Source organism: Brevibacillus sp. DP1.3A, assembly GCF_013284245.2.
GTDB lineage: Bacteria > Bacillota > Bacilli > Brevibacillales > Brevibacillaceae > Brevibacillus.
The window spans coordinates 560,858-676,200 of sequence record NZ_CP085876.1 but is presented as its reverse complement, the minus strand read 5'-3'; the positions used below and the strand labels follow the sequence as shown (position 1 = coordinate 676,200).

Here is a 115,343-nt window from a genome sequence, read left to right as displayed (position 1 = left end):
AGCGTTGATTTGAGCCTCAACATTGCCCAGTGCAGATTTTGCACCAGATTGAGTACCAAGAGCATACGCTTTTACTGCAGATGCAACAGCTGTAAGGTCGAATTTAGTAACATCCAAAGTCAGTGTTTGAGCTTTTTCTTGACCGATTTGCAGATCGATATTCTTGCTACCGTTACCGTTCAGCAGAGAAATACCGTTGAATTTGGTGTTGTCTTTGATGTTGTCAACCTCTTTGCTCAGTTCAGATACTTCTTCTTGGATACGAGCACGGTCTTCAGTATCAGTGTAAGTTCCGTTTGCAGATTGTGTTGCCAGTTCTTTAATACGAACGAGCATGTTGTTCACAGTTTGCAAAGCACCTTCAGCAGTTTGGATCAAGGAGATACCGTCTTGGGAGTTACGGGAAGCTTGTTCCATACCACGTACTTGTGCACGCATACGCTCGGAGATGGAGAGACCAGCAGCATCGTCAGCCGCACGGTTGATGCGGTAGCCGGAAGACAATTTTTCAACGTTTTTAGACAGGTTGCCAGTGTTTACACCCAGTTGACGATGAGTGTTTTGAGCAGACATATTGTGTTGGATAATCATGTGAAGTTCCTCCTTGAGTTGTCGACAGTCACGTCCATGTGACTGTTGCATATATTTGAGACGTATCACAATCGCGCGCTTGTGACTTTGTCTCTACATTATTATTATCGGTTAGCAGCTTCTGGGTGTTTAGTGCTTTTTCTGCTTTTTTGCAAAAAAAAAAGATGTTCTACTGATCATCTTTTTTTTCCGTGCTTGTTTGAAAAAGCTGTTTCATAGCCGCCCAATCACTTTGACTCTTCATCGCCAACCGATTTTCTTCCTGAATGGCATCAAATATCTCTTTCCGATACACATCCAAATTACGTGGTGCGTCGATTCCGAGTTTAATCTGGTCTCCATCAATAGAAATGATTTTAATCTCGATGGTGTCACCGATCATGATCGATTCATTTTTCTTTCGAGAAAGGACCAGCATGTAAACACCACCTACTTTTGATCGACAACACATTGCTCAAACAATGGCTGACGAATGGAGTATGTATCTTCCTGCAAAATGACCTGTCTGCCCATCCGATTGGTCATATTCACTACAATTGGTGCCTTTAGATTTACTGTAGCTTTATTGTTTTCGCGTATAGAAACAATAGAAAACACACCGATTTGAGAGTCTTCCATCACTCGCAATGCCTCTCTTGCTACTTCCGAGAGCTCAAAACTGTAATCCGGGAAGAAGGCAAAGGGATCAATGACCCAAAATCCTACATCTATCTCTTCTGTCGATTGAATCAGAAAAAAAGGATTTCCCTCTTCTTGCATCAACTGAAAAAATTGCAGATGGGAAAACCCCGGGATGCCATCTTCAAAAAATAGCTTACCCATTTCCACTTGTTGACTTGTGTCCATGTTTTCCCCTCACTTACATCTTTTGATCCAGTTGACCGCCGACCACATCTATTTTCAGACTATTATATTGTATCATATATGGCTCTACCTTGCCTGCTGTATACGAAAACTCTGGAGGTCTTGTAACAGGATCTATGCTCATCCCGTTACGTTGTACGTTAATCACGGTTGGTTTGAGGTCCACATTGATTTCGACTCCATCATCCATCGACGTTGCGGGAGGAGTGTAGCCCCCCTCCAACGCCCGTAAGCCTTTTTCTCGTCCAATTGACGCTATAGCGTTCTCTTTTGTGTATATCTTCATTAATCGGTCGCCCTCTTGACTCTTTTCTGCGATAGCCTGGAGAGCCTTTTGTTTTCCATAAGAAGCACTGCTATCACTAAACTCCACAGAGGTCATGATGCCTATATTGGCACGTGCCTGACTCGAATCTATAAATAGCGTAGGACTCCCTTGCTCAATAGAAAGCGTAGCTGGTTTTTGCCGTAAATTCATTTCAGCTTGCGGTTGTTTTATTTCATGAACAGGTTTACTAATGTTCAAACCTAGCCGAGCAAACGTACTCTGCATTTGAATGTTTGGAATTTGCATTGGTCATTCTCCTTCATTTTCTATCTAGCGAAGGAAGTCTAACAATGATGGTTGAATGATCCGAGCTCCAGATCCTAACGCTGCAGAATGAACACTTTCTTGTGTTTTTAAATTTGTCATTACCTTCGCCATGTCTGCATCTTCATTCTTTGACAATAATCCCGTGATGCTAACCTCTTGTGTCTTCAAGCGTTCTGCAATTAGTTCTACGCGGTTCACACTTGCACCTAATGAAGCTCTTTCTGCCAACAATTTATCATATTGTTGATTCATAGCGGGTTGAAACTGTGCTGCACTTCTCCCATTGTTAAGCTCAGTAATGATACCATCGAGCACTTTGAACATATTATTTGCGTTATCAGGGAAGTTAAATATGTTTTGAGCATTAATATTCGAGGTTACAAAGACATTTTGGCTCACTTCCAAATTAATGGGAGAACTGTTCGTACTAACGAAGTCACCTTTTCCACCATTGGCTGTTAAATCATAGGGTGCTTTATTCGTATCTGTACCTGCAAATATATACTTTCCATTAATTTGTTGATTGGCTAGAGTTCCTAAATGATTCTTTAATTCCTGAATCTCTGACCCCATCGTTTTCAAGTCATCAGGTGAAATAGCTCCGTCCGCAGAATAAATCAGGAGCTCTTTTACACGCTTCATGACATTTCCTACTTCATCCATGGTACCATCTGTCATATCCATCCACGATTGTGCTTCATCAACATTCCGTTTGTATTGGTCATTCTCCATTAAAGATGACCGATAAAACATCCCCCGCGCTGCAACTACAGGATCATCGGATGGCTTTGCAATTTTGCTACCGGACGCAAGCTGATGTTGCAACTTATCCATGTTTCGCATGGAATTATGCAAATTCCGCAGCATATTATTATTCAACATATTCTGCGTTACACGTACTGCCATAATCTATTCCCTCCTAATTAGAGGCCCACTCGGCCCATGCCGTTGATGACTTTGTCTAAGATCTCGTCCATGCTTGTCATGACGCGAGCAGAGGCACTGTATGCATGCTGGTATTTCACCATTTCTGCCATTTCGTCATCGATCGATACGCCAGATACAGATTGACGCTGGCTATCCACGGTACCGACGAGCATTTCGGAGTTTAATTGGTTACGCTCAGCTTCTTGGGCGTCAACACCCAATTGGCTAATCGTATAACGATAGTAATTATCTAATGTAGAGCTTTCTGCCAAATCGTTAGGTCCCGCACCCGCAGCCAACACCTTGAATTTGATCGAAGCGATGGCGAGAGCGCTCTTGTTATTCCCTACAGGAGTGCCGCCTGCTTCTGCTTGTGCTGCCGCGATCGCATCCAAGCTCTTCATAATTTCTGGATTAATTACAATCCCAGATGCACTTGTTGGATAGTTTTTGGATGCCGGATTAGCAGCCAGTGAGTTCGCATCTACAAAGAACGGCAGATCCTGTACAGTGCCATTGTTAATATCACTCAAGCTTCGTCCAGCCCGATGCAGATCATTGATTTCCTTCGTCAGATTCACAGCTAAAACATCCAAGCGTTTCAGCATGTTCGGTACGATCTGATCACGAGATTGGAACGTTCCTGCCATATAGCCGGTTGTCGGCACAAACGCCGCTCCGCCCAGCGTCATGTCACTCATGCCCGTAGCTGGATTCTGTACAGTAGCTACTGGCTGCGATGTAATTCCAGTAACAAATTCACGACCTTCAATGGTCACGTTAACCATACCAGCTGTTGACTGAGTTGCACGGACCTCCACCAGCTTGGAGAGCTTATCCAACAATACGTCACGTTGGTCATAGAGATCGTTTGGCTGATAACCATGCGGTACAACGTTAGCAATCTGATTATTCAAGCTAGCAATCTGTTGGCCCAAGGAATTGATCTCCATCGCTTTTACATTAACCACATTGTTGAGATCAGTTTGTACTTCCTTGATGTGATTGGTCAGCGTATTAAACGTATCCGCTACTGCCTTGCTTCGTTCCCGAACAACTGCCCGAGCAGATGTATCTGTCGGATCTTTGGCCAAGTCCTGCCATGCTTGCCACATCTGGTCCATTACTTTTTGCAAGCCAGTATCGGAAGGTTCATTCATGATCCCTTCTAATTTCTCCAACGTTTCCAAACGACCATCCCAGTAGCCTTGGCGTTTGTATTCGTTCCGATACTGAATATCCAAAAACTCTTCCCGCAGACGCTGAATACTAGTCGCTTGCACACCGGTACCGAGCAAGCCTGGCTCTATACTTGCCTGCATCCCCACATAAGGCAAACCATTCGTAGCCTGCATATTCACGCGCTGGCGGCTGTATCCTTCCGTATTCGCATTGGAGATATTGTGTCCCGTTGTATTTAGCGCGGACTGTTGAGCGAACAAGCCGCGTTTGCTGACTTCAATTCCATGAAAAGTAGAGCGCATTTCGACACCTCTTTACGCTTTTTTATTGAAAAAAGTTCGATTTGCCTGACGATACGTATCCGAGGTCGGCTTGCCGTAGATAAAGTCGTCCTCGGGTGTATCCGTGATCAGATCGAGCGTCATATTTACAAAAGAAAGGGATTGCTCCAATAACTGCTGATTCAGGTCGTTAGCATCGCGCAGTTCGGTCACAATCCGGCTTAGCTCATTACGACAGGAAGTGAGTCGCATTTTCTCTTCCGCACTGGTCGTCAACTTGATCAATTCAGCCAGTGTGCCTTCTTGCAGCGCAAAGCCCTTCTGTGCTGTCAATTCTTTTACGACTTGCTGGCGAGCTGCTTCAGCTTCTGCGACGCCCTTGATCAGTTTTTGCTCCTGGCGTGTAATGGCTATAAGTTCATCCACATTCCCTCTTACCAGCACTTCTTTCTTGTGCGAGGCTAAGGTGTACAAGGCTTTGTGCAACTGGATCAAGTTGTCGAGCAGATCGTAGAGTCTATTCATCCCTTGCTTCTCCTCATCTTCCATCGAAAACTATTTAAAGAGGCTGTTCAAAAAGCCCTCTCTAGATCTGTGTTACAGCTTTTTCCAAAAGGACAGGAGCTTATCAGCGATCCGCTCACTTGAGACGTGATATTTTCCTTCCTCCACTTGCTTCTTCAACTGCTCCACTTTTTCCCGACGTTGTGGAGAGTTGACATCTTCTACTTGCTTTTGCATTTCTAGCGCTTCTGTGGAAATGTTTACTTCATCCTTGCCCATCGGGATTTTGCCGCTTTTGCCTACCTGGTTGTTACCTGTCTTGTTGTAAGCATTGATCATCCCGACACGGTTAGGTTCATTAATCCGCATCTGATTACCATCCTCTCATACCAACGGTCTTTTCATAGAAAAAACCGATGACACCTCTTAGTAGTATCATCGGCAATTTCATGATGTACGATTAGTTTTTTTGCACAAAACTATTCGTCACTATTCTGCTTTCTTCGATAAGCTGCCTTAGCCAGATCGGCGCGTTGGAACTCCTCCAATCGCTGCTCTACCTCGATTTGTTGCGTGATTTCATGCTTCAAGCCGTTTAGACAAGATTCGCAAATGTTGCCTGCTCGAATCAAAAAACCGCAGCGCTCACATGGATAACCAAGATTTGGACTTCCGGCAACCGAAATGCGCCCTTCCTTGATAAACTTCGTGATTTGCTTCACGCTCACACCGGTGGCTTCGCTCACTTGATGAATATTCGATCCACGATTTTCACGCTTGCGTAAAAACTGGGCGCAGGCCTCATATTCGTGTTCCACTTCTTTACAGCACTTGGGGCAAATGTCACGGACTGCTTGTACAAATACAGCATCACACCGCGAGCAGTTTGCCAACTTGCCCATAGACATATCGGACTACCCCTTTTCCGTTCAGAAAGTTCATACGGTTCTACATCCGTTGTATGCCTACATCATAGCTTAATTTTTCCAAACTGGCTATCGGTATATTGTCAAGGAATATACTTCACAGCTTGGCCCCAAATGTGCTCTGATTGTCCTCGCGCACGAACGCAACGTCGAACCAGTCGTATAAATATCGTCAAGGAGCAGAATTTTAGCAGCAAAGGGCATATCCTCGCCATCCCACACAAAAGCTTCGCGCATACTTTCGTGGCGTGCTGCGCGCCCTTTTTGCTTGCTCAGCTTTGGAGTGTCCTTCGTTCGACGTAGCAGCGGTCTCACGGGAATCTTGATCGCTGCTCCTAAATAGCGGGCCAGCAAATCAACCTGATTGAAGCCACGTTCCCGCAATCGTTGTGGATGCAAAGGAACCGTCGTGATACAGGTAAACCCCATAGACCTGTAATAACGCTGAACCGTAATGGCGAGAAGCGTACCGTAGTATAAAGCTAGCCGCTCGTCACCGCGGTATTTAAACAATCCGAGCAAATCCTTCTCTCCCTTTTCATAGCGAAGCAAACTCCGATTTGCCACCAATATCTGCTCATCTTCTCCATGAACACAATCCCTGCATAGCCCTTCGTCGCCGATACTAACCTGCAGCTCCCTATCACGCCCGCACCGCTGGCAAATATCATGCCCGATCAACGGCAAGGAATCAAGGCAGACTCCACACAACACGATCCCTTTTAACATCCGGTAGATGACCGGATAGCTCGCCTGATCGGATAGCTGTCGCACCTTTTCACGAACGACCGTTTCCTTTTGGAGAGCTACGATATGTCCACCACAACGCACACACATCCTACTGGTCATGAAAGACCTCTTTGTTCCTCGAGACTTTGAGCCAAGCAGTTCATCTGTGATATCTGTCTGACGGCCCGCTTTGGAAAAGTAGCGCGTTCTGCTTGCAAAAATAAAACACTCCCCGTCGTATCATCAACGGATCGTCCTACTCGTCCTGCTATCTGCACCAATGACGCTTCGTCAAATACAGGTGCCTCCGCGCCTACCACTACTACGTCACTCTTTGGTATGGTCACACCCCGCTCCAAAATCGTAGTCGTCACCATGACGGTATAACGTTTTTGTCGAAATGCGAGTACCTTTTCCTCCCGCATAGGGTCTGCCGCATGAACACCAGCCATCTCCCCTGCATGATCAGGAAGCCATTTTTGAAGGTACGATAGCACCCTGTCAATTTCATCAACTCGCGGGACAAACACAAAAACTTGTCGGCCTTCACTCAGTGAACTACTCACTGCTTCTATAAACGGTGCCACGATTCGATTCGACCGAACGCGCTTATGTAAGTCTTGTACCGTGAGAATCTTGGGGACAGGAAGCGCAGCACCATGATAGCGTCCAGGTAACAGAACATGCGTATCAGAAAATAGCGGTATTGCGCCAGACGAGCCTAGGAATGAGCGTCCTTTTCTAACGAGCCGCTTTTGCAAATATCCCGGAGGTGTCGCGCTTAAATAGAGGAGCTTCCCATTCTTTTTCACTGCTCTGGATAGAGCGCGATACAAAATAGGATCATTATGATACGGGAACGCGTCGGCCTCGTCGAGAACGACCAGCAAAAAACGCCGATGATAGCGCATGACCTGATGCGTGGTCGCAATCGTGATGTCACTCTCTTCCCACTTCTCCGCGCTCGAACCGTGGACAGCAATCACTTTAGCCCCTGGAAAGACTCGCTGAATACGCGGAGCCAATTCCAACACGACGTCTTTTCGAGGTGTTGCAATCAAAACGCGACCGCCAGCAGCAAGTGCCTCTGTAACAGAAGGGAATAACAACTCCGTCTTACCCGCTCCACAAACTGCCCAGATCAAATATTCCGACAGCCCTGGTCTCGGATTGGCTACAAAGCAACGCGCCCGCTCAGCTGCCCGTGATTGATCTGCCGAATACCTCCCCGCCCACTCCAATCTCGCCACGTTCTGCAAGTGTTCTGTACTACGGATAAGCGATGCTCCTACATCCATTAAAAAATACGGTGTACAACACTTACTCCTGCCCATCCCTAAACAAGCTGTGCAATAGGCGCAGCCTTGCTCACACGTATGACAATAAGTAAATTCCACCTTCGCTCCTGCACTTCCGCAGCGTTCACAGACCAACTCCAGCCGATTGCGCCACCATCCTTTTGTGACCGTAAAACGAATGCCAGGTCGCCACTCCGCTTTGTTTGCCAGCACGAATGAATGCAAAATGGCTGACAAATCATGTACGTCCACCCCTCGCTTTTTCAACACAGACTCCACTTCATCCCAAAGGAGCGCACGCCCGTCCAAAATCTCGCTCAAAACAGCTTCTTGTGGTTTCTCGCGCGATGAGCTCCTTCGAAGAAGTTCACGACCACCCAAAAGGCCCAACTGAGCACCCGGCAATTTCCCCAATACTTTGCTACCTTGATAAGAAACTTCCACACTCTCCTCGACTGACTCCCAAGAAAACCACCCCTGCCCTCGACGATCCAGTACGCTCACTGTTTCCCGTCCATATAAGCTACTCGCTTCGCACACGCCACTTACCGCCAGCGCTCTCAACTCTTTTACATATCCATCACTCAGCATCCGTCCCTTACCGACTTGTTCCATCAAATACCCGTTCACTTTCGCACGCAAGGAAAAAGCCAGAGCAAGCGACGATGTCTTCCCAATGACATGCAGGACACACCCTTCTCTTTCCTGCCAAAAAGAACGATCTACAGAAAAGCTCGGCGTAACATAAGTCTGCACCTGTGGTATTGATCCGCCGTAAGCTTTGATATACAGCAAATACTCACGCATACGCTCACTCCCCCGCCCTCTTGCCCTTAGTGTGCAAAAAGACAGACAGGTCCGGCAAATAAATTTCGGAATCAAAATCAGGCTGTAGAAAAATAAAAAAGCCGCCGATCTATTGTCGACAGCTCGTAATATTTACGCTTAATAAATTTTTATGCTCCCTCTTTTTTCTCCCGCAGATCAATGACGATGGTTCCAGCCGCCTTCTCCTCTTGTCCGTCTCCCAAACAATGTCCGTACGGATAACGATTCAAGACGGCTGTCATCTGTTTCGTATCATCGTCTGATCCATCATCTATCAAGGTAATTCGGATAGGTCTGCCACTCCAATACGAGCGAAACAGCAGACTCCGCACTACACGTTCTAGCACCTGTTCCGAATTGCGCACCAGCAACCGATAATGCTCATACGGGAGCTCGCTCGCGCTATCCGTCCGATTCGTCCAGCGCTCCGCGATCATTACCAACAAAGAGGAGCAGCCAAATGCTGCCAAAAGCCATACAATCAGCTCTTCCATCACGGTCATACCTCCTCCTATACCAAGGTATGCCGCACAGCTTGAACAGAGTGCAAATAGGAAGCGCTTCCTACAGTTTCACCCAGCCGTTTTTAATGGAGATGACAACAGCTTGTGTCCGGTCTTGAACATTGAGCTTCTGCAAAATGCTACTAACGTGGTTTTTAACCGTCTTTTCACTAATAAACAAGAATTCCCCAATGGCACGATTGCTTTTCCCTTCTGCCATCAGCTGCAATACTTCCCGCTCGCGACGGGTAAGCGATTCGATCACTTTTGGATCGATGGCTTGCGATTCATCTACGGAGAAGCTACGCTCTGCCGTCCCTTCCTGCTCGCTCAGTCGACGGAATTCTTCAATCAGCTTGCCCGTCACCTTTGGATGTATGTATGCTCCACCACTCGCCACTACACGCACAGCGTCAACGAGGTCTGACGTTCCCATTTCCTTCAGCAAGTAGCCAGAAGCTCCAGCACGGAGTGTACGATATACATACCCCTCATCATCATGAATCGAGAGCATAATCACACGAGTAGAAGGGCTTACAGAAATCACATTTTCTGCAGCAGAAACGCCATTTATGTTCGGCATGTTAATATCCATCAACAAGACATCCGGCTTGTGCTCTTCCGCCAATACTGTGGCTTCTCCTCCGTCCGCACCTTCACCGACGACCTTGAAATCTTCTTCCATTTCCAATATTCGCTTTACGCCTTCGCGAAATAATTGATGGTCATCCACAATCACAATGCGGAGTTCTTGCTGTCTCTTATCCATGGTTCATCCCCCAGTACTTGTTTACGTATCATGTCACAATTTTATCGGTATTTGGAATATAACCTTGGTTCCCTCTCCCAGAGCGGATTGCAGCTCGACACTACCCTCTAAGAGCTGTACACGCTCACGCATTCCCAAGAGTCCAAAAGAGTTGCCATTCGCCATACGTTTTTCAAGATCGAATCCGACCCCATCGTCTTTGACGACGAGGCTTAACGAATCTTGTACAAATTCCAGCTTCACTTGAACTGTCGTAGCGCCTGCGTGCTTCTCCACATTGTTCAAACATTCCTGAACCAAACGGAAGATCGCAGCCTTTACCGAACTACGCAAAGGAGGCTCCACACCAAATACTACCAGATCGATAGAAGACTGAATACGCTCTTCGCACGTTTGAATATATTTTTGCAAGGTAGGTACTAGCCCTAAGTCATCTAATGCCATTGGACGCAAATCAAAAATAATACGTCGAACATCCGCCAAGCTCAAACGTACCATTTCCTTCAACTCGTGCAGTTCCATTTGCGCTTCCAAAATGCGCTCGTTTTTCAACATGCGTTCTACAATTTCCGAACGCAGCACGACATTTGCCATCGATTGAGCTGGACCGTCGTGAATCTCGCGCGCGACACGCTTACGCTCTTCTTCCTGAGCTTGGATTACCTTTAGGCCCATCAACTGATGCTGCTTAGCTGATTCCAGCGCCTCGCCAATCTTACTTAAGTCACCAGTCAAATATCCAAGCACAACGCCCATTTGAGAAACCAGCTTTTCTGCACGGACGATGGTTTCTTCCAAGGTACGCAGTTGACGCTCCAAATCATTTCTTCTGCGCTTCAAATTATTTTCCCGCTCGCGGTAAATGGACAGTTCTACCTGAATACGGCTCGCCTCTTCATACGCAACCCGGATATCTTCCTCCGTGTACATATGAAAATTACGACTGACCAACACGAGCTTGTTGCGCGATTTGCGATACGCGAGTTCAAGCGCATCGACTTTTTGAATCACTTTGGAAATCTCTTGTCGAAGTTCATGTAGATCAAACTTCAATGAGTTGCCATGCTGTCTGGCGTTTTCAGCTATATCAAATATTTGGGTTTTACTCGTTTCTACGGTTTCAATCGTTCGTTTGATCACCCCGTCCAGCACGCTGATGTCTATCGCTTTGTTCATGATTGCTCTCCTTCAAACTCATTTTTAGCCTTCGTGAACAACTGTTGGAGGTGCTCTTCTTCTACATCTCGCAGTCCCATGTCATTGCGTGGAATGGCAAACGGATCTGTTCCTTGTTTTACGAATCCACGATTGGATGTAAACACATAGCGGTAGCCAGCTTGACGAGCTGTCTCCAGTACGATTGGACTTGTGTAGCCAAATGGCAACGAGATAGCCTCAACCTTTTTCTTCATCCATTCGCTTAAACTGACGCGAGATATACTGAAATCTACATAGAGGCGGTCCCTGTACTCTTTCTCTTCCTCTAAACGCTGCAAGTCTTTCAGATAGACCGGAGCTGTTTCTGGGCCAAGATCGCCCCACTCATTTCGTTCTTCCTCTTCATGCAGACTGTACGTGTGGGACCCAATCGTAACCAGTCCCGAATGAGTCATTTCGTTAACCTGTTGACGCGTAAGTGGTGGCGTCATATTCTCCCGTTTTCGATCAGCTACATCTCTTAAGCGCCCCGCAATCGCGAAGTTCACTGAAGGGTAGCCGTATGTACGTAAGATCGGAAATGCTTCTTTGTAATAGCTCTCATACCCATCGTCGAACGTAATCAAAACAGCATTCTCAGTCGGTAAGGTACCCGTCTCCATAAATCGCAGGAACTCATCCAACGATATCGGATTCAGGTCATTATCATGCAAAAATTTCATGTGTCGGGCAAATTGATCAGGAGCTATGACATACCGCTGATTCGATTGATCCGTGACATGATGGTACGTCAAAACCACAACCTGATTGTTATACCACTTTTTCGTTTGAACCGCTGCTTCTTCAATTGGTGTGACGTTTGGCTCAGCATTTTTTGTCTCACTTATGCTTATAGACGTATCCACTTGGGGAAAAGGTTGCACTTCTTGTTTATTCTTTTTTTCCAGAAAAGATTCGCCTAACAACCCAATAGCCACTGCAAAAAACAAAAAAGTAAGAAACACGATCAGGAAGAGCCTTCTGTTCGGCAAAAAAACCCCTCCTCTACTTCCTCACTAGGAGATTCGACACAGTCCTACAAATTCCTGTGCAACAATTGACCCAATAATTGGATGACTCTGCTCCTAAAAAGAAAAAGAGCCCAGTAGCAATACCAGGCTCTTTTTATGTCATTCAGCAATATTACAGTTGAGCAGCCTCTTGCTTCAGAACTTCTGCTTTGTCTGTTTGCTCCCAAGGAACATTCAGGTCATTGCGTCCAAAGTGGCCATATGCAGCTGTTTGTTTGTAGATAGGACGACGCAGGTCGAGCTGCTTGATGATACCAGCAGGACGCAGGTCGAAGTGTTTGCGAACCAATTTCACCAGAGCTTCTTCGGAAATGGTACCTGTACCGAAAGTATCTACTGCGATGGAAACTGGTTGTGCTACACCAATTGCGTAAGCAACTTGTACTTCGCATTTGTCTGCGAGACCAGCAGCCACGATGTTTTTCGCTACATAACGAGCTGCGTAAGCACCGGAACGGTCAACTTTAGTCGGATCTTTACCGGAGAACGCACCGCCGCCATGACGAGCATAACCGCCGTAAGTATCTACGATGATTTTGCGACCAGTCAAGCCAGCATCCCCTTGTGGTCCGCCAATTACGAAACGGCCAGTTGGGTTGATGAAGTATTTGGTATCAGCGTCCAACAGTTCAGCTGGAACAACTGGTTTGATTACTTGCTCAACCAGATCTTGCTTGATTTGCTCCAGAGTTGTTTCAGGAGCATGTTGGGTAGAAATAACGATTGTATCGATACGAACTGGTTTGTCGCCATCGTACTCAACGGTTACTTGTGTTTTTCCGTCAGGACGGAGGTAAGCAAGTGTTCCGTTTTTACGTACTTCAGTCAGACGACGAGCCAATTGGTGGGACATGCTGATCGGAAGTGGCATCAGCTCAGGTGTTTCATTGCAAGCAAAACCAAACATCAAACCTTGGTCACCAGCACCAATTGCTTCGATCTCAGCGTCAGTCATTTTGCCTTCGCGTGCTTCCAATGCTTGGTCTACACCAAGTGCAATGTCAGCGGACTGCTCGCCAATTGCAGTAATAACACCGCAAGTGTCAGCGTCAAAACCGAATTTCGCACGGTCATAACCGATTTCACGAATGGTTTCACGAACGAGCTTTTGGATATCCACATAAGTGTTTGTAGTGATTTCACCTGCTACGAGAACCAAACCAGTAGTTACGGAAGTTTCGCAAGCTACGCGAGCGTTTGGATCTTTGGACAGGATCGCATCCAAGATGGAGTCGGAAATTTGGTCACAAATTTTATCCGGATGTCCTTCAGTTACAGATTCGGATGTAAACAGACGACGACCTTTTTGCAAAGCCATGAGAAAATACCTCCTTTGACCTCATACAAATAGTGTGGTAGCCGAGTCAGGATTTTATCTACGTAAACGCAAATAAAAAACCTTTTCCGTTTTTTAGGAGGAAAAGGTTTGAGCGTTTTTTGCTTCCTTCATCCTCTTATCGGCCAGAACAGATGTCCGTTCTGCTGGTTAGCACCGCTCTAGATCGGTTGCCGGGCTTCATAGGGCCAGTCCCTCCGCCTGCTCTGGATAAGAGTATCCATTACGGATAATAGAATAATTGTTTTTTTCAGAGATGTCAATAGGAAAATTTTTACTTATAGTTGATAGGCTTTGGAAAGTACCACCACTACCTCGGCGCGAGTTGCCCTTCCATTCGGTTTAAAGGAAGAACCGTACCCATTGACCCAATTTCTAGATGTTAAAGCCTCAATAGCAGGAGAAGCCCAGTGACTCGTTGGCACATCCTGATAATTCGATGTACCACGGTTATACATCAAAACATCACGTGCCCGCGCGATCATTACCGCCATCTCTGCACGTGATATCGGCTGATCCGGCTTCATTTCATTCTTCGGGTACCCTTTCAAAATCCCTAATTGATAGGCTACACCTAGGTTGTGATACGCCCAGTGCCGCTTTGGCATATCCCGGAAGGTCGTTTTTCCTGTGTAGGTAGTCGCTACCTTGGAACCGGTCGCACGCATTGATTTAAGCAGCATCGTCGCAAACTCTGCACGGGTCACTGCCTGATTCGGCTTGAACGACGCATCATTAAACCCATTTACAATATCGCGAGAGCTAAGTCTGACGATCTCTGAGCGCGCCCAGTGGTCCGAAATATCGCGATAGCCCGCTATCAATTTCTGCTGCGTCACCGTGAGTCGGTACGATTCATATTTGAACGCAGTACCGCTATTAAGGCGTACATAATATTTTCCTGGTTGCAAACGCAAACCGATAACATCGTTTCCTCGGTTAGACAGCTCCGCTACCTCATTCGTCGAAGCGATCGCATAGTTCATGTTTCGATCGCTATAGAGCGCGAAACGAAAGCCACTATCGACAGGAATGTACGGCGCTCGGAACGAAACATACGATTCACTATTCACAGTAAATTGGAACCAGTCGGAATCAGTAGCTGTCGGTATTGTGCCTGACATCACTGTCCCACCACTTAACGGAGACGCTTTTTGATAGGTGTCATTCGGCTCATTAAAATCTTTTTTTACTGGCGTGTATCCCAGATCCAGCTGATATTCGCCATTCACCACATTGCGATTGTACTCACTCACACGGATGTAATACTTGCCTGGTGACACTTCTTTTTGGAGCCGCTCAGTCGGATTGTCTATCGTTCCATTATCGTAGTTAGGATCCCAGACAACCGTCTTTTTCCCAGGCTCTTGTTTACCGATACCCAGCACTAGATCGACACGCTTATTATCAGGACTAACAGTGACATCCATATGCCCGTATTCACGAACGTAGTAGGAGAACCAATCCTGATCCCCTTCATCGTGAAAATTACCTGTTACACTGATTTGGTTGCCTACAAGCGGCCTTGCCGTCTCTTGCGTATCATTCGGTTCGTTACGGTCCGGATTGATGGTAAACTTACTCGTCAACACGTAGGTAAAAGCGTTGTTGACCCCTCCGTTACGCATTAACCGGATATTCATTCTTCCCGCCTTGACCGGGACAGTTATCGTATCCCCATTTCCGAAGTACTGCGTGATCGGCGGACGATTCTCTGGGTAAAAGGTAGCTGCCATCGCTGAAGAAACACCGGAAGTCACTGACGCTGAGAAGCTGACCTTCCCATCATAAGGGATGTCCATCTTCAGCCAGTCTATCGTGTCTTTTGGCCCCAAATTTCCACGTATTTGCGATTCAATCGGAAACGCTTTGGCTGAGTACGTCTGATTATTCGGCTCTAAAAAGTCATAGGATAAGGCCGTTCGAACTGCCTTGTCGACATTTAACAATCCGTAGCCCGTTTTCCGGTCCCATCCCTTTTCCCCTAAGTCCGTAGCTGTTTGATAAAGCAATTGTCTCACATCAAATGGACTTAGTTTGGGATGACGAGCTAGTATGAGCGCCGCTGCGCCCGCGACTTGTGGTGCCGCTGCTGAAGTACCGCTAAAAGAACCGTATTTTCCCCCAAGCTTGGTCGTATAAACATTGAAACCAGGCGCTACCAGGTTAAGCTCAGGTCCTGTATTGCTTTGATACAGCACTTCATTGTTACTCCTTACAGCCCCTACCGCTACTACCGTGGGATAAGCAGCCGGATAAGCCACACGGCTACTCTCATTGCCACTAGCTGCAATCAGAACAGCTCCGCTTCTTTCCGCTCGTTGCACAGCATCCGCCAATTCCTTGGAGTAGGCCATACTACTGAGAGACATGACGATGACTTTGGCTCCACGGTCCAAGGCGGTATGGATGCCCTTTGCAAGAATTTCCCTCTCGGTTTTTCCGTTTTTTGCCAAGACTTTAATCGGCAAAATCCTGGCATTCCACAAGACACCGGATACACCAATACTGTTATTCCCGCTAGCAGCCAGTACACCAGTTACTTCTGTTCCATGTCCGTTATCGTCCTGGGCAGACCTCCCGGGATTGACAAGATTCACACCCGGCAAAAGGTTGTCCTTCAAATCAGGATGCTTGTAATCCGCACCGGAGTCCAACACTGCGATGATAATCTGTTCATTACTATTTACGACTGACCAGGCTTGGTGAGCTCTAATTTGACTCAAATGAAGCTGGTTACTTAAATAGTAGTCATTTGATGCTGGTGGTGCTGCAGCATAGATCGTTTGGTTGTTTGCCATCACTAGCGCGACACTTAACGCAGTCGCTACTGACATGTTCACTGATTTTTTCATGCAAAACATTCCTTCCTTCTCTCCCCTGCACAATAAGCAGTCTAAAAGGAATTCAGGTATTTATCTTCTCGTCCTAGCATAGCGGATGAAAAGGGAGACATGCAACCCTGATCACCCAATATTTGGAACATTATTACAGTACAAAACCCTTTTCACCATGGGCAAAAAGGGTTTTCTTCTTACTGTAACAAACCTTTATTGTCTTCCACTTCAGGTGTTACCTGAGCTTTTTCTTTTTTTCTTTGTTGTGCTTTCGGAATAAAGGCAGTCAGTTCCGCCAAATTTACCTCTTCCTTTTTAATGGAGGAGAACGGAATATCAAATGCCCATACACGATGGCTATTTGCTTCAACCTTCATGTTTTCCAAGGTGAAGTGTACACGTGCTACGGTCTCGCCATCCTTATCATGAACGATAATCGGCACTTCGGTAAACTCCAGACGTTTTCCCAGACCGTTACGGAAAGCAACGATGACTTTCAGTCCGTTATCTTCACCTGGCTTGATGTCGAGGACTTGCAAATCTACTTCGCCCTCTACAATCGGAGCCTTCTCTGCTGCCTGCTGCAAGTATTGCTTGGACTCATCTGCACTCAGACCCAAATTGAAGTTTTGATTCTCTTCTACTTCATTCTTTTTCGGCTTGATATAGGTCAGCTTCAGAGGAACCTCTTTTTCAGGAATACGGTCGAACTCATCCCAGCGGAACATGAATTCCATCGGACGGCTGGACATTTCCATCACTGGACCAGATGTGATCAGATCAAAAGTCTTTCTCGCGACTTCCTCTCCATCCTCCGTCACCAAAGACAGCGGAAGCTTTTGCAGCAAAATGCTGCGGTCAGTCGCATTGCGAACGTAGGTAAGAACCAAGTAACCATCATTGGTAACCTGCGTAAAGAAAGGAATGATACCTACTTCGTTACGAACCACTGGAGGCATTTCATCATGAGCGTATTGCAAGAGCTCATGCTCCGCTTCGTCCAATTGATCATCCCACGGACCGTTCAGCACCAAAAACAATTCCTTGGAATCCACACGGTTCGCAGATTGCTGTGGATTCTCTATTCCGGATACACCCAAATAAAACTCTCTATGAAGATTCTCATGAATATCTTCGCGTACTTGCTCCAAGCTCTCCTTGGAACCAAACCAATTTTCCAATAACCAACTCATAAGTCAACCTCCTCTTTCCCACACCTCAAAAGTATTGCGCTCTATTCTACCTCAAGCGTCCATCTTTTCAGGTCGGCATCAGGCTTTTTCACTAAATTTGGCGGGAATACAATCATCCAAGGACGGCTGTAACCCGGCTTCACATTAATGCTACTTGCGTCCAGTACACCTGTTGCTACCAGATCACCATTTGCATCAGCAATCGTCAGCTTGATTTCATCAGGACGGTAATCGTGGGCCATCCCATTGCGGAAGAGCATCGCTGCTACCAAATGTCCTTCCTTTGTCATTCCGATGTCAAAACCAGTAACCTGAACGGTATCAATCGGAATCACTGGCAGAGACTGCGTCAACGCTTCCAGACGATCCTTTTGGCGATCAGTCATGCGCTTTTCCATTTCGGGATCGAGCTCCAGATTACGAGGCCATACATGCGAGTTTCTACCAGCCTTCATGACCACTTTCCAACGGTTAAAGGTGAAATTATCATGCAGATAGCTCTCTTCCGGGAACAATACCTCCCACGGACGGCTGGTATGCGGTGGAATTGCGTCCATATCTGACAAATCCACCTTGATCCGTGCAAACGCCTTATCATCGAGATAAATCGCTAATCCAACGTTTTTGATCCGCACTGGCTTATTCGTGGAGTTGCGGAAGAACATAGCGACAGTCATGCCGTTTGGCTGCGGAATCATACTGAATCCAGTTACGCTAACCATGCCTTTACGCATCTCAGGCAGTTCTTCTTGCAAAAAGCGAAGCGTGTACTTTTTCTCGGAATCCAGTTCACTTTCCCAAATCGGACTCAGAGACAATTCCGTACGAATCTTTTCAGCTCCACCTACAGAAGCTTCCTGTTGCTCATTGCCTTCCATTTCGACCTCGGTGTTTTTCATCTCAGCGACATCAATGGCAGACTCTTCTTGAATATCTTTTTTCAGATCCTGTTGATCCTTACCTAATAAATTCTTCATAAAGGAAAACATAGGCTACCTCCTCACACGTCCGGACACGAACGAAGCTCTCTCATCATGATAAACTTTTTTGACTAGCCTATGCAAATTTGCTCTCTTGCATCAGGCTCATTGGGGAACGTTTACTTTCCAACGGGACAAGTCCAGCTCTTCCTTTTGGATGCTCTCAGGCGGGAAAATAAACAGCCACGGCTTGCTCGTATTTGCATTTACAGTCAGGCTCCCGAGTTCAAACAGACCTTCTGCCACTTTATCCCCGCTTGCATCATACAGCGCCAGCGGCAACGTTTCGAAGGACAGCGACTGTGTAGAGCCATTGCGAATCAAAAGCATAGCATTCAGAGCACCATTTTCTGTTTGACGAATCTGCACACTCTGTATATTTACTTCTCCCTCTTTTAGAGCAGGAAGATTCTTCGCTAATTCAATTAAGGACGTTTTTTGTTCATCAGTCAGCGCCTTAATCCAGGATTCCTCCAGCTCCAGCTGCTGTGGAAGAACCATCTTCTTCTGCGCCATCTCAAAAGCGATCTTCCAATTCAAGAGAAGAACCTCTAGCTGTAAGAAGTGCTCTCTGGCAAATACAAACGACCACGGTCTTGCAGAACGCGGCGGAATTTCTCCAAGCTCGCTCAAATCAAAGGATTGGCGGGTAAACAGCTCCTGATCCCCAAACAGTACCACCAGTGTCATCTCATTCAGGCTGATTGAGCGGTCCGTGCTGTTCCGGACGAATGCCGTCACTTCGATCCCGTCATCATGCGGAACAAGCGCAGTTCCAGCCAAGGAGATATTCCCTGGTTGCAACGGCTCCAGCTCCTGAGCCATAAAGGAGAGAGAGTATTTCTCTTGCGCACTCAGCCGACTCTCCCAAGATTCATGTAGAGAGAGTGTTGTTGTGACGCCAGTTGATTCAACCTGTACCTGATGTGACTGTTCGGTATCAGCAGCGGAAAGAATCGATTCCTCCTGAACCTGCTCTCGCACCTCATTGGTTGTTGGTTTATTCCCCATTAAATTCTTCAAGAAGGATAACATATCGTCGCTCCCAACTTTTCTCTACATCTATATATAGTTACATTCGTCATCCACTATAGCATAGTGACATCCTTTTGCAACATAGAAAACTTGGCATTCCAAGCAGAAAACAAAAGGCTTTTGCAACCTTTTCACAGTGCAATTCGTACTGTTAGTTATGTTAGGATACCCGTACGCAACAGGGGATGTCAAGGAATGGAAGGATGGGCGGTGGGGCAAAAAAGGAGAGCCTGGTTTGCTCGCAGCCTCAAGGACCGTTTCTTAGTCGGTCTGTACCCTGCAAACACCTTTGATCGTTCACCGTGTCTCAGTCGTATATCTAATGAAGAAAAATTTTTTATGCAATCGAGCTGATGATGATTTCATGTATAACATTTCCATAATGAGTTAAAGTTTACAACGTTGTTTATTATTGATAAAATGTAAGGGTCTAAACAAATAACTTGGGGAATTACTTTTTGGCCAACTGACTCGTGCAGTTGGTTCTTTTTATGTGGATACAGGGAAAGAGCCTATCACAAACGCGATTGGCTCTTTCTGATTTGCTAATTTCCTTGTGGTGACTCATGGTCGCTTCATCTACCTGAAAATATTCCGAAGGTTTGTTACCTCCACCCGCCCCTTCAATTTGATGTACCCTCACTTAGACAAATGGATTTTTTCAGTTTCTTCTATATATACCGATGATTTGATCAGTAACGTCATCGCTGGCATTGCTTGTATTCGCTTTGCCTTGAGCAAAGGTATGGCTTTATGAGTGATAAGATCGTTATAGGATAAGCTTTTACTACTAAGCTAGAGGACTATTCGTTAATAGAATGGTCCTATTTTATTTTTACCAGTTTTATTTTGCTATTTTTTCAAAACATCAACTTCCAAAGGCAAAACTACACTTCCATATTGTGGGGATTTCCATTACTTAGCAATCAGCTACATCCATATTCCTTTTTTCTACAAATGATGGGTAACATGGAGACTATGAAAATACTGGTAGGACGTGATTTGCTGGAATTGGTGAACAATTAGAAATTATTGTAAGGGTTAGTGCTATTAACGGTACAACTGTTGAAGTTAAATTCAACAAAGAAGTTGATGCTGCATCTTTGTTTGCTGATGACAAGAGCGGTGCATTCGACGCTGGTGTTGTAACTATTAACTCTATCGATAACGTTGCAGCTGGTGCTTTGTCCGGTAAATTGAGCGAAGACGGCAAAACTTTGACTGTAACGACAGCAAGTGCAGTTTCCAAGCGTTACAACGTAGTTATCGATGGCATCAAAGCTAAAGATGGCTCTGCTTTTGCTAAATACGATGAAGTTGTAACATTCGCTGCTGACACTACTGCTCCAGCTATCGTTTCCACTGTAAAAGATTCCGCTAGCAATTTCACTGTTACATTCTCTGAGCCAATTAAACAAATCGGTACTGTAACATACAAATATGCTGACGGTACTCCAGTTGCAGATGGTCATGTTACTCATAACTTTACCACTACAACTGACAAAGTGACTTTCACTTTGACTTCTAATATCGCATCTGGCAAAACAGTTATTGCGACAGTAATTGGTGCGCAAGATACTGCGAGCAACCTGCTCACTCCAAACCCTGCAACTGTAACAATGGTTAAAGGTGCTTTGGACGGAGTAGCTCCAACAGTTTCTGCTATCACGCAAACAGGAGCAACTACATTCACTGTTAAGTTCTCCGAGCAACTTGCTGCAAACCCAACAATCTCCATCAATGGAGCAGACGTTGCTGCAGCTAGCGTGGTTAAAGACGCTACAGATGCTACTCTTTACACTGTAACTGCTCCAGCTGTACTTGATGGTGCTAACACAATCGCTGTAAAAGGCTTCAATGACCTGAGCGGTGAAGTTGGTACAGACACTAGCAAGGTTGTAGTGTTCACGAAAGACGCTGCAGCTCCAAAAGTTGCTTCTTCTAATGTAGTAGTTGATGCTACTGATAGCAAGCAATATCTTGAACTGACATTTGATAAAGATGTTAAAGTTGCTACTGGTAAAGTAAATGGTACTGGTACTTTCGTAAAAGACCATATCACGAACACAATCACTGCAACTGAAACAGAAGTAAAACAAGATGCAACTAACAAGAAAGTAGTTCGTGTAAACCTCGATGCTTTCTTGGGCGACGCTACTGATGTTGAGGGTGCTACATACAACCTCGACCTGAAATTCACTGGTGTAACTAGTGGTGCAGATGTAGTTGTTGAAGATGCTAAAGCAACATTTACTCGCGGTAAAGATGGTGTGCCAGCTAGTGGTGCAGTTGCGAAAGTAACAACTGTAGTTCAAGATGCTACTGACAACAACAAAGTAAACGTTACTTTTGACCAAGCAGTAGACGGAGCATCTGCTACGAATGCAGCTAACTACAAAATTGACGGCGCTGTTGTTGAATCTGTAACATTGCTGCCAGCTGTAACTGCAGCTGGAGTAACTACTCAAGTTGCAGTTCTGAACTTGAAAGCAGGCTCTAACGAATTCACTGGTACTCGCAACATCAACATCTCTGATGTGAAAGCTCTTGGTTCTACTAAAGTGATGGAGCCATTCCACACTAACGCAGTAGAATTGAAAGAGAACGTTGCTCCAGTTGTCGTTTCTGCTAAATTGACTGGAACTGAAGAAATCACTTTGACATTCTCTGAAGCTGTTGCTGACGATGCTGCTAAGGATTTCGAAGTTTTGATCGAAGGCAAATCCCAGGGAACTGTTGAAACAGTAACCACTGGCATCGGTTCTACTGCTGTTACTACTGTAAAAGTAGCTATCGCAGCGGTTGACGCTGACAAAATTGCTAAGGGTATCTCCCTGAAAGCACTGGATACCATTGATGTGAAGGACGCTGCAGGAAACGCTCTGTCGGTTCCAGCTAACATCGTTGTTACTCAGTAATCGAAATACTACTTCATAAGCTCTACTAAATAGAGCAAGGGAAGTGGAAAGAGCACCCCATACGCAGAAATGTGTACGGGGTCTTTTTCTAACCATCACATAAATATTTGTAATCCGTTGTAAATGATGGAAGGGACTAACGCTTTCATGCGCTAGTCCCTTTTATTTACACTTACATAATACTGAAAACTTATAACTTTTTTAATCACATAACATTTTCGTTTCATTGTATGTAAATATCCAATTAACGGCTATACTAATCGTGTTCTTACTTTTTCTGCTTATGTACACTGGCATTCATGGTGGTGTTTCGAAACAAATGGTTTTAACTCAAGCAGTAGACCTATTCTTGCAATATCTGTTCTCCATTGGTCGTAGTGAACAAACAATAACGGGGTATAAAAAGGATCTCACCTATTTTACCCGTTTTTTGGAAAGCAAATACAACTGTGAACCATACATCGATGAAGTGACTGCTACGGATATCGAGGACTTTCTTTTATATCTGAAATCAGAGCGTTCCTATGCTCCTGCCAGCAGACAACGCAACCTCCATACTTTTCGTTCATTCTTTTCTTATGTGCATAAAAAAGAATGGGTTCCACGGAATATCGCGCTGTCTGTAGAGAAAATAAAGGTGCAACAAAAAGAAAGGACTTATCTGGAAGAAGAGGAAGTAAACGATTTAGTGAACGCAGTCGATCACTCACTAATCAAACTAGTGGTCATCGTTCTCTTCATGACGGGTATGCGTATATCAGAATGCTTGAACCTCACATTACAAGATGTGAAATGGGATCAGCAAGTGATTCACGTGGTGGCGGGTAAAGGAAACAAGGATCGATTCATTCCCATCTCCCCCCGTTTACTGCCATTGTTGAAAGAATATGTACGCTATCAGAGACCGGATTCTGGTTCTACTCGATTCTTTTGTACGAAAAAGACCGGAAAGCTATCACCGGTTTACGTAAACCGCGAGATTACAGAAGCAGTCAAACGTTTGGGGTGGAGTAAGAAAGTCACAGCCCATATCCTCCGCCACAGCTTTGCAAGCCAGCTAGTCAAAAAGGATGTTAATCTGGTACAAATACAAAAACTTCTAGGACATTCATCTTTGAACGTAACCAGTGTTTATACTCACACCAATTTAGATCAGTTACGAGATGCGATCAACCATTTGTAGGTGAGTGTATAAAATATCCAAACACTTTAAAAGAGAGATATATAGGAGTGTAGAGAGTGGATATACGGACAGAGAAAAAACCAATCTATGACGAACGAGTCAATGAGATATTACGAGGCATGGTTGAGGGAAAAACAAGAGATGAGATAGCACAGGAATTGGGACATAAGAATTACAAGACGTTAGATATATACATGCGTCGCAAGAACTTTATGTGGGATCGTTATAAGCAAGCCTATGTACCTATATATACAAGTACTGAGAAGTGGGACCCAAGCAAGGATTTAATGAAATCTACAATGGAGTCGACGATTCTCTCGCTCTTTCAGAAAGAAGGAGCAGATGCGAAGACGATTGCCAAACGTATGGGCTTTCAGGATCATCGTGAGCTGGCAACATATATGAAGGCAAAAGGATACAAGTGGAGTTCTGATACGAAGAACTATGTGAGGGAATACGGGAAACTGTCCGATAAGGAAATGGTTCATAAGGAAGCAGAATCGAATTCTTATATGGATATCGCGCTGGAAGAACTTGAGGAGCCTTTTATATCGGCTAGAACTGGCCTTACGGCTTCGAACCAGATGGATCAATATCTTTCCCTACTCGAGCTTTTGGAGCGTAACAGGGGCCGTCTAATCGATCTGATCGTCCCAGGCTCAGAATCAGGTAAAGTTCCTCGATATGCCGTACCTGGCGTTTTCGTTACGAAATCCGTTCATATGACAAATACACTCGATCAAATGGTCCGCGAATACAGTAAGGAAAAAAATATTAGTCAGAGAGATATATTCGCTGTTGCATTGATTGAGTTTTTCAAGCGATATGGGTATGAGAGAGAGATCAGTACATTGATTGGTAAAGTGTAAGTCAAATCGCCTTCTAATCCCTGTGATTTGCTACGGGATAGGGAGGCTTTTTATTTTTATATCATACAGGCATAGCAATCACTGAGATAGAGGCATTGGACCTACAGTATTCGGTGGATTTTGGCACATTCTAAATACTGTCCAACGGCGTTTATTACAGATTTACTGAGAAGGGGGACTTTGATTATTTCGCTTAGCTTGTTAACGAGAGAAAGAGCCTGCCTCTGAGAGGCAGACTCTTGTGATAAATTAAGGATGTAAAGCTTCTGATTGAAAACTATTTACTCTTCACTGTAATTGTGATGTTTTCGTCTGCTACTGTTTTCGTAGACGTAAATGTTACTTTCGCCCCGGAAACCGTGATATTCTGACGGAATAACCCTTTTCCATTGTTGAGTGCTTGGAAAGCAGATGCAATTTTGTCTGCAATTTCAGAAGGGGTTTCTGTGCCTTGAAGGGTAACAGTAACCGTCTCATTCAAGTAGTTTCCGTCGGTAAAGTTAACACTCAAATCCTTCGAGCCAGAACCAGCCTCAGTAATTTCAAGTTCATTTACCTCAGCGACTCCGCCCGTACCAGCAACTCCCTTTCTCCATTCTGAACCTACTCCAGTGACACCCGTCGCGTCAAGATCTTCTAACGTGATGGTAATATCTTTGTCTGCCTCTTGTGTTGGTTCTTTAATATAAATAGTCATACCACTTCCTGTCATATCATAATCAAATCCCAATTCTTGATAGATAGCATCCATCAGTTTGTAAAAGACTGTTGTAGTATTGTCATTCATGTTCACCGTTTGAATAATGTCTTTTCGAGTCTGGCCATCATCAAATACTACTTTAATCCTTCCGTCTTTATTTGCACCTGTTAAAATTTCCAACTGATTCGTCTCTTCTGAACCACCGGTCGGTGCCATACCTTTTATTACTTCCTTCGCATTCCAGACAATCTCGCTATTCTCGTCTTATCCCGTTTTATATTTTGGGTTTATAACGAGCCTACACCGTACGGGCGACTTTCATCGCATACGGCGTTCCATCAGCGAATAAGGAACTGTTACGTCTTACAATGGGCATCTTCATCCTATCAGATGCTTCTCACAAATTTCTCACAAACTTAATTGTCTTAGCGCGCTAAACTGGCAGTCGTCTTAAACAGGATAAAACGCAAAAAAGGACTGCAGAAATGATCTCTCTGCAATCCTTTTTGGAAATCGTTCATTTGTAGACTTGAGAAACTACAACGCCCATTGTAAGTTCTCGTATCCTTCTTATCCGCTGACTGAGTTCCTTCGCTCCGGCCAGTTTTCTCCTCCCCGCCTATGTTACCACTACGGGTACAAACGGCAAGCCATCCACACTACTACGAACCCGCCGCCATCTTATCAGCCTCACTGGTGCTAACCCACCTCTTCTGATAAGACTTCAAACGTTCCACCTTGTCTATCCCTTGTTTTGCTGACCTTAGGTCCCCACTATACAATCCAAGAAAAACAGGTTTAACAGCCTGAATTATTCCTGTTTCGTCTGCACGATCTCGCGTACATCGACTGTTGTTAAACCCCTAGCGCTTAACTACCTAACAACAGCTATCTCGTATTGGGTCACCATGGATTCGTCGCCTGACCATAGTCAACTTTTAAAGAGCCCCGCCTTGCATCTCAGCAAGTACGACTTCACCTGACTTCACGGGAGCAGTTGGTATAGGACTGCTTTCCGTGCAGGAGGATTAGGCACATGAGTCATAGGCTGTTCTCATGAATTGGAGTTGCACCAATCTATTTGACAAGATAGTTAGAGAAGACCCCTAGACCGCTATGAAAGTTGTCTAGGGGTCGTTCTCCACTTCTTTCACTCAGGTAATGAGTTTATGAAGTAACGTTTCGTGATTTTATTAAAGGGTAGCAATTTTATCTTTTGCAGCTTGAATTTTTGCAAGCTCAGTAAAGTCTGCATCTACTGCACCTTTTGCTTTAGCAGCAGTTACAGCAGTTTCTGCATTATCTACAGCAGTTTGAGCAGCATCTTTAGTGGCAGCATCAATATCGGCTGCTGCTGGAACCAAAGCGATTTTTTCGTTAGCTGTAGCAATCAAAGCAGCCTTTTCAGCGGCAGCATCAAGCTCAGCGATTTTTGCTTTAGCAGCATCAATTTTTGCCAAACCAGTAAAGTCTGCATCTACTCCACCTTTAGCTTTAGCAGCAGTTACGGCTGCTTCTGCATCAGAAACTGCTGTTTTTGCAACTGCAAGGTTTGCCGCTGTGATAGTGTCTGCTGCTGGAACCAAAGCAATCTTTTCGTTAGCTGTAGCGATCAAAGTAGCCTTTTCAGCACCAGCATCAAGTTCAGCGATTTTTGCTTTGGCAGCATCAATTTTTGCCAAATCAGCAAAGTCTGCATCTGTTGCACCTTTAGCTTTAGCAGCAGCTACAGCTGCTTCTGCTTCAGAAACTGCTGTTTTTGCGGCTGCAAGGGTAGTTGCAGTGATATCAGTTGCTGCTGGAACCGAAGCGATTTTTTGGTTAGCAGTATTAATTGCAGCAGTCTTATCTGCAACTCCACCCAAGTTTACTTTCGCACCATCAAGGTTATCTGCAGTCGGTACAAGAATATTTCCATTGATATCTTGTAAAGTCAATCCAGTGGATTTGACAGTCACTACAGTTTCTTGAACCAGATCCAGTGCGCGATCAAGTGTAAGAGTCAATTCCTTATTAGATACAGAAGAAGATTTTACAGTTACACTAGATCCACCATTAAGAACAGTGAAGTCATTTTTGTAGAGAGCAGCATAACCACCATCAAGATTTTCAGAGAAAGTAATCTTGATTTGAGTTGCACTCAGTGCAGAAACATCAGCATCACCATATGTTGGTGCATACTTATCTACCAATTGAGTACCTGTGTAATTTCCACTACCTGGAATGATGTTACCAAGTGCATCTTTAGTGTTAATATCTGCATTCGCTTCAGTTTTCAATGTACCGGCTACTGCACTATCAATTGTGTCAGCTGCAAAAGTAAGAATTACTTTAGAACCATCAACTTGAGCAGTTTTGTCTGAATTCCAAACTTTAGTGTTTTGGAGAACAGCAGTGCTAGCTGCAATTGTACCGTAGATAAAGTCGTTAGCTTGAACAGCAACGAGTGGCTTGTCATACTCTACAACCAAAGATGTAGAACTTGTAGCTGTTGCACGCAAGAACGCTGGTGCCAGAGTAGTTGGTTGACCCAACAGTACTTCATCAACGATGTCTTTAGTGAAGTTACCAGCTACGTCTTTCACTTGAGCAACGCGAACTTGATCTCCATTCAAGCCATCTAGATTAGCGTACTTAGGCAGGTTTGGCAGGTCAATCGTTACAGATTTGTTGTCATCTGCAGGTGTAATGACTGCTTCTGCAGGCAATGCTTCGTAAGTACCACCATCAATTTTAACTTGGTAGTTAGCTTTGTTAGTGATGCTTGCACGATCCATTGCTTCGCTGAAGTTAATTTTGATGATACCTTCAGCTTGACTGATTACAACACCTGTAGGTTTCAAAGGAGCAGTTGTATCAGTAACATTGATCGATTTGCTTACAGTAACGATTACGTTGTTAGAAGCATCCATTGCGTTAGCAACTTCAACTGTGTAAGCTCCACCTGGAAGTGCAGTAGTCAGGTTCAGGTTGTAAGTGTACAGCTCAGTTGCATGTGGAGTAACGGAGTTGATTGTACCTACCGTTGCTCCGGTTGCATCTTTAATAGTGTAGTTAGCTTTGTTAGTTGCGCTATTACCCATTGCTTCGTTGAAAGCAACTTTGATAGTTTTGTCATCAACCGAAGTGATTGCTTTAACTTCTGGTTTAATAGTATCAACTGCACCAGAAACGGTGAAGCGGAACTCAGTAGCGGATTTGTTTCCAAACAGGTCAGCTACTCTTTCTTTTCCGATAGTGATCAGGTTTGCACCAGATGCTACGAGGTTCGCTTTTGTAATACGTACAGTCTTCTTATCAGAAGTACCTGGCTTGTAAGCGATAGTCGCAGCTGGAGCAGACAATGCGCTACCATTCACGCTAATATCACCCAATGCTGGCAAAGCAACAGCCTCGTCAAAAGTGATATCAACTGTGTTCAGGTTAACAGCCGCTGCACTTACAAATACAGGACCTGTAGTGTCAGATACAATGCTAAATGGAACATCTACAGCATTTACGAAGAAGTTAGCTTCGTCTTGGATCGTTGCGCCTTTAACGGAAAGTGTGTAAGATGCAGCTTGCAGTGCAACACCAAAGTTGAATTTCACTTTAGTATTTTTACCACTAGCATTATCAACGAATTCAGCATTTGCACCTGTTACTCCGAAAGCAGAAAGGTCAGAACCATTCAGCTTGTAAGAGCTAAATGCAAGTGCTGCAGGAGCTTTAACTGGCTCACTAAACTCTAAAGTGATAGATTTGTTTCCATCAACAGTAATTCCTTTTACAGCTGGGAACGTAGTATCTACAAATGTGACGTCCTTAGCAACAGTTTCTACTTTGTTACCCTTTGTATCTTGAACGTTCTTAACAGTCAAACTCAGCTTAGTTTGTTGAGGTTTAACTGTCGCATAAGTGATCACGACAGTTTTTCCATCTGCTTGAACTTCAGCTTTTGCAGCACTGTCTTGAATTGGAACTAGGTTCTCTAGGTAGTTGTTAACATTCGTTGCAGAAGTTTCATCAACTTCTTTGCTGAACTTAACTTCTACTTGTTTCAAGTTAATAGCACTTACAGATTCAACTTTCAGTTCACCTGGAGTTGTGCCATCTACTTTGTCTCTAGCATTTTCAGTTGCAGTAGAAGAACCGTCTTTGTTCACTACTTTGTAGAGATCAACGAAGTCTTCTTTTTTCAGAGGCTCGCCCAGAGCTACTTTACCGCCCTTGTCGAACATTTCTTGCAGGGAAGCACCGTTTCCTTTGAAGTCAACGAATACGATGTTGTTCAGGTTAGTAGCCATAGATTTCAGCTCATTGTTATAAGCTGTTTTAGCTGCTGGCGTCATTTCGAACAGAACGTCAGTAGAGTAGAATTTTTTGATGTCTCCACCAATGTAAATTCCATCTTTTGGTGCTGCGAAAGCAGATGCTGCCAAGCTAGCTACAAGTGTAGTTGAAAGAACAGAAAGTACCACTTTTTTATTCACGTACTACCCCTCCGTATGTTTGATAGGAAGTTCTCTATAGTCGGGTAATATGAGTTAGAGGGGACATTTCCCCTCTAACTCTTTGGTAACCCAAATCCTGCTTCAGACTAGCTAAAGTAATTCTTACGCTTCTACGAAGTTTACTTTTGCTTTGTCGGAATCTTTACCGTTTTTGTTAGTAACTTTCAGTTCGCTAGAAGTTACTTTGTCTTCTGTTTGGTACTGGATGGAGATTTTGCCATCTTTGAAGTCCAGAACGTCAGGCGTTACTTCTTTGCCGTTGATGGAGAAAATGATGTCATCAACGTCATCAGCCTTGATGTCTTTGTTCAGGTTTACAGAAGCACGGTAAATTTTCATTGTACCAGCAGATACGAATTTACCTTCTACTGTAGATGGAATAGCATCCCATTTATCTGGGTTTGGAGTCTCAGTTGGTTCTTGCTTCAAGAATGCTTCTGCTTCGTCTTCCAGGTCGTCTTTACGAACTGTCTTCTCGTCGGAAACGATCAGAACGTAGTCGTATTTAGTACCGGAGATATCAGCGCTGTCGATCATTACAACGTAGTCGCCTTCGTTTACGCTATCTGTGCCGCCCAGGTCATCGAACAGATCGAAGTAAACTGTAGCAGATTTGATGCTAGCTTTCTTCTTGTTGCCATCAGCATCTTTGTAAGTGATGGTGTCTTTGTTTACATCATCAACCAAACCAACAACCAATTTGTCGATGTTTGCATCACTCAGGCCTTTTTCGTCAGTTACTTCTGCGAGCATGCCTTTTGCGTTTTTGTTAACTACTTCAACTACATCGTCAACGATAACTTCGTCGTTGGAATCAACTGTGAATGCGATGAAGTCGTTACGACGGATGTCGTCATCTTTCAGATCGTCTTGATCGCCATCGAGTTTGTATTCTTTCTCAACAACTTTGTCGCCATCTTTAACCCATACTTTGATGGTGTCTTTACCGCCGGAACGACCGAAGTCGATCACTTGACCGTAGATAGCGTCGCCACCCAAACCATCACCATCAACAACGAAGATTGCTTCTACTTCGTCTTTATCGTTTACAGTGTAGATTACGGACAGGTCGTTTTCGTCAGCAACGTCTTTGAACTTCGCTGTTTTAGCGTTTTTCAGTTCTGCACGTTTGCCGTTTGTTTCCAACTCACCAGTCATGTTGAAGACAGCTGTTTTGTCAGTAACTTCGTAGTCGCCAACCATATCGTCGTCTTCATCTGCGAGGTCATCCCAAGCTTTGCCGGATTCTTGCTCAACCTTAACAGGTTTCACGAATTCAACTTTAGCTGGTTTGCCATCTGCATCAAGAGTTACTTCTACGAGCAGAGTGTCTTTGTCTTTGCTAGGTACCAGGATGTTTTCCAGATCCCACTCGGACTTGCCATCTCTGGAGTAGTTTTTGCCATCGAAGTCATAGATGTTTTTAGCTTCGAGGGAAACAGTTACTTTTTTACCTTTTTGAGTCAACACAGTGAAATCCCAAGTGTCTTTGCTTGTGTTGAAAGTAGCTGCACGAGTGATGATTGCTTTTTGTTTGCGATCGTCGATAGCATCCTTAGTTTCGATGTGACGAACACGACCAGAAGCATCCAGGTACAGTTTTACTGTTTCGTCGTCCAAGCTGTCAACCAGATCCCAGTGGTCTTTGTCGATGTCTTGAACATCTTTGTTACCGTCATCGGAGAAAGTAGCACCTTCGTAAATGCGGTATGTTTTGTCGCCGATAGTCAGGCGGTAGTCGTTGTTGTTACGGCTAACAACTTTGTCTACTTTACCTTCTACTACTGTGTCAGTAGCGAATACCAGCAGTTTGTCTTCGTCGCCATCAGCGTAGTATACGCTGTAAACCATGCCTTCTTTCAAATCGCTGAATTTAGCTGGTTTACCGTTGAGGAATACCAAGAAGTCTTTACCTTCTTCTTTGTCTTCCAGTTCATTGAACTTGTCGTTATCACGGTTCGTGATTTTCTTCTTATCAGCATCGATTTTGGAGATAACTTCGGAACCGTATTTAACGCCTTCTTCTTCTTTATTGATTGTTTGGTCGTCAATAACGTGAATGTAAGCAATCTCGTTATTGTTGTCCAGAACAACTTTCGCTCCGAAAGTGTAACCAGGAGTTGCAGAGTTGTCTTTGATGATTTCTTTCAAACCATCAACTGCATCGTTGAAACGAGTGAAGTTGTAAGTTACTTGGGAGTTTTTGTTGAAGCGGTATGTTTTGCCGCTAGCATCCAACTCCAATTTCAGATCAGCCAGATCAGAGTTGCTCAGATCTTTTGCATCTTCGAAAGTTTTACCTTTCAGAGTGAATTCGCTCACGCGATCCATGATAACTTCTTCGTCTGTGGAACCTTCCATCCAAACGATTACGTCTTCACGGTCGTCTTTGATCCACACTTGTACGTGTTGACCAGCGAAATCGTTAGCGTTGATACCGTCAGCTACTTTGTAAGTAGTGTTGCCGATACCAGCGTCTTTACCGTTCAAAGTAACTTCGTTAGCTTTGATTTTGCCCAAGCCGATAGCTGGTACGTTAGTTACCAATGGCAAGTCATCGCTGTCGTTGCCAGATTCTTGAGCCCACTCCATGTCACGAACAGTAACTTTCAGGTATTTAGTCAGAAGAGTTTCTTTCGTGATTTCATGACGGATGTCAGTACCGAACTCAACTTGTTGCATCAGGTCTACGCGAAGAGCGTTGTCGAGCATTTTGAAGATGTCGCCACGAGTTGCTGCATTGTTAGGAGTAGTGATGCTTCTAGCAATGTTCAGCTCGGAAGCTTTGGAGATCATGCTGTTAGGCCATACACCCTTAACGGATGGCTCATAACCCAGTGCACGAACGATCATAGTTACTGCTTCAGCATAAGTAACTTGGTTTTGTGGTTTGAAAGATTTGTCCGGGAAACCTTTTACGATTTCTTCGCCGGAAGCTACGTTTACGAAACCAGCAAACCAATCAGTAGATTTTACATCTGTGTAAGAGTTGCTGAATTGTGCCAATTTAGCACCTTGCTCCAGTCCGCGAGCGCGAACAACCAGAGTAGCGAACTCTGCACGAGTGATAGTTTTGTCTACACCGTATTCGCCATTGCCATAACCTGCTACCAGGCCAAGAGCTTCCAGACGTTTTACGGTTTTTTCCATATCAGCATCCATTTTAGGAGCTGTAGTTGCTGCTTCTTCTGCTGCGAAAGCCATTGGAGCAACAGTAAGTGCGAGTGCACTAGCCAATACACTGTTAACGACCTTTTTCATAACCTTGTGTTCTCCTCCTCTAGTATAAACAAATTGTTCTTGGGGAATATTTGTTGTTAATCTATCTTTCTTTTTAAAGCCCGAATCCTGCAAGCGCGTGTCACCTCCTTTCGCAGGAAAGCCTCGCTTTTTGTGTTAAAAATCTCTAGTATATTCAGTATTGTGTAAAATGCAACAATCACTAGTGTAACACAACTGCTAGAATTCGTGAATCTTTTTTACACAATTCCCCGTTTTTCGTGTGACATCCTATTAAACGCCTGAGCGAATCAAAAGTTGCGGCGCCTTCGAAAAAAAATTGAAGTTTTTTTCGTGGTTCGTTATTCACTTGTTCATTATGTACGAAGTGACATCCGCCACAATCCGTATTATAGGGGACATATGGCGGGCTGTCACGACTGAACCTTTTTCCAATTTGGTTCAAAAGCACATAAATCTTGCTTACATTAGGTTAATTTCCTAATGCATTCTCAAAGTTTACGACAGCCAAGTTGTAAGTCAGGATAGCTTTTTGGTACTCGTTCTCACGAGTAGACAATGCTTCTTCCGATTGGATTACTTCCAAAGTCGTCGCGAGTCCATTTTCAAAACGCAAATTTTTCAAGCGATAGCTCTCAGCTGCAGAATCTTTTGCTGCTTTTTGGAAGTCAATCGCCTCGCGAGCTGCGTTTAGGTTGAGGTATGCCTGTGCAACATCTTTCGAAACGGTACGTTTTGCCTCATCAATGGCAAGCTGCGATTTCTCGACGTTGTTGCGAGCTTGTTGACCAGAGAGAGTTGACGCCGCAGTATACTCGGCGATCAGCTTCACATTCAACTCAGCTAGCTTGAGCTCTTCTTCTGCTTTGGTAATCTCCAAACGTTTAGAGAGGGCCTGCTTCTCTGCATCTTTCACGGTGATCGAGATTGGAGCCATTTTCTTATTGGCAGAGACGACTTTCCATTCTTTTTGCAGATCAACGCCAAGGAAATCGTTCAGATCCATCACGGCAATTTCCAAGTTGTTTTCCGCAGTCGTCAATTGAGCTTTTGCACCTGCTACGCCCATTTCTGCTTCAAGAACGTCTGTCTTCGCGTTGGTTCCCACATCAAATGCAGCCTTAGCTACTTTCAATTGTGCTTCTGCACGAGCCAAGCTTTGTTTTTTCAAGTTCAGGTCATCCTGAGCAAAAATCAGCTTGTAATAGGCATCTTGTGCGCCCAGCTTGATTTTTCCTTCTGTAGTCTTAACAGCGAGGGCATTCAGCTTTTTGGTCATTTCACTTTGGGCGCTTCTCACATACTTTGCTTGCGCTGCATCCAACGATTCCAGCATGTCTGCTGTCATTTGCGCCGTGCTTCTATAGGTAATCGAGTTGTTGATATCTGCATTTTTCGCATCCAAACGAGCATTTTGTAATGAGACGTTTGTTTTCAAAGCTTCTTCAATCGCTTTATCCAACGTCAACTCTTCTGCTGCGGCAGTATCAGGCGTTGTAGTAGTATCTTTGCCTGCCTCAGCTGCTACTTTATCGTTAGATGCTTGTACAGTCGTAGGTGCCTTTGCTTGATCGGAGCCTGTATTCGCAGATGCCGTCAAGGTTCCTGCGCCAAGGGCTGTTGTTAATAATGCCGCCAAACTGATAGACATCCATTTCTTTTTCGAATATGGAAAATTCACTGAATTCCACTCCTTCATTTTATATTGAGCATAAAATTATTAACCACATTAAATATGTGGTTTGTCCCAAGATCACTATATCACAGAGTTATCCTTCTCACACGCAAAATTATGCCATACCAGCATTTTCATAAGGGAATCATAAGGAACTCCTCCCTTTCCTTTTTTATTCCAAAAGCACCACATAGAGTACTACGATTATGTGTCAAAAACATTTCAGTGTTCGCCAACATTTCTTTGGCATGCTATCCTTTTCTTGAGGTGATTGTACGATGCTTACCCAATACAAAACCATCGCTGGCTACGGTGAGGACTATATCGTCATTGAGCGCTCCCGTTTTATCGGATATGCCCAGCGGGTTACCACTGAGGAAGAAGCGACAGCGTTTATCGCGATGATCAAAAAGAAGCACTGGGACGCTACCCATAACTGTTCTGCCTTTGTCATCGGTGAAAACGATCAGATTCAGCGCTCGAGTGATGACGGGGAGCCTAGCGGTACGGCAGGCAAGCCGATCCTGGAATGCATCAAGAAAAACGGCGTGAAGGATACGGTCGTGGTCGTCACTCGCTATTTCGGCGGAATCAAGCTTGGGGCTGGTGGACTCGTCCGGGCTTATACAGCTGGAACGGTCACTGCATTGAAGGCTGCAAAGATCGTGGTGCACACGCTGCATCAGACGATCTCTGTCAGCGTGGACTATACGTGGTGGGGCAAGGTGGAAAACGAACTGCGTCTAGGTGAACATCGCGTGAGTGGTACGGATTTTACAGACAAGGTGACCGCGCATGTGCTGATCCCCGAGGGAGAACAGGATGAGTTTGTCGCTCGGATGGTTGATTTAACGAATGGACAAGCTCAGATCGTGCTGGGGGAGAAGGAATATGTAGAGGTTCCTGTAGACGCGGTTGGAGATGCGGAAGAAGAGTAATTTCTCCATAAAAAAAGCTGAAGAGGCGATGACCTCTTCAGCTTTTCTTCTATTATATATGGCGAACTATCTCGACTTACTGCTTAGGCAGTTTTTTGAGTTGGACCATGACACGAATGGTGATGACAGCCATCTCAGCACGAGTCAGGTTGTTTGTTGGTTTGAAGCTGTAGGTTGACTTTTTCTCACCTGGATTATCTATTTCGCCGTTCATCAGCTTCGCTTTGCTGACAGCAAGTACGGATGGAGCTGCATAGTAGCTAACGTCTTTGGCATCTGAGAACATTTTGTTCAAAGCCACCTTAGAAGCATCGAGTGTACCCAATTTGAGATTAAGTGCACGTGAGATCATGATTGCAGCTTCTTCGCGAGTAAGATTTTCATCTGGACGGAAGTAGCCTGGTTGTTTTCCACGGATAATCCCTGCACGAGCAGCTGTCTCGATGTATTTGTACTGATAATCCCACGAATCGCGATTCGGACGAACATCAGTAAAGGTTGGTTCTAACGGATCACGCTCGTTGCTATCCCGATATGGTCCAGCGTTAATTGGCAGATCCATCGATTTGACCAGCATCGTTGCAAATTCGCCGCGAGTCATGTCACGGTTAGCCCCAAAGCTGCTTCCGCTGTATGCTGGCATGATTCCTTTGGCGTACAGCGTTTCAATTGCATCACGAGCGAAATCATGTCGAATGACATCATCGTATGTTTCTCTCGTTTTCATGACCATGTAATAACCAAAACCAGCAAACGGCACCGTAACAGTCTTTTTGCTTGTACTTACTACGCCACCAATATTTTTCCACTCATCCCCATTGTGGTAGAAAACCGTCAGGATGTTATTCGCTGCGTTTACGATGGATGGATCGTATTTAATGGTAATTGTACCGCGAAGGCTAGGAACCAGATTGTCTTGCCAACGGCTCTTGAAGTCTTCTGCATCGCCTTCATCGAAGTATGGATCACGACCACCGGGAGCTTCTGTATCACCTGCATCCACATAGTACAGGGGACTTGCATAGTTGAAGTTTGCTTCCAGTACCAGTCGCTCTTCCAGATTATCCTCATCGATGGATATTTGTCCTGTTGTCCGGTCTGCCATACCGAAGTATAGAGGTACATCGACAAAAATATCTCCGTTTGGATTCTTCACTTCTTGACCAGCACGGCTATCATCTGGTGACAGCAATACTGTACCTTTCGGAAACTTCAGCTCAAATTGCTTATCAAACACACTAAAAGCAGTTTTCTTTCCTAATACATCACGATATTCTGCACCATTTACAGTCGAACTCGCATTGTAGATCTTGATTTCGTCTTTATAGGTGCTATCGCCTACCACGACCGAGAATTTAATTATGTTTAGACCTTTTTTAAGTGGAACTGTAGATGTAAATACATAGTAAGTCTCAGGGATTGTTTTCCCTTGATCGTCATCGTAATAGAAGTCAGGGTTGCTTGTATTGGTTACTTTTGCCTCTGTTTTGCCGAACAATACTTTGTCCGCATTTTCCGCAAACACTTTCACAACAGCACTGTTGCTATTTACGATAACATATGGATCGTTTTCTTTTGCTTTTACTGGGGAAAGAACTTCCCAGCTGGAATACTTCTGATCGATGTTGATGTCATAGCGAATGACAGTACCATTGTCATCTTCAGCTACGATGGTGTAGACCGTTGTTCCACCCTTTTTCAGTGTCAGTGGGAAAAGGGCCAGTTTCTGTTCCTGTTCTTTGGCATCAGTCACAGCATCTTGCACTTCTTCAACAAGGTCGCCATATTTCTTCGTAGTCATCTTCCCTTCAAATCGGGAACGTGACTGTGAATCAATGTTGTGCTCATCGAACAAGTCTTCCAAATCGTTATTCAACGCTGCTTCGAGGCGTGCTTTTACGTACTCCTGGTTCGTCGTATCTTGTTCCCAATCTCCACTCTTGTAGCGGAAATCATTGATACGCTTCCCGTTCTTTTCAATGTAGACATGTGTTGCATCATTTACTGTAAAGCTCAAGTTGGTCAAGAAGTTGGCGCCGGTTTTATAAGATGCATCTCCAGCTTTCTTGGTCAGCTCTTCCGTATCACCATTGGAGATGATCTCCAGCTTCACATCCTCTACCGATGGCGTCTTGGATGAGTTGTAGGAAACATTATAGGTGAAAACTGTTTGTGGATCGTCTTTCAAGGTGATTTTCAGGACGTTGTTGCCTTTTTTGTATTTCAGCTCACCCTTCTCAATAAGGAACGTACCCTTGTTTGTGTCAATATCACTATCTTTAATATTGATTTTTGTACCATTTAAGGTTGCCTCAATGTTGCTTGTGGTGCCACCCTTCAATACATAGTTGTACACTTTCCCGTCGAGATTTCGGATGTCATTTTCACTCTTTACTTGATATCCATCTTCAAAGCTGCGTACCTGTCCAGTTGCATCTACATAGGTGATTTGAGCAAATGGGGTAATACGAATATCCAGAGTGTAAGCAGCAGATAATGAACCCGCTGCACCAGTATACCCAATCACCAGTTTCCCTTGACCCTGGGGCAGCTTTTTCAAAGTAAGCGTAAAATCATCTGTCCCAGCCGTAATTACATAGTCTGTTCCTGAAGTTAACGCTTGCCCGTTATACGTGATCGTTGCAGTAGTTGGATTTGGTATATTTTTCGTAACTGCCTTCAATTCCAACGGTGAAGTAACGATGATATTCGCAGCCGTTGGAGACAATACTTGTGCATTTGCCAAATTAATCACTTGTGAAATGCTCGGCTTAGAGCTATCCAAGTATTTGAATTCGTATTCGTAATTCGCGACATTAATAAAGCCTGATGGAGAAGTTACTGTATTATCCGATGCCTTTGTCAGGTATTGATAGCTCAAAGATACCTTGTACGTTTTACCGTCCACGAAGCTACCCGCTGGCACCGACATTTTTACCGCATATTCCGTAAATCCGCTTTGCGGGTTGCCAATCGGAGTAAAGGTTACCCCGTCTGCATTCTTGTATTCTTTTTTCGTCGCACCCTCGGAGATGGTAATTTTAAATTCCTGGAACTGTTGTTCACCAGCAATGTCTACAAATTTCAACAGTGCAGCGCCATTCAACTCCATGGCAGAAGAAGAAGCAGGACCTGATATCGTCGCTTGCTGGTTAGGCAAAAGTGGTACTGCCCCCAACATTACTTTATAAAATTGATCAGAGCTTCCAGAGGATGTAGTGGTGACCAACAGCTTACGGACAAAGGTACCTACCTCTTTGTTTTGGTTAAAGACTCTGATTTCCAAAGTATTTTCGCCAAGCTGGGATGGTACACTCAATCCAAATGAACCTGTACGGTTCACCTGTGTTTTAACTACATCACCTGTACGCAGGTTTTTCACTTCAACGGAATCTGCATTTAGCGCTTTCCCGTCCAGATTCAAATTCAGACGGTTGACCGATGGAACCGTGATATAAGTCGGACTCGTGTTGACATTCGGATCGTTCAATGGTGTATCATTTACTTTCAAATCACTAACAAGCGGTGTGTTGTTGTATTGAACATAGAACTGGTAGTGTTCTTTGGTTACATTTCCTACCTTTTCGTAAAAAGCGATCTGATTCAGACCGGGCTTCAAGCTGATGTTATTAAATGTAAAAGTGCTACCATTAATCGCTGGTGCAGTGTTGGCTAAGTCTTGAATGGAGCTGCCGTTGTTCGTAATCAGCTTCAGTCGCAAGCTGCTTCCCGTTACTCCACTTCCATACGTACCGATCAAGGTAATAGTAGAGTCCCCATAAATCACTGGAGTATAGGCTGTCGTTCCTCCAGAGAAGTTGGTAATGGAGATCGGGCTGTTCTGTGAGTTGTACTCGTAATATACAATGGCACGTTCTCCTGTATTCGGTGCAAACAACTGAACTGCATTCAGACCAGGAGATAAATCGATATCTGGCAAGGTACTTCCGGGACCGGTTACAGTTCGAACGGTTACTCCGTTTACCTGAACTTCGACAGCTTGTGATTTATCCACTGCGGATGAGACATTATATTTGTATTTCAAATTCGTTACTGTTCTATTTGTTACCTTGATAGGGTCACTTTGATGCTTACCCGCTCCGGCGTTATCAAAAATTAGCGGACCTGTTCCTGGAGCAGCAGGGGTTGGTGTGTACTGGAAGTAAATCTCTGCTGTATCGTTCGTTGGATCCACCGTTACTTTTGGCCTCACTGTAACTTTTGTTACTGCTCCACTGCTATTCAGTTGAAAATCAGGCAGTGTAATTTTTTCGTTTACAAATAGTTGATTGTTCGGAAGTGGAACATTATCAATTAAAACATCAAAGCCTTGGCCATTTTTAGTGGCATCCTTATAGAAAAGCTCGACTTGGTATACCAATTTGGATTTTGTCTTAATCGGGTCGCTATAACTTGTGCCACCCCCGCTGATGACATAGCTAGATGGTGGTGTCTTGATACCTGACGCAGTATTCCAATTGGAACCCAGCGCCGCAAAAGCTGGTACCGCTGGCATAACACCTGTAACAATCAGCATCATCGTCAGGCACATTACCAGCCAACGACGGAATTGTTGATAGGACTTGTTCATATTTTCACCTCTCCGTTTATTTTTGAAACCTCTTATGTGTCCCACACTATTAATGGGACAATGTAATTCTCCCTATCTTTATCGGACAATTCCCTTTTTCACTTAAGTGTTTCCCCCTAAATATTGGCGAAAAAAAACCCTAGCACCAAAAGGATGCTAGGGCTCTGCTTATTTCTAATTCGTCCGACGCTGTTGATCGGTCTGTTTAATTTTAATCCGTCGATATGCATTGATCAGTGGACGGTGACGTCGGCTAACGAGTCCAACGATCTCCGTTCCGAGATGAATAACGATTAACAGTGCGACCATGACAATAATCGTAGTCCACTTCGTCGTCTTCGTCAGCAGGATCGCCATCGTCCCGAAGAAAATGCTGATCGAGTAAATCGTGAGTACAGTCGAGCGGTGCGACAGACCCATGTTCAGCAAACAGTGATGCAAATGCCCTTTGTCTGGGCTCGAAATCGGCTTTTTGTTTACGATCCTGCGCACGATGGCGAAGAACGTATCCCAGAGCGGTACACCCAGCACGACGATTGGAATGATAAAAGAAACGAACAACGCTTCTTTAAAGCCCATGATCGACAGGGCAGCCAGGTTGAAGCCCAAGAAAAGCGAACCGGTGTCGCCCATGAACAGACGAGCCGGATGAAAGTTAAAGTAGAGAAAGCCCAGGATCGCTCCGAGGAGCACGAAACAGTAAGTCGCTACCTTGTAATCGTCCATCAACAAGGCCATGACACCCATTGTCCCTGCAGCAATCGCAGACACACCTGCCGACAGCCCATCGAGACCGTCAATCAGGTTCACCGCATTCGTTACCCCGACAATCCAAAACATTGTAATCGGAATCGCCAGCCAGAAGAGCCAGCCACTGCTGAAATCAATGCTTCCGCTATACGGCAGATTCACGACGCCGATCTTCAAGCCAAAAGGAATGACGACAATCGCTGTTGCGACTAGCTGTCCGAGCAGCTTCCATTTTGGCGAGAGCTGGTATTTGTCATCGAGCATGCCGACGACCATAACGATCGTGCTTCCGATGAAAATTCCCAGCATTTCCGATATGTTTGTATACGGGACAAATAGGAAGAACGCAACTAGATAACCGATATAAATAGCCAAGCCACCCATACGTGGCATGATTCGCGTGTGTACCTTGCGCTGATTCGGGGCATCCACTGCGCCTACTTTTACAGCCAGGTTTTTAACATACGGTGTTGCAATAAACGATATGATCAGCGAAGTCAGAAATCCGAGGATTAGTGTAGACATCGACTGTTCTCCTCTCTACGGATGCATCTAGGAACGGCTACTCCATTTTTCTTTCAGTACGGTTAGAACAAACCGAGGAATAGCCAGTTGACGCTTCCAGCGGGAAGGCTCAGAAGCAAGTCGATAAAACCATTCCAAATGCAGTTTTTGCCAAATCTCGGGAGCGCGCTTCACTTTCCCGGAAATGACGTCAAAGCTTCCGCCTACCCCCATCATCAGGGAGGCATTTAATTGATCGCGATACTTCGCCATCCACTCGTCTTGTCTGGGCGCACCCAGCGCGACGAACAGAAGCTGCGGTTTCGCTTCGGCAATTTCTTGTACAAGTTGAGTTTCTTCCTCTGGGCGAAAATAGCCATCCCGACATCCGACGATTCGGGCGTTCGGATAACGATCACTCAGTTTCTCTTTTGCCAAATGAATGACATCTGGCTTGGCGCCGAGTAAATACACGCCCCACTGATGTTGATCGGCTTTCGCCATGAGCGCTTCCAGAAGCTCCACACCGGTAACGCGCTCATAAATCGGTTGATTCGTCCATTTAGCAGCGTACACGATTCCAATTCCATCTGGAACGACATAGGCTTGTTCTACAATAGAGCGGAAAGCGCGATTCTCTCTCGCTACCATGACGATTTCAGGATTAGCAGTCACTACATGGGTCTTTTGACCGCTTTGTATGCGCTCTGTTATATGATCGACAGTCTCACGGAAGCCGCGAGTCGTAAATGGCACATCTAATATGGTTGCGACCTGTTTGGTCATTTCTTCACCTTCAAGTGCTTGTTATTAAATGAATATTTAATTAAACTACCTTATTCATGCATGGAGTTGCCCATTAGCCATTCTACCCGAAAAGAAAGGCACATTCAAGATGATCATGAATGTGCCTTATTTCCTGCCGTCAGGGCAAACATCAATCCACCCTCTGCTACTACTTTCCCATTTACCAGTGCTCTGCCATGCCCTTTGCCGACGGTTCCACGTACACGAGTAAGCTCAACCTCTAGTACCAGCGTGTCTCCCGGCTTCACCTGATCCTTGAAACGGAATTCATCAATACCTGCGAACAGTCCGATTTTTCCTTGATGTTCCTCCATGCTAAGCATCGCTACTGCCCCAACCTGTGCCAATGCTTCCACAATAAGGACACCAGGCATGACTGGATAACCAGGAAAATGGCCTTGGAAAAACGGTTCATTTACCGTAACATTTTTAATTCCAACCGCTTTTTTTCCTAACTCCAGCTCTTCGATTTTGTCAATTAGCAAAAACGGGTAACGATGCGGGATGATTTCCTGAATTTGCATAATATCCAAAGGCGCTTTGATTTCCATTATGTATCGCTCCATTTCCATACTTAACTAGACTTGTCTATGCATGAATACCCTTTGACCAACGAAACAATATACATAACTCCCGCCCCAGTTGAACGGACAAGCGGGGTTAAGATAAAAGGGGCACTTCCTCCCCAAAGAGTGGGAAGTGCTCTTTTTCACCCTTACACGCGGTTCAATAGTCGAGCCTTTGCCAGATAAATCGCGCTCACAATAAAGGAGAACGCTATAACTGACCAAAGTATCGCTTCACTGTACTCATAGCGATACATCACCAGCGGAATGACCACATACAAAAGAACGGTTGTCAGCTTGCCGTAGGCGTTTGCCGGGACGGTTTTTTTTCCGCGGAAGTGGTAAACAGCTCCTGCTACTATCATTGCCAGATCGCGCACAAAGAAAAACAGGGCAGCCCATATACTGATTCGATCTGTCAAAAATAATGAGGCGATGACCGCCAGCATCATTAATTTATCTGCCAGAGGATCTAACATCATTCCGATGGTGGTCACAAGCTTATGCTTCCGCGCGATGTACCCGTCCGCAATATCGGTCACTCCCGCCAAAATCAAAATGCCTAAAGCGATTTCAACATGATACGGAAACTCCGAAAAAAAGACATACAGGTACAAAGGGATGAGCACGATGCGAAAGATCGTAAGCAAATTAGGAAGATTCACGGACATCCCTCCGTATTCAAATCGTCACTTCCTTTTTCAACCACTCGACCTATTATACTCTGTGGACAAACACCACAACAAGTCCTCGAAAAAAAAGGAGCCCCAACCATAGGTTCGGGCTTGTCCAGCTAGCTTTTTACGTATCTTCAAACATTAAATCCCACATATGCTTGTAGGTTCCTAGATCGAATACATCAGACATTGGCTTCTTGCCAACTCCACCGTATCCGATCATCAGACCAATGACCAGTGAGAAAAACAGCAGGAGTGGGACCAGCACCATCTTGGCAACTCTCAGCCGCCAATTCTTGCCGCTCCGTTCCCGCTCTTTTCCTTTTGACTTAACTTCTTCGGTCTGACGCGGGAAACGTTTGCTCTTCCCTTGTTCCATGCTCCTCTCCTCCGTCATGTTGAAATTATATGGGTTATCTGCTTCTGAGTTGGTTAGCAATGCCCATCATTTGATCACTGATGCCGATTGCGCGTGAGTTCAATTGATACGCACGTTGAATGTTCACCAGTTGGGACATTTCTTCTGTCATGCTGACGTTCGATGATTCGAGAGCACCTTGGCGCAATGTTACACCATTATCATAAGAACTGGTGTATTTAATTTTTGGTCCTCCTGCCATGAAAACCAATTCGGCATCAAACAGATTCTCACCGACTTGTTTTAGCTGATCAGGGTTATCTACATTCCATACACCAATTTTTACCGGGACCAGCAAACCATCAGCATTCATAGTACCGTCTGGAGAAATCTCAATGTTTTTTACTGGCTCTTGCAATACGATATTCTTACCGTCCTCATCTGTCAATATATGACCTGAACTGGTGTGCAATACGTATCCTTGCTCATCATTATCATAACTGACCTTAAAGGAACCATTACGCGTAAAGCGACTTTCTTCATCCACAGTGATGTTATTCGAATCTTTGATTTTACGAGTGACCAAAAAATAGCCATCTCCTTCAATCAAAACATCTGTTGGCACATCTGTCTGCTTGAGACTGCCTTGACCGAGATCCAGCTTGGTCATGGCAAGATGCGCTCCACTACCGATTCTTATCCCCGCTGGTGTATTACGATTTTGGTTGTCCGCTGCCGGCTGCTCATTCATTGAGTCTGTGAGAAGCTCGGAAAACGATGCGACCCTGCGCTTGTACCCAATCGTATCAATGTTCGACAGGTTGTTGGCTGTATTGTCCAACGCTTGCTGAATACCGCGCATAGCTGATGTGGAAATATTAAGCGACTGCATCCTTCCTACCTCCTATTATCCATTAACCCGACCAATTTCATTAGCAGCCTTGTCCAGCGTACCGTCAATCGTGGTAATCACCCGTTGGTTCGCTTCATAGGCGCGAAGCACACTCATCATACTCGTCATGGTTTGAGCTGGGTCTACATTCGAGCGTTCACGCCAGCCCTGTTGTGTACCGAAGCGTCCTTCGACCATAGGGGTAGTGTATATACCTGCTGCTCTAGCAGCCTGATCGTTGGCTTCTGCCAAATCAATCCCTTCCACCGCTATGTCGCCTTCAAATCGGAAAACATTCGTTCCTTCGCGTACTAGCTTTAGCGGATCGGTTACCACCGCGAGTCCCAATCTAGCATGAGTAGGAAGCGCCGTATACTGTTCTGCTTTTGTAATTGGATCAATGGTAACTTGCATCAATTCGCCACGCTCGGTAATTTTCAGGTTTTGACCGACATTGGTACCATTGGTACTAAGTGCGGGATCATTGATACGAATTGCCTGATTAGAACTATCCAGCACATAATACCCTTCCGCTGTCACCAGGTAACCATCTGAATTCACACTCCAGTTACCATTTCTTGTATAGCGGATATCCTCTTGCTGTGCTGGCTGAGCCAAATTTGCTTGTTCAATCCGCGCCACACTGTAAAACAACCGCCGCTCATTGCCATTCTGATCTGGCTGAATATTGTCCATCAACGCAATATCATACGGATTGCGTGTCTCTTCAATATCCCCCTGCGCAAAATTCGGCAGCGCCTCCGACATGTATACCCCTGTGTGCAAACGCCCGATAATGGCAGGCTGTCCAGGCATAGTAGGGACGCCTGGAACATCCAGTCCTTCATGATCATTCATGCGGGAGAGCAATTGCTCTGGAAATGCACGCATGACACCCACGTCCTGTTTGAACCCGGGTGTATTGATATTTGCTAAATTGTTCGCCAGCGATTCTTGCCTGTTCTGCAATGCTAGCATGCCAGATGCAGACGTATACAAGCCTCTGATCACTTAAATCTTACCCCCTGAATAATCGCTTATTCGAGTGAGCCGGCATCTTGTCCAAATAGTCCAGCATCATTCCTGTTCCTTTTGCAACGCACATCATTGGCTCTTCCGCTACCAGCACAGGAACCTTCAGCTCCTCTGCCAGAATCTCGTCAATACCGTGCAATAATGCGCCGCCACCGGTCAGGAAAACACCCTTATCAATTATATCGGCAGAAAGCTCCGGAGGTGTTCGTTCTAAAACAGATTTTGAGGCTTGTACAATCGCACTCACCGACTCAGCCAGGGCTTCCTGGACTTCAGTGGAGCGAATGGTAATCGTTTGCGGCAAGCCGCTTACCATGTCTCGACCACGAATGTCCATTTCGTCCTGGCGTCCGCCGGATACGGTTCCAATCTGAACCTTGATATCTTCAGCCGTACGCTCTCCAATCAGCAATTTGTATTTATTTTTTATGTAACGCATAATAGCCACATCGAATGTATCGCCTGCTATTTTAATGGAGGAAGACGTGACAATATCGCCCATCGACAATACCGCTACATCGGTCGTTCCCCCACCGATATCCACTACCATATTACCGGACGGCTGAAAAATGTCCATACCTGCCCCAACTGCGGCAACTTTCGGTTCTTCTTCGATAAATACTTCTCTTGCTCCACCGCTGCGCTCAGCTGCTTCACGAATTGCTTTTTGCTCAACAGACGTGATGTTGGTCGGGCAGCAAATCAAAATGCGCGGACGGGCAAACATGCTCTTTCCACCAATTTTGTTCAAGAAGTGCTTTAGCATGGCCTCAGTGATTTCAAAATCCGCGATAACCCCTTCTCGCAAAGGTCGGATCGCTACGATATTTCCTGGGGTGCGGCCTACCATGCGATAGGCTTCATTTCCCACGGCCAAAACTTTTCTGGTTTTACTATCTATTGCCACGACAGATGGTTCGTCTAGGACAATTCCCTTGCCTTTTACAAAAACCAAGACATTGGCCGTGCCCAAGTCGATTCCGATATCTTTGCCAAACATGAAAGGTCCTCCCTGATTACCAGTTACATTTCTACCTAATATCATAGGCTCTTCTACGTGAGAGGACAAGGAAATTCTTTCTTACACACTCTCCTCCTGTTCTACTCGTACTTTTTTACTACGACGTTTGTACTTGATTTTGGTCGCTTCGCCTCCCCGAAGATGTCTGATGGCTTTGTGATATTCCAAAATTTCCTTAACCTGGTTCGCCAACTCTGGATTTATCTCAGGCAGCCGCTCTGTCAAGTCCTTGTGCACAGTACTTTTCGAAACACCGAACTCTTTAGCGATCATCCGAACCGTATTTCTTGTCTCTACAATATATCGGCCGATTTTGATGGTCCGCTCTTTGATGTAGTCGTGCACATTACTCGCCTCCTTGTATCTACATTGTCTGATACAATATATGGGTGCGTAGGGACACATATTCTACGTTTCCAAGCCTGACAAGCCAGCACGGCCGCATCTTTTTTCAACAGTTTGTACCACACGCAAAAAAACACCCGCAATTGTTGTATTTTGCAGGTGTTTTTCTAAATTCATTGGTTATTGATTTTTTACTTCCGTATCAGCCTGAATCAAGTATTGCTCTGGATTGACAGGCTTGTTATCGATGCGAACTTCAAAGTGAAGATGTGCGCCAGCGTCTTTTTCAAAGGTGTTGCGCCCAGCAGACCCGATTACTTGACCTTGTGTCACTTCATCGCCTGGTTTGACTGTTACGCTTTCCAGACTTTGATATACCGTAATCATTTTGTCTGCGTGCTCAATCTCAATCTCGTTGCCGACAAGTGGATCGTTCACCACTTTTACTACTTTACCCGCAAGAGCTGCGATGACATCAAAGCTCTTTCCATCGGTGGATACGAGGTCAATACCTGTGTGCGGGTAGAAGGTGTTGTCGAAGCTCACCAATGCTTTTTGCTGATTCTCCTTGGAAGCTTTCTCATCGTAGTAATTCATGCCCACATTGTACTGCACGCCTTTTCCTACTGGCCAAGCGAGTGGTTGTACGCCACTTGTAGCAGGTACCGCTTCTTCGTTTTGCGGTGTAGTCGTCTCAGGAGCTGCAGGAGTTGTCACTGCCACGCCATCTCCGCCATTCGTCATTTTGGATACCGTGTCCATGACATTGCCCTGATACCACATCACAAAAGCGAGAATGATTGCTGCGGTGCCGATGTAGATTGCAGGAAACGCCCATTTCTTGCCCAAAACTTTTTTCCAAGAACTTGCCTTCTTGAATGGAATCGGTTGATTTTGATTTTTTTGATCTTCCATTTTATTCATCACCTCATCCCTCAGTATCGCCAGAATTTTGGCGTATAAACCTGAGAGAGTAGGGAAAAGTAAAAATTTGCTTTTCTTTTACGCTGGGATCACTCTTGTATACTCTTGCAGACTAATTCCTTGATAGAAGTGCTTGACGATTTGCTCTGCGCTTTTGCCGTTTTTGGCCATTCCATTTGCTCCCCACTGGCTCATGCCGACACCATGACCGTACCCTTTGGTCGTAATGAAAACCTGATTGCCGCGCAAGTCCAACGTAAAGGAAGAAGAATTCAAATTGAGCTTTTCACGAAACTCTCGTCCTGTAAATTCCTTGCCGCCAATGCTGATGGCTCCTACTCGATTTCCGGTTGTACGCGATTCGATCCGATACCAGGAACCATTGGTAGAAGCCTCCTGCGTGAGCTTGACGCCCAAATTCTTTTCTAGCTCCACCGTGGACATGACGACCGTTTCCTCATAGCGAGGAGATTGAATATCCCAAGGACTCGCAACGCTCTTCAAATAAGGAATTGACTTTTCCCAATATTCATCCGAGTTCTCAGTAAAACCATTACTGGTAGAAAAAAACGTCGCGTCAATGGGCTCGTTCTGGTAGGTCAGGATAACCCCTGCTGTTGCCATAACTGCTTGCTGGATGCGTTTGTTTTTCCATTCGTATTGGTCTCCCCAACGTTCACGCCGCTGCTTTTCATCCATATAGACTTGATGCTGTACCGTATCCAAAACCTGACCGCCTGATGGCACATCATCAAACTTGCCCTCTTTTACTCGACGCACGATATAGGTCCTGGCCGCCAACGCCTGTGCTTTTAATGCCTCCAGCTCGAACTCAGCTGGCATTTCCGCCGCTACGACTCCGGTAATATACGCTTCTAGCGGCAATGTTTCCACGGCCTTTTTTTCTGTACGGTACACCTTTACTGGCAGAGAGGAAGCCGATTCCTTCATTGCCGGTATGGCAGGCTCCGAGACGGCCACAGTTGGCTGGCTGACAGGGCCCATTTCTGGTGAAAACCAAAAGACCAGAGCAGCAGGCATCAGGACGAGCAAGATCGGCAAAGCGATAAACCACATGAGTAGATAGCGTTTCATGCAAGAGATCCTCCCCGTTACGTACTAGACACAAAAAGTCTGAATAACCTACTAAAGTCTATGTTCTGCAACAGAGCGGTAGAACGAGAGAGTGAGAGAGTCGAGAGAACGAAAAAAAGACCCCCTGCATACGCAGAGAATCTTTCGTTTTGCCATATGGTTGACGTATTTATCAAGCAAAATTAGGAGAGAAGCTTACTTTGATGGTTTCGGAAACTGATTTTTCACGAGCCTTTTCTTCTGGAACCACGCGTTCTACATCTGCTCCCAAAGCCAGCAGCTTTTCCGTAAAGTTCACGTAGCCACGGTCAATATGGTGCAGGGCAGAAACCTCAGTCTCTCCCTCAGATACAAGCCCAGCCAGTACAAGTGCTGCACCTGCACGCAAGTCAGTTGCTGCTACCTTGCTGCCTGTCAGCTTGGAACCGCCTTCGACGATGGCACTGCGGCCTTCGATCTTGATGTTCGCATTCATGCGGCGGAACTCTTCCACGTGCATGAAGCGGTTCTCAAATACCGTTTCGGTCACAATGCTCGTTCCTTCTGAAACAAGCAAAAGCGCCATCATTTGCGACTGCATATCCGTCGGGAATCCAGGGTATGGCAGCGTTTTGAGGTCAACTGCTTTCATTGGGCCTGTACGGCGTACACGAATACCGTTTTCTTGCTCCTCAATGTCCACGCCCATTTCACGAAGCTTGGCAGTCACGGATTTGAGATGATCACAAATCGCACCTTCCACAAAGACATCCCCGCCAGTAATCGCTGCAGCAACCATGAAAGTTCCTGCTTCAATGCGGTCAGGAATGACACAATGTGTGCAGCCCTTCATCTTTTCCACACCTTCGATGCGGATAGATCCTGTACCCGCTCCGCGGATTTTTGCTCCCATCCGATTCAGGAAGTTCGCCAAATCAACGATCTCCGGCTCTTCTGCTGCATTTTCGATCAATGTGGTTCCCTCTGCCAAAGCAGCGGCCATCATAATATTTTCTGTTGCACCGACGCTAGCAATATCCAGGTAGATTTTCGCACCCTTCAATCGTCCTTCTACCGTCGCTTCAATAAACCCTTGTCCGATTTCGATTTTGGCTCCCATAGCCTCAAACCCTTTTAGGTGCTGGTCGATCGGGCGTGTACCAATGGCACATCCACCCGGAAGAGCGACACGAGCTTGTCCTTTTCTGGCTAAAAGCGGCCCCATCACGAGGAAAGATGCGCGCATTTTGCGGACCAGTTCATAGGACGCTTCTACACTCGTAAGCTTGGAAGCATCGATCGTCAGCACTTCATGATCATATGTAAGGGAGATTCCCATCGATTTCAAGAGGTCGCATATCGTCCGGACATCGTCGAGGCCTGGTACATCTGAGATGACGCAAGTCCCTTCTTCTGCCAAGATAGATGCTGCAATAATAGGGAGTACGGCATTTTTGGCGCCAGATACTTTTACATTTCCAGCCAATGCCTTACCACCACGGACAATAATTTTATCCAATGTGTACCCCTCCGCGTGCTAATATTCCACAGTGATGATTGGTGTACCTACCGTAATCCATGTTCCAGAATGGCTGTCACGATGCGTAGCCACCTGTAGATTCATCTTTTGACCGTTTAACGCGATGAATGGTTCCCACATAGGGGTATACCCTGAAATGCTGACAACCGTATCATCTTGCAAACGTTCTAATTCTGTCGCCTGGAGAGTACCAAAAATCGACAATATTTTACCCTCCTGTTGGTCAACACCCATCTTAACATTGTACAATCCGCGAATACAAGTGCTAATTTGCGGAATAAAGTCGGCGCTTTGCAGGGCATTCGTGAAGGTTTCCTGTACTTGTCCAATATATAGTAGGTTATCACGGTTTCCAGATAACTGAAGTACTAGATATACAGAAAATGCTCCGTTTTTAGGAACTCCTGTCACCTCGTAGCTCAGTTCCACGCCGTTTTGTGTGTATGTAGTCCTATATGCGAGTATGTTGTGTTTGCGCGATTGTTCGCTTGGGGAAAACGGAATCTCAAGTTGTTGTGCCCATTTTGTCGCCAACTCTTTTACTTGTTCAGGACGCAGGCCTTCTCCCATTGCCGTACGCATACGTACCTGAACCGATACACCCGTTGCGCCCGTTTCTTCTAGTACTTTCATCATTTCTGTCACAACCGGCTTTTCTTCCTTTGCTTGTGCAGGCATCCAATACACGGCCCCCATCACGAGCAATAGAGCCAGCACGCACCAACCAGACCATTTCCCCATTGATATCCTCTCCCTATGCTTACATGTATCTCTTTGTACTTCTCATTTTGTACATGTAGCTGGGTGGATATACCAGCGAATCGTCGTCTTTGGGTATTTAGTTGAACAAATTCCCGAATGTCAGGGACCAGCCCAAGTAATCAAGGAAAAAGCGGGACACTTCATATCCAATCACAATGGAAAGAAAAATTTGCAACAGCTTCGCCTGAGCACCATTTGGTTTTTTCAAAATCTTATCAAAGCGAAAGGATTGCAACGCCCACCAAGCGAGCCCAATAAACGCAATCGATAAAATGATACTCAACAAGCCATATACTTCTTGTGGCATGTTCGCTACCTCCTCATTACCCTTCCAAGAATCATAGAAAAAGGGACGGCCCGATCACGAGCCATCCCTTCTATTGTACCTGAAGTGCTATTCAGTTACGAGTATCACTGAGAGCTGGGAGAGAGCATGTTCCCAAAATCAAAGGACGGATTGAAATGAATCTGGATATAGTCGGTGACCAGACCCGGGAAAGCACCGAAGAAGACAGTAGCGATTGCCATGATGAGAATAAACATCCAAATGCCTTTTGGCACAACCATCGGTGCTTCAGTTGTCCCAGGACGCATGTACATCTGACGAATAATCCCAAAGTAGTAGTAGTAGGAAATGACGCTGGTGATGATCATAATCGCCGCCAGCCAGTAGTTTTCTACCACTAATGTACCCATGAACAGATAGAACTTCCCGAAGAAACCAACCGTAATCGGGATACCTGCCAAGGACAAGAGGAAGATGCTCATCGCAATCGCCATCACTGGTGAGCGATGATACAATCCGGCGAATCCTTTCAAATCCTCTGTCTCTTGCTCACGAGATACAACCATAATCACAGCGAAAGCACCAAAGCTGACGATCAAGTAACCGAACAGATAAAAGATCACTTCGCTGAAAAAGAGAGAGGTCGGCGGTACAAACGGCACGAGCAAATAGCCCGCTTGCGCAATACCTGAGTAAGCCATCATACGTTTGACGTTTGTCTGCCTGAGCGCCATCGTATTCCCGATAATCATCGAGGCCGCAGCCATCAACCCCAGATAGAGGCTTCCCTCTTCGAAAAAGAACCGTCCTGATCCCGTTCCATCGGAAACGTTGAAAAACGAGATCATCATCACTCGAAAGATCAGCGCGAACCCTGCTGCTTTTGACACAACTGCCAGGAAAGCAGTGACTGGGGTAGGAGCACCCTGATACACATCTGGCGCCCACATATGGTTAGGCGCTGCAGATATTTTGAATGCAAGACCTACTGCGAGAAACGCAAACGCCGTATAGACGAGGAACTGATAGCCCGCCATTCCCGCTTCTGCCAATCGGAATGAGATTTCATAAATATGTGTGGTTCCCGTGAGTCCGTACACGTACGACATCCCAAACAGGAGCACAGCAGTGGCAATACTTCCCGAAACGACGTATTTGAACGCCGACTCGTTGGAAAGCTGCGATTTTTTTCGCAATCCGACCAGTACATAGGACGAGAGAGACAATAGCTCCAGTCCCACAAACAAGGTAATCAAGTCAGCAGACGAAGCCATGACCATAGCCCCGAGAAGCCCGGTCAGCAGCAAATAGTAATACTCGCCTCTGTGCTGGATTTCCCCTGATTTCAGATAGGACAGCGAGATGAGAATGGCAAAAGCTGTCCCTGCCAGGAAAATCAACTTGAACGCATTGCCGTAATCATCGATTCGGATCATGTCGATCATGTAGCTATATGGCTTATCGAGAGCATTCATATTGATGATCACAAAGATCGCCGCTATGACCGTTGCCAGGAAGGATAGCCAACCGATGACCTGCTTGCCAAGGCGTTTACCCGCAAAAAGATCCAACAGTGATAAAAAGGTAGCAAAGCCAAGAATGATAAACTCGGGCAGAAGGTAGCTCCAGTCATATGAGAAAATATCTTTAACTTCCATGGATTACCCTCCTATTCCCGTTACGATAGGTACGATCGTTTTCAGCGCCTGCTGCATCGGATTCCCCAGAACTGCCGGATAAACCCCGATGAGAATAATACATCCCAATAGGACTACCATCGGTATGACTTCCATCGGCTGTGCATCAGCAAGTCCTGTACATCTACCTGGAGTAGGGCCAAAAGTCGTTTTCAAGATCGCTCTGAGTAAATACACCGCGGTGAGGACAATCCCGATCGCTCCCACTGCTGCCATTACTGGCAAACGACCAAACAGACCCAGGAAGGCAAAGAACTCACTAATGAATCCGGACATGCCCGGAAGTCCGAGTGAAGCCATCCCGCCTGCCAACAACACGCCGCTAAGAAACGGCATGGACTTGGCTAAACCGCCCAAATCGTCGAGCATCGATGTCTGTGTCCGATCCCAAATGACACCGATCAAGAAGAAGAGCAGTGCTGAGATAAAGCCGTGGGATACCACTTGGAACATCGCTCCCTGAAACCCAATCGTGTTCATCGAAGCGAAACCAAGCAAGACGATACCCATATGGCTGATACTAGAGTAAGCCAGCACCATTTTTAAATCCTTTTGTACGAAAGCCAGTACAGCTCCATACAAAATGTTGATAATCCCCAAAACTGCCATCCACATAGAGAAATCATAGGCCTGCTCTGGGAAGAAGCCGATTCCCATCCGCAAAAGACCGTACGCCCCCATCTTCAACAAAATACCGGAGTGAATCATGACGATAGAAGGTGGAGCCTGTACGTGTACGCGTAGCATCCACGTGTGGAACGGAAAGACTGGCAACTTGATCGCAAAAGCGATAAATAGCGCTAGGAAGATGCCAAAACGCATTTCCGGCGTAAGGATTTCGGTTATCGGATGCCCTGGTGTCGTCAGGATCGCCGTGATTTCATCCATATTGAGCGTCCGCATGATGACAAAGATTACGATGAAAGCCAGCAGCATAATCCCTGAACCGATTCCGTTATACAAAAGGAATTTGTTCGCCGCTTGTTCGCGCTCCCCATATCCCCAAATCCCGACAAGGAAGTACATCGGTACGAGTGTCAGCTCGAAGAAAATGAAGAACAGAAACAGATTGTCTGCAGCAAAGACTCCCAACATACCGATCAACAACAGGTGAAACAGGATAAAATACTCCTTCTGCCTCTTCTTGATCTGCCACGAAGCAATTGCTGCGAGGGTACCGATAATCGCCGTCAGCAAAATCAATGGCATCGAAATACCATCTACACCGAGTTCATAGTTGATCTCAAAAGCAAAGACGGTGCCTGCCTGAGCCATTCCAATCGGAATCGAAATCCAATTGTGCTTTTCTACGAACTGAAGATTGGCTGTCTCGTAATCAAACATGCCGAACATCCAACCTGCCAAGATAAGTGCCGGCAACGTTCCAAAAATCCCGACCTGCTTGATCACACCTGCATGTCGACTGGGGATAAAAGCCATGACGAGAATCGCCAGCAGCGGAGAGAACACCAGTGATGACAAAAGGATATTACCCAAAGAGTCCACCTCCCTTGGCCGTCAAACTGATGGCAATGATCAAGAGTAACAGACCGAATATGACCATTGCTCCATAGGACTGAATCTGCCCACTTTGTACTCTTGCGTGCAAAGATCCGATTCCTTGGGTGATTTTTGCTGTCAATCCAACCAAACCATCCACAATATACTTATCAAATACATCTAGGACAAATCCAAGCCAGCCTAATGGACGAACAATGACGTTGTGATACAGCTCATCGATGTAGTACTTCTTGTATGAGAGCTGATAGAGCCACGGCATTGCTTTTGGAATCGTGTCCGAGGAGATTGATTTCTTGCCGTACATCAGGTAAGCCAGCACGACTCCGAGAATCGAGATCAACAGAGCCACAATCTGCAACCAAGATGGTGCATGCTCATTGCCTTCCCCAAAAATGCTCGTGATTGCCGTCCCTGTGTTGGTTGACAACAACCAATCAGAGAGTAATGGCGCGTACGGTGTATTCACAAAGCCTGCGACAACCGCAAGCAATGCCAAGACCAAGAGTGGACCTGTCATGACTCCTGGAGATTCGTGCGCTTCGTGCTTGCCACGTGCCTTCCCTGCGAATGTCAGGAAGAACAGACGGAACATATAGAATGCGGTAAAGAATGCTGCTAAGAGCGCGATGAACAGTAAATCGTAGCGATGCGCTCCGTAAACAGCTCCCAGGATTGCTTCTTTCGACCAGAAACCAGCGAACGGAAAGATCCCCGCAATCGCCAAGCAACCGATCAAGAAAGTCAAAGCGGTGATCGGCATCTTTTTCCACAAGCCACCCATTTCGAATACATTCTGCGTATGTACGGCATGGATGACACTACCCGCTCCAAGGAAGAGCAATGCTTTGAAAAACGCGTGCGTCATCAAATGGAAGGAACCTGCTACATAACCAGCAGCACCAGCTACCCCCAATGCCATCATCATGTACCCGAGCTGACTGACTGTGGAATAAGCCAAGACACGCTTGATATCCCGTTGAGTCAGGCCGATCGAAGCTGCAAATATGGCGGTGAATCCTCCTACATACGCCACAACTGTCAAAGCCGTATCGGATGCGATAAACAGCGGATAGGTAGCAGCGACCAAATAAACACCAGCCGCGACCATCGTTGCCGCGTGAATTAATGCAGACACAGGTGTTGGACCTTCCATGGCATCAGGCAACCACGTATGAAGCGGAAATTGACCTGATTTCCCCATGGCCCCAATGAAAATGAGGATCGCCGCGAGCGTAATCATCCATGGTTCTAGTCGTCCGAGTGCGATACTCTCAAAAATCGCTCCGTACTCGAAACTTCCGGTCCACCAGAACAACAGACATATCCCGATGAACAGACCAAGATCCCCGATGCGTGTAACGATAAAAGCCTTTTTGGCAGCCGCTTTTGCCTCTGTCTTGAAGTAGTAGTAGCCAACGAGCAGGAAGGAGCATACCCCGACCAGCTCCCAGAAAATATATACTTGCAACAAATTTGGCGAGATGACTAATCCCAGCATGGAGAACGTGAACAGCGCTAGGTATTGATAAAACACTGGAAAGCGTTCATCCCCATGCATATAGCCTTTGGAATAGATTTGGACCAACAGACTGACCAATGTCACAATGACGAGCATCATGGCATTCAGCGGATTCACTTCGAATCCCATGTTGATCACGATATCGCCGATATGCAGCCAATCTATCACATAATTGTAATCGGTTCCCCCACCCTGGAATCTCTCCCAGAAGATGAGCACTGCGATTCCAAAAGAAACAGCCGTCAGGGTAATGCCCACTATGGCCGCTCCTTCTTTCAATTGGCGACCAAATGAGACGATCACGATGAAAGCAAGAAGCGGAAACAGAGGGATCAGCCAGGCATAGTGCATTAGAGTATCCATCTTTGTCCTCCTTTTCAGGTTTCCCTCTTATCGTTTCATTTGGTCCATTTCATCTACATTCACGGTCTCCTTGTTGCGATACAGCGCAATCAGGATCGCTAACCCTACGGCAACCTCGGCAGCTGCAACCGTCATCGTGAACAAGGTAAAGATTTGTCCTGTCACAGATGGATACAGTCCGAATTTGGAAAAGGCGACCAGGTTAATATTTACAGCATTTAGCATCAGCTCGATTGATAACAAGACGACGACTGCATTTCGCTTCGTCAATGCGCCGTACAAGCCTACACAAAAGAGAATCAAAGCAACCATTAAGTAGGAGGAAATACTTACTGTCATTCGTTATCCCCCTCCTTTTTCGCCATGATGATCGCCCCAACCAACGCGACCAACAACAGAACAGACAACAGCTCAAATGGTATGACGAATTTGGTGAATACTTCGATACCAATTTCTTTTGCATTATCTACAGGAGCCTCTGCAGGTGGCGGTGGCGCAGGCCACGGTGTATTTTGCACACCCCAGAACAATAATCCGAACAGAACGATTACGAAAAGCAGGATAAAACGGTTTTTCCATGTCCGGCCCGTTCCCTCATCGTTCGCATCATGCTTGGTCAGCATGATTCCAAAGAGCATCAGAATGGAGATAGCCCCTGAATAAACCAGAATTTGTGCGACCCCGACGAACTCCGCTCCCAGCAAAACAAACAGACCTGCAATGCTGATAAACGTAACGCCCAATGAGATGACCATGTGGACGACGCGCGTAAAGCTGATCATAAACACCGCGCCACCGATCGTCAGGAGAGACAGGATAAAAAAGGCAACGAATTCGCCTGTCATACTAATTCTCCTCCCTGACGTTCGTATTGTTGTCGTCGAGCCACTTCAAGTTCTTGTACAATTCGTCCCGGCTATAGGCAGCCAGTTCGAAGTTGTTTGTCATCACAATCGCTTCAGTGGGACAAACCTCTGTACACAGATCGCATAAAATGCACAGCTCAAAATTGATATCGTACGTATCGATAATCTTTCCCTTTTTCTCCGGATCAGGATGGGGCTTCCCTGTCAGTTGAATACACTCTGTCGGACAAATGCGTGCGCATTGGTTACAGACGATGCATTTTTCAGGAGAAAAGTGCTGAATACCGCGAAAGCGAGGCGGCATTGGAAAGGGCACATCCGGATAGAAGTGGGTTACCTTTTTCTCCGTGAGCTTTTTAAATGTATACCCCAGGCCTTTGGCCAGTCCTAGCATGTGTGTCACCCCTCAGGATTTGAGAACTTGGCTGCACCACGTTTTTGACGAAAGCTAGCTTTTGGCGAAGCAAGCCTATGGCGAAGCCTGCGCTATGAAAACAGTAGGACGTAGTCGTTTTCGATCAAGTCGCTACTAGAACATGCCATGTTGGTAAGATACCACTACGGCTGTGAGCAGGATGTTGAACAATGCCACGGGCAACAGCACTTTCCAGGCAAACGACATCAGTTGATCGACACGTAAGCGCGGCATCGTGGCGCGAATCCAAAACTGGAGGAAGACGTAAACTGAAAATTTAAGGATAAACCAGACGATTCCCGGAATGAAGTCCAACGATGGATGAATCGGCAACCATCCACCAAAAAAGAGAATCGTGATCAAGGCACCCATCCCGAACATGTACACATACTCCGCCAGCATGAACATCGCAAAACGGAAACCGGAGTACTCGACGTGGTAACCACCAACGAGCTCCGACTCTGCTTCTGGCAAGTCAAATGGCGTACGATTCAGCTCAGCCTGGGCAGCAATGATAAATACAACAAATCCGATAAACTGCGGAACAATATTCCAGACATCCCGCTGCGCCTCGACAATATCTTTGAGATTCATGCTGCCCGTCAATAGAACGATACCCACCACGGACATGACCAGCGGTACTTCATAGCTGATCATCTGCGCAGCGGAGCGGAGACCCCCGATCAGCGAATACTTGTTATTCGAGGCCCAGCCAGCCGTGATCACGCCTAATACGGTGATCCCAGACAAGGCGATATAGTACAACAGCCCTATTCCCAGATCAGCGAACCGAATGCTGTCCGTAAAAGGCATGACCGCCAATACGGCAAAAGCAGGGGCATAGGCCAATATTGGTGCTAAAGTGAACAACGCTTTGTCAGCGTGTTGCGGACGAATATCTTCCTTTAATAGCAGCTTGGCAACATCTGCAACCGTCTGGAGAAGTCCCAATGGTCCTACTCGATTCGGCCCGATGCGCAGCTGCATCCACCCTATCACTTTACGCTCAAAGTAAATGGCGTACGTAACGAATCCCAACACGACTGCAAGCAGTAAAACTGCCGCTACGATAAACCAGATCGTGGTCCCCCATGAGGGTGCTTGCTGCAAGAGAGTATTCATCAACAGTCAACCTCCCCGAGCACGATGTCGATACTGCCCAGGATGGCAACCATGTTCGAGAGGTTTTCCCCCTGCAACAGCTTAGGCAGAATTTGCAGATTGGTAAACGAAGGCCGTCTGAACTTCAATCTCCACGGTTTATCCTTACCTTGACTGGCAATGTAACAACCAATTTCTCCTCGCGGTGACTCGATGCGCACATATGTCTCCCCAGCAGGCGGGCGAATCACACGTGGTACTTTGCCCATGACTTCGCCCTCACTCGGAAATTGCTCCAATGCCTGCTCAAGAATTCGTAGAGATTGTTCAATTTCAGCCATGCGCAGATGATAGCGCGCCATGCAATCTCCCTCAGTGGCTGTCGGTACATCAAATTCAAAACGATCGTAAATGCAATACGGTTCGTCTTTGCGCAGGTCCCACTTGACACCTGTCGAGCGGAGCATGACACCTGATAGCGAGTAATCCAATGCCGTTTTTGTATCGAACTTGCCGATTCCATTGAGACGGTTAATAAAAATCTCGTTACCCGTCACCAGCTGATGGTAGTTATTCAATTCCTTCTTCATATATTGGACAAATTCTTTGGCTTTGTCTGTCCAGCCTGGAGGTGCATCCCATTTCACTCCGCCTACACGCATGTAGTTAAAGGTCATCCGCGCCCCGCATAGCTCATTAAACAAATCCAGGATCGTCTCCCGATCACGGAATGCATACAGGAAGGGCCCCATCGCACCAATGTCCAAAAGAAACGTTCCCCACCAAACCAAATGGCTCGCCACCCGGTTCAGTTCCATCGCGATCAATCGTAGAAACTGAGCTCGTTCTGGAATCTCCAACCCCATCATCGTTTCTACTGCGTGACAGAGAACGTAGTTGTTGGTCATGGCGGACACGTAGTCCATACGGTCTGTATAAGGAATAATTTGTGTATAGGTCAAGTTTTCAGCCAACTTCTCTGTACCTCGATGCAGATAACCCATCACCGGAATCGCTTCTTTAATGGTTTCCCCATCGATTTTTACTACCAAGCGAAATACTCCGTGTGTACTCGGATGCTGTGGACCTACGTTTAATAACATCTCTTCCGTACGAAGTCCTGTTTCAGAAGAGGTATCTACATGAGTCGTGAGGATGTTATGGTTCATCTGCTAAACCTCCTCGTCGTATTGCACATAATCTTTGCGCAGCGGATATCCTATCCAATCATCCGGCAACAGAATTCGACGTAAATCCTTATGTCCCGGGAAATGAATACCCAAAAGGTCAAAAGTCTCTCTTTCATTCCAATTTGCGCCATGCCAGAGGTCCATTACAGAAGCAACTTGTGACTCTTCTCTGCTCGTTTTGACCTTTACTGCCAAGCTTTGGCGATTTTTGTAAGAATAAAAGTGGTAGTATACCTCCAGGCGATCCTCGTAATCGACACCATGAAGATCGGACAGGTACTCAAAGCTTAATTGCTCATCATCTCTTAAAAATTGAGCAACTTGATGCCAACGTTCGTTTTGAATGGTGAGAGTTGGAACTTCCTTTCCCAGCTCGTTAATATACGAAGCCTCGATGACTTCCTGCCCAAATGCTTCGGAAATTCGTGACACGTATTTATCAAGATAGGGCTGGTTTTTAGAAGGTGCTTTCGGCGTTTCCTCTGCCGGGGTCTCATCCCCAGTCGCTTGCGCTGCTTTTGCCTTCGCTGCTGCTGCGGCGGCGGCTTTGGCTTTTGCGGCAGCTGCGGCCTTTGCCTTGGCGTCGTCATCACCGGATTCATCGCCGCCTGCTTCACGTGCGGCTTTTGCCTTTGCAGCTGCTGCTGCGGCAGCCTTTGCTTTTGCGGCAGCTGCGGCCTTCGCCTTGGCATCCGCATCTGAATCAGCTGTATCGGCTCCATTTTCCGCGGCTTCTTTTGCTTCCTTCGCTGCTCTTGCCTTGGCTAGTGCTTCTGCGGCAGCCGCTTTCTTGGCTGCAGCTTTTTCTTCCGGCGTCATTTCGGACACAGGCTTTGCTGGTGGTGAAGCAGCTTCTGCTTGTTCCTTCGCTGCTTCTGCCTTAGCTAGTGCTTCTGCCTTAGCTAGTGCTTCTGCGGCAGCTGCTTTTTTGGCTGCGGCTTTTTCTTCCGGCGTCATTTCGGACACAGGTTTTGCTGGTGGTGGAGAAGCTTCTGCCTGTTCCTTCGCCGCTTTTGCCTTGGCAATCGCTTCAGCCGCTGCTGCTTTCTTGGCTGCGGCTTTTTCCTCAGGTGTCATTTCGGACACAGGCTTTGCTGATGGAGAAGCAGCTTCTGCCTGTTCCTTCGCCGCTTCTGCCGCTGCTGCTTTCTTGGCTGCGGCTTTTTCCTCAGGTGTCATTTCGGACACAGGTTTTGCTTCCGGAGCAGAGACTTCCTCTTGTGGCTCTTGAGATGCCTCCACTGGGCTCGTCTCTTGGGAACCCTGCGCTTCCTGTTCTCTTAATTTTCGCAATGCTTCGGCCTTGGCACGGGCTTCAGCTGCTGCCGCTGCCTTTTCCTCCGGCGTCGGCTTGCGTTTCTCGTCGCTCATAGATTGGTCACCTGCTTCCCAGTCTTCGCTTCGTAACGGATTTTTTCTTGGAGCTTATTGATTCCGTAGATCAAAGCGGCAGGGTTAGGCGGACAACCTGGAATATATACGTCGACAGGCACAATCTGGTCTACACCTTTTACCACGCTGTACGAGCGCACGTACGGACCTCCCGCTGTCGCACAGGAGCCCATGGCAATCACCCACTTCGGTTCAGGCATTTGATCATACAGCCTGCGCAGCAGTGGCGCCATCTTTTTCGTGACGGTTCCGGCTACGATCATGACATCAGATTGTCTTGGGGATGCTCGAAAAATAACGCCAAACCGGTCGAGGTCATAACGCGCTCCACCCGTTCCCATCATCTCGATCGCGCAACAGGCCAAGCCGAAGGTTAATGGCCACAACGAGTTGCTACGAACCCATCCCTTCACTGTTTCCAATGTCGTGAACATGACGTTGCGATTCAATTCCTCTTGCAATTCAGGCGCAATGCTTGTCAGATCTAGTTCCATTCCAGCACCTTCTTTCTCCACGCGTAAATCAATCCTACGATGAGCAAGGATATAAAGATGACCATCTCGACTAAGGCAAAGAGCCCCAGTTCTTTGTAAGCGACGGCCCACGGATACAGAAAGAGTGTTTCTACATCAAAGATGACAAACATGAGGGCAAAGATGTAATACTTCACGTTGAAACGCACCCAGCTGTCACCAACAGGAATGTTACCGCTTTCATAAGTAGTTTGCTTCTCCCGTGTCGGTTTCTTTGGACGAAGTAATGGACCAACGAAACTGACTGTAGCCACGGGCAACAGCACGCCAAGAATCAAAAAGATCGCGACAATCACATAATTGTTGGTATAGATGTCACTCACCCACGTTCCCTCCGCTCTTGAGAAAGGTATGAATCGTCTTGCGCTGTCCTCCAGAAGAAGTTGAGACTCCCTCAAAAGGGTACTGCTCACAGCATCAAAGGTGTAGGTATGAACGCTGTCGCTAATTGATACTGCTAGAAAAAAATACCTTTATCATTATAGCAAATTGCCAATAGGGTGTCTAACGAAAGCCTTCCTTTTGTGCCATATAAAGGGAAAAAACTCAGGGATTTCTCCCTGAGTTTTTCCAGCATAGTATGATGACCAAACGAATATGCCTGTCTGGCTCTCATATTCTCTTAATTATTGAACGTTCTTTGAAAATTGCTGTCCGAGGAAATCCTCGTAAATGCGCTCCCATACAATCGTGAAGTTCATCTTCTCGTCTTCTGGGATCTCCAGCATATTTTCAATCGCATCTTCCATATATGGAGTCAGCTTGATCAGAACTTCTGCCAGCATCTGGTCATTGGTGTTCAGCAATTGCTTCATTTCTGCTTTGGACATGCTGAACGCATTTTCTTCTTGCTCATGCAGCTTCATTACGAGGCGGCTAAACATCGGATGAACCAATGCTTCCAGTTTAATATGAGCCAATGCAAGAGATTCTGCTTCACTCAGCTTGAACAACTCAGATGCATCTGGGAATGGATAAACCGGTACATCCCAAGCATCTCCATTATCGATTACCAGACCCCACTTCACGAAAAGCTCAATCGCCTCGTCAAGAGATGTCGGATATGCATAATCAGAACGGCTCATGAACGCTTTGAATCTGTTCAAGAGGTTTACGTAGCCTTTAAAATCCTCTTCAGACTTAAAGCCTTCTTGCACAGGCTCGGTGAATGTGCCTTTCAATGCATCGAACTCGTCCAGAGCTTTTCTCATTTCTTCTTTTGACTCATGCTTCGTTACTACATAGCACATTGCCTGGAAGAGAACATTCATTTCATGAGATAGCACGCTTGTCCAGCCATTAGCCGCAAAGCTGCTAGGAATCACTACGCCATCTTGATTGTGGCGGATATCGCGAACGGTTTGCATCAATTACACTCTCCTTTAATCCCAATAGCCAATGCCGCTTTTTCCCGCTGTTTTTCATGCTAACGTAGCTCGTCGGCAGGGCATTAGGTCTATTATACACAGAAACATTAGGCAATTACCAACTGGAAATATCATGCCCGATTTCCATGGCTCATCATTCATCGCCTTATAACCGAAAAATCCCCGCAGCCACATGGGCGCGGGGATATCAAGCTTACGCTTTACTTCGCTACGTCGAGACGTGCCATCGCACGTTGTAGCGCGCGTTCTGCACGCTTGACGTCGAGCTCGGCATATTTCTCAGCCAAACGCTTTTCAGCACGCTCTTTCGCTGCCTTCGCGCGTTCAACATCGATGTCTCCCGGCAATTCAGCCGTTTCAGCAAGGATGGTCACTTTATCGCCGCGAACTTCCATGAAGCCGCCGCTTACAGCCATCTTTACTTCTTTATCGCCTTCTGTCTTAATCCGAACTGGCGCTGTTTTCAGCGGGGTTACCAACGGCACGTGGTTCGGCATAATACCGATTTCCCCTTGCAAGCCGCGAGCAATCACCATTTCAGCCTGACCGCTGTAGACAACCCGTTCAGGAGTTACGACTTCAACTGTCATCTTACTCACTTACTCGTCTCCCCTTTCCAGGGTGTCTTACGCCATTTTCTTCGCTTTTTCTACCGCTTCTTCAATTGTACCTACGTACAGGAACGCGCCCTCTGGCAGGTGGTCATGCTTACCTTCGAGGATTTCCTTGAAGCTGCGAACGGTTTCTTTCAATGGCACGTATTGGCCTGGGTTACCAGTGAACTGCTCGGCAACGTGGAAGGACTGGGACAAGAAACGTTGAATACGGCGTGCGCGTCCAACTACTTGCTTGTCGTCGTCGCTCAACTCGTCCATACCGAGAATCGCGATGATATCTTGCAGTTCTTTGTAACGTTGCAGGATTTTTTGAACGCTACGAGCCACATCATAGTGTTCTTGTCCTACTACATCAGGAGCCAGAGCACGAGAAGTGGATGCGAGTGGGTCTACCGCAGGGAAGATACCCAACTCAGCGATGGAACGCTCCAAGTTCGTTGTAGCGTCCAAGTGAGCAAACGTAGTAGCAGGAGCCGGGTCAGTGTAGTCATCCGCTGGTACGTAGATCGCTTGAATGGACGTTACGGAACCTTTTTTCGTGGAAGTAATACGCTCTTGCAGCTGACCCATTTCGGTAGCCAATGTTGGCTGGTAACCTACCGCAGATGGCATACGGCCCAAGAGAGCAGAAACTTCGGAACCCGCTTGAGTAAAGCGGAAGATGTTATCAACAAAGAGAAGAACGTCGCGGCCTTCTTCATCACGGAAGTATTCCGCCATAGTCAGACCAGTCAACGCTACACGAAGACGTGCACCAGGCGGTTCGTTCATCTGACCGAATACCATCGCGGTTTTCGGCAGTACGCCTGCGTCTTTCATCTCGTGGTACAGGTCGTTACCTTCACGGGTACGCTCACCTACACCAGCGAATACGGAAATACCACCGTGCTCTTGCGCGATGTTGTTGATCAGCTCTTGAATAGTAACGGTTTTACCTACACCCGCACCACCAAACAGACCGATCTTACCACCCTTGATGTACGGAGCCAAGAGGTCAATAACTTTGATACCTGTTTCCAGGATCTCAACAGTCGTTGCTTGGTCTACGAACTCAGGAGCTTTACGGTGAATTGGGTCACGACGATCTACTTGACCAAGTTCTTGCAGGTCGATCGGCTCACCCAATACGTTAAATACGCGTCCGAGGGTAATTGCACCCACTGGAACGGAGATAGCTGCACCTGTATCAACTGCTTCCATGCCACGAACCAAACCGTCAGTGGAAGACATCGCAACGGTACGAACCAAGTTATCGCCCAAATGAGTAGCAACCTCAACAGTCAAGTTGATGTCGCGCTCACCAGCGCTTTGTGCTTTATGTTGAATCTTGATCGCATTGTAAATGGCAGGCAGGTGTCCGCGGTCGAACTCGACGTCAACAACCGGACCCATTACCTGAACCACGCGTCCATTCGCCATCTTACTTCTTCCCTCCTGTAAAGCTAAATTGGGAGCTATTCGCTGCCACTAAGCCTGTGCGTTTGCACCTGCAACGATCTCGGAAATCTCTTGTGTAATGGCTGCCTGACGAGCACGGTTGTAGCTCAACGTTAAACGGTTGATCATATCCGTAGCATTGTCTGTCGCGCTGCCCATTGCCGTCATACGGGAACCTTCTTCAGAAGCTTTTGCTTCGAGGAGTGCACTGTAAACCAGTGTTTCCGCATATTTCGGCAACAGATCCGCCAATACTTCTTCCGAGGACGGCTCATACTCGTAATTCAATTCGCGCGCATTGTTGCTCTCGGGAGCTTCCAATGGCAGCAATTGTTTTACGGTAGGTATTTGCGAAATTGCACTTTGGAACTTGTTGTAGCACAGGTACAGTTCGTCAATCTGCTCATTCTCGAACATTTGGACTGCTGCACCGGCAATTTTCTTGATATCAGCAAAGGCTGGGCTAGCTGGCAGACCTGTAACTTCCTCCAAAAGCGGGTAGTTCCGTTTGCTGAAGAAGTCACGACCTTTGCGGCCAATCACAAAAATACCGTACTCATCCTTGGACTTGTGCTTCTCGTTAATGGTAGTTACCACTTTACGGAGAATGTTGGCATTGTAACCCCCAGCAAGTCCACGGTCGGAAGTGATGACAATATAACCAGTCTTTTTCACCGGACGATTTTGCAACATTGGATGTTTGGAAGCAGAGTTCCCACTCGCGATGCTTGCGATCACTTCTTGGATCTTGTCAGCATACGGGCGTGCCGCCTCAGCTTTATCCTGATTACGGCGAAGCTTTGCAGCCGCCACCATTTTCATCGCTTTCGTGATTTGGCGCATATCTTTTTTACTTTTGATACTGCGTCGAATCTCACGTATTCCTTTAGCCACTCGTTTTCACCACCTTGAGGACGCATGCACGGGCAAATGGCCCGGCATGCATCTGATGTCTATCAGGTTAACGATTAGCGAGTTACCGAAAAGCCTTTTTTGAACTCTTCGATCGCTGCGTTGAATTCTTTTTCATCTGGAAGGTCTTTCGTTGTGCGGATGTGCTCCAACAGTTGCGGTTTGTTGGAATCCAAGAAAGACAACATCTCTTTCTCAAAGCGGCGCACTTCTGCTATTGGAATGTCATCCAGGAAACCTCTTGTAGCGCTATAGATAGAAGCAACTTGCTTCTCAACAGACATTGGATCGAACTGACCTTGTTTCATGATTTCCATCAAGCGCTCACCACGGGTCAGACGAGCTTGGGTCGCTTTGTCCAGATCGGAACCGAACTGAGCAAACGCAGCCAACTCACGGTATTGAGCCAACTCGAGCTTGAGTGGACCTGCTACCTTTTTCATCGCCTTGATTTGCGCGGAACCACCTACACGGGATACAGAAAGACCGGTGTTAACCGCTGGACGTTGACCTGCGTTGAACAAGTCTGTCTCCAGGAAGATCTGACCGTCCGTGATGGAGATCACGTTGGTTGGAATGTACGCGGAAATGTCACCCGCTTGGGTTTCGATGAATGGCAGAGCCGTAATGGAACCAGCACCCAACTCATCAGACAGTTTCGCAGCGCGCTCCAGCAAGCGGGAGTGCAAGTAGAATACGTCACCAGGATATGCTTCGCGACCTGGAGGACGGCGGAGCAAGAGGGACATTTCGCGGTATGCAGAAGCCTGTTTGGACAGGTCATCGTATACGCACAGAACGTGTCCGCCTTTGTACATGAAGTACTCAGCCATTGTTACACCAGTATAAGGAGCCAGGTACAACATTGGAGCTGGGTCAGACGCAGTTGCAGAAACGATGATGGTGTAATCTAGAGCACCTGCTTTACGCAGTGTTTCTACGATGTTTGCAACGGTGGATTGCTTTTGACCGATTGCAACGTAGATACAAATCATGTCTTTACCTTTTTGGTTGATGATCGTGTCGAGCGCCACTGCTGTTTTACCAGTTTGGCGGTCACCAATGATCAACTCACGCTGTCCACGACCAACTGGGATCATCGCGTCAATCGCTTTGATACCTGTTTGGAGTGGCTCGTGTACGGATTTACGCGCCATAACGCCAGGAGCTGGGCTCTCGATTGGGCGGAAACCGTCATTTGCGATAGGGCCTTGACCATCGATTGGTTGACCCAGTGGGTTTACAACGCGGCCGAGCAGCGCTTCCCCTACTGGAACTTCCATAACGCGGCCGGTACGTTTTACAGTATCGCCTTCCTTAATGTCGCGGAAAGGTCCCATAATAACGACACCCACGTTATCTTCTTCCAAGTTGAGTACCATACCCATTACGCCATTTTGGAACTCGAGAAGCTCCCCTTGCATGGCCTTTTCCAAACCGTGGACACGAGCAATACCGTCACCTACTTGGATGACTGTGCCTACATCCACAACTTCGATTTCAGATTTAAAGTTAGCGATCCGCTCTTTAATGAGGGAGCTAATCTCTTCTGGTCTGATTGCACTCACTTAATTCACCCCATTCATCCAACTTCGTAAAAGCCATCGAACTTTACGCCTTTTGCGCAAAGGTTTCCAACTTCGTTTTCAGACTGCCATCGTACAGACGGTCGCCAATTTTGATAATAATGCCGCCGAGAATCGCTGGATCTACAACTGCTGTCATACGCAGCTTTTTGTTCAGCGTTTGACCGAACTTCTCAGCCAGCTCATTTTGCTCTTCAACAGAAAGCGGCTTTGCACTTGTCAAAATTGCATCTGCGAATCCACGAGCTTCGTTCGCCAATTGTACAAAAGAACGGTAGATATCAACCAAATCAACTTCGCGTCCGTTCTCAATCAGGACGTTCAGGAAATTAAAGGTTTCTTCCCCTACATGGCTTTTGAACAATTCGTCAGCGAGCTGGCTTTTCGCATCTGCTGCGATGTGCGGGTGCAACATGATCTTTTTCAGATCTTCATTGCCTTCAACCGCTTCCACGATCGCACCCAGGTCTGCTTCTACCTGATCAATCTTGCTACGCTCACTCGCTACTTCAAAGAGAGCGCGAGCATAACGTTTTCCTACTGCGCTACTCATAGGCGATCTCCCACTTGTGCGAGAAATTTGTCAACAGTAGACTTTTGAGCTGCTTCGTCCAGTTCTTTCTCAATGATCTTGGAAGCCAAGAGCACGGAAAGACCAGTCATTTGCTCACGCAGTTCGAGTTTTGCTTTTTCTACTTCACGAGCCAGTTCAGCACTTGCATCTGCTTTCATGCGCTCAGAAGCTGCTTGTGCTTCAGCAACGATTTTGCTTGCTTCATCAGACGCTTGCTTTGCAGCACGGTCGATGATCGCTTTAGATTCAGCGCGAGCTTCATCCAAAAGACGGCGTTGTTCAGCCAAAAGCTTTTCGGATTCCTTGTGGTTGCGTTCCGCAGTGGCGAGCTCGTTCTCAACATGAGCACGGCGCTTTTCCAACACGCTCGCAATCGGTCCTGTTGCATATTTGGAAACAACGATCAACAGCAAAATGAAAATAATCACCTGGAGTAGTAATGTGCCCCATTCCAGGGATACGGCTCCAAACTCAACCATTTTTAGTTCACTCCTTCCTGACAAACGAAAGATTCTGCAATAAGTTCTTTACGTACTTACCAGAATTATTACTAGAAGACTTCCATGCCAAGCTTGTGGCCGAAGCCTGATTTTTCCCTACTAAAAGATAGGCGAAGGTGACCCTCCGCCTATTTAATACTGTTCAACTGTTCGCTTAGCCCAGACGACCCATCAAGATGAAGCCTACAGCTACAGCGATAATTGGAATCGCCTCTACGAGACCCATACCGAGGAACATGATACCCATCAGGTTACCACGAGCTTCAGGTTGACGAGCAACACCTTCAATTGTTTTAGAGATTACGTTACTTGCACCAAAAGCACCACCAAGTGCTGCCAAACCGAAAATAAGACCCATAGCAATAGCTACACCCATAACTTCCATGTTAAAAATACCTCCCTAAATTGTTGTTAACAAATAACTAGATTTTAGTGTTCATCATTCACAAGTTGTGAAATGTAAACCATAGAAAGAGTCAAGAAAATGAACGCCTGAATTGCACCTACGAAGACGGAGTAGCCGAGCCAGATAAACAATGGTGCCGCGGCCAAAACTCCCCCACTCAACAGGAAGGCAATCATGATCTCTTTTGCAAAGAGGTTACCGAACAAACGCAGAGGAAGCGTCAACGGTTTAATGATAAACTCCTCAAGAATGTGGATCGGGTTGAGGAATACGTGCTTAAACCAACCACCTGGACTTTTCTTAATACCGAGGTAGTGGGAGTAGAGCAACACTACCAATGCCAAACCAAATGTTACGCTTGGTGTAGCAGTTGGAGACTTCCACCAGATTACATGAGCTCCTTTATCAGCCAGCTCGTGCTCAACGGTTTCGCGCTTCTTCGCTTCGGCTTCTGGCGTAGGAGCAATCGTCAGCATCTTCATAACACTTTCGCTGATTTCACCTTTGTGCACTGTAGTGACGTTGGCGATAACACCTAGCTGGTTCCCAATGAAGATGTAGAGAAACAACGTAATACCAAGCGTCATCATCATCATGACTTTCTTGTGATCCATGTATCCTGCAGTAACGTTTTTGACAAAGTCAAAAATCCACTCAACTGCATTTTGCTTAGCACCAGGTACTCCTGTTTCCAGCTTTCGTGTCATTACAAACAGGAAGATAAACACAAGCAGTGCGGTAAGAACCATCATGAGAATCGTAGCGATGTCAAATACCATGCCGCCTAAATCAAACCGTAACGTATAATGATGACCCATCTTTTCACCCCTTTCCATTGATAGATAGAGGTTGTCCGAAACTCTGTCTACACATTGCTATCGAACGCTCTCTGGTAAAATCACTTCATTTAAAAGGAAACGCTGGTAACAAATCTATTTTGAATTGCGGAATACGAGTAGATAGCTGATCCCTTGGATCAAAAACAACCCAAGTAGAACCCCTGATAATGTGAAGATATGAGGGAAAATAAAGGTAGTATAGGCTGCTAGCCCGGCAATCATGAACCGAAGCATCGTGCCCGTTCCTTTTGGTCTGACATTAGGGTCATCTGCCATTTGCCCAACAACCCAGACCTTGCTTGCGAGAACGCTGGTATTAATGATTCCTGCCACTGTTCCAAGCAACAAACTCTGCAAGAATACCTTGTATTCAGGCAACACAACCATCAGTATCACAAACAATGCCATACACCATAAAGAATAGCGAAAAGTCTTTCGCATCGCTAAAGCAAACGCTTCCATCGTTCGTCACCCCCTAAAGATACGGGCGAATGAGTCGATAGACAGTGTATACACCAACCGCAATCCCTGTAATCAGGCCAATGAGCAAGAACCAAGGATCAGTCGCTAGTAGGCGATCCGCGTATCTGCCGATCATAAAACCGGCAACCACACAAATGGCAAAGTCAAGACCAAGTACGCTGACCAAACCAAGTGCTCGCCATGGATTGTCAAGTTTCGCCAGTTTATCCTTCTCCTTTCACATAAGGAGAGGGCACACAATTTCCAAATGCCCTCATCCATATTAACGAAGATTTATTCCCTTTGTCAACGCAAGCGTTTCTGTGTACACAAAGCGTTCACAATTTAAAAATTAAATTTTCTCGACAATTGTGGAGACGCCTTGTCCCCCACCAATGCAAAGAGTCGCTAACCCATATTTTGCCCCTTCACGCTTTTGCAATTCATGCACGAGCGTGACCAAAATTCTCGCGCCACTCGCACCGATTGGATGTCCCAAAGCGATGGCTCCACCGTTGACATTCAGCTTCTCGCGATCAAAGCCCAGTGCTTTGCCAACAGACAGTGATTGGACGGCAAAAGCTTCGTTTGCTTCGATCAAATCGATGTCAGAAATCGACAGACCCGCTTTTTCCAGTACGCGTTTGGTCGCAGGAACAGGACCGTACCCCATGATGCTCGGATCAACACCTGCACTCGCATTGGCTACGATACGGGCAAGAGGCTTCACTCCCAGCTCTTCTGCCTTCTCGCGTGTCATAATCAAGAGAGCGGCGGCTCCATCGTTGATGCCTGATGCATTCCCAGCTGTCACGGTTCCATCCTTTTTAAATGCAGGCTTCAGCTTGCCTAGCGCTTCGGCTGTCACACCAGCACGCGGGAATTCGTCTAGAGCAAAAAGAACCGGATCACCCTTTCGCTGCGGGATCGGAACCGGCACGATTTCTTCTTGAAAACGACCACTAACGAGCGCTTGTTGAGCTTTTTCCTGGCTCCACGCAGAAAATTCATCCTGCTCTTCGCGTCCGATTTCGTATTTACTGCAAAGATTCTCCGCTGTAATGCCCATGTGGTAGTCGTTGAAAGCACACCACAGCCCGTCGCGAATCATGGAGTCTACTACTTTCTGATCTCCCATGCGGTAGCCTGAACGCGCACCTTCCATTAAGTATGGTGCCTGGCTCATATTTTCCATCCCACCAGCCAAGACAACTTCTGCCTCACCTGCAAGGATTGACTGAACGGCCAAATGAACGGCTTTTAGACCTGAACCACAAACCTTGTTGATTGTCAGGGAGGGGACTTCATGAGCAAGGCCCGCGTGAATAGAAGCCTGGCGCGCCGGGTTTTGACCCAAGCCTGCTGACAGTACATTCCCCAAAATCACTTCATCGACCGCATCCTTGGAAACACCTGCACGCTCTAGCGCTGCTTCCAGTACAATTCCGCCCAGCTTTGTCGCGCTGACACCTGCAAGCGTTCCTTGAAAGCTACCTATAGCAGTGCGCACAGCACTCGCAATGACGATTTCTCTTTGACTCATCTTCCACACACCCCTCGAATACACAGGATAGGCAACCTTCTTAAGATTCCATCTTCTTATGATAATTCCTGCCAGGAAATCGCTTTCTTTTCCTATTCATGAAAAAACCGTCACTGCTCTTAGGAGAAGAGAGTGACGGTTTGAATGATTTATAGAAGTGCCTCTGCAATTTCATCGACGATATTGTTAATGGCAATCGGGCCGTAATAGGCAATCCACACGGTTGTGTTAACCTCGTACACCTTATTTTCCTTGGCTGCTTTTAGCCCTTTCCAAATGGAACTGTTCTTGTACTCGTCCGTTAATGCTTGATTCGCTTTGTCCGTTACGACAAATAAATGATCGGCATTTACCTCTGGCAACACTTCCAGAGAAATCATCGTAGCTGTATCTGATTTATCCATCGCTGGCTTGGGAGGAGTCAGTCCCAAATCGGAATACAAGATAGCAGCCGTACGATGTTCAACTGTATGCAGTCGAATGGCATTGTCACGAGGACGAATAAGTGCGACAGACTCACCCTTGAGTTTGGTTGCGAGCTCTGTTTTCAATTTATTCGTTTTCTCTTGGTAGTCCTTTACGATCTGCTCAGCTTCTTGTTCTTTTTCGAGAATTTTTCCGAAGGTAATCAGTGTTTCACGCCAGTCTTCGTTTCGATTAAACATGATGGTTGGGGCGATTTTGGATAGATTATCATAGATTTTATCTTGAAACTCCGTGCATATGATCAAGTCAGGCTCCATAGCCACGACTGCTTCTGAATTGGGCTCGTCCTTCGTTCCAAGTACGTGAACATCTTTTAGCTTGTCCATGAGATACTCTGGAAACTTCGTACCGTCCCCCGTTGTGATAACACTACCTACTGGCAGTTCGCCCAAGGCAATCATTTGATCTGCATATTGTGTGTCCAGCACAGCGATTCTGACTGGTTTAAAATCAAGCGTCAGCTCGCCTTTCATGTGCTTGATTGTACGGGTCTCGCTTTTCTTCACTTCTTGATTCGCACTAGATTGCGTTGTATTGGACTGCGTTGCTACCTGACTCGTAGCGCCAGTGGTTGTACTCCCCGAATTACTGGAATTCGTTCCGCCAGCTGAGCAGGCTCCGAGCAGCAAGGTAAGGCTAAGCATCAGATTCAGCGCCAGCATCGCTTTTGTACTCTTATACATCGGTACGGCTCCCCCATCTCTTGTTCGTAGGTGACTTTGATTTTCATTTTCAATGTGATCATTATATTTCCACAGCTTTTGACCAGCAATGGAATATCGCGACAAGAGTAATGGACTTTGGCGACGAATTTCCGATGTCAGCGGATTTACCTTATACGCAGTCGGGGAGAAGCCTGTATATTTTTTAAAGATACGACTGAAATAATAGCTGTCTGTATAACCTACTGATTCCGCTACCTCTTTTAGTCCCAAATTCGTTTGACGCAGCAGTTCCTGCGCTTTTTGAATGCGCACCTGAATCAGATAGTCGATAGGGCCGACCGCTAGCTGGGCTTTAAAGGTGCGTTGCAGGGATCGGGAGCTGCAGTTTAAGAGCGCGGAAAGATCATCGAGGGTGAAAGTCTCTGCGTAATGCTCCTCGATATACCTGACGGCCTGAACGACCAAATTGGGTACCGTTACCCCGATTCCTTGCGACTGCATCTGTGCCATTAGCTCACATACGAGTTGATATAGCAGGGCCTTGGCTCGCAGCTTGTCCAGGTTGCCATTCTGATTCCACGCTTGCTGCATACGTGATATTGCTACAAATACATTTGCCTGATGCATGGGGGTAAAGCCGTATTGGATGTGAAACGGTTGTGTTTTCTCCAGTAAACGTAGCAGTTCCTGCCGACAAGGCAACGGCAAATGAGCTTTGTACAAAATCAGATAGTATTCCAGCTCACCCTTTATTTCCTCGATATCCACGTATGTACCTTTGCCAGCATGGGCCATATAGCAATTCTTGATAGCATGCACATTCCCGTCAAGACGAATCAGGCCACTGCCTCTCACCGAAAATAGAAAGGCACTAGCCGGCAATTGATAGGATCGCAGCTGCTCTCCGGCTCGCATGACGATATGCCGTACATCATGTAATCGTACACTTGCCTGATTCCATAGAAAAATATGATCATCCACGTTCATTGTCCCACACTCAACTCCTTGATAGCCCTCCCATCGTTCTTCTTTTTATTCTATTTGATAACCATTCTCATTTCTATAGCAAAAATCGTAGAAAGCACACTACCTCGATGAAACCGCGCGAACGTAAATGACTTCGTAGGTGACAGGGATGCCCGTTTCTCTTTTATACGTCTGCTCATAGTAACGAATCATTTCTGCAAGAAGTTTTCTGCGTCCCAGACCGCTCACTTGCTCCATACTTGCACTGGCGCCCACTGCTTTCACGGCATGCAAGAAATCCCGTACACCCGGGTAAGTTAGCCGCTCATATTTCCTCATCACCTCTATATCCGTAAACCCTGCTTGCTCCAATAGCTCGTGCCAATCACGTGCAGAGAGAAACTCCAAGCCATGGCGTACTCCCTTTTCCCCCAAAATCGCATGAGCATTCGCAAACGATTCATGCAGCTCCCAAAACGTATCGGGGCCAAATGTCGAAAAAACCAAGGGTGCTCCGGGCTTCAGGATTCTTCCCAATCCTTTTAGCGTATGCGCTGGCTTGGCAAACCACTGAAAACACGCTCCTGAAACCACCACATCCTTTGACTTCGCCTGTTGTTCCCATACCCATTCTTCGGCATCTGCTTGAAAAAATGAGCAAATCAGGCCGTGCTGCTCCTGATTGTTCTTCGCCTGCTCCAGCATACCTGACGCAATCTCAACTGCTTCGTAATGGGCATCAGAAAAATGGCTGCGAATGACGCGGGTTAATCCCCCTGTCCCACAGCCAATCTCTAGGATGTTTCGCACCTCGTTCTCGTTCGCTATTTCTGTAACCATTTGACTCAAATGATCGGCCATCTTCTTTTGTACGAGTGCATATTTTTCATATGAGACAGCCTTCTCACTAAATCGGCTGCTGATTGCTCTCTTCTGCAAGCTGCTCCACCATCCTCTTTAGCGAATCTCCTACAACCTCCGGAACAAATACATGCGGGGCATGACCACAGTCAGGAATTTGCACGAAATTGGCACCTGCAAGGCTACTCGCCAGTTCTTCTCCGGCTGCGAGTGAACAGATAGCATCTTCCGTTCCGTGAATGACGAGAGTGGGAGAAGTCAGGGACGACAGGAACGGGCGGCAATCCTCTTCTTCTAAATAGGTCAAGCCCGCAATCAACGCTGCCGTACTCCACATCTGGCTATCCACCCCCACGTGCAAGCCTATTTGCTGACGCTCCCCTGGTGTTAGCATCTGTTCAACAAATGCGTCCATGACCCGCTCGCGTGCTACGGAAAGCTGCCTTTTCATCCTTTGTAAAACAACGGGATGCCACCCATGCTGTTCGCTGGTAAAGCGTGCTGTGGTGCCGATCAAAACAAGTCCTGAGACCGGGTACTGGGCAGCGAGGCGTATTGCGAGCATCCCTCCCAAAGACCACCCCACTACAATCAGCTCCTGCGTTGACAGAGAGCGGATTTCCTCTTCTACTCTCTCGTAAAATTGCAAGGAGTCAGTGACGTCCGAATAAGTAGGAATGATGTGCCGATAGGAAGGAAATTGTGAGCGAACAGCTTCCCAGCTGCATTCCGGCATTCCCCATCCGGTTAGCCACAGCATCACTTTTCTCACGTTACCGTTCCTCCTTTGTGAAGCTCGTCTCTGATTTCGCTCACTTGCTCACAAGCCCACTCCAGCTCTTCGCGCGTATGGGCAGCCATCACCGTAAAACGGATACGCGCGGTTCCTGCTGGCACGGTAGGCGGTCGAATCGCCACTGCCGCAATCCCGCGCTGCCGAAGTCTTTTGCTAAACTGCAAAGTCCATTCATTCTCTCCTAACGTGAGCGGGATGATTGGCGTATCTTCTTCGTCTACGGTAAACCCGCGTGAGCGAAGCAATTGGCGAAACACGAGCGCATTCTGCTTCACCGCTCTTCTTCGCCAAGACTCTGTTTGCACCAAAGACAATGCCGCCAGATTCGAGCCAATCACAGCAGGGGGCAGGGCTGTTGAATACACTAGCGAGCGCGCTTTTGTCATCAAATAACGAATGATGATCTCATCTGCACATACGTAAGCCCCATAAACACCAAATGCCTTGCTAAAGGTCCCCATCAAAACATCGACTTGTCCGGCGATGCCCAGTTCGTGGCACAAGCCCTGCCCTTCTTCACCACGCACTCCTCCCGCATGGGCTTCGTCAACCATCAGCATGGCATCGTAACGATCTCGCAGTTGTACTAATTCAAGTAGGGGAGCCTTATCACCGTCCATGGAGAATATGCTGTCCGTGACGATCCACTTCCGTCTTACATCCTGGTGCTTTTTCAGCAAAAATTCCAGATGCTCCATGTCGTTATGTCTGTACCGAAAATGCTCCGCCCGACTGAGCACGATCCCATCGACGATACTGGCGTGATTCAACCGATCACTAAAAACAGCGTCGCCTCTTCCGGCAAGTGCTGCAATTACCCCCGTATTTGCCTGATAGCCGTTTGCAAAGACAAGCGCCCCTTCTCTCTCTTTCCACGCCGCCAATTGTTGTTCCAGCTCGTTATATAACGCGTAGTTGCCATGGACGAGACGAGAGGCAGTTCCTCCTGCCCCCCACTCCTCTGCCGCCTTCTTGCCAGCTTCCACGATTCGTTGATCATGAGCCAAGCCCAAATAGTTGTTCGATGACAGGTTTAATAATGGTTTCCCTTCGACTTGAATCCAGGTGCCTGCGCGATCACTAGCTGACTCTACGGTGCTCCATTCTCTTGCCAGCGATTGTTTCCGCAACGAATCGTATTCTTCTTCCAGCCATGTGTAGCGTTTATTCATAACTGACCTACTGTCCTACAGCGCACACAGCTCGATTTCAAACCCGAGGTCTTCAATCATCTGGTGATCTGTCGTGATTTCTTGCCCGGGCGTCGTCAAATAGTCGCCAACAAACAACGAGTTGGCTGCATACAAGGAAAGCGGCTGCAAGGTGCGCAAATTCACTTCGCGACCACCCGCAACGCGAATTTCTTTATCTGGGCAAATAAATCGGAACAAGGCGAGAACACGAAGAGCCTTCATTGCCGGAGTGCGTCCTTTATCCTCCAACGGGGTTCCGGGAATCGCATTTAAAAAATTGATCGGGATGGAATCTGCGTCGAGATTGCGCAGGGCAAATGCCATTTCAACGATCTCCTCATCGCTCTCCCCCATGCCGATGATCACGCCTGCACATGGCGACATCCCTGCTCTTTTCGCGGTATCGACTGTCTGTACACGTTGATCGTACGTATGTGTCGTAGTAATCGCTTCGTAATGATTGCGACTCGTGTTGAGATTATGGTTGTAGCGGTGAACACCTGAATCTTTTAGGCGCGTTGCTTGTTCGTCGCTTAATATCCCTAAGCACGCGCAAATTTTCAGCGGCATCGTCTCGCGGATTTCTTTGACTGCCTCGATGACCTGGCCCAGCTCTTTTTCCGTGGGACCACGACCTGAGGCGACAATACAGTATGTACCTGCTTTTCGATTCATGGCTTCTTGCGCACCTGCGAGCAATGTCTCCTTGTCCAGCATCGTATACTTGGATACGGGAGCGTTCGAAACAATCGACTGCGAGCAGTAACCGCAGTCCTCGGGGCAAAGGCCGCTCTTGGCGTTAATGATCATGTTCAGTTTGACTTTTTTTCCGAAAAAGTGCTTTCTGACGCGAAAAGCTTCGTTCATGACCAGCAGCAGCTCATCATCTGGCGCTTGCAGTACCTTCATTGCCTCTTCCTGTGAAAACCCTTCTTTGTTCATCGCTTTTTGAGAGTATCCCTTCCAATCCAGACAAGTGCTTTGCTTCATTTTCTCGTCTCCCCTTCTTATTATTTATGGCTCCACTGACACAACTGCCCGATGTCTACACACTCTTGGATCAACTGTGTCAACTGCTTACGCTCTAGCGGTTGGTCTATCCATGGAAGCACGCCCCATACGGGAACTCCCCCATAACTCTCAATCATGCTTGCGTTTGTTTTGACACTCTCATCGGTGACGCCAGCTGAGTTGTTTTGATTCAGGATGACACCTACAACCTCAATCCCGAGTTCCCGTGCATACCAAACGGACAAGAGCGTATGGTTAATCGTGCCGAGCCCAGCCCGCGCCACAATGAGCATTGGCAGGTTCAGTCGAGCAGCAAGATCCGCCATCGTTTCGGTTGGTGTCAATGGAACAATCAGACCACCTGCTCCTTCTACAAGGAGTGCCGGATAACGTTCCATCAGGGGTCGCCCGCAAGCGATTACGTCCTCCATAGTCAAGCTTTTCCCCTCTGCTTCCGCAGCCAGAAAAGGGGTAAGCGGTGCCTCAAAACAGAGCGGGGCTATCTCCTCACACGCATCAGGAACTCCGCTCCACGACCTCAATTGCCATGCGTCACTGCCCTCATCATGTGCTCGTGCTCCTGACTGGACTGGCTTCCAAACCCCTATGTCCACTCCTGTCTCACGCAACACGGATGCGATTCCGGCAGTCACAACTGTTTTGCCTACCCCTGTATCTGTTCCTGTGATGAACAATCCGGTATAGGGGCGATCAGCCATATCTATCACTCCTCCGTATCACCTGTCGTTACGTCCTGAATCGATTCCGTCAAAATCCGAACCATGTCAGCTAATTCTTCGGTTGTAGATACAAGCGGTGGAATAAAAACGATGACGTTGCCCAACGGTCGTGTCAGAAGCCCTTTTTCTCTCGCTATCTGACAGACACGCACACCGATCCGTTCATTCCAGTGATAAGGCTCCTTGGTCTCTTTATCCCGAACCAGCTCAATTCCCGCCATCAAGCCTTTTTGCCGGATTTCCCCTACATGAGGCAGGTCGCGAAGTGGCTTTAACAATTGTTCCAAGTCAATTGCTTTTTTTGCTACTTGTTGAACGACTCCGCGCTCCTCCATCAGCCGCAGATTGGCAAGAGCAACTGCACAGCCAAGTGGATTTCCCGTGAACGAATGTCCGTGGAAAAAGGTTTTCTGTTCCTCATAGTCGGCGAAAAAAGCATTATAAATCTGCTCGGTTACTAAGGTAGCCGCTACTGGCAAATACCCTCCCGTGAGCCCTTTTGCAACCGCCATGATGTCTGGTACGACCCCATCATGCTCACAAGCAAACATTTTGCCCGTGCGTCCAAATCCTGTCGCTACTTCGTCTGCGATCAGCAATACATCATAGGCGCGCAACAGCTCCGCGATTTTTTTCAAACAACCGTCCGGCATGATAATCATGCCGCTTGCTCCCTGCACGACAGGCTCCACGATCATCGCCGCAATCTCATGAGCTCTTTCCTTAAGCAAACTCTCCAGACTGCCCAATGTGGCCTGAACGGCTGCATCTTCGCCGCCTTGTCGGTATGGGTAAGGGTATGGAATGACATGTGGAGAAAAGAGCAGCGGTTTGTAGACCTGATGGTAGAGAGGAATGGCTCCCACACTGGTGGCTCCAATCGTATCCCCGTGATAGGCATTGTTCATCGTGATAAACGAATGCTTGCCGGTCTGCCCGCGATTTTGCCAGTATTGGAACGCCATTTTCAGTGAGATTTCGACCGCCGTTGCCCCGTTGTCAGAGTAAAAGACTTTGCTCAGTCCTTTTGGAGCGAGTTGGATCAGCTTTTCCGCTAATAGAATAGATGGGACGTTTGCCATGCCAAGCAAGGTAGAGTGGGCAATCTGATCGAGCTGCTCCGTGATCGCCTGATTCAGCTCGGGAACGTTGTGGCCATGGACATTCAACCACACAGAAGAGAAACCATCGTAGTAAGCCTTGCCGTTCACATCGAACAGCTTGATCCCTTCTCCTCTTGCAATAATCAATGGATCCTGTGCGACGTAGTCTTTCATTTGGGTGAAGGGATGCCAAACGTATTGCTTGTTTTTGGCAGAGAGCTCTGTATAACTATTTAACAACCAAATCACAACCTTGGTTAACATATATTTGTTAACCGTTATTTTAAATTGGTTAACCTATTTTGGCAAAGCTTTTTTCTTCGCCTTGGGAAAAGAAAAAGGCCAAGCTCCTCTTTGCCAGAGAAGCTTGACCTTTCCTCATGCTGCTTATTGGTCTTGATGCAAGATGCGATACAGTGCAACGACACACACTGCTCTCGTCGTCGGTTTATTCGGCTGATAATTTCCTCCGACTGGATCAATCAGACCGAGTCCGACCATGTTGTTGATGGATGTAGATGCCCAGGATGGCCAGGTTCCTTTATCGGAGACCTTTTTCGTCGCTCCCTTTTTATTCACGAGACGATCGAGAATGACTGCGGCCTCTGCGCGAGTCACCGGCTGATCCGGACGGAAAGTATTATCGTTATACCCCTTCACCAGGCCTTTGGAAACGGCAACCTGTACGGCACCTTGCGCATAGGAAGGCACCTTATCCTTGAATTTCAGCTTTGGTGAGGATGGAAGCTCCCATTCAAAAGTGCGCGCGAGCAAGGTGACGAACTGTGCTCTGGTTAAGGAAACCTCTGGGCCGAACGTCGTCTCCGTTAACCCCTTCACGTAACCCTTTTCCGCCATATAGGTGATTTCTGCCTTGGCCGGATGCTTTGTGATATCTGTAAATCCAGCGTTGCTCGTGCCTGCATTGTCCAGGTAGTACGGAATGTACTTGCCGTAGCTATTGACTTCATATACCCATTGACCTTGAGCATTCATCGTTCCCAGCAGCGGATCCAAAGTATTGTTCACTTCGTTTACGTACAGGAGTCCAACGCCTTTTCCAGCGAGCCATTGCTTCGGTGCCAAGGTCAACTGAATCGACGAAGTAGAAATCGCGTCCTCTTGTCCTGCTTTTAGTTCGCCCGGCTTAATCGTAAACGAATAATCAGCAGGCACATATCCTGGCATCGGCTGGGTCACGATCGACTCCACATCAATCAGCGCACTATCCAGGTAAGGTGCAGTATTTGCAAGGGAATAATGGAGATCGAGCTCCGCCCCGAGGGACATGCTGCCTGGCAGTTCAGGGACAACGGCTACATCGCTCGGTTGACCTGTTTGGTTGCCCAAGAGGAGCGAGAATTCGTCGATGTACAGTGTTCCTTTATCGTGTGTAATGCCATCATTGGCTTGGTCAACGACATACACACTCTTCAGCTGCAACGGATACGCAACATTGCTCGGGAAGTATCCTTTAACCTGTTTCCAGCCTGTCCAATTGATCTCTTTTGCCAGATCGACGTAGACCGGCTTGCCGTTTGCATCGACTACTTCTGCACGGAGCCAATGTCCGCTGTTGTCACCATTGACCCACAAGCCCAATCCGAGCGGTTTGCCAGGGATGGTCACAGGTTTTGCCCCCAGAACGCCGTACGAAATCCGCATGTTGTTCGCTGGCGCTCCAGAGAAGTTGTACACCAGCTTCGCTGCCTTCTTCGTGCGGAATGTCTGATCGGAAACGAGCGCGAACGAACCAGCGGAACTGATGCTGGATGGATTTGCCGCATGGTACATGCCAACCTGATTATCGAAGGTGAGCCATGGCTGCTCAAATTGTCCGACAGCAAATGGTACGGTTGTCGACACGCCATCATATGTAATGGTCAGGTTTCCGTTGCCCGGCTCATTGCCTGCTACCAGTTGCAGATTGTCGTTAATCGTCGCTACAGAAGAATCGACACTCGCTTTTACGCTAAGTGGAGTCGCTTGTACGGTAGAGCCCTTTTTCGTTTTGATTTTGACATCGAGATTAAGGGATTGTCCCGGTGCAATCGTGATCGGATTCGGCGAAACGATGATTTGCTGCACATCGTTGCCGGAAATCACTTGAATATCTTTATTTTGCGTCACATTGCCCAATCGCGCAGTCAATGTGATCTTGCCGGATCGAGCTGGTGTGAATTGCTTGCCATTTACGGTTCCCGCTTCGGACTGACTACCATCCCAACTCACATCGCCTGCATTGATCGCATACGGCTGGTAATGAACGTCATATCCTTTGGATGCGCTGAGCGTGATGGTTTGTCCGATAAGCACATCTGACGGTACATCGATTTGGAAGCCTCTCAATTCTCCAGCAGGTGCCGTGTTGTATACAGCCAGTCCAGTAGGCACACGACGCTCAGCACCGCCGCTCGGCTTATTCGCCAGATTCGCGTGTGTCTCACCCAGCATGCGAGCTGCCATGGTCGTAGAGCCACCACCGTCAAAGTTTACAGCTCGATAAGAGCCGAGCTCCGCCATGATCTTTGCCAGCTCGTCCAAATAAACGCCTTGGCTCGCATCGATCGTGACCATGTACAAAGTCTTTCCGTCCTGAGAAACACCGACCGCTGTGCGTGCCGTTTTGTTCGTGATGGACTTGTCCGCTTGAAAGGATGACAGTGCTTTCCCTTGATCGACCAAAATGACATTGCCACCCACCGCATGTTTCAAGTCGAGGGTTTGCGGTGTCGTTTGATACTCAACTGTCGCAGTAGCGCCTACTGGGAAGTTTTGTTTGAGAAATGCTCCTGCTGCTCCATGTCCCCAAAGGACATAGCCGTTGTAAGGTATGTATACGCCAGGTTGATTCACACGAACTTCTTTGGCTACGTTGTCAACAAACAGAATCTCGACGACATCTTTATAGCCCGATATCGTCCCCAAGCTGTTTTTGCCAAAGGAAGGGGTATAGACGTTCAGTTGGTTCTGGTGACTCTTTCGTCCTTCACTTGGGTTGTACTCTTCCTTGTTAACTCCCTGAATCGAATAGGTAGCACCATTAGGAGCAGTAACCTTGCCGCCAAAACCAAACTTATCGACGATGGCCATCTTGTCTCCCGTCAAGCCTAGGGCGTACCAGTAGGAGACCAAGCCCATGGAAGAAATGAGTTCATCGTCTTTCATGACAATGCCAAACGGCGCTCCTCGCTTCGACATGTTAAAAAAGTCGGCATTGATTGCTGATACAGCTCCTGTTTCACGCGCCATTTGTGTAACCGTCTGCCTGTCTGTCAGCTTGCCTTTCGTTCCGTATACTGGTTTTACCTCAACGTAAGGATTGTTCAGATCAACCTTGGTCACCATGATCGTGACTACTTGATTGGCAAATGATTTCGTATATTTCTGCAAAGTGGTCCCCTCACCAATTGGGGTTTGCCACATCATATTCAATGCACTGGTCTCCGCTCTGGCGTGTGCGACATTGGTCGCAAACGGCACAAACGGAACAAAAGCTCCCCAGGCCATAGTCGTGGCCGTGAGCAGCGTCACTATCCTTTGCGCTCTCATGTTGGTAACTCCTCTCCGTATTCCAAACTCTGTCTTTCTACCCTCTAAGCCAAGCAACTAAATATTAGACGCAAAAGGTCATGGATAGTTTCGCCAATTCTCTCGATTCTCTATTAGAAAAACATACCAAATCGTCAGTCATCGAAAACCAAAATATCCCTCTACAACAAGAAACCCGCCCAGTTTTGACGAACGGTACCTGGCGGGTTTTCCTAGCTGTATGTTACTGACCTGGTTGGAAAGGCTCTGGTTGTTCAGCTCGCAAACCAAAATGATAGAGGATTGCTTCTACGATACGTCGGGAAGCCTCGCCATCCCCGTACGGGTTGACAGCGTGCGCCATTGCATCGTAAGCCGCTTGGTTGGTCAGCAATTCTTTTGCCATTGCATAAACTTGCTCTTCGTCAGTTCCCACGAGCTTCAACGTGCCTGCTTCAATCCCCTCAGGACGTTCTGTCGTATCGCGCAGAACCAGGACTGGTACGCCAAGAGACGGCGCTTCCTCCTGCACCCCGCCAGAATCGGTCAGGATGAGATGGGCACGACGAGCGAAGTTGTGGAAATCAAGGGCATCCAATGGTTCGATCAACGAAATGCGATCGTGGTTTCCGAGAATCTCCTGCGCTACTTCTTGTACAGCAGGATTCAAGTGAACCGGATACACAACAGCAATCTCCGGATGCTCGTCCACCAGTCTTCGAACTGCACGGAAAATACGGCGCATCGGCTCGCCCAAATTTTCGCGGCGGTGTGCCGTCATCAGCACCAGCTTCTGACCAGCTACGCGATCAAGCACCGGATGCGTGTAATCCTCGCGAACCGTTGTTTTCAGCGCGTCAATCGCTGTGTTTCCTGTCACGTAGATGTCCTTTTCCGGCTTTGCTTCGCGACGAAGATTGTCAGCCGATCCATTGGTCGGAGAGAAGTGAAGGTCAGCCATTACACCTGTCAACTGACGGTTCATCTCTTCCGGGAACGGCGAGTACTTGTCCCATGTGCGCAAGCCCGCTTCCACATGTCCGATCGCTACCTGATTGTAAAAAGCAGCCAGACTCGCAACAAAAGTGGTTGTCGTATCCCCGTGTACGAGGACAATGTCCGGTTTTACTTCCTTCATCGTTTCATCCAGACTCTCCAATGCGCGAGTGGTCACACCCACCAGCGTTTGGCGATCCTTCATGATGTTCAAATCAATGTCTGGTTGAATATCAAAAATGTCCAAAACCTGATCGAGCATTTGACGATGCTGGGCCGTCACGCAAACGACCGATTCGATCTGCCCGCTGTACTTGTTCAATTCATGGACAAGTGGCGCCATTTTGATCGCTTCTGGACGAGTGCCGAATACCGTCATTACTTTTACAGTTTTCATCCGTTTTTCCCTCTCCGACTACTTCGTGCCGTACAAGCGGTCACCCGCATCGCCCAAGCCTGGCACGATGTATCCATGGTCGTTTAAATATTCATCAACAGCCGCTACGTAAATATCTACATCAGGATGCTCGTCCTGAACCAGCTTAATACCTTCTGGAGCAGCGATGAGGCACATCAGTTTCAAGTTTTTTGCTCCACGTTTTTTCAAAGCAGTAAGAGCGGCAACAGCAGAACCACCAGTCGCCAGCATTGGGTCAGTTACGATCAACTCACGCTCAGCAACATCGGATGGCAGCTTCACATAATACTCAACAGGCTGCAGGGTTTCCGGATCACGGTAAAGACCTACGTGTCCTACTTTGGCAGCAGGAATCAGCCTCATCAGGCCATCAACCATACCAAGACCAGCACGCAGAATCGGTACCAACCCTACTTTTTTACCAGCAATTACATTCGACTGACAGGTAGCCACTGGTGTTTCGATGGTGGTCTGCTCCAAAGGCATATCACGGGTAATTTCATAGCCCATCAGAGTAGTCACTTCATCTACCAGTTCGCGAAATTCCTTGGTCCCTGTATTCTTGTCACGAATATACGTAACTTTATGCTGAATCAGCGGATGGTCAAACACATATACACGGCTCATGTCATTTCCTCCGTTTCCCTATCAATACATCCTTTCTATAATAGCTGGTGAGAGTGGCTCCGTCAATTTGCCTAATCTTCGTACTTTTTCGCGTCCTCGATCCCTATCAACTGCCGGGAAGTGGAAAAAAAGCAGACCCGTATAGGAAAATTTCCACTGGGTCTGCTTCTCGTTGCCTTGATTAGATATTCAAGCCTTCGTACATAGGGAAACGTTGGCACAAAGCTGCCACACGTTGACGTGCTTCTTCGTGCTTCGCAGCATCCTCTGGATTTTTCAATGTCAGAGCGATAATCGCCGCTACTTCCTTCATCGCTTCCTCATCAAAACCGCGGCTTGTTACTGCTGGCGTACCCATGCGCACACCGCTTGTAACAAACGGACTTTGTGTATCGTAAGGAATGGTATTTTTGTTCGTGGTAATGCTTACTTCGTCCAACAGATGCTCAGCCACTTTACCTGTCAGGCCGATTTTGCTCACATCAATCAATACGAGGTGGTTATCCGTTCCGCCGGAAACAAGCGTCAGACCTTCAGCAGTCAAGCTTTCCGCAAATGCACGCGCATTCTTGATGATGCGAGCTGCGTAATCCTTGAACTCTGGTTGCAGGTTTTCGCCGAAAGCAACCGCTTTTGCTGCGATCACGTGCATCAACGGACCACCTTGAACGCCTGGGAACACGGATTTGTCGATGCCTTTCGCGAACTCTTCCTTGCACAAAATCAAACCACCACGTGGTCCACGCAGAGTCTTGTGCGTCGTAGAAGTAACGAAATGCGCGTGTGGTACTGGGTTTGGATGCAGACCTGCCGCAACCAGACCAGCGATGTGCGCCATGTCCACCATGAAGTACGCGCCCACTTCATCCGCGATCTCACGGAACTTAGCAAAATCAATCGTACGCGGATACGCACTCGCACCACAAACGATCAGTTTTGGCTTGTGCTCCAATGCTTTTGCACGAACAACTTCATAGTTAATCAGGTGAGTATCTTCGTCTACACCATAATCAACGAAATTGTACAGAGTACCGGAGAAGTTTACTGCACTACCATGCGTCAAGTGACCACCGTGGGACAGATTCATTCCCAGTACAGTGTCGCCTGGCTGAAGAATTGTGAAGTATACAGCCATGTTCGCCTGAGCACCGGAGTGTGGTTGTACGTTTGCATGCTCTGCGCCAAAAATTTCTTTTACGCGGTCGCGCGCGATGTTTTCCACGATATCCACATACTCGCAACCACCGTAATAGCGGCGGCCTGGATATCCTTCTGCGTATTTGTTCGTCAAAACGGTTCCCATTGCTTCCATAACTGCGCGGCTTACGAAGTTTTCAGAAGCAATCAGCTCAATCTTGTCGCGTTGTCTTCCGAGCTCCAGTTGAATGGCTTCCATCACCTGTGGGTCTTGATTACGCAAAAAATCTAGCATAATAGTTTCTCCTCCTTAAAAGTTCGTGATCATAAAGTGGGCTTGTCCCACATTCTTTTTACGTGCAGCTTTCATTCGGTGGTGTCTTCTCATACACGGCACGCGGTCCGCCAATCAGCTTGGCGCGCGTACGCGCTGCCGTAACATGGGCTTGTCCAACGAGACGCTGTGTCGGACGCACCGGTACTGCCACATGCTTCAGATGCATGCCGATTAGCGTATGGCCGATATCAATGCCTGCTTGCGCGCGAATATGCTCCACAACGACTGCATCCGTGAACTGAGTAAATGCATGCGCAGCCATAGAGCCACCAGCAGTCGGAACGGGAACAACCGAGACTTCTTCCAGTCCGTATCGTAATGCAACATCATGCTCGACGACCAGAGCCCTGTTCAAATGTTCACAACATTGAAAGGCAACAGCAAGGCCGCGCTTCTCTACAACAGATTGAATCCCACGATACAGAGCTTTCGCTACATCTTGGCTGCCAGCTTTACCGATATGCTCCCCGAGCACCTCGCTGGTACTACACCCAATCACCATGAGTTGTCCAGCTTTCAGCTCTGCCATATCGGCTACTTCTTCGACAATGTCACTGATTTGTTTTTCGATAGCGGATAAATCCACTTACTTCACTCCCGCATGCTTCGCTTCAATTTGGGAAATCTTTTCCACACGGCGCTCGTGACGACCACCTTGAAACTCTGTTTCCAACCAAATTTTCACGATATCAAGCGCAAGACCCGGTCCAATGACCCGCTCACCCATCGCCAACACATTGGTGTTGTTATGCTCACGGGTAGCGCGTGCAGAAAACGTATCATGCACAAGTGCACAACGGATGCCTGGAACCTTGTTGGCTGCGATCGACATACCGATACCTGTTCCGCAAACGAGAATGCCTCGATCAAACTCCCCAGCTGCCACCTTTTCCGCTACTGGCAAAGCATAATCGGGATAATCAACCGATTCCTCGCAGGTGCAGCCGAAGTCTTCCGTCTGGATGTTCATGGAGGCCAGCAGAGTCTTGATCTCCTCTTTTAGCTTGTATCCACCGTGATCAGCAGCAAGTGCTACTTTCATCTGTCATCCCTCGCTTGTCTCATAATCTTTGTCTAGTATACATCAAAAAACAACAAGTAAAAAGTGAACATTTTTATCAAATCACTAAAAAATCGTTCGTACTCTCACAAAAAACAAGGCCCTGGCTATACACCAGCACCCTATTCATCCGCTGATTTACGAAGACCTGGGTCCTTGAGCATCATGGAGAGCCTCTCCAGTGACTCTTCGATTTCTTCGGCACACCTGCGATAATCCATCAGTGATCCCCCATACGGATCAGCAATATCACTAAAACCTTCTACCCCTACGAACTCCTGCAGGGTATGCACCTTTTCAGCCGCTGAGGGGAAATACGTCAAGATCGCGCGCTTGTGACCGTGCGTCATCGTCAAAATGACATCAGACCATTCAATCAACCCTTCGTCTACCTTGCTGGATTTATGGTCGTGGGCAATTCCTCGTTCTTCTAATACTTGTTTGGCGTGCAAGGAGGCATCCTGACCGGCAAATGCCGCCACGCCAGCTGAGCGTATCTCAAGTCCCTGCCCGTCTGTCTTCGAACGGAACATCGCTTCTGCCATTGGGCTTCGGCACGTATTTCCTGTACAGACGAAAAGTATCCGTTTCACGTATCGTTCCTCCTCTCCTATTAATTAGTCGGTTATATCATAAATTTTAACCCAAAACCAAACAAAATAAGTCCACCTACTAATTCGCTATAATCCCCAAGCCACCCTCCCACACTCCTGCCTAACAATAAACCGAAGTAGGACATGGTGGCACCCATTATTCCAAAAAGGGAGATGGCCAAAATTCTATTGACCTCGATCAAGCCGAACGAGAAACCGACGGTGAAAGCATCCAGGCTGACACTTAAAGCAAAGAGCATCAGTCCGAAACCTTTTGTCTTCAATACACTTTTTTGATCCCCTTGAACGAAGCCATTCCATAGCATATGCAAGCCGATGATCATCAGGACACCGCCGCCAATAAATACGGCTATATCTCCAACCAAATCGGACAAGTACGCTCCAACGACAATCCCGATGATCGGCATCATAATATGAAACAGTCCGATGGTGATACTTACTTTGATAATCTCTCGTAACCGAATCCCGACCATTCCTACGCCAATTCCCAACGAAAAGGCATCCATACTTAAGGCGAAAGCAATAATGAGCAACGTCAAAAATTGCCCCCATTGGAATAACACCTGGTCCAAGCAGCTCCCCTCCCGTCTCTTCACCTTATGCGGACAAGGGGGAGTTTAGGACAGGTTTACACGGACAAGACTCGGCCTCCAGCAGCCTTTTCCAAGCGATTCATCACGGCCATACCCAACCCGTTTCGCGGGAAAGTCTCACCGACAATATACTGTACTGCTTGATCGTCGAATTCTCGCAGCACAGCATAAAGCTGTTGGGCAACCACTTCCAGATCTGCTTGTGATCCGACTACAAGAACAACATCTGCCGCCGCGTGGCTTTGCCAAAACGGAGCTGTTTCTTCCGTTGCCAGCACACCCGTTTTTTGACTGTGCTGCTTCGCCTGTTGCAGCATGTCTTCCATTTTCGCCCGAACTTTTTCACTCTCTCCTGATACTAACCACATTTCTCCTTCAGGAGCGTAATGCGTATATTTCATCCCTGGAGAGCGCGGTGCCTCGGCTGCTCCCACTTGAAAAGATGGATCGAGCTCCACGTAGCCAATCACTGGTTCCATTTGCTCCCGTGTGATGCCGCCTGGGCGTAGAATCATGGGCGGGTCCTGCGTCACATCAATAACAGTAGACTCTACCCCAACACCTGTTGCCCCACCATCGACTACTCCTGCTACGCGTCCATCCAAGTCAGCCAATACATGCGCCGCGGTCGTTGGACTCGGACGTCCAGAACGATTGGCGCTCGGAGCTGCAATCGGTACCCCCGCTTCCTTGATCAAAGCCAAGGCAATCGGATGATCAGGCATGCGAACCCCGACTGAATCCAATCCTGCCGTTACCAGCGAAGCTACCTGATCCGTTTTTGGCAAAATCACCGTCAAGGGTCCAGGCCAAAACGCCTCCATCAGCTTTTTCCCTTTCTCCGGAACCTCACTTGCTACTGTGGACAACTGGTCCCACGCTCCAATATGTACAATCAGCGGATTATCGCTGGGTCTGCCTTTTGCTGTAAATATTTTTTCCACTGCTTCATCTGATAATGCATTCGCTCCCAAGCCGTAAACCGTCTCTGTGGGAAACGCGACAACTTCCCCTTCTCGAAGAAAACGGGCCGCATCCACAATCTGTGCACAACTATGCTGATTTTCCACATCGTTATCCACAGACCAGACTTTTGTCACAAAATTCATTTCCATCGTTAAAAAATCCTTTCTCTAGCTCGTTTCTTTGTAAGGAGTGCCTTAAGTATAGATGTGCACTAAAAAGTTTTCAACAGGCTGTGGGTAACTTGTGAATAACTTTTCTGAACAGCGTGGAAAAGAGAAGATTGTTACCTTTTTTTAACTTCATCCGTCTTTGCCTTGTAGTAGAATGAACACGAAAACAAAACAATAACTTTCCCTTTATCGAAAGGACCGTGAATGATATGTCATCTTTTAAATCCTTAGCTTCCAGCCTGCTTGGCACAGCTGTATTGGTAACAGCCGTCGCTGCTCCAGTATTTGCAGCACCTGCTTCACCTGCTTCACCTGCAGCCTCCACAAAGCCTGCTGTACAAGCGCCAAAGCCACAAGCTAACAGTGTCGTGTTCACACCAAAAACCATTACGGTCGATACGAAAGAATTTCAAGGTAAAGTATCCATCCCAGTGATTAGCGGGATGAAGGATAAAGCTTTTGAAGCAAAACTAAACGCTACTCTGCTGAAAGAAGCGCAAACAGGCTTGGCGGAAGGACAAAAAGCCGGCAAAGAAGATGCGGCAGAAGCGAAAAAACACGGATGGGAGCCACGCCCTCACGCACTCGACATCTCCTATGAGGTACACAATGCTGGGAAACTCGTTTCTTTCTCCGTACAAACATACATTTATACGGGCGGAGCACATGGCATGACGGATGTTACGTATTACACCATCGATAATCAGGCCAAGGCAAAAGAGCTGAAGCTGGCTGACCTGTTCCAGCCTGGCTATGACTACCGTACCATTCTCAATCAAATCATTTCGCAACAAATCAAAGCAAAGACCGAGGCGGATGGCTTTAACCCTTACGATGCATTCGAAGGCATCAGAGAGGATCAAGGCTTCTCCTTTAATGACGGCAACCTGGTCATTCATTTTGGTCAATACGAAATTGCCGCTTATGCAGCAGGAATGCCAGAATTCTCGATCCCTGCTCATCGTTACCAAGGTCTGTTGAAGCCTGAGGTTCGTGAGGCTTTGTTCAAAAAGTAATCGTAGCAATTCAAAACGACACCTGCACGTATGGCGGGTGTCGTTTTTTATGTCCAGCTTAAGAGAGCCAGCTCTCGATTTTTTCCCATAAGTAAAATCTCACTTCTACTTCAGGAGCAGAGGCAGTTACTTCTTCTACTTTTTCTACCTCTACGGACTCGTCTACCTCTACTTCTGTTTGCTCAGCGTCCACCTTATTTGATTCGGAATGTAGCCCTACTTCGTTCTCTTCTAGGGGTACGACCGCTACTTGCTTTCTTTCAAATCGATCGAAGTCTTCCTCTTCCTCGGATACAGCTGCTGTCGTTTGTTCAGATTCTTCAGGCTCTGGAGTTGGCTCGGCTTTTACAGCGTCGCCATTGGACATGTCAATAAAGCAGAGCGGCGGGAACAGGACACACCACCAGTTTTGACCTTTTGCCTCTCCAATTTGTACACGGACTGCTCGGTAATTACCCGCAGGATACACATAGGAGCCATACAGCTTCGTCGGAAAAGGGACTTCGCCAAAATCCACTACAGCTTTGTACGAAAATCCGCGTTCCTTGATCGTCTTGTCTACGACCTGTTGAAGGACGGGCAATTGTGATTGAATGACTTGCTCTGCTTCCTCCAAAGTCTTGATATCGTCCGCCCACGTATTCATTTGAGCGATAATCGCATCTCTGACTTCGCGCTTTAACCATTGATCTTGGACAGAATCGCTGTTCGCAATAATGCGCAAGCGAACGGATTCTTGAGGGATCGGCCCATTATCCAACACATTGGCCGAAGTAAGCTGCCCCTCCCAGCTCATCATAAGCATAAACAGGCTAAATGCCATTAACAACATCCGTTTCATCGTTATCCGTCTCCCTCTATACTGATCTTCTCTCTTTAGCAATCAGTATGGACGGATTCACACGATTTCAAACATTCATTCCCTATATAAAAAAGGCGAGACGAGTCAGCGCTATCGTCTCACTCCGATAACAACTCGCTCGATCCCCGCCAAATCTGGAACAATCTCCACCTCATCCATGACACCAGATGCTTTCATCAATTCTGCTACATCTCCAGCCTGATAAATGCCTACCTCAAACGCTACGACCGCTCTTTCTTTCAATAGATTCGGCAGCGCCTCACACAGTCGATGATAGCAATCCAGACCATCTTCGCCGCCATCCAAAGCCAAGCGAGGTTCATGTACGCGCACTTCATCGTCCAGCTCCTCGACATCGCGACTCGGGATATATGGTGGATTGGACACGAGAATGTCTACCTTTTCGCCTGCTTCCAAAAGCGGTTGCACCAAATCCCCTTGTAGAAAGCGGACATCTGCACCAAGACGACTTGCATTTTCCCTAGCGATTGCCGTTGCCTCAGGAGACAGGTCCACCGTAGTCACGCGCCATTGCGGTTTTTCTAACGCGAGCGTAATGCAGATGGCTCCGCTCCCTGTTCCGATATCCACCACCGCTAGTTCTTCCCGCTCAGGCCAGAGATTTGCAGTAGCTGCCATCACTCGCTCCACCAGTATTTCCGTTTCCGGTCTCGGGATCAACACACCTGGTCGCACCGTAAAAGGACGCCCGTAAAACTCCTGTTCGCCAAACATGTATTGCAATGGCTCGTTATTCGCCCGGCGCACGCACAGTCCGTCCAGCTTCACCAATGTTTTTGGATCGATTGAATCCGGCATTGCCATTAAAAAGCGCGTCCGATCCCAGTCGAGACAATGACGAATCATGAGCTCCGCTTCGAACAAAGGATCTTTTGTCCCTTTTTCCCGCAAAAAGGAAGAAGCCCGTAATAGGGCTTCTCGAATCGTCGTGACATCAGACCAATCAAGCTGAGTGTGCATGGCTTTTCAAAAGCTCCGTTTGTTCATGCATGATCAGGTTGTCGATCACTTCATCCAATTCGCCTTCCAATACCGATTCCAGTCGGTGCAAGGTCAGACCGATGCGGTGGTCGGTCACGCGGCTTTGTGGATAGTTGTACGTGCGGATGCGCTCGCTTCGGTCACCAGTACCCACCAAGCTTTTGCGCGTAGCATCTGCTTCCGCATTTTGTTGTTGCATATAGAAATCATACAGACGTGCGCGCAATACACGCAGCGCCTTGTCTTTGTTGGAATGCTGGGATTTCTCGTCCTGACAAGAAACCATGATCCCTGTAGGAATATGCGTTACGCGAACCGCTGACTTGGTCGTGTTAACGCTCTGACCGCCCGCACCACTTGAGCAGAACGTATCGATGCGGATATCTTTTTCGTGTACTTCCACTTCCACGTCTTCTGCTTCTGGCAGAACCAGTACAGTCGCAGTAGAAGTATGGATGCGTCCACCGGACTCAGTAGCCGGGATTCGTTGCACACGATGCGCGCCGCTTTCGAATTTCATTTTGCTATAAGCACCGCGACCAGACAGCGAGAAGACAATTTCCTTGTATCCGCCGATATCGGTTGGGCTTGCCTCCAGCACTTCAATTTTAAAAGCGTTGCGCTCCGCAAAACGTGTGTACATCCGGAAAAGCACCGCTGCAAACAGTGCAGCTTCATCGCCGCCCGCAGCACCGCGGATTTCCACAATCACGTTTTTCTCATCGTTCGGGTCTTTTGGAAGCAAGAGGATCTTCAAGCGATCTTCCAGTTGTTCCTTGCGTGCTGACAATTCACTGAGTTCGAGCTTGACCATTTCACGCATCTCGTCATCCAGTTTCTCTTCCAGCATCGCTTTCGCGTCGTCGATTTGACTCACCACTGATTTATATTCACGGTATGTCGTTACCGTCTCTTCCAACGAAGATTGTTCCTTAGACAGTTCACGCAAGCGTTTTGTATCACTAATGACGTCGGGGTCACATAGGAGATTCGTTACTTCTTCAAAACGCTCTTCGACTGCAGATAAGCGTGTAAACATTTTTATTTCACCCCATCGCAAAGAATAATAGCCTTTTGGCGCAGGCGAAGCCTTGGTAGCATGTATGTTAGATATGAATTGCGATAAAATGCTATCTACCATAAAAACGGTTATAACAGATAAATTATAGGAGGAAAGGCGTAAGAAGTCAAAGTGCATTATTACTGGAAATGTTTTACCGATGCCAAACAGGCCCGGCTATGCCGAGCCTTGCTACATACGTCCTGCTCACCTATCAGCGATGGTAACCGTCATGCGAGGTTAAGTGAAAATCATAGTTTGGAATTCTTTCACGAAGAAGCGAAATGACCTGCTGCTCGATGGTACGCGCTTGATTCGCAGTGATGTTATGCACAAGGTCAAGAGTAACATATGCATTGGCATCGCTGAGTGTGATGCGAGCATTTTCTACACCTTTCACCGACATGGCCATCCTCTCCATATTGGTTACTTCGACTGGCGTATTGCGCACATTCGTTTGACCGGTAACCATATTCGGATTTTGATTTCGCCCCATTAGCGGGTCTCGATCTGCAGCAACAGGAGTACGACCTTGCAGCGTATTGCCGCTTTGATCCCCTCTGACCTTCATATTGTGCTGCGTATTCCTCATATCCGTACTATAGCCCTGTTGCTTAGCTGTATTTCCTCCGCAGCCGGCGGTGAGGGCAGAAGTGAATGCCACCAAGCCCAGAATGACCAACGAGCTTCGCCAAATAGGCTGTGTCCGCATGAAAAAGCCACCTCCTGTTTTGCTTAGTCTGCGCATCGCCTCTTGGGCTCATGCACGGGACAAACAGGGGGTGGCTTATGCTTTCTTTATTCGGCAACTGGTGGCGTATAGTAATGCTTGCGACAGACGCTGCTGTACGTATCATTTCCAGCAATTTCAATCGTCTCCCCAGAGTAGACGGGTTGTCCATTTTTGAACTTGAGAATATGTGTCGCCTTTTTATTGCAATAAACACAAACGGTTTTGATCTCTTCGACCTTGTCAGCCTCGCACAACAGGGCGGCACTGCCAGGGAAGAGCTCATTCTTGAAGTTTTTCAACAAGCCATAGACGATTACAGGGATTCCCAGCTTGTCTACAATCCTGACGAGCTGATCCACATGGTGGCGGCTGATGAACTGAGCCTCGTCAACCAGCACGCAATGCGGCTTGACTGACTCTGCCTCTACAATTTGATACAGATCGGTCTCTTCGCTAATCGGAATTGCTTCCCGGCTAATCCCAACACGCGAAGCAACTTTTCCCACGCCATAACGATCATCAACTGCTGGAGTAAACACTACTACTTTTTTCCCCGATTGCTCATAGTTGTGGGCAACGGTCAATAATTGAATGGATTTGGAAGCGTTCATCGCTCCATACCGAAAATATAGTTGTGCCACGTCTCTATCTCCCTTTGCCTAAAAGTTGTTACTCAGTCTTTGCATGGCGGTCTTTTGCCTCCTGAAACAAGGCCATGGCCAGCTTTCTTCTTTGTGCATGGTCCACACAAGGAATCGGGTAGTCGAAGCCAATCTTACAGCCTGCTTGCTCTTGGATTTGCTCCGGCATGTCCCACGGTTTATGAATATATTGTAGAGGTACTTCACGCAAAACGGGAAGATATTTTTTGACGAAACCCCCGTCTGGATCAAACTTTTCCCCTTGTGTGACAGGATTAAAAATCCGAAAATACGGCTGCGCATCGGTACCAGTCGAAGCACTCCACTGCCAGCCCCCGATGTTTGCTGCTTCATCGAAATCGACCAACTGCTGTGCGAAGTAGGCCATTCCCCAACGCCAATCCACAAGCAAATCCTTTGTCAAAAAAGAGGCAGTAATCATCCGCAGCCGATTGTGCATCCATCCCGTCTCATTCAACTGCTTCATGGCAGCGTCGACAATCGGGTAGCCCGTCTCCCCATGACACCAACGGGTAAATAGGTCCTTCCTGTTTTCCCAAGCTACCTTCTCAAATTGTGGCAGGTAGGCATGGTCAGTCGTGTGTGGATGGAAATAAAGCACCTGCTGATAAAATTCTCTCCATATGAGTTCCGTAAGAAAAGCTTCGATCGAGGGAACCTGTTCACCCCGCGCGGAAGCAAGCACTTCCTGTACATTATGATACACCGTCCGTATAGACAGAGTACCTGCGTTTAGGGCAAATGACAGCCGGGAGGTCGCGTTCACCCCTGGCATGTCGCGTTGTTCTCTATACGTATAAATGTCACCATCTAAAAATTGCTGCAATCGTTTACGTGCCGCCAGCTCCCCGAACTGTTCCATTTCCCACTCGGGGCCGATCGGTCGTTTTCGTCCAAACGCCTCTACAGTTGGAACAGGCTCACTCGCCAACTCCTTCAACCGATCAAATAGATTCCATCTTGTCGGCTGAGGGAACGGTCGGTCTTTTGGGAGCGTCTGCCAAACGCGGCGATAAGGCGTAAAAACGGCATACGGTGTCCGCTGCTTCGTCATAATTTCCCCGGGCTCATGCAAAATCAGATCCTTGCATGTATGTACAAGCACGCCCTGACTGCTCAACACTTCTGACACGAGCTCGTCTCGCTTGCGAGCCTCTGGCGCATAATCACGATTGAAAAACAGCTTATTTGCACCCGTCTCTTGCGCTAATTGACAAAGCACTTGCTGTGGGTTGCCGTGGCGTATCAAGAGGCGTCCTCCCAGTTGAGCCAAAGCGTCGCCGAGTGCAGCTATCGCGGCAAAATGCGCATGCAGTCGCTTATCTCCTACAGCCGCAGAACGACAAAGCGAATCTTCCACGATATAAACAGGAATAATCGGATCACCTGTGAGCCTAGCTGCGTGCAGAGCAGCATGGTCGTGCAAGCGCAGATCCCGACGGAACCAGACTATAGCAGTCATCGTTTGTCCTCCCGAAAAAATCAGTGCCAGAAAAAGACAAAACCAGGCAGATTGCTCTACCTGGTTGTTCCCATACATTCTGATTATTACAGATTGTATTTGCGTTTGAAACGGTCTACACGGCCGCCTGCATCAACGAATTTTTGTTTTCCTGTGAAGAAAGGATGGCAGTTGGAGCAGATCTCCACTTTCAGCACTTGTTTCACGGAACCGGATTCAAATTCGTTACCACATGCGCAGCTAACGGTTACTACGTTGTACTTAGGATGAATGTTTTGTTTCATCTCTTCTACACCTCTTTCCGCCCTGAATCGTTTGCCGAAACAGAGTATATAAACACATATCAGATAGTAGCATGAAACACTGCCGAAATGCAACTGGTTGGCCGATTACGCCATGTTTTTCCTACGCTGGAGTTGATCTGGAGGAATATGTGTAAACGAGCCGATTACGACATCTGGCAGCTCCTGCTGATAAATTTCGATGGCTTGCTTCATGCCGAATACTTCGCCTTGCGCTTTTGGAATCATCGCCAGATAACTCTCTGGATCGATATTCAGATTCCGCAGCTGAATCAGCTTAATGCCTGTTCTGCGGATGAACTCGATCATCGCTTCCATTTCCTCTTCGCGGTCAAACACGCCAGGGAAGCACAAGTAGTTAATCGACGTATACACACCCTTGGATGCAGCGTACTCAGCAGAACGCGCTACATTTTCCAACGTGTAGTTGCGCGGGCGGTAGTAGGCATTATAGTGTTCGTCAATCGCACTGATAATACTTACGCGCATCAGATCAAGCCCGGCATCGACAATGCCTTTGATATGATCCGTCAAGCCCGCATTCGTATTAATGTTGATAAAGCCCATATCTGTCGTTTCCCGTACACGACGCATGGCAGGAACAATGATGGAAGCCATCGTAGAAGGCTCACCCTCACAGCCCTGTCCGAAGCTGATGATGCTCTCCGGTGACTTCAGGTGGTGCAGCATGACTTCCACCAGCTCGTCCTCTGTCGGCTTGAAATTCATCCGCGTCTGTGGAGAAGGGAATCCACTGTCATCTGGTTGCTCGGAAATACAGCCGTAGCAACCGGCATTACAGGTATAGGAAACAGGCAAGCTGCCTTCCCAGCGGTTGAAAAAGTTATTGGAGGCCGTCAAGCATTCGTACTCCAACGCACAGTGAGACAAGTGGTTCAAAATGCGGTTTTGCGGAAACGTCTCCAACGTCTTTGCCACTCGCTGGCGCAGTTCATCCATCGGGAAATTCAACGGGTCCCATTTGTAGATATCGTCACTAGCCCGACCCGTTACCCAGAAACGGTTATCCTTCCAAACGACTGCGGAATACCCAAACAACGGCAGCTTGCTTTCCTTGTTCGTTTTCACGTAGCCTGGCAGCAATAGCCTTGTAATTCCTTGTGGCACAAGTGCGCCTACTGCTGTACAGCCATCCAACTTGACCATTTCACCTGTGTCAGGGTCCATTCCGATCGGCTCGGTGTCCGGCAAACTGACCAACGTCGATCCTTCCGGGAGCGGGATCAGTTCTTCTTCCAGAATTTCTGTCAATATATCTCCGTTACGAGCCACTGCAAAAAGACCTGGGTGGTCGTATACATTGCCTTTTTCATCTGCGTAAACTAAATACATGGGAAAATCGCCTCGCTTCTTTGCTTTGCCCATTGTATCGCATTGAAAAAGCAATGTAAATTGTATAGGGTTACCTGCCAAGATAGGGAAGTGGATTGATCGGCACATCATCCTGGCGCACTTCAAAGTGCAAATGGTAGCCCGTAGAGTTACCCGTTTGCCCCATGTATCCCAATATCTCACCCGCATCTACGGTTTGACCAGGTGACACGAGCAAGAGACGCATATGAGCATAAAAGGTTTGCAAGCCATCTCCGTGATCAATCACGACCATCCGCCCATACCCTGATCGGTTGGCGCCTGCCTCCACAACAACTCCTGCCCTCGCTGCCAAAATCGGGGTTTTTGATTCCTGTTCATTCCACAGATCCACACCCTTGTGTTCTTTTCCCCAACGCGCCCCAAATCCGCTTGTAAGCGTTGCTTCTCTGACAGGCCAACTTAGACCGCCGCGAATCCTTGTAATGACTTGCCGACTTGCCGCTTGAACGGCACTTCGCTTCTGCTGAGGATCATTCCCCAACATCGGATTGCCTTTAGCGATGGGGACGTACACGACCTGCCCTACATACAGGTTGTCCGACAGCCATTTTAGCAGTGGATTTCGTTCGATTAACGATTCCCGACTTACACCGTACCGCCTTGCTATGTAATCCAGTGTTTCTCCGCGTTTCACCATATGTCCGACTTCATCACGCTTGATGATTAGCTTCATGCCCACACTTAACAGATGGGGATTCGTAAGGCCATTAGCCTCTACCAGATTTTTTAAAGAAAGACCGTAGCGCTGGGCAATACCGGATAGTGTATCTCCTTGCCGAACAGCGTACATCACTGAATTTCCTTTCGTTGCTGGTGCAGGTGCAGCCAGACTGGCATAGGGATTAAACGCTTGAAATAGCGCCTGCTCCACGACAGCTTTTTTCGCTTCCATCTGTGACTCCACCGGAGCGCTAACTTGCACGTACTCCACGAAGCATCTCCTCCTTTTTTTCCAGCTCCCTTCCTAACGGTATGCCAACGCCACAAAAAAAATGACGGTGAGTCATCATGAACTCACCGTCGTGCTAGCTGCTTTCCCTCTGCCCTGTTGCTTTGACTCAAGGGTTTGCAAAAATTCTTCGTTTGTTTTTGTATCTGCCAACTTTTTAATAAAGGAGTCTACAAACTCATTTGTTTCATTCATGTTCTTCCGGATCATCCACAGCTTATCCAGCTCTTCTTTGGTGAGCAGAAGCTCTTCGCGGCGCGTACCCGAACGGCGGATATCGATCGCCGGGAAAATTCTGCGCTCGGCCAGCTTGCGATCCAAATGAAGCTCCATGTTTCCGGTTCCTTTGAACTCCTCATAGATCACATCGTCCATACGAGAGCCAGTCTCAACCAAAGCCGTAGCCAAAATGGTCAAGCTGCCGCCTTCTTCAATGTTCCGCGCTGAACCAAAAAAGCGCTTAGGACGATGGAAGGCTGCCGGATCAATACCACCGGACAACGTTCGACCACTTGGAGGAATAACCAAGTTGTAGGCACGCGCGAGACGTGTAATGGAATCCAGCAGGATCACCACGTCTTTTTTGTGCTCAACCAGTCGCTTCGCACGCTCCAAGACAAGCTCAGCAACTTTGATGTGATTCTCAGGCAACTCGTCAAAAGTTGAGGCAACTACCTCTCCTTTGACAGATCGCTGCATATCTGTCACCTCTTCCGGACGCTCATCAATGAGCAAGACAAACAAGTGGATATCCGGACGGCTTTCAGTAATGCTGTTGGCAATCTCTTTGATCAGCATGGTTTTCCCCGCTTTTGGCGGAGCCACAATCAATCCACGCTGACCCAGTCCAACAGGAGAGAGAAGATCCATCAGGCGAGTGGAAACACGTGCAGGGGCTGTCTCCAGTACAAGCTTGGTTTGAGGATACAACGGTGTCAATGCGGGGAAATGCAGACGCTCTGCAGCTGTCTCAGGGTCTTCTCCGTTCACTGCCTCTACTTGAAGGAGTCCAAAATAACGTTCATTCTCCTTCGGTGGTCTTGCTTTTCCTGATACCACATCCCCCATCCGCAGATCAAAACGGCGAATCTGCGACTGGGAGATGTAGATATCTTCCGAGCTGGGGAGATAGTTAATGGGGCGGAGGAAGCCGTATCCCTCCGGCAATATTTCGAGAACCCCCTCCATAAACATGAGACCATCCCGCTCCGCACGTGCTCGAAGAATCGCGAAAATCAATTCCTTCTTCTTCAGCTGGGAGTAGTACGGAATATGGTATTCCTTGGCCAGCTTATAGAGGTCGGTCAGCTTCTTTTCTTCTAGTTCAGAAAGTAACATACATCCACCACTCTTTATTTACTCTTGAAAAAACCTAGCTCAACATATAAATGCGAAAATTGTTTTCTTACAATCCGTTACTCGGATTGCGTTCTAAGCGGTGGTTCCCTTCAATGAAACGTACCGTTCCGGTTTTTGCACGCATAACCACGGAATTGGTCGTCGCACGAGTTCCTTGGAAGCGAACCCCTTTGAGCAACTCGCCATCCGTTACACCTGTCGCTGCAAAAATGGCGTCATCACCTTTCACCAAATCATCCATGAACAGCACTTGATGAGGGTTCGTCAATCCCATTTTGACACAGCGTTTAATCTCATCTTCATTTTGTGGCAAGAGCTTGCCCTGAATTTCTCCCCCGAGGCATTTCAAGGCAACAGCTGCCAGAACACCTTCAGGAGCTCCTCCAGAACCGAACAAAATGTCTACACCTGTATCCGGGAAAGCGGTATTGATCGCAGCAGCTACGTCTCCGTCTGAGATGAGGCGAATACGTGCGCCTGCCTCACGAATTTCGTGAATCACCTTAGAGTGACGATCTCGGTCAAGCACAATAGCGACCAAATCGCTGATATCTTTCCCCTGTGCCTGCGCTACCGCTTTCAGGTTGTCACGAACCGGTGCGTTGATATCGACTTTGCCGACTGCTTTAGGCCCTACTGCCATTTTCTCCATATACATGTCAGGAGCATGCAATAAATTTCCACGGTCTGCAATGGCAATGACCGAAATCGCTCCCCATGTACCTTTTGCGAGGATATTTGTTCCCTCCAAAGGGTCAACAGCCACATCGACTGCCGGAGCCACTCCCTGGCCCAAACGCTCACCAATGTACAGCATTGGGGCTTCGTCCATTTCGCCCTCACCAATAACTACGATGCCATCCATCGGTACTTTCATAAATTCATTGCGCATTGCGGTCGTTGCCGCATCGTCAGCCTCATCTTTTTTTCCGAGACCCATCCAACTGGCAGAAGCCAAAGCAGCTGCTTCAGTCACACGTACCAGTTCAAGTGTTAAACTGCGTTCCATTCTGGAAGACTCCTCTCCTGGTGATTGGTTAACGCTGGTGGTTTTCCATGCTTTGCAGGCCTACCCGAGTAATATCGGCACCCAAGGCTTGCAGCTTGCCCACCAAGTTTTCGTAGCCACGATCTATATGTTCGAGTCCTTCTAATTCTGTCGTGCCGTTCGTTGCCAAGCCAGCAATGAACAAAGCTGCTCCCGCACGCAAATCCGAAGCTACCACTTTGGCACCATTCAGTTTGCTTCCGCCTTCGATGACAGCGGATCTTCCTTCAATCTTCAAGGAAGCTCCCATACGGCGCAGTTCATCTACATGTCGAAAGCGCGAGCTGTAAATATTGTCCGTCACGATGCTTGAGCCTTTGGCAAGAGTCAGCAAGGTCGTGATCGGCTGCTGGAGATCCGTTGGAAAGCCCGGATACGGACTTGTTTTCACATCGATTGATCGATAAGAATCATGTCCGATGACTTGAATACTGTCATCCTGCTCTACCACTTGCGCACCGATTTCGCGCAACTTGGCCGTTACAGACTCCAAATGCTTCGGAATAACATTCTCCACCATCACATTGCCGTTCGTAGCCGCTGCCGCAATCATGTACGTCCCCGCTTCGATTCGATCGGGGATAATCGTATGACGGCATCCGCGCAAGCGTTCTACGCCTTGAATGCGGATCATGTCCGTTCCGGCGCCTTTGATGTTTGCTCCCATGTTGTTGAGCAAGGTCGCTACATCGACGATCTCAGGCTCACGAGCAGCGTTTTCAATAATTGTCACACCCTCTGCTTTGGCAGCAGCCAGCATGATATTAATGGTCGCACCAACACTGACCAGATCGAGATAAATTCGCGCACCCTGCAACCGTCCATTTTGGGCACGGATGGTCATGACGCCGTTTTTGTTCTCCACTTCGGCGCCCATCGCTTCAAAGCCTTTGATATGCAAATCTACTGGACGTGGGCCCAAATCACAGCCACCTGGCAAGCCAACCTGCGCTTCACCGAACTTGGCGAGCAACGCTCCCCACAAATAGTACGAGGCACGAAGCTTTTTGATACGACCATTTGGCATGAGCATCAGCCTCATAGCGCGTCCATCGATTTCCATCCAATCTTCTTCGAACAGCACGTCAGCTCCCATTTCCTGCAAGAGCTCGTGATAAATACCTACATCCTGAATACGGGGGAGATTCTCAATAACAACGGGTCCATCTGCCAGCAACGCTGCTGGAATGAGTGCGACTGCGCTGTTTTTTGCTCCGCTGATGGTCACCGTCCCCGCGAGCGGTTTTCCACCGTTGATGATCAGCTTATCCATGCTTTGCTCTCCTCAGGCGTAATCGGGAAAGAAGCACCTTCCCCAATGGAAAAGGTGCTTGGACTTTCAACACGTGTCCTTATTTTTGCATGCTTGCCCAGTCAGCGAGGAATTTCTCCAAGCCACTGTCTGTCAGTGGATGGGCAATCAGTTGTTTAAATACTTTCGCTGGAATGGTAGCGAAGTGAGAACCACGGCGTGCTGCCTCCGTTACGTGAACAGGGTGGCGCACAGATGCCGCAATGATCTCGGTGTCGATACCGTGAACGGAAAAGATTTCTGCAATGTCTTCGATCAATTGCATGCCATCTTGACCAATATCATCCAGGCGTCCCAAGAACGGAGACACGAAGCTCGCACCTGCGCGCGCAGCCAAAAGTGCTTGGTTCGCGGAGAACACCAGTGTTACGTTTGTTCTGATTTTGCGTTTAGCAAAATACTTGGTTGCCTTCAAACCTTCTGCGGTCATCGGCAGCTTGATGACGATGTTTTTCGAGAGAGCAGCGAGCTTTTCTCCCTCTTCGATCATTCCTTTTGCATCTGTACTGATGACTTCGGCGCTGATCGGACCGTCAACAATATCGAGAATTTCTTTCAGGGTTTCTACAAAATCGCGTCCTTCTTTGGCAACCAGGGACGGATTTGTCGTTACGCCCGCTACAACTCCCCATTCGTGAATCTCGCGGATTTCTTCAACGTTTGCTGTATCAATCAAAAAACGCATGATTATCCTCCCAGTTACGCGCGGTTGCTACTTCCGAACAAGCGCATTTTTCCTTTTACTACTTCCTTGATCGCATCGCGAGCAGGGGTCAGGTATTTGCGTGGGTCGATCTCATTCGGCTTGGCAGCCAGCACTTTGCGAACTGTTTCCGTGCATGCGACTTGGCTTTCTGTATTTACATTGATTTTTCCTACGCCCAAACGGATGGATTCGATGATCGCTTCGTCTGGTACGCCGGAACCACCGTGAAGAACGATCGGCGCTCCAATGTTGCTCGCTACTTTTTCGATGATGTCATAGCGGATTTTTGGAACCCCTTTATACATACCGTGTGCTGTACCTACAGCAATCGCTACGTAGTCTACTTTTGTTTCTTCCCAGAAGCGGATTGCTTCCTCAGGATTTGCCAGAGTAGCATCTTCCTCGTCAACAGACAAGTCGTCTTCCACCCCGCCGATGGTACCGAGTTCACCTTCTACCGATACGCCAACAGCGTGAGCAGCCTCTACAACCTGTTTAGTCAGGCGGAGGTTATCTTCAAACGAATGATGGGAACCATCGAACATAACAGAAGAGAACCCAGCGCGAATGCACTTCATTACCATGTCGAAATTGCTACCATGGTCAAGATGCAAAGCAACAGGAACTCCTGCGCGTTCAGCAGCCACTTTTGCAATCGCTACTGTATAATCGATCCCCATATATTTCAGTGCACCTTCAGAAACACCAAAGATCACAGGCGACTTTTCTTCCATCGCGGCTTCCGTAATCGCTTGAGTAAACTCCAGATTGTTCAGGTTAAATTGTCCGACGGCGTATTTATGCTTTTTGACGTCTTCGGTAAAAGCGGTCATAGGTACCAGTGGCATTTTGTAAATCCTCCTCTAGCAGACTTCAGTCATGTGGCTTATTATACCACAGACAGGCATTTGTTAACAGGGACGCTTGTACCCTGACCTTAGCAGTCAGTTCTTAACAAGCTAATTGCTGATGTACCGCCATTCGTAGTTCATCGATATCAAATAGTTTTGTAAAATGGGTCAATGCTCCCAGTTGTGTTGCTTCTTTGATCATATCCAGCTCTCCGTAAGCTGTCATCATAATGACTTTGATTTCCTGATTGATCTTCTTGATGTGTTTCAAGATCTCAATACCATCCATCCCAGGGATCTTCATGTCGAGGATAACCAAATCTGGCGATTCTTTTTCCACGATTTCCAATGCCATTTTCCCGTTTGCTGCCTGAAAGGTCTTGTACCCTTCTTTTCCCAGCACTTCATACAGTAAAATGCGAATCCCATACTGGTCATCCACAACCAGTACCTTTTTATCTTGTTTGTCGAACATTCTGATTCCCCCCTGACGAATGCGTTTTCTTAATTATTATGGGTTCGCCTAAAATCAGGAAACTCCTTCACCTTTTTTGCTGAACCTCTGCTTAAAATTTCCCATAGGCCTCATTTCGAGTATAATGGGAAAAACCAATTTCCCCTACACACAAGGAGCCAGATACTTACTATGGATGCTCTGTGGCTAATTTGCTTGTTAACATTTATTATCCATACGACAGAGACACTTACCTACGGAATCCGTTTTGCAGGGGTACAAACGGGCAGGATAGCTGTAGCGATGTCTCTGGTTGGGATCGTATTGCTCCTCTCCCGTACTTCCAACCTGATTCAAGGACCATTCACTGGGGGATTGATGGATCAAGCTGCGATCGAGCAATTTGATCCTAGCACGCAATTGCACGTGATTATAGCAGCGTCCTCACTCGGAACCTTGGCGGCTATCGTACTGTTTCCCACTTTTGTCCAAATATCGAAACGAATGATCTCGCACTTGGAGCTAGCGGGCTCGATTCCGCAAATGATTCGCACGGCAGTTACTGTCGAAACCATCCGCCGTGTCCACCATCATGTCCGGATTCCTAGCTGGCAAGCCATCTCTCGGTTTCGAATCAAAGGCGTTCCCAAACGATTACTGTTATTAAATGCATTGGGGACAGCTATCTACACAAGCAGCGTACTGTCCGTGTTGTACGCGACATTACTAGCCCCGGATTACAAAGCAACCGTTCTGATGTCTTCTGGATTAATCAACGGTTTTGCCACGATTTTCATGACGATTCTGGTAGACCCGCAAATTGCCCTTTTGACAGAAAAAGCAATGCAAGGGAAAACCACACAGCAATCGATTCGTGACATGTACCTGTGGCTGATGATCTCACGTTTTATCGGAACGATTTTGGCTCAATTCCTCCTCATTCCGTCCGCCTATTGGGTAGCCTGGCTATCGCCCTTGTTTCATTGATCTGCTTTTGAAAGCACAAGACGCACCTGCGACTTTACATCGCGGGTGCGTCTTTCTATTTATCGACCTATGTTATTTGTTCAGGGAAGCCTTCACGAAGTCACGGAACAGTGGCTGTGGACGGTTCGGACGGGATGTGAACTCTGGATGGAACTGTGTCGCTACATACCATGGATGTTCTGGAACTTCCACGATTTCAACCAGACGACCATCTGGAGTTGTACCCGCAAAACGCAAGCCCAATTGCGCCAATTGATCACGGTATTCGTTGTTCACTTCATAGCGATGGCGATGACGCTCATAAACGAGGGTACTTCCGTATGCAGCCTCAGTCAGCGTGCCTTCTTCCACTTTGGTTGGACCGAGACCCAGACGCATTGTACCGCCCTTGTCCTCGATATCTTTTTGCTCTGGCAAGAGGTCAATAACCGGATACGCTGTATTCGGATTGATCTCGGAGCTGTTTGCGCCGTCCATACCCGCTACGTGGCGAGCGAACTCGATCACAGCGATTTGCATACCCAGGCAAATTCCGAGGAATGGCACTTTATTTTCACGAGCATAGCGCGTAGCGATAATTTTACCTTCGATACCACGATCGCCAAAGCCGCCTGGTACGAGGATACCATTTACATCACCGAGCAGTTCGCCAACATTTTCTGACGTAACTTCTTCCGCGTGCACCCATTTGATTTCTACTTTGGAGTCGTTCGCATAGCCACCATGGTACAGCGCTTCTGCTACGGACAAGTACGCATCATGCAATTCTACATATTTACCAACGATTGCAATGGTAGTCGTCTTGGACAGGTTTTTGATTTTCGATACGAGCGATTTCCACTCTGTCATATCCGCTTCCTGGCAAGTCATACCCAAGTGGCGGCATACGTAATCGTCCAAGCCTTGTGCTTGCAATTGCAGTGGTACATCGTAAAGGCTATCAGCGTCTACACATTCCACTACCGCGTTTTTATCGATATCACAGAACAGAGCCAACTTGTCTTTCATTTCTTGCGTCATCGGTTGCTCCGTACGTGTCACGATCACATTTGGTTGAATACCCAAGCTGCGCAGTTCTTTCACGCTGTGTTGCGTAGGCTTGGTTTTCATTTCACCTGCTGCCTTGATATATGGTACCAGGGTTACGTGAATGTACATGACGTTTTCACGACCGATGTCACTTTTGATCTGGCGGATGGATTCAAGGAATGGCAAGCTCTCGATATCTCCAACAGTTCCACCGATCTCGGTAATCACTACATCTGCCCCGGTTTCGCGACCTGCACGGAAAATGCGATCTTTGATTTCGTTCGTGATGTGAGGAATAACTTGAACGGTTCCTCCCAAATAGTCGCCACGGCGTTCTTTGGCGATGACAGTTGAGTAAATTCTACCAGTCGTCATATTGGAGTTAGCGCTCAGGTTGATATCGATAAAGCGCTCATAGTGGCCCAAGTCCAGATCTGTTTCCGCACCATCGTCCGTTACGAAAACTTCCCCGTGTTGATACGGACTCATCGTTCCCGGGTCAACGTTGATGTATGGGTCACACTTCTGGATGGTTACCTTCAGACCCCTATTTTTCAAGAGTCGGCCCAGAGAAGCCGCTGTAATTCCTTTTCCCAACGAGGATACAACCCCGCCTGTCACAAAAATATACTTCGTCATCGTTTACGTCCCCTCTTTCCCTCACCCTTAAGTTGTTATAAAAATCGAATGAAGACGGCTCCAAAAAAAAAGAAAAACAAAAGCGAGTCCTATCCCGTAAAGAAATGGGGTAGGGGCACTTTTGTTTTATAGTTTCCCATATTTGATCCTTCTTCATGTGAAGCCCAAGGAGTATTTTATCTGTCCCTTAAGCGGAAGTCAAGGACCTATTTCTCGTCTTCGTCGTCGAGCTCTTCGTCAGATTCCTCTTCTGCAAGCTCTTCGCCCTCTTCGAACATCTCATCATCTTCGTCTTCGAGTTCTTCCTCGTCGATTTCTCCATCGATTTCTTCTTCTTCGATTTCAGAATCCTCGTCGACGAATTCCTCTTCATCCTCAAAGATGACAACATCGTCTTCCTCGTATTCTTCGACACCTTCGTCTTCGGAATCGTAATCGTCGAAGTCGTCTTCCGTGACGATTTTCTTCTTCTTTGTTCCGCCACCCTCTTGGGTTTCTTCCACGGTGTCGGTTGGGTACCAGCGTTTCAATCCCCATACGTTGTCACCGAGGCACACGAAACGGCCATCAATGTTAATTTCTGTGTATACTTGCGCGATGATTGCCTTGAGTTGTTCATCTGTCAGCTTGCGCACTGCAACCAGTTCATTCATCAGCTCGCGGAAGTTGTAAGTGCGGTTAGTTTCACGCAAAATTTCATACGCAATGTCAACTAACGCCATCTCACTCAGTTTCTCGGAATCAATATGAGCAAACAATTGACTCACTCAGGGCACGTCCTTTCCATATGAAAACGATTGATTTGAATACTAACCCGGTGCCCTGTTCGGGGGACGCAGGCTTGTATAAGTCATTCATAAATGATATCAATTTCTTCGATTGTACAACGTACAACATAAGAAGGCTATCATACAGTATTCCTTATTTTAGACGAAAATGCAAGGCTTTCAAACAGGGGCTGACTAATTCTTGTCGACACCAAAACCAAAGACATCCCTCGGCAATCGCTACCGAGGGATTTGTCTTACATATTTCTGCGGTATTGGCCGCCCACTTCATACAGAGCAGCACTGATTTGTCCAAGCGATGCTACTTTTACCGTCTCCATCAGCTCGGCAAAGATGTTCTCTCCCGCCATGGCCACTTCCTGCAGACGCCGCAGCGCAACCGCAGACACATCCTTGTGGCGCTCCTGGAATGCACGGAGATTTATGATTTGCTGTTCTTTTTCCTCTTCCGTTGCGCGAGCCAATTCAATCTCGTAATCATCCTCAGATGCATTCGGATTAATGAACGTGTTTACCCCAATAATTGGCAGCTCGCCCGTATGCTTTTTCATTTCGTAATACATGCTCTCGTCTTGAATTTTGCCGCGCTGGTATTGAGTCTCCATCGACCCCAGCACGCCTCCGCGAGAACTGATCCGCTCGAATTCTTGCATAACTGCCTCTTCTACCAGATCAGTCAACTCATCGATGATGAATGCCCCTTGAAGCGGGTTCTCATTTTTCGCGAGTCCCATTTCCTTGTTGATGATCATCTGAATTGCCATCGCACGCCGCACAGAGTTCTCTGTTGGGGTCGTAATCGCTTCATCGTATGCATTCGTATGAAGAGAATTACAGTTGTCGTAAATGGCAATCAAGGCCTGCAAGGTCGTTCTGATATCATTGAAATCCATCTCCTGCGCGTGCAAGGAACGGCCGGATGTCTGGATATGGTACTTCAGCTTTTGGCTACGGTCATTTGCATCATAACGATTTTTCATCACGGTTGCCCAAATTCGGCGAGCCACACGTCCAATCACGGTGTATTCCGGATCGAGACCATTGGAGAAGAAGAAGGACAGGTTTGGTGCAAAGTCATCGATGTTCATGCCTCGGCTTAAATAGTACTCGACATAGGTAAATCCGTTAGACAGCGTAAACGCAAGCTGCGTAATCGGATTCGCCCCCGCCTCCGCAATATGATAGCCGGAAATGGACACAGAGTAGTAATTCCGCACTTTCTGGTCGATAAAATACTGCTGGATATCCCCCATCATCCGCAAGGCAAATTCTGTCGAGAAGATACACGTGTTTTGCCCCTGATCCTCTTTCAAAATATCTGCCTGAACGGTTCCACGAACAGTCGACAGTGTGTACGCTCTGATTTGCTTTGCTTCGTCCTCGGTAGGCTGGCGTCCTTCTTTTCGGACAAAAGCATCCAGCTGCTGTTCGATCGCCGTATTCATGAACATGGCCAAAATCATCGGCGCAGGACCGTTGATTGTCATGGACACAGAAGTGCTAGGCGCACAAAGGTCAAAGCCGGCGTACAGCTTTTTCATGTCATCCAGTGTGCAAATACTGACCCCACTCGTACCAATTTTCCCGTAAATATCCGGGCGATAGTCAGGATCCTCACCATACAACGTAACCGAGTCAAAAGCCGTACTGAGTCGCTTCGCTTCATCATTTTGAGACAGGAAGTGAAAGCGTCTGTTCGTCCGCTCTGGAGTACCTTCACCTGCAAATTGTCGCTTTGGATCTTCTCCCTCGCGTTTAAACGGAAATACTCCTGCGGTATACGGGAATTCACCTGGGACATTTTCTTTTAACGACCACTTTAAAATTTCGCCCCAATCTTCGTAATCAGGGACGGCTACTTTTGAAATGCGTGTACCCGACAACGATTCGCTGAAAAGCTTGGTAACCAATTCCTTGTCGCGAATTTTCGTGACGAATTGATCCTTCCGATACGCTTCCTTGAGCTTGGGCCAATTTTCCAGGATACGTCGGCACTCCGGATGTAGCTTTTCTTCAAACAGAACGATTTGTTTATCGAGCACCGCTGCCAGCTCAACAGCTGCAGCATCTCCCGAGGCAAGCACCGTCTCCTTTGCGCCCTGCAACTGGAACAGCTTGCGCGCAATCAACGCCTGCTCTTCGGCATACGCACGGTATTGGCGGACCGTGTTGGCAATGTCTTGCAAATAATTGATTCTCTCTGTCGGAATCAATGAAGTTTTATGAATCTTTACGGGAGTCGTATCCAAATGCTCTACAGACCAGTCAACACTAGTCTTTTCTACAATTCGATGCATCAGAGCAGCAAACAATACATTCGTTCCCGGATCGTTAAACTGACTCGCAATCGTACCATACACTGGAACCTTCTCATCTGGCAGCTCAAAAAGCTGGTGATTGCGTCGATATTGCTTGCGAACCTCGCGAAGAGCGTCCTCCGAGCCTTTACGCTCAAATTTGTTGATCGCGATCACATCAGCAAAGTCGAGCATATCAATCTTTTCCAATTGAGATGGTGCCCCGAATTCACTGGTCATGACGTACATGGAGACGTCGCACACTTCTGTGACCTGTGCATCCCCCTGACCAATCCCGCTCGTTTCCACAATAATCAGATCAAAATGGGCAGAACGGGTTACTTGAATCGCGTCTTTTAATGCAGCAGACAGCTCCATGCCCGATTTGCGGGTGGCGAGACTGCGCATGTAAACACGCGGTGTCGAGTTGGCATTCATGCGGATGCGGTCACCAAGTAACGCTCCACCTGATTTTTGCTTGGATGGATCGACAGACAAGATCGCAACCGCCTTCTCGGGATAAATGCGAATAAATCGACGAACAAGCTCATCCGTTAATGAGCTTTTTCCTGCTCCACCCGTACCTGTGATCCCTAATACCGGAATGGTTGAATCAGCTTCCACTAAACTTTCACGGAGAGGTTCTGTCCATACGGGCTGTTCCACTGCATACTCTGCAACGGAAATAAGCCGGGCAATCGCCTGATGATTTTGCTCACGCAAGCCTGCTACTTCTTCCTCCAGCTGCTTAACGGTTGGGAAATCGCTATGTCTGATCATGTCGTTGATCATGCCCTGCAAGCCCAATCGTCTGCCGTCATCTGGCGAGTAAATTTTACAGACTCCATACTCTTCCAATTCCCGAATCTCGCGTGGAACGATAACGCCGCCACCGCCGCCAAAAACACGGATATGCTCTGCTCCCCGCTCGCGTAATAGATCAATTACGTATTTGAAATACTCCACATGACCGCCTTGGTAGGAACTGATGGCAATCCCTTGCACATCCTCCTGAACAGCGGCTGTTACAATATCATCAACAGAACGGTTGTGTCCGAGATGGATCACTTCTACTCCCGACGATTGTAAAATACGGCGCATGATATTAATCGAGGCGTCGTGACCGTCATACAGACTAGCTGCGGTCACAAAGCGAACCTTGTTTTGCGGACGATACACTTCTGTTTCCATCGTTCCACTCTCCTTTTAATTAAGTTTAAAAAGGAGGAAAAACAGGGCCAAGCAGATCAAGGCGCGGTAGACGCGAGGTATGCTTGGCACTCTATATTTCCCAGACTTTTTAAACTCTCTTCTTAATCGGAGACACTGATATCGCGAAGCAGAAGCGCGATCTGCTTCTCTGTGTACTCCTCAATGGTATAGTGCTTTTTCAATGCCCAGCGGCGGAATACCCACATTTCGCCCAGTACCATGATATTGTCCGCCATCAGCTTGACGTTCTTTTCGTCAATGTGCAGCGAACCATCGGCAATCCCTTTTTCCAGGATTTCGACGAAAATATGCGAAATGGCTTCTTCACGCCCCAACACGTAGCGGAGTGTTTCTTTCGGCAATGATTTGGCTTCCTGATAAATAAGCAAAACGCGGTCGCTCATCTGATCCATCACGCGGATCAGGCTCTTTAGTGCGATCTTTAATGTTTTCAAGCCAGTTCCGTTGAAATTGATCGCTTCACGCAAACGCGTCTCCATCTCCGCATGGATGGCATCACAAACAAGATAGAGCACGTCTTCTTTTGACTCGATATACTCGTACAACGTACCAATACTAAATCCAGACGCTCGGGCAATCTCCCTTGTCGTCGTTTTATGAAAACCTTTATTAATGAAGAGATGAACGGCAGCCTCAATAATCTGCTCTCTTCTTCTCTCGATCAGTTTTGGGTCCTTTACCAGGGACGGTATCGCTTTTCTCTTGTCAGACACTCCAAAATCCACCTTTCCAACCGACTGAGCGTTTGGTCAGACGCCTCATAGAAAAGAAGGCGCAAACACTCTACTTTTGTATCATTCGCAGATCATTATACGCGAGTAAGAGCACAAAGCCAAACTTTTCTTTTCTATGTGTGTAATCGTGTTGGAAGACTGGACAGCTTCCTACTCTTTTAGCAGGAAATTACTGATCACGACACGTTGGATTTCATTTGTTCCTTCATAGATTTGTGTAATTTTGGCATCACGCATGAAGCGCTCCACAGGATACTCCCGCGTGTAGCCGTAACCCCCGAAAACTTGAACTGCCTCGGTTGTTACTTCCATTGCTGTATCTCCTGCAAACACTTTGGACATCGCAGATGCTTTGCCGTATGGTAGACCTTGATCCTCCAACCACGCTGCTTGGTAAGTGAGCAAACGGGATGCCTCGATCTTGGTAGCCATATCTGCCAACTTGAACTGGATTGCCTGCAAGGAAGCGATTGGTTTGCCGAACTGATTGCGTTCTTTGGCATAGTTCCGCGCATGCTCGTATGCACCTTGTGCAATTCCCAATGCTTGAGCGGCGATACCGTTTCTTCCACCGTCCAACGTCATCATCGCGATCTTGAAGCCTTGACCTTCTTCGCCCAGTCTATTTTCTACCGGCACGCGCACATCTTCAAAATTGACTGCAAGTGTTGGCGAGGAACGGATACCCAGCTTTTTCTCCTTTTTCCCCATCGTGAAGCCGTCCATGCCTTTTTCAACAATGAAAGCCGTAATGCCTTTATGATTCAGCTCTGGTTGGGTGACCGCGAATACGATGTAGATTTCTGCTTCGCCCGCATTGGTAATGAAAATTTTGTTGCCATTTATAATGTAGTGATCACCATCGCGTACGGCTGTCGTGCGCATTCCAGCAGAATCGGAGCCAGATCCCGCCTCGGTCAAACAGTACGCACCCATCTTCTTACCTTCTGCTAATGGACGCAAAAACTTTTGCTTTTGCTCCTCTGTCCCGAATTTGTAAATCGGCCAGCTCGCCAAGGAAACATGTGCGGACAGTGTCACACCGATGGAGGCATCCACACGGGAGAGTTCTTCCACTGCAATGACGTAGCTCAGGTAATCTGCACCTGCTCCGCCGTATTGTTCCGGCCAAGGAATGCCCGTCAGTCCAAGCTCAGCCATTTGCTCAAAAATGGAACGATCAAAGCACTCTTCTTCATCGCGCTCGGCTGCTGTCGGAGCTACTTGATTCTCTGCAAAGTCGCGAATCATTTTGCGCATCATGTCATGTTCTTCCGTCAGTTGGAAATTCATATGAATCACTCCCCCATGTGTTTTTCATCTTTCTATTAATCAGCAAGCAAATGCTTGGCGATAACGATTCGCTGAATTTCGTTGGTGCCCTCATAGATCTGCGTTACTTTCGCATCCCGGAATAGACGCTCAACCGGATACTCTCTGGTGTAGCCATAGCCACCAAAGATTTGCACGGCTTCTGTGGCGAGCTCCATCGCGGCGTCTGTAGCAAAGCGTTTTGCCATCGAGGCTTCCATTCCACAAGCAATTCCTTGACTGCGCAGCCACGCCGCTCGGTATACC

General features: G+C 47.2%; 105 protein-coding genes and 1 riboswitch (2 of these 106 running past the window's edge). Of the genes, 6 read left to right on the top strand and 99 right to left on the bottom strand.

Features of this window, described 5'->3' with window-relative positions; genetic code table 11:
* From HP399_RS03415 to HP399_RS03320, 20 genes are all read right to left on the bottom strand, one after another.
* A protein-coding gene (locus tag HP399_RS03415; protein WP_173619662.1) for a flagellin N-terminal helical domain-containing protein crosses the window boundary here: on the bottom strand, positions 1-591 show its 5' portion. It extends 234 nt beyond the left edge of the window; only the first 591 of its 825 coding nucleotides appear in the window; the start codon lies at positions 589-591; its stop codon lies beyond the left edge, outside the window.
* 169 nt (positions 592-760) lie between these two features.
* Entirely contained in the window at positions 761-1,009 is a 249-nt protein-coding gene (gene csrA / locus HP399_RS03410) for a carbon storage regulator CsrA (protein WP_173619663.1), read from the bottom strand.
* A gap of 11 nt (positions 1,010-1,020) precedes the next feature.
* Positions 1,021-1,437 (bottom strand): flagellar assembly protein FliW, encoded by a 417-nt coding sequence (gene fliW, locus HP399_RS03405; protein WP_015893563.1) that lies wholly within the window; start codon positions 1,435-1,437, stop codon positions 1,021-1,023.
* Positions 1,438-1,450: 13 nt separating this feature from the next.
* Positions 1,451-2,029 (bottom strand): DUF6470 family protein, encoded by a 579-nt coding sequence (locus HP399_RS03400; RefSeq protein WP_173619664.1) that lies wholly within the window; start codon positions 2,027-2,029, stop codon positions 1,451-1,453.
* Positions 2,030-2,053: 24 nt separating this feature from the next.
* On the bottom strand, positions 2,054-2,956 hold the full coding sequence (flgL, locus tag HP399_RS03395; protein WP_173619665.1) for a flagellar hook-associated protein FlgL: 903 nt from the start codon (positions 2,954-2,956) through the stop codon (positions 2,054-2,056).
* Between the two features lie 17 nt (positions 2,957-2,973).
* Positions 2,974-4,461, bottom strand: coding sequence for a flagellar hook-associated protein FlgK (gene flgK, locus HP399_RS03390; RefSeq protein WP_173619666.1), 1,488 nt, complete (start codon positions 4,459-4,461; stop codon positions 2,974-2,976).
* Positions 4,462-4,473: 12 nt separating this feature from the next.
* A complete protein-coding gene (locus HP399_RS03385) occupies positions 4,474-4,965 on the bottom strand; it encodes a flagellar protein FlgN (protein WP_173619667.1) in 492 nt (163 codons plus the stop codon).
* Between the two features lie 72 nt (positions 4,966-5,037).
* Positions 5,038-5,313 carry a flagellar biosynthesis anti-sigma factor FlgM gene (flgM, locus tag HP399_RS03380; RefSeq protein WP_016742371.1) on the bottom strand — a complete coding sequence of 92 codons (276 nt, stop codon included), beginning with the start codon at positions 5,311-5,313 and terminating at the stop codon, positions 5,038-5,040.
* A gap of 110 nt (positions 5,314-5,423) precedes the next feature.
* On the bottom strand, positions 5,424-5,852 hold the full coding sequence (locus HP399_RS03375) for a TIGR03826 family flagellar region protein (protein WP_173619668.1): 429 nt from the start codon (positions 5,850-5,852) through the stop codon (positions 5,424-5,426).
* A gap of 87 nt (positions 5,853-5,939) precedes the next feature.
* Positions 5,940-6,719 carry a ComF family protein gene (locus HP399_RS03370; protein ID WP_173619669.1) on the bottom strand — a complete coding sequence of 260 codons (780 nt, stop codon included), beginning with the start codon at positions 6,717-6,719 and terminating at the stop codon, positions 5,940-5,942.
* Positions 6,716-8,704 carry an ATP-dependent helicase ComFA gene (locus tag HP399_RS03365; protein ID WP_173619670.1) on the bottom strand — a complete coding sequence of 663 codons (1,989 nt, stop codon included), beginning with the start codon at positions 8,702-8,704 and terminating at the stop codon, positions 6,716-6,718. Before HP399_RS03365 ends, HP399_RS03370 begins: the two co-directional genes overlap by 4 nt.
* A gap of 149 nt (positions 8,705-8,853) precedes the next feature.
* Positions 8,854-9,219 (bottom strand): glycosyltransferase family 2 protein, encoded by a 366-nt coding sequence (locus HP399_RS03360; protein WP_173619921.1) that lies wholly within the window; start codon positions 9,217-9,219, stop codon positions 8,854-8,856.
* Positions 9,220-9,289: 70 nt separating this feature from the next.
* On the bottom strand, positions 9,290-9,997 hold the full coding sequence (locus HP399_RS03355; RefSeq protein ID WP_015893575.1) for a response regulator: 708 nt from the start codon (positions 9,995-9,997) through the stop codon (positions 9,290-9,292).
* A gap of 33 nt (positions 9,998-10,030) precedes the next feature.
* Positions 10,031-11,173 (bottom strand): sensor histidine kinase, encoded by a 1,143-nt coding sequence (locus HP399_RS03350; RefSeq protein ID WP_173619671.1) that lies wholly within the window; start codon positions 11,171-11,173, stop codon positions 10,031-10,033.
* Positions 11,170-12,186, bottom strand: coding sequence for a polysaccharide deacetylase family protein (locus HP399_RS03345; protein WP_173619672.1), 1,017 nt, complete (start codon positions 12,184-12,186; stop codon positions 11,170-11,172). The genes HP399_RS03350 and HP399_RS03345 overlap by 4 nt, the downstream gene beginning before the upstream one ends.
* A gap of 151 nt (positions 12,187-12,337) precedes the next feature.
* Positions 12,338-13,543, bottom strand: a complete 1,206-nt coding sequence (metK, locus tag HP399_RS03340) for a methionine adenosyltransferase (protein WP_217367744.1) — start codon at positions 13,541-13,543, stop codon at positions 12,338-12,340.
* Between the two features lie 133 nt (positions 13,544-13,676).
* Positions 13,677-13,778, bottom strand: a riboswitch (SAM riboswitch).
* A gap of 61 nt (positions 13,779-13,839) precedes the next feature.
* Positions 13,840-16,416, bottom strand: coding sequence for a S8 family peptidase (locus HP399_RS03335; RefSeq protein ID WP_173619673.1), 2,577 nt, complete (start codon positions 16,414-16,416; stop codon positions 13,840-13,842).
* Between the two features lie 179 nt (positions 16,417-16,595).
* Entirely contained in the window at positions 16,596-17,591 is a 996-nt protein-coding gene (locus HP399_RS03330; protein ID WP_173619674.1) for an SLAP domain-containing protein, read from the bottom strand.
* Positions 17,592-17,632: 41 nt separating this feature from the next.
* Positions 17,633-18,580, bottom strand: coding sequence for an SLAP domain-containing protein (locus HP399_RS03325; RefSeq protein WP_173619675.1), 948 nt, complete (start codon positions 18,578-18,580; stop codon positions 17,633-17,635).
* A gap of 96 nt (positions 18,581-18,676) precedes the next feature.
* On the bottom strand, positions 18,677-19,606 hold the full coding sequence (locus HP399_RS03320) for an accessory Sec system S-layer assembly protein (RefSeq protein WP_173619676.1): 930 nt from the start codon (positions 19,604-19,606) through the stop codon (positions 18,677-18,679).
* A 1,103-nt stretch (positions 19,607-20,709) separates the two neighbouring features.
* Here HP399_RS03320 and HP399_RS03315 point away from each other — a divergent pair.
* The 3 genes from HP399_RS03315 to HP399_RS03305 all read left to right on the top strand — a co-directional run bounded on the left by HP399_RS03315 (position 20,710) and on the right by HP399_RS03305 (position 24,576).
* Positions 20,710-22,524 (top strand): hypothetical protein, encoded by a 1,815-nt coding sequence (locus HP399_RS03315; RefSeq protein WP_173619677.1) that lies wholly within the window; start codon positions 20,710-20,712, stop codon positions 22,522-22,524.
* Between the two features lie 319 nt (positions 22,525-22,843).
* Positions 22,844-23,707, top strand: coding sequence for a tyrosine-type recombinase/integrase (locus tag HP399_RS03310; RefSeq protein WP_173619678.1), 864 nt, complete (start codon positions 22,844-22,846; stop codon positions 23,705-23,707).
* Positions 23,708-23,763: 56 nt separating this feature from the next.
* A complete protein-coding gene (locus tag HP399_RS03305) occupies positions 23,764-24,576 on the top strand; it encodes a hypothetical protein (protein WP_173619679.1) in 813 nt (270 codons plus the stop codon).
* Positions 24,577-24,853: 277 nt separating this feature from the next.
* Here HP399_RS03305 and HP399_RS03300 read toward each other — a convergent pair whose 3' ends face one another.
* The 4 genes from HP399_RS03300 to HP399_RS03285 all read right to left on the bottom strand — a co-directional run bounded on the left by HP399_RS03300 (position 24,854) and on the right by HP399_RS03285 (position 34,690).
* Positions 24,854-25,492, bottom strand: coding sequence for a hypothetical protein (locus HP399_RS03300; protein ID WP_173619681.1), 639 nt, complete (start codon positions 25,490-25,492; stop codon positions 24,854-24,856).
* Between the two features lie 977 nt (positions 25,493-26,469).
* Positions 26,470-29,748, bottom strand: a complete 3,279-nt coding sequence (locus HP399_RS03295; RefSeq protein WP_173619682.1) for an Ig-like domain-containing protein — start codon at positions 29,746-29,748, stop codon at positions 26,470-26,472.
* A 123-nt stretch (positions 29,749-29,871) separates the two neighbouring features.
* Positions 29,872-33,030 (bottom strand): S-layer homology domain-containing protein, encoded by a 3,159-nt coding sequence (locus HP399_RS03290; protein ID WP_173619923.1) that lies wholly within the window; start codon positions 33,028-33,030, stop codon positions 29,872-29,874.
* 451 nt (positions 33,031-33,481) lie between these two features.
* Positions 33,482-34,690, bottom strand: a complete 1,209-nt coding sequence (locus tag HP399_RS03285) for a TolC family protein (protein WP_173619683.1) — start codon at positions 34,688-34,690, stop codon at positions 33,482-33,484.
* Between the two features lie 272 nt (positions 34,691-34,962).
* Between HP399_RS03285 and HP399_RS03280 the strand changes: the two genes are divergently transcribed.
* Complete coding sequence (locus HP399_RS03280; protein WP_173619684.1) at positions 34,963-35,622, top strand: YigZ family protein; 660 nt, start codon at positions 34,963-34,965, stop codon at positions 35,620-35,622.
* Between the two features lie 76 nt (positions 35,623-35,698).
* Here the strand turns inward: HP399_RS03280 and HP399_RS03275 are convergent, their stop codons facing one another.
* From HP399_RS03275 to HP399_RS03010, 54 genes are all read right to left on the bottom strand, one after another.
* Positions 35,699-40,213, bottom strand: coding sequence for an S-layer homology domain-containing protein (locus HP399_RS03275; RefSeq protein WP_173619685.1), 4,515 nt, complete (start codon positions 40,211-40,213; stop codon positions 35,699-35,701).
* Positions 40,214-40,387: 174 nt separating this feature from the next.
* Positions 40,388-41,488 carry a glycosyltransferase family 4 protein gene (locus HP399_RS03270; protein WP_173619686.1) on the bottom strand — a complete coding sequence of 367 codons (1,101 nt, stop codon included), beginning with the start codon at positions 41,486-41,488 and terminating at the stop codon, positions 40,388-40,390.
* A gap of 27 nt (positions 41,489-41,515) precedes the next feature.
* The gene (locus HP399_RS03265) at positions 41,516-42,253 is read right to left on the bottom strand and encodes a WecB/TagA/CpsF family glycosyltransferase (RefSeq protein ID WP_173619687.1); all 738 of its coding nucleotides are present in this window, start codon (positions 42,251-42,253) and stop codon (positions 41,516-41,518) included.
* 113 nt (positions 42,254-42,366) lie between these two features.
* Positions 42,367-42,825: a 3-hydroxyacyl-ACP dehydratase FabZ gene (fabZ, locus tag HP399_RS03260; protein ID WP_056486932.1), complete on the bottom strand. Its 459-nt coding sequence runs from the start codon at positions 42,823-42,825 to the stop codon at positions 42,367-42,369.
* Between the two features lie 164 nt (positions 42,826-42,989).
* Positions 42,990-43,511: a CDP-alcohol phosphatidyltransferase family protein gene (locus HP399_RS03255; RefSeq protein ID WP_039960720.1), complete on the bottom strand. Its 522-nt coding sequence runs from the start codon at positions 43,509-43,511 to the stop codon at positions 42,990-42,992.
* 130 nt (positions 43,512-43,641) lie between these two features.
* A complete protein-coding gene (locus HP399_RS03250; RefSeq protein WP_007722063.1) occupies positions 43,642-43,896 on the bottom strand; it encodes a DNA-directed RNA polymerase subunit beta in 255 nt (84 codons plus the stop codon).
* Between the two features lie 34 nt (positions 43,897-43,930).
* Positions 43,931-44,767 (bottom strand): flagellar hook-basal body protein, encoded by an 837-nt coding sequence (locus tag HP399_RS03245; RefSeq protein WP_173619688.1) that lies wholly within the window; start codon positions 44,765-44,767, stop codon positions 43,931-43,933.
* A gap of 15 nt (positions 44,768-44,782) precedes the next feature.
* Positions 44,783-45,778, bottom strand: a complete 996-nt coding sequence (locus HP399_RS03240; RefSeq protein WP_173619689.1) for a flagellar hook-basal body protein — start codon at positions 45,776-45,778, stop codon at positions 44,783-44,785.
* 7 nt (positions 45,779-45,785) lie between these two features.
* Positions 45,786-46,802, bottom strand: a complete 1,017-nt coding sequence (locus tag HP399_RS03235; RefSeq protein WP_017252335.1) for a rod shape-determining protein — start codon at positions 46,800-46,802, stop codon at positions 45,786-45,788.
* Positions 46,803-46,883: 81 nt separating this feature from the next.
* Positions 46,884-47,168 (bottom strand): sporulation transcriptional regulator SpoIIID, encoded by a 285-nt coding sequence (spoIIID, locus tag HP399_RS03230; protein WP_003388385.1) that lies wholly within the window; start codon positions 47,166-47,168, stop codon positions 46,884-46,886.
* A gap of 180 nt (positions 47,169-47,348) precedes the next feature.
* Positions 47,349-48,083 (bottom strand): M23 family metallopeptidase, encoded by a 735-nt coding sequence (locus HP399_RS03225; protein ID WP_173619690.1) that lies wholly within the window; start codon positions 48,081-48,083, stop codon positions 47,349-47,351.
* Positions 48,084-48,170: 87 nt separating this feature from the next.
* Positions 48,171-49,187 (bottom strand): stage II sporulation protein D, encoded by a 1,017-nt coding sequence (spoIID, locus tag HP399_RS03220; RefSeq protein ID WP_173619691.1) that lies wholly within the window; start codon positions 49,185-49,187, stop codon positions 48,171-48,173.
* A gap of 172 nt (positions 49,188-49,359) precedes the next feature.
* On the bottom strand, positions 49,360-50,685 hold the full coding sequence (murA, locus tag HP399_RS03215) for a UDP-N-acetylglucosamine 1-carboxyvinyltransferase (protein ID WP_173619692.1): 1,326 nt from the start codon (positions 50,683-50,685) through the stop codon (positions 49,360-49,362).
* 18 nt (positions 50,686-50,703) lie between these two features.
* Positions 50,704-51,447: a YwmB family TATA-box binding protein gene (locus tag HP399_RS03210; RefSeq protein WP_173619693.1), complete on the bottom strand. Its 744-nt coding sequence runs from the start codon at positions 51,445-51,447 to the stop codon at positions 50,704-50,706.
* A gap of 97 nt (positions 51,448-51,544) precedes the next feature.
* A complete protein-coding gene (locus HP399_RS03205) occupies positions 51,545-51,775 on the bottom strand; it encodes a DUF1146 family protein (protein WP_007722081.1) in 231 nt (76 codons plus the stop codon).
* Between the two features lie 104 nt (positions 51,776-51,879).
* Complete coding sequence (nuoN, locus tag HP399_RS03200) at positions 51,880-53,412, bottom strand: NADH-quinone oxidoreductase subunit NuoN (protein ID WP_173619694.1); 1,533 nt, start codon at positions 53,410-53,412, stop codon at positions 51,880-51,882.
* A 3-nt stretch (positions 53,413-53,415) separates the two neighbouring features.
* Complete coding sequence (locus HP399_RS03195; protein WP_173619695.1) at positions 53,416-54,948, bottom strand: complex I subunit 4 family protein; 1,533 nt, start codon at positions 54,946-54,948, stop codon at positions 53,416-53,418.
* Positions 54,941-56,854 carry an NADH-quinone oxidoreductase subunit L gene (gene nuoL / locus HP399_RS03190; protein ID WP_173619696.1) on the bottom strand — a complete coding sequence of 638 codons (1,914 nt, stop codon included), beginning with the start codon at positions 56,852-56,854 and terminating at the stop codon, positions 54,941-54,943. The genes HP399_RS03195 and nuoL overlap by 8 nt, the downstream gene beginning before the upstream one ends.
* A 27-nt stretch (positions 56,855-56,881) precedes the next feature.
* Entirely contained in the window at positions 56,882-57,193 is a 312-nt protein-coding gene (gene nuoK, locus HP399_RS03185) for an NADH-quinone oxidoreductase subunit NuoK (RefSeq protein WP_007722089.1), read from the bottom strand.
* Complete coding sequence (locus HP399_RS03180) at positions 57,190-57,699, bottom strand: NADH-quinone oxidoreductase subunit J (RefSeq protein WP_173619697.1); 510 nt, start codon at positions 57,697-57,699, stop codon at positions 57,190-57,192. Before HP399_RS03180 ends, nuoK begins: the two co-directional genes overlap by 4 nt.
* 1 nt (position 57,700) lies before the next feature.
* Positions 57,701-58,114, bottom strand: coding sequence for an NADH-quinone oxidoreductase subunit NuoI (nuoI, locus tag HP399_RS03175; protein WP_007722093.1), 414 nt, complete (start codon positions 58,112-58,114; stop codon positions 57,701-57,703).
* A 135-nt stretch (positions 58,115-58,249) separates the two neighbouring features.
* Entirely contained in the window at positions 58,250-59,260 is a 1,011-nt protein-coding gene (nuoH, locus tag HP399_RS03170) for an NADH-quinone oxidoreductase subunit NuoH (RefSeq protein WP_173619698.1), read from the bottom strand.
* Positions 59,257-60,405 carry an NADH-quinone oxidoreductase subunit D gene (locus tag HP399_RS03165; protein WP_016740195.1) on the bottom strand — a complete coding sequence of 383 codons (1,149 nt, stop codon included), beginning with the start codon at positions 60,403-60,405 and terminating at the stop codon, positions 59,257-59,259. The genes nuoH and HP399_RS03165 overlap by 4 nt, the downstream gene beginning before the upstream one ends.
* Before the next feature lie 3 nt (positions 60,406-60,408).
* The gene (locus tag HP399_RS03160; RefSeq protein ID WP_173619699.1) at positions 60,409-61,797 is read right to left on the bottom strand and encodes an NADH-quinone oxidoreductase subunit C; all 1,389 of its coding nucleotides are present in this window, start codon (positions 61,795-61,797) and stop codon (positions 60,409-60,411) included.
* Positions 61,794-62,312 (bottom strand): NuoB/complex I 20 kDa subunit family protein, encoded by a 519-nt coding sequence (locus HP399_RS03155; protein WP_007725455.1) that lies wholly within the window; start codon positions 62,310-62,312, stop codon positions 61,794-61,796. Before HP399_RS03155 ends, HP399_RS03160 begins: the two co-directional genes overlap by 4 nt.
* Complete coding sequence (locus HP399_RS03150) at positions 62,303-62,674, bottom strand: NADH-quinone oxidoreductase subunit A (protein ID WP_007725457.1); 372 nt, start codon at positions 62,672-62,674, stop codon at positions 62,303-62,305. The genes HP399_RS03155 and HP399_RS03150 overlap by 10 nt, the downstream gene beginning before the upstream one ends.
* Positions 62,675-62,977: 303 nt before the next feature.
* Positions 62,978-63,718: a DUF6042 family protein gene (locus HP399_RS03145; RefSeq protein ID WP_173619700.1), complete on the bottom strand. Its 741-nt coding sequence runs from the start codon at positions 63,716-63,718 to the stop codon at positions 62,978-62,980.
* A gap of 221 nt (positions 63,719-63,939) precedes the next feature.
* Positions 63,940-64,338 carry a F0F1 ATP synthase subunit epsilon gene (locus HP399_RS03140; RefSeq protein ID WP_017252349.1) on the bottom strand — a complete coding sequence of 133 codons (399 nt, stop codon included), beginning with the start codon at positions 64,336-64,338 and terminating at the stop codon, positions 63,940-63,942.
* A gap of 27 nt (positions 64,339-64,365) precedes the next feature.
* Positions 64,366-65,775, bottom strand: coding sequence for a F0F1 ATP synthase subunit beta (gene atpD, locus HP399_RS03135; RefSeq protein WP_007725462.1), 1,410 nt, complete (start codon positions 65,773-65,775; stop codon positions 64,366-64,368).
* A 48-nt stretch (positions 65,776-65,823) separates the two neighbouring features.
* On the bottom strand, positions 65,824-66,687 hold the full coding sequence (gene atpG, locus HP399_RS03130) for an ATP synthase F1 subunit gamma (RefSeq protein ID WP_173619701.1): 864 nt from the start codon (positions 66,685-66,687) through the stop codon (positions 65,824-65,826).
* Between the two features lie 74 nt (positions 66,688-66,761).
* Positions 66,762-68,273, bottom strand: a complete 1,512-nt coding sequence (gene atpA, locus HP399_RS03125) for a F0F1 ATP synthase subunit alpha (RefSeq protein ID WP_106839721.1) — start codon at positions 68,271-68,273, stop codon at positions 66,762-66,764.
* A 43-nt stretch (positions 68,274-68,316) separates the two neighbouring features.
* The gene (locus HP399_RS03120; RefSeq protein WP_173619702.1) at positions 68,317-68,844 is read right to left on the bottom strand and encodes a F0F1 ATP synthase subunit delta; all 528 of its coding nucleotides are present in this window, start codon (positions 68,842-68,844) and stop codon (positions 68,317-68,319) included.
* Complete coding sequence (atpF, locus tag HP399_RS03115) at positions 68,841-69,344, bottom strand: F0F1 ATP synthase subunit B (RefSeq protein WP_173619703.1); 504 nt, start codon at positions 69,342-69,344, stop codon at positions 68,841-68,843. Before atpF ends, HP399_RS03120 begins: the two co-directional genes overlap by 4 nt.
* Positions 69,345-69,519: 175 nt before the next feature.
* Positions 69,520-69,750 (bottom strand): F0F1 ATP synthase subunit C, encoded by a 231-nt coding sequence (atpE, locus tag HP399_RS03110; RefSeq protein WP_017252354.1) that lies wholly within the window; start codon positions 69,748-69,750, stop codon positions 69,520-69,522.
* Positions 69,751-69,794: 44 nt separating this feature from the next.
* Positions 69,795-70,589 carry a F0F1 ATP synthase subunit A gene (atpB, locus tag HP399_RS03105; RefSeq protein WP_173619704.1) on the bottom strand — a complete coding sequence of 265 codons (795 nt, stop codon included), beginning with the start codon at positions 70,587-70,589 and terminating at the stop codon, positions 69,795-69,797.
* Positions 70,590-70,703: 114 nt separating this feature from the next.
* Positions 70,704-71,072, bottom strand: a complete 369-nt coding sequence (locus tag HP399_RS03100; RefSeq protein WP_173619705.1) for an ATP synthase subunit I — start codon at positions 71,070-71,072, stop codon at positions 70,704-70,706.
* Positions 71,073-71,085: 13 nt separating this feature from the next.
* Positions 71,086-71,259, bottom strand: coding sequence for an AtpZ/AtpI family protein (locus tag HP399_RS03095; protein WP_307724157.1), 174 nt, complete (start codon positions 71,257-71,259; stop codon positions 71,086-71,088).
* A gap of 165 nt (positions 71,260-71,424) precedes the next feature.
* Entirely contained in the window at positions 71,425-72,615 is a 1,191-nt protein-coding gene (locus HP399_RS03090; protein ID WP_173619706.1) for an acetyl-CoA C-acetyltransferase, read from the bottom strand.
* 149 nt (positions 72,616-72,764) lie between these two features.
* A complete protein-coding gene (locus HP399_RS03085; RefSeq protein WP_173619707.1) occupies positions 72,765-74,753 on the bottom strand; it encodes an AraC family transcriptional regulator in 1,989 nt (662 codons plus the stop codon).
* 99 nt (positions 74,754-74,852) lie between these two features.
* Positions 74,853-75,671, bottom strand: coding sequence for a malonyl-ACP O-methyltransferase BioC (bioC, locus tag HP399_RS03080; protein ID WP_173619708.1), 819 nt, complete (start codon positions 75,669-75,671; stop codon positions 74,853-74,855).
* A complete protein-coding gene (locus tag HP399_RS03075) occupies positions 75,640-76,365 on the bottom strand; it encodes an alpha/beta fold hydrolase (RefSeq protein ID WP_173619709.1) in 726 nt (241 codons plus the stop codon). Before HP399_RS03075 ends, bioC begins: the two co-directional genes overlap by 32 nt.
* Positions 76,362-77,561 carry an 8-amino-7-oxononanoate synthase gene (gene bioF, locus HP399_RS03070; RefSeq protein ID WP_173619710.1) on the bottom strand — a complete coding sequence of 400 codons (1,200 nt, stop codon included), beginning with the start codon at positions 77,559-77,561 and terminating at the stop codon, positions 76,362-76,364. Before bioF ends, HP399_RS03075 begins: the two co-directional genes overlap by 4 nt.
* Before the next feature lie 15 nt (positions 77,562-77,576).
* Positions 77,577-78,572 (bottom strand): biotin synthase BioB, encoded by a 996-nt coding sequence (bioB, locus tag HP399_RS03065; protein WP_173619711.1) that lies wholly within the window; start codon positions 78,570-78,572, stop codon positions 77,577-77,579.
* 20 nt (positions 78,573-78,592) lie between these two features.
* Positions 78,593-79,312, bottom strand: coding sequence for a dethiobiotin synthase (bioD, locus tag HP399_RS03060; RefSeq protein WP_173619712.1), 720 nt, complete (start codon positions 79,310-79,312; stop codon positions 78,593-78,595).
* Between the two features lie 5 nt (positions 79,313-79,317).
* Positions 79,318-80,700, bottom strand: a complete 1,383-nt coding sequence (gene bioA / locus HP399_RS03055; RefSeq protein WP_173619713.1) for an adenosylmethionine--8-amino-7-oxononanoate transaminase — start codon at positions 80,698-80,700, stop codon at positions 79,318-79,320.
* Positions 80,701-80,823: 123 nt separating this feature from the next.
* Entirely contained in the window at positions 80,824-83,988 is a 3,165-nt protein-coding gene (locus HP399_RS03050; protein ID WP_173619714.1) for a phosphodiester glycosidase family protein, read from the bottom strand.
* A 223-nt stretch (positions 83,989-84,211) separates the two neighbouring features.
* The gene (gene wecB, locus HP399_RS03045; protein ID WP_173619715.1) at positions 84,212-85,360 is read right to left on the bottom strand and encodes a non-hydrolyzing UDP-N-acetylglucosamine 2-epimerase; all 1,149 of its coding nucleotides are present in this window, start codon (positions 85,358-85,360) and stop codon (positions 84,212-84,214) included.
* An 18-nt stretch (positions 85,361-85,378) separates the two neighbouring features.
* Complete coding sequence (upp, locus tag HP399_RS03040) at positions 85,379-86,008, bottom strand: uracil phosphoribosyltransferase (RefSeq protein ID WP_007725492.1); 630 nt, start codon at positions 86,006-86,008, stop codon at positions 85,379-85,381.
* A gap of 181 nt (positions 86,009-86,189) precedes the next feature.
* Positions 86,190-87,440, bottom strand: coding sequence for a serine hydroxymethyltransferase (gene glyA / locus HP399_RS03035; protein ID WP_173619716.1), 1,251 nt, complete (start codon positions 87,438-87,440; stop codon positions 86,190-86,192).
* 58 nt (positions 87,441-87,498) lie between these two features.
* On the bottom strand, positions 87,499-88,068 hold the full coding sequence (locus HP399_RS03030; RefSeq protein WP_173619717.1) for a TIGR01440 family protein: 570 nt from the start codon (positions 88,066-88,068) through the stop codon (positions 87,499-87,501).
* Positions 88,069-88,524, bottom strand: coding sequence for a ribose 5-phosphate isomerase B (gene rpiB, locus HP399_RS03025; RefSeq protein ID WP_007725502.1), 456 nt, complete (start codon positions 88,522-88,524; stop codon positions 88,069-88,071).
* 140 nt (positions 88,525-88,664) lie between these two features.
* Positions 88,665-89,135: a low molecular weight protein arginine phosphatase gene (locus HP399_RS03020; protein ID WP_173619718.1), complete on the bottom strand. Its 471-nt coding sequence runs from the start codon at positions 89,133-89,135 to the stop codon at positions 88,665-88,667.
* Positions 89,136-89,167: 32 nt separating this feature from the next.
* On the bottom strand, positions 89,168-89,728 hold the full coding sequence (locus HP399_RS03015) for a manganese efflux pump MntP (protein ID WP_017252372.1): 561 nt from the start codon (positions 89,726-89,728) through the stop codon (positions 89,168-89,170).
* 56 nt (positions 89,729-89,784) lie between these two features.
* On the bottom strand, positions 89,785-90,864 hold the full coding sequence (locus HP399_RS03010) for an L-threonylcarbamoyladenylate synthase (protein ID WP_173619719.1): 1,080 nt from the start codon (positions 90,862-90,864) through the stop codon (positions 89,785-89,787).
* Positions 90,865-91,094: 230 nt separating this feature from the next.
* On the opposite strand from HP399_RS03010, the gene HP399_RS03005 reads away from it, so the two are divergent.
* A complete protein-coding gene (locus HP399_RS03005; RefSeq protein WP_173619720.1) occupies positions 91,095-91,901 on the top strand; it encodes a DUF3298 and DUF4163 domain-containing protein in 807 nt (268 codons plus the stop codon).
* 58 nt (positions 91,902-91,959) lie between these two features.
* Here the strand turns inward: HP399_RS03005 and spoIIR are convergent, their stop codons facing one another.
* The 15 genes from spoIIR to HP399_RS02930 form a co-directional block, all read right to left on the bottom strand.
* Complete coding sequence (gene spoIIR, locus HP399_RS03000) at positions 91,960-92,742, bottom strand: stage II sporulation protein R (RefSeq protein ID WP_173619721.1); 783 nt, start codon at positions 92,740-92,742, stop codon at positions 91,960-91,962.
* A 111-nt stretch (positions 92,743-92,853) separates the two neighbouring features.
* On the bottom strand, positions 92,854-93,744 hold the full coding sequence (gene prmC, locus HP399_RS02995; RefSeq protein WP_173619722.1) for a peptide chain release factor N(5)-glutamine methyltransferase: 891 nt from the start codon (positions 93,742-93,744) through the stop codon (positions 92,854-92,856).
* Positions 93,728-94,804 (bottom strand): peptide chain release factor 1, encoded by a 1,077-nt coding sequence (gene prfA, locus HP399_RS02990; RefSeq protein WP_173619723.1) that lies wholly within the window; start codon positions 94,802-94,804, stop codon positions 93,728-93,730. The genes prmC and prfA overlap by 17 nt, the downstream gene beginning before the upstream one ends.
* A gap of 235 nt (positions 94,805-95,039) precedes the next feature.
* Positions 95,040-95,537, bottom strand: a complete 498-nt coding sequence (locus HP399_RS02985; RefSeq protein WP_173619724.1) for a sporulation protein — start codon at positions 95,535-95,537, stop codon at positions 95,040-95,042.
* A gap of 86 nt (positions 95,538-95,623) precedes the next feature.
* Entirely contained in the window at positions 95,624-96,199 is a 576-nt protein-coding gene (locus HP399_RS02980) for a thymidine kinase (RefSeq protein ID WP_007725515.1), read from the bottom strand.
* Positions 96,200-96,227: 28 nt separating this feature from the next.
* A complete protein-coding gene (locus HP399_RS02975; protein WP_173619725.1) occupies positions 96,228-97,682 on the bottom strand; it encodes a cryptochrome/photolyase family protein in 1,455 nt (484 codons plus the stop codon).
* Between the two features lie 86 nt (positions 97,683-97,768).
* Positions 97,769-97,966, bottom strand: a complete 198-nt coding sequence (gene rpmE, locus HP399_RS02970; RefSeq protein WP_007725524.1) for a 50S ribosomal protein L31 — start codon at positions 97,964-97,966, stop codon at positions 97,769-97,771.
* A gap of 105 nt (positions 97,967-98,071) precedes the next feature.
* Positions 98,072-99,337: a radical SAM family protein gene (locus HP399_RS02965; protein ID WP_137031928.1), complete on the bottom strand. Its 1,266-nt coding sequence runs from the start codon at positions 99,335-99,337 to the stop codon at positions 98,072-98,074.
* A gap of 70 nt (positions 99,338-99,407) precedes the next feature.
* Positions 99,408-100,310, bottom strand: coding sequence for a M23 family metallopeptidase (locus HP399_RS02960; protein WP_173619726.1), 903 nt, complete (start codon positions 100,308-100,310; stop codon positions 99,408-99,410).
* A gap of 75 nt (positions 100,311-100,385) precedes the next feature.
* Entirely contained in the window at positions 100,386-101,666 is a 1,281-nt protein-coding gene (gene rho / locus HP399_RS02955) for a transcription termination factor Rho (protein WP_017252384.1), read from the bottom strand.
* A 67-nt stretch (positions 101,667-101,733) separates the two neighbouring features.
* Positions 101,734-102,696: a class II fructose-bisphosphatase gene (gene glpX / locus HP399_RS02950; RefSeq protein ID WP_173619727.1), complete on the bottom strand. Its 963-nt coding sequence runs from the start codon at positions 102,694-102,696 to the stop codon at positions 101,734-101,736.
* A 28-nt stretch (positions 102,697-102,724) separates the two neighbouring features.
* A complete protein-coding gene (locus HP399_RS02945; RefSeq protein ID WP_173619728.1) occupies positions 102,725-104,008 on the bottom strand; it encodes a UDP-N-acetylglucosamine 1-carboxyvinyltransferase in 1,284 nt (427 codons plus the stop codon).
* A gap of 79 nt (positions 104,009-104,087) precedes the next feature.
* A complete protein-coding gene (gene fsa, locus HP399_RS02940) occupies positions 104,088-104,732 on the bottom strand; it encodes a fructose-6-phosphate aldolase (protein WP_007725535.1) in 645 nt (214 codons plus the stop codon).
* 14 nt (positions 104,733-104,746) lie between these two features.
* A complete protein-coding gene (fba, locus tag HP399_RS02935; protein ID WP_007725536.1) occupies positions 104,747-105,601 on the bottom strand; it encodes a class II fructose-1,6-bisphosphate aldolase in 855 nt (284 codons plus the stop codon).
* 103 nt (positions 105,602-105,704) lie between these two features.
* Complete coding sequence (locus HP399_RS02930; protein WP_173619729.1) at positions 105,705-106,079, bottom strand: response regulator; 375 nt, start codon at positions 106,077-106,079, stop codon at positions 105,705-105,707.
* A 171-nt stretch (positions 106,080-106,250) separates the two neighbouring features.
* Between HP399_RS02930 and HP399_RS02925 the strand changes: the two genes are divergently transcribed.
* Positions 106,251-107,045 (top strand): lipid II flippase Amj family protein, encoded by a 795-nt coding sequence (locus HP399_RS02925; RefSeq protein ID WP_173619730.1) that lies wholly within the window; start codon positions 106,251-106,253, stop codon positions 107,043-107,045.
* Positions 107,046-107,117: 72 nt separating this feature from the next.
* Here HP399_RS02925 and HP399_RS02920 read toward each other — a convergent pair whose 3' ends face one another.
* The 6 genes from HP399_RS02920 to HP399_RS02895 form a co-directional block, all read right to left on the bottom strand.
* On the bottom strand, positions 107,118-108,713 hold the full coding sequence (locus HP399_RS02920) for a CTP synthase (RefSeq protein WP_173619731.1): 1,596 nt from the start codon (positions 108,711-108,713) through the stop codon (positions 107,118-107,120).
* Between the two features lie 206 nt (positions 108,714-108,919).
* Positions 108,920-109,480 carry a DNA-directed RNA polymerase subunit delta gene (rpoE, locus tag HP399_RS02915; protein ID WP_173619732.1) on the bottom strand — a complete coding sequence of 187 codons (561 nt, stop codon included), beginning with the start codon at positions 109,478-109,480 and terminating at the stop codon, positions 108,920-108,922.
* A gap of 257 nt (positions 109,481-109,737) precedes the next feature.
* A complete protein-coding gene (gene icmF, locus HP399_RS02910; protein ID WP_173619733.1) occupies positions 109,738-112,989 on the bottom strand; it encodes a fused isobutyryl-CoA mutase/GTPase IcmF in 3,252 nt (1,083 codons plus the stop codon).
* Between the two features lie 122 nt (positions 112,990-113,111).
* A complete protein-coding gene (locus HP399_RS02905; RefSeq protein WP_017252398.1) occupies positions 113,112-113,744 on the bottom strand; it encodes a TetR/AcrR family transcriptional regulator in 633 nt (210 codons plus the stop codon).
* A gap of 171 nt (positions 113,745-113,915) precedes the next feature.
* Positions 113,916-115,058: an acyl-CoA dehydrogenase gene (locus tag HP399_RS02900; protein ID WP_173619734.1), complete on the bottom strand. Its 1,143-nt coding sequence runs from the start codon at positions 115,056-115,058 to the stop codon at positions 113,916-113,918.
* 35 nt (positions 115,059-115,093) lie between these two features.
* Positions 115,094-115,343, bottom strand: partial view of an acyl-CoA dehydrogenase gene (locus tag HP399_RS02895; protein ID WP_173619735.1) — the end only. 893 nt of this gene lie beyond the right edge of the window; the window shows 250 of its 1,143 coding nt (coding positions 894-1,143); its start codon lies off the right edge, out of view; the stop codon is at positions 115,094-115,096.

Bases quoted from the DNA above. Each gene is read 5' to 3' on its own strand.
- csrA (WP_173619663.1), bottom strand. From the start codon at position 1,009: ATGCTGGTCCTTTCTCGAAAGAAAAATGAATCGATCATGATCGGTGAC.
- fliW (WP_015893563.1), bottom strand. From the start codon at position 1,437: ATGGACACAAGTCAACAAGTGGAAATGGGTAAGCTATTTTTTGAAGAT.
- HP399_RS03400 (WP_173619664.1), bottom strand. From the start codon at position 2,029: ATGCAAATTCCAAACATTCAAATGCAGAGTACGTTTGCTCGGCTAGGT.
- flgL (WP_173619665.1), bottom strand. From the start codon at position 2,956: ATGGCAGTACGTGTAACGCAGAATATGTTGAATAATAATATGCTGCGG.
- flgK (WP_173619666.1), bottom strand. From the start codon at position 4,461: ATGCGCTCTACTTTTCATGGAATTGAAGTCAGCAAACGCGGCTTGTTC.
- HP399_RS03385 (WP_173619667.1), bottom strand. From the start codon at position 4,965: ATGAATAGACTCTACGATCTGCTCGACAACTTGATCCAGTTGCACAAA.
- flgM (WP_016742371.1), bottom strand. From the start codon at position 5,313: ATGCGGATTAATGAACCTAACCGTGTCGGGATGATCAATGCTTACAAC.
- HP399_RS03375 (WP_173619668.1), bottom strand. From the start codon at position 5,852: ATGTCTATGGGCAAGTTGGCAAACTGCTCGCGGTGTGATGCTGTATTT.
- HP399_RS03370 (WP_173619669.1), bottom strand. From the start codon at position 6,719: ATGACCAGTAGGATGTGTGTGCGTTGTGGTGGACATATCGTAGCTCTC.
- HP399_RS03365 (WP_173619670.1), bottom strand. From the start codon at position 8,704: ATGCGTGAGTATTTGCTGTATATCAAAGCTTACGGCGGATCAATACCA.
- HP399_RS03360 (WP_173619921.1), bottom strand. From the start codon at position 9,219: ATGGAAGAGCTGATTGTATGGCTTTTGGCAGCATTTGGCTGCTCCTCT.
- HP399_RS03355 (WP_015893575.1), bottom strand. From the start codon at position 9,997: ATGGATAAGAGACAGCAAGAACTCCGCATTGTGATTGTGGATGACCAT.
- HP399_RS03350 (WP_173619671.1), bottom strand. From the start codon at position 11,173: ATGAACAAAGCGATAGACATCAGCGTGCTGGACGGGGTGATCAAACGA.
- metK (WP_217367744.1), bottom strand. From the start codon at position 13,543: ATGGCTTTGCAAAAAGGTCGTCGTCTGTTTACATCCGAATCTGTAACT.
- HP399_RS03335 (WP_173619673.1), bottom strand. From the start codon at position 16,416: ATGAAAAAATCAGTGAACATGTCAGTAGCGACTGCGTTAAGTGTCGCG.
- HP399_RS03330 (WP_173619674.1), bottom strand. From the start codon at position 17,591: ATGAGTTGGTTATTGGAAAATTGGTTTGGTTCCAAGGAGAGCTTGGAG.
- HP399_RS03325 (WP_173619675.1), bottom strand. From the start codon at position 18,580: ATGTTTTCCTTTATGAAGAATTTATTAGGTAAGGATCAACAGGATCTG.
- HP399_RS03320 (WP_173619676.1), bottom strand. From the start codon at position 19,606: ATGTTATCCTTCTTGAAGAATTTAATGGGGAATAAACCAACAACCAAT.
- HP399_RS03310 (WP_173619678.1), top strand. From the start codon at position 22,844: ATGGTTTTAACTCAAGCAGTAGACCTATTCTTGCAATATCTGTTCTCC.
- HP399_RS03300 (WP_173619681.1), bottom strand. From the start codon at position 25,492: ATGGCACCGACCGGTGGTTCAGAAGAGACGAATCAGTTGGAAATTTTA.
- HP399_RS03290 (WP_173619923.1), bottom strand. From the start codon at position 33,030: ATGAAAAAGGTCGTTAACAGTGTATTGGCTAGTGCACTCGCACTTACT.
- HP399_RS03280 (WP_173619684.1), top strand. From the start codon at position 34,963: ATGCTTACCCAATACAAAACCATCGCTGGCTACGGTGAGGACTATATC.
- HP399_RS03275 (WP_173619685.1), bottom strand. From the start codon at position 40,213: ATGAACAAGTCCTATCAACAATTCCGTCGTTGGCTGGTAATGTGCCTG.
- HP399_RS03270 (WP_173619686.1), bottom strand. From the start codon at position 41,488: ATGTCTACACTAATCCTCGGATTTCTGACTTCGCTGATCATATCGTTT.
- HP399_RS03265 (WP_173619687.1), bottom strand. From the start codon at position 42,253: ATGACCAAACAGGTCGCAACCATATTAGATGTGCCATTTACGACTCGC.
- fabZ (WP_056486932.1), bottom strand. From the start codon at position 42,825: ATGGAAATCAAAGCGCCTTTGGATATTATGCAAATTCAGGAAATCATC.
- HP399_RS03255 (WP_039960720.1), bottom strand. From the start codon at position 43,511: ATGTCCGTGAATCTTCCTAATTTGCTTACGATCTTTCGCATCGTGCTC.
- HP399_RS03250 (WP_007722063.1), bottom strand. From the start codon at position 43,896: ATGGAACAAGGGAAGAGCAAACGTTTCCCGCGTCAGACCGAAGAAGTT.
- HP399_RS03245 (WP_173619688.1), bottom strand. From the start codon at position 44,767: ATGCAGTCGCTTAATATTTCCACATCAGCTATGCGCGGTATTCAGCAA.
- HP399_RS03235 (WP_017252335.1), bottom strand. From the start codon at position 46,802: ATGTTTGGCAAAGATATCGGAATCGACTTGGGCACGGCCAATGTCTTG.
- HP399_RS03225 (WP_173619690.1), bottom strand. From the start codon at position 48,083: ATGGAAGATCAAAAAAATCAAAATCAACCGATTCCATTCAAGAAGGCA.
- spoIID (WP_173619691.1), bottom strand. From the start codon at position 49,187: ATGAAACGCTATCTACTCATGTGGTTTATCGCTTTGCCGATCTTGCTC.
- HP399_RS03210 (WP_173619693.1), bottom strand. From the start codon at position 51,447: ATGGGGAAATGGTCTGGTTGGTGCGTGCTGGCTCTATTGCTCGTGATG.
- HP399_RS03205 (WP_007722081.1), bottom strand. From the start codon at position 51,775: ATGCCACAAGAAGTATATGGCTTGTTGAGTATCATTTTATCGATTGCG.
- nuoN (WP_173619694.1), bottom strand. From the start codon at position 53,412: ATGGAAGTTAAAGATATTTTCTCATATGACTGGAGCTACCTTCTGCCC.
- nuoL (WP_173619696.1), bottom strand. From the start codon at position 56,854: ATGGATACTCTAATGCACTATGCCTGGCTGATCCCTCTGTTTCCGCTT.
- nuoK (WP_007722089.1), bottom strand. From the start codon at position 57,193: ATGACAGTAAGTATTTCCTCCTACTTAATGGTTGCTTTGATTCTCTTT.
- HP399_RS03180 (WP_173619697.1), bottom strand. From the start codon at position 57,699: ATGACAGGCGAATTCGTTGCCTTTTTTATCCTGTCTCTCCTGACGATC.
- nuoI (WP_007722093.1), bottom strand. From the start codon at position 58,114: ATGCTAGGACTGGCCAAAGGCCTGGGGTATACATTTAAAAAGCTCACG.
- HP399_RS03165 (WP_016740195.1), bottom strand. From the start codon at position 60,405: ATGAACCATAACATCCTCACGACTCATGTAGATACCTCTTCTGAAACA.
- HP399_RS03160 (WP_173619699.1), bottom strand. From the start codon at position 61,797: ATGAGCGACGAGAAACGCAAGCCGACGCCGGAGGAAAAGGCAGCGGCA.
- HP399_RS03155 (WP_007725455.1), bottom strand. From the start codon at position 62,312: ATGGAACTAGATCTGACAAGCATTGCGCCTGAATTGCAAGAGGAATTG.
- HP399_RS03145 (WP_173619700.1), bottom strand. From the start codon at position 63,718: ATGCAAACCGTTCGCGATATCCGCCACAATCAAGATGGCGTAGTGATT.
- atpD (WP_007725462.1), bottom strand. From the start codon at position 65,775: ATGGCGAATGGACGCGTGGTTCAGGTAATGGGTCCGGTTGTTGACGTC.
- HP399_RS03120 (WP_173619702.1), bottom strand. From the start codon at position 68,844: ATGAGTAGCGCAGTAGGAAAACGTTATGCTCGCGCTCTCTTTGAAGTA.
- atpF (WP_173619703.1), bottom strand. From the start codon at position 69,344: ATGGTTGAGTTTGGAGCCGTATCCCTGGAATGGGGCACATTACTACTC.
- atpE (WP_017252354.1), bottom strand. From the start codon at position 69,750: ATGGAAGTTATGGGTGTAGCTATTGCTATGGGTCTTATTTTCGGTTTG.
- atpB (WP_173619704.1), bottom strand. From the start codon at position 70,589: ATGGGTCATCATTATACGTTACGGTTTGATTTAGGCGGCATGGTATTT.
- HP399_RS03100 (WP_173619705.1), bottom strand. From the start codon at position 71,072: ATGGAAGCGTTTGCTTTAGCGATGCGAAAGACTTTTCGCTATTCTTTA.
- HP399_RS03090 (WP_173619706.1), bottom strand. From the start codon at position 72,615: ATGAGTCAAAGAGAAATCGTCATTGCGAGTGCTGTGCGCACTGCTATA.
- HP399_RS03085 (WP_173619707.1), bottom strand. From the start codon at position 74,753: ATGAACGTGGATGATCATATTTTTCTATGGAATCAGGCAAGTGTACGA.
- bioF (WP_173619710.1), bottom strand. From the start codon at position 77,561: ATGAATAAACGCTACACATGGCTGGAAGAAGAATACGATTCGTTGCGG.
- bioB (WP_173619711.1), bottom strand. From the start codon at position 78,572: ATGAAGCAAAGCACTTGTCTGGATTGGAAGGGATACTCTCAAAAAGCG.
- bioD (WP_173619712.1), bottom strand. From the start codon at position 79,312: ATGGCTGATCGCCCCTATACCGGATTGTTCATCACAGGAACAGATACA.
- bioA (WP_173619713.1), bottom strand. From the start codon at position 80,700: ATGTTAACCAAGGTTGTGATTTGGTTGTTAAATAGTTATACAGAGCTC.
- HP399_RS03050 (WP_173619714.1), bottom strand. From the start codon at position 83,988: ATGAGAGCGCAAAGGATAGTGACGCTGCTCACGGCCACGACTATGGCC.
- wecB (WP_173619715.1), bottom strand. From the start codon at position 85,360: ATGAAAACTGTAAAAGTAATGACGGTATTCGGCACTCGTCCAGAAGCG.
- upp (WP_007725492.1), bottom strand. From the start codon at position 86,008: ATGAGCCGTGTATATGTGTTTGACCATCCGCTGATTCAGCATAAAGTT.
- glyA (WP_173619716.1), bottom strand. From the start codon at position 87,440: ATGCTAGATTTTTTGCGTAATCAAGACCCACAGGTGATGGAAGCCATT.
- rpiB (WP_007725502.1), bottom strand. From the start codon at position 88,524: ATGAAAGTAGCACTTGCTGCTGATCACGGTGGATACAAGCTAAAAGAG.
- HP399_RS03010 (WP_173619719.1), bottom strand. From the start codon at position 90,864: ATGGAAATGAATTTTGTGACAAAAGTCTGGTCTGTGGATAACGATGTG.
- HP399_RS03005 (WP_173619720.1), top strand. From the start codon at position 91,095: ATGTCATCTTTTAAATCCTTAGCTTCCAGCCTGCTTGGCACAGCTGTA.
- spoIIR (WP_173619721.1), bottom strand. From the start codon at position 92,742: ATGAAACGGATGTTGTTAATGGCATTTAGCCTGTTTATGCTTATGATG.
- prmC (WP_173619722.1), bottom strand. From the start codon at position 93,744: ATGCACACTCAGCTTGATTGGTCTGATGTCACGACGATTCGAGAAGCC.
- prfA (WP_173619723.1), bottom strand. From the start codon at position 94,804: ATGTTTACACGCTTATCTGCAGTCGAAGAGCGTTTTGAAGAAGTAACG.
- HP399_RS02985 (WP_173619724.1), bottom strand. From the start codon at position 95,537: ATGCGGACACAGCCTATTTGGCGAAGCTCGTTGGTCATTCTGGGCTTG.
- HP399_RS02975 (WP_173619725.1), bottom strand. From the start codon at position 97,682: ATGACTGCTATAGTCTGGTTCCGTCGGGATCTGCGCTTGCACGACCAT.
- rpmE (WP_007725524.1), bottom strand. From the start codon at position 97,966: ATGAAACAAAACATTCATCCTAAGTACAACGTAGTAACCGTTAGCTGC.
- HP399_RS02965 (WP_137031928.1), bottom strand. From the start codon at position 99,337: ATGTATTTAGTTTACGCAGATGAAAAAGGCAATGTATACGACCACCCA.
- rho (WP_017252384.1), bottom strand. From the start codon at position 101,666: ATGTTACTTTCTGAACTAGAAGAAAAGAAGCTGACCGACCTCTATAAG.
- glpX (WP_173619727.1), bottom strand. From the start codon at position 102,696: ATGGAACGCAGTTTAACACTTGAACTGGTACGTGTGACTGAAGCAGCT.
- HP399_RS02945 (WP_173619728.1), bottom strand. From the start codon at position 104,008: ATGGATAAGCTGATCATCAACGGTGGAAAACCGCTCGCGGGGACGGTG.
- fsa (WP_007725535.1), bottom strand. From the start codon at position 104,732: ATGCGTTTTTTGATTGATACAGCAAACGTTGAAGAAATCCGCGAGATT.
- fba (WP_007725536.1), bottom strand. From the start codon at position 105,601: ATGCCACTGGTACCTATGACCGCTTTTACCGAAGACGTCAAAAAGCAT.
- HP399_RS02930 (WP_173619729.1), bottom strand. From the start codon at position 106,079: ATGTTCGACAAACAAGATAAAAAGGTACTGGTTGTGGATGACCAGTAT.
- HP399_RS02925 (WP_173619730.1), top strand. From the start codon at position 106,251: ATGGATGCTCTGTGGCTAATTTGCTTGTTAACATTTATTATCCATACG.
- HP399_RS02920 (WP_173619731.1), bottom strand. From the start codon at position 108,713: ATGACGAAGTATATTTTTGTGACAGGCGGGGTTGTATCCTCGTTGGGA.
- icmF (WP_173619733.1), bottom strand. From the start codon at position 112,989: ATGGAAACAGAAGTGTATCGTCCGCAAAACAAGGTTCGCTTTGTGACC.
- HP399_RS02900 (WP_173619734.1), bottom strand. From the start codon at position 115,058: ATGAATTTCCAACTGACGGAAGAACATGACATGATGCGCAAAATGATT.